This is a genomic window from Amycolatopsis oliviviridis (genome assembly GCF_014654365.1).
GTDB lineage: Bacteria > Actinomycetota > Actinomycetes > Mycobacteriales > Pseudonocardiaceae > Amycolatopsis > Amycolatopsis oliviviridis.
Genome location: NZ_BNAY01000009.1, coordinates 115344 through 230200, shown reverse-complemented (window position 1 = coordinate 230200; position 114857 = coordinate 115344). Strand labels below are relative to the sequence as shown.

Sequence of the window (114857 nt, the reverse complement as noted above, 5' to 3'; positions counted from 1 at the left end):
ACCCGGTGGTCGCGAGCCGCGCGAGCCCGGCGGTGGCCGCCGCGTGCGTGATCTCCGCGTCGAGCCTGCCCCAGATCGGGTACAGCGCGACGAGCCATTCGAAGAGCGTGTGGTCGGCGGCGAGGCCGCGCGTGGCCCACTGGTAGAGGTGGTGATGGGTGTTGATCAGGCCGGGCGTGACCAGGCAGCCGGAGCCGTCGACGCGTTCGTCGTAGTCACCGCCGGGCGCCTTCCCCGCGCCGACCGCCGTGATGCGGTCGTTCTCGATGACGACGTGGCCCGAGGCGTGCTCGGTGCCCGCGCGATCGACGGTGGCGATCGCGGCGTTCTCGATGACGGTCTTCACAGGGTCTCTCCCCTGGTCGCGGCCAGCCGGACGGCGTCGAGGATCTTCTCGTAGCCGGTGCACCGGCACAGGTTGCCCGCCAGCGCCTCGCGGATCTCCTCGTCGGCGGGATTCTCGACCCGGTTGAGCAGATCGTGCGCGGCCACCACGAGGCCGGGCGTGCAGAAGCCACATTGGACGGCACCCGCGTCCACAAAGGACTGCTGGACGCGATCCAGCTCGTCGCCCTCGGCGAGCCCTTCGACCGTGCGGACCTCGCGGCCCTCGACCTGACCGGCCGCGACCAGGCACGAACACACCGGGACCTCGTCGAGGTACACCGTGCAGGATCCGCATTCGCCCTGTTCACAGGCGTTCTTGGAGCCCGGGAGGCCGAGCCGTTCGCGGAGTACGTAGAGCAGGCTCTCGCCCTCCCAGACGTCGTCGGCCTGGCGGGACTCGCCGTTGATCGTCACGTTCACGCGCACTCGCGTTCACCCTTCTGGAAGTCGTTCCACGCCCAGGTCAGCGTCCGCCGCGCCAGGACGGACAACGCGTGCTTGCGGTAGTCGGCGCTGCCGCGGACGTCGTCGATCGGCGACGCCGCCTCCGACACCAGCTCGCCGAACCGGCGTTTGACCGAGTCCGCGATCGACGCCTTGGTGGACCAGGGAAGTTCGGCGGAGAGGAATTCTTCGGCGGCGCTCGCCCGGCGCGGGGTCGGGGCCGCGGAGCCGACGGCCGCGCGGATCTCGCGGCCGTCCAGATGCAGGGCCAGCGCGAACGAGCAGACCGCGATGACCATCGCGTTGCGCGTCCCGACCTTGGCGAACTGCTGCGGCCCGACCTCGGCGGGCAGATGCACCGCGGTGATCAGCTCGTCGGGTTCGAGGGCGTTGCGTTTGACACCGAGGTAGAACTCCTCGGCCGGGATCCTCCGCGTCCCGCGTACCGAAGCGGCCTCGACCTCGGCGCCGAGCACGAGCAGCACGGGATGCGTGTCGCCGGCGGGCGACGCGGCACCCAGGTTCCCGCCGACGGTGCCGCGATTGCGGATCTGCGGCGAACCGACGGTCCGCGAGGCCATCGCCAGCGCGGGCAGAACTTCACCCAGCTCAGCGATCACCCGGACGTAGGGCACGGACGCGCCGAGCCGGATCACGCCGTCGCTCTCGGTCCACTCGGCGAGTTCCGTGACACGGTTCAGATCGAGCAGCGCTCCGGGGCGGCGGTGGTCGAAATTGAGCTCCACCATGACGTCCGTGCCGCCCGCGATGGGTACCGCGTCGGGCCGCTCGGCCTTGACGGCGAGCGCCTCGGTCAGCGAGCTGGGGCGCAGGAAATCCACTCTCGGGCTCCTCGGTTCGGCGGAGTGCTGTGACGGCTGACTCAGTAGACGCCCTGCCCCCGTATGGCGGCAACGGTGCCGAAGCATGAAATCTCCCCAGCACGGGCCGGTCGATTTGTGGTTTCCTACAAACCTGATGACGACCGTGAAAACTCTGCTGACGCTGCCCGGGCTGCGCTTGCGTGTCCGCGCCGGGACGGCTCTGCTCGACCGTCCGGTGTCCCGGATCTACGTCACCGAACTGCCCGACCCCGGGCGGTACGTGTCGGCGGGCGAACTCGTCCTGAGCGGGTTGCTGTGGTGGCGCGGGCCGGGTGATTCCGAGGCTTTCGTGGCCGCGCTGGCGAAGGCCGGGGCCGCGGCGCTGGCGGCATCCGGAGCGGACTCCGACGGGATTCCCGAAGACCTCGTCGAAGCCTGCACGCGGCACGGGATTCCGTTGCTGGAGGTGCCGGCGGATCTGTCGTTCTCGGTCGTCACCGAACGCGTCGTCCTGGCGTTGGCCGCGGCCGCGGAAGGCGCTCGCAAACGTTTGCTTTCAGCGGCGACCGAGGACGCTTCGGTGGAAACGCTGCTGGAACGGGCACGCGCGGAGATCGGCCTCCCCTGCTGGGTGGAGCCCGCGGGCACGCCGTCGGAGCTGGTGCGGCGGTTCGTCGCCGCGGGCGGACGTTCCCTGGAGACGGACGACGTCTCCGTCCGGCCGGTCGGTGGCAGGCACGCGCTGCCGTGGCTGCTCGCGATCGGCGGCGCGCCGACCGCGGCCCAGGCGGAGATCGCCGAAGAACTCGCCGGGCTGCTCGGGCTCGCGCGCACCCGGGCGGACGAGGTCCGGGCGGTCACCGACAGGGTGCTCGAACCGTTGCTCGCCGCCCTCGACGAAGGAAGCGATCCGCACGCGGCGCTGACCGCGACCGGGCTGCGCGGTGATCTTCGCGTCGTCGTCGCGCGCACCGAAGGATCCGAAGCGGCTCGCGGGATCCTGACCGAGCTACTGCCACCGGGTGCGCTCGTCGGACCCGCCGGGGAGACGACCTGGGCATTGGCGGAGGACGACGGCGAATGGCCGGAGGACTGGCCTGCCACCGTGACCGCCGCACTGTCCACAGTGGAGTCGCTGCTGCCGTGCCGCCGGGTGCTGATCGGCATCAGCGACCGCTCCCCGGTTTCCGTGCTGCGAGGCGCGAAAGAGGTCGCGCGCTACGCGCTGGCCGTGGCGGCGGAACGGTCGGGCACGGTCGAGGTCGTCCCCGGCGGCGAGATCGGCATGCACCGGCTGCTGCTGGCCGGCGCGCCCGACGATCTCCGGACGGCGTTGCGGCGGCGGGTACTGGGCCCGCTGCTGAGCTACGACGCCGAACAGGGCACCGATCTGGTGCACACCCTGCGCGTCTTCCTCGAATGCTCCGGCTCGCCGACGCGGGCCGCGCGGGCGCTGCACGTCCACGTCAACACCTTGCGGTACCGGATCGGGCGGGCGAGCGAACTGCTCGGCACCGATCTGACCGAGTTCACCGAACAGCTCGACGTCTATTTGGCCTTGTCGGCAGGGAGCTGAAATGGGCATAACCACGGCGAAAGAAGCCGCCTACGATCCGCGCGTGGTCGCTTTCGGGCGGATGATGGGCGCGGCGAACCGGCTCGAGTACCTGCTCGGCCGCGCACTGGAAGCCGAATGCGGGATCTCGCATCTGATGTTCGAGGTCCTGCTGATCGTCGGCAGGTCGGGCGAGGCCGGGATGAGCATGCGCGCCATCGCGCAGGAGCAGGTGCTGACCACCGGCGGCGCGACCCGGCTGGTCGACCGGATGACGACGCTCGGCCTGGTCGTCCGGTCGACCGATCCCGAAGACCGCCGCGTGCAACTCGTGCGGCTGACGGAGAAGGGCGAGGAGACGACCGTCCGGGCGGCGCTGGTCCACGTCGAGAACATCCAGCGGCTCTTCCTCGACCCGCTGCCCGCGGACCATCGCGAACGGTTCGCCCACGACCTGCGGACGCTGAGCCATTCCGCCCGTGACGCACTCCCCCGGCTCCGGTAGGAATATCTGACTGGTCAGGCATCGTTGGGTCTCGTCATGAGGCTCATCTATGTCTTCGACGCGTACTGCGGCTGGTCCTACGGGTTCGCCAGGACCATGTCCGACGTCGCGCACCGGCATCCGGACCTGCCGGTCGAAGTGGTTTCCGGCGGCCTGTTCCTCGGCGGGCGGCGCGTGCCGATCCGGCAGTTCGGCTACGTCCAAGGAGCCAACGCGGAGATCACCCGCCGCACCGGGGCGCCGTTCGGGGAGAGCTACGAACGGCTCATCGCGGACGGCGAGTTCGTCATGGACTCCGAGGCCGCCGCCTGCGGGATGGCGGCCCTGCGTGAGGTCGCGCCGGACCGCGCGGTGCGGCTCGCCGCCCTGCTGCAGGAAGCGTTCTATCTCGACGGCCTGAGCCTGTCCGAGGTCTCGACGTATCGCGTGGTCGCGCAGCGGGCAGGCTTGGACGGGGACGCCGTCGAGGCCGCGCTGGACCGGGTTTCCGCGGCGGACGATTTCCGGCGGGCGCGGGAGCTGGGCGTCACGGGATATCCGACCCTGCTGGCCGCCATCGGGGACCAGGTCGTGACACTCGTCGCCGGGAACGCGAGCGCGGACGAAGTGGAGCGGCGGATCGGCGCACTGGTTCCCTAAACTCCGGGCATGTCCTCCTTGGTGGTGTTCCGGCCGGCGACCCCCGCGGACGCCGACGCCGTCGCGAAAATCTGGTACCACGGCTGGCGGGACGGCCATCTCGGCAACGTGCCCGACTCGCTCGTCCGGGTCCGCACGCGCGAATCGTTCTGGGAGCGAGCCGCGAACCGCGTCGGCGACACGACCGTCGCCGTGGTGAACGGTGAGGTGGCGGGGTTCGTGATGGTCGTCGACGAGGAGGTCGAGCAGGTCTACGTCTCGTCGGATCATCGCGGGAGCGGGGTGGCCGGCGCACTGCTCGCCGAGGCCGAACGGCTTGTTCGTGACGGCGGGCATTCCCGCGCATGGCTCGCGGTGGCGCCGGGAAACGCGCGGGCGCGGCGGTTTTACGAGCGGTGCGGATGGGTCGACGAAGGCTTGTTCGACAATCGGGCCTTCGGTCCGGAGGGGCCGATTTCGGTGCCTTGTCACCGTTACGTGAAGCCGATCCCGCATTCAGAGGACTAAATGCGATGGGGTCGGCCGGGTCGCGCGCTCACGTGAAGCATTTAGTCGACTAACTGCGGGAATCATCCATCAGTGGGAAATGCGCGGGTTTGTGGTGACTTAAAATTACGAACACGTGTTCGATTTGGTCGGGTATTCTGGAGGGGTGTCCGAGACTGTTCTTCCCGAGTTGCCGCAGGAGTTGTGGCGTGCCGGCAAGCTGGAGCTTGCGCATGGTGTGCAGCAGTTCCTGCAGGTGATGCGGGTAGCGTCCGCCGGTTTGGGGCGGTACTTGGCGGAGGTCGAGTCTCGGGGCGCGAAAGACTTGTTCGGGTATGGGTCGACGGCGGCGTGGTTCGCTGATGTGGCGGGGTTGTCGCGGGGTGAGGCGAGTCCGATCGTGAATCGGGCGATCGCGTTGAACCCGACCCGTGCTTTGGACGGCGCGGAAGTTCCGGCGGTCGCACCCGTCACCGCTGCTGTGGCGGCGGAAGGGTTGGTCGGGGGCGAGCGGATCCAGCAGATCTTGGAGATCCTCGCGAGGATCCCTGCCGACACCTCTGCTGAGGATCGGGAGAGTGCGGAGAAGATCCTCGGCGACCTAGCCCGGAATGCTGGTCCTCGGCAGTTGGTGGACGCGGAGGCGAAGATTCTCGGCTGGCTCGACCCCGACGGCAACGAGCCCAAAGATCCAGAACCGAAACAGCCGCGCCGGGAAGTCACGCTGGAGCGCCGCAAGGACGGCTTCTGGAAACTGACCGGGCTCCTTGACGACGAGACCGGCGCCCGCACCGCCGCGGCGCTGGAGGCCTACGCGAAGCCGCGCCCGGTGGACGAATTCGGCCAAGCTGACCTGCGGATGAAATGCGAACGGCTGGGCGATGCCTGGGCCGAGCTCCTCGACCTCGCGATCGCGTGCCCGGACCAGCCCGGAACGAGCGGTTACCGGACGCTGGTGCACGTCACCATCGGGCTCGAAGAGCTCAAGTCCGGGATCGGGAAGGCCTGCCTCGACTTCGTCGGCACCATGACCGCTCGCGAGGCCAGGATGGCCGCCTGCGATTGCCTCATGCTGCCGGTGGTGATGAACGCGGCCGGGGAACCCCTCGACGTGGGACGACTACGCCGGTTCGTCACCCCAGGCCAACGCCGGGCACTGAACATCCGCGACCGAGGCTGCGCCTTCCCCGGATGTCATCGAAGACCCAAGAACTGTCACGCCCACCATATTGAGCATTGGGCAGACGGCGGACCCACCGACCTCCGGAACCTCGTACTCCTCTGCAGCTTCCACCACCGCCTGATCCACTACGGCGACTGGCAAGTCCGCATGGCAGCCGACGGACTCCCCGAGTTCATCCCACCCCAGTACCTGGACCCGCTCCGAAGATCCCGGCGCAACACACTCCACCGCGCCCCGGCCTAACCTGCACGACCCGAGGAGCCCGCCACCCACACCGGCGACGGGCCCCTCGGCATGCCCGCGGGCCGCACCTACCGGCATGATCGTTAGAACGATCCAAAACACTCACGACCACGGCGCCCTCGCACGGCCGAGCAGCCCACCGACCACACCGACGAGGTCCCCTCGGCCCGCACCCGCCGTCTGGTCAAGGGGTCGCGAATGGCGATTCGGGTTCTAACCGACTCGCATTTGCTTACCCACTGAGGTGGCTGGCAGTCGAATGTGGCGGATGTGGGACGTTCCGTCCGGAATCCTTCCCCGTCACAGGGTCTGCCACCCGGTCGTGACCGGCACGCCTTGATCAACGGAGGATTGGGGACGTTGAGTGTCCCGGATCTTCCGTTGATCAAGATCCGACGCCGGGCGGCAAATATCGGTCCGCTCTAACCCGAATCGACACTCACGACCCCCTCGCCGAACCCAGGTAAGCCAGCGCCATCCCGGTCGTTTCGCCGGCCCACGCATCCCAGCTCAGGCCGTCCGGCCAGAACCGGCCGCTGGCGGCCCGGTGCACACAGGAACCGATGATGGTCCGAGCCACCATGCGCACAGCCTGCTCCCGCTCCGCCTCCACACAGGAGCGGGCGGCATCCACGAAAGCCCCCTGGACCGTGGCCAACGCCTGAAGACCACGATCGCGTCCTTCCGCGCGCTGGCTGTCGAGCAACTCCGGGAAGATCCGGTCATGGCGGGCGAAGGTGTCCGCCAGCGTCTGGACGAACGCGCCGACGATCCCGTCCAGCCCGGGCTCCGCCGTTCGAAGCGCCTCGCCGACACCGGTCTCCAGCTGTCCGAGCAGCTGGTCCTTCACGGCGTACAGCAGCTGGTTCTTCCCCGAGAACCGGCGGTAGATCGCGCCCACCGACATCCCCGCCTGGTCGGCGACCGCTCCGACGGTGAACTCCTCGATGCCCTGGGTCGCCAGCACGTGCTCGGCCGCGGCCAGCACCTTCTGCAGGGACTCCCGGCTGCGGGCCTGCTGGGGCGGGCGGAAGCCCTGATCGACGGATGGCTGACTCACCGGCCGCACGTTACCGCACCCAGATGCGAATGATAACTTCCGTTCGCATTTGTCGAGCCGAGGAGGCAGCACCATGGTGAGCATCGAGGTAGCGGGCGCCTACGTCGATTTCCCGATCTTCGACGCCAAGACCCGGTCACTCAAGAAACGGGTGCTCGGCAAGGTCGGCGGCAAGATCGGCACCGACGCGAAGGTCCCGATCATCGAAGCCCTGCAGGACATCTCCCTGTCCTTGGGCGAGGGCGACCGGGTCGGCCTGGTCGGCCACAACGGCGCCGGGAAGTCCACACTCCTGCGCCTGCTGTCCGGCATCTACGAACCGACCCGGGGCACCGCGCGGGTCACCGGCAGGATCGCGCCGGTGTTCGACCTCGGCGTGGGCTTGGATCCCGAGGTCTCGGGCCACGAGAACATCCTGATCCGGGGCCTGTTCCTCGGGATGTCCCGCAAGCAGATGACGAAACGCGTCGACGACATCGCGGAGTTCACCGAACTCGGCGACTACCTCCACCTGCCCTTGCGCACCTACTCCGCCGGCATGCGGGTGCGGCTCGCACTCGGCGTGGTGACCACCATCGACCCCGAGATCCTCATCCTCGACGAGGGACTCGGCGCGATCGACGCCGCGTTCCTCGCCAAGGCACGCGAACGGCTGGTCGACCTCGCCCGTCGCTCGGGCGTGCTGGTGTTCGCGTCGCACTCCGACGAACTGCTGCGGGAACTGTGCACCACCGCCCTCTGGATGGACGAGGGACGGATCCGCGCACACGGCTCACTCGACGACGTGCTCGCCGATTATCACAAGGTCCGTCGCGCGTAACCGTCCAATTCGGACCGCGAGAACGAGAGCTCCCCCTCGTCCACCGCTCCACAATCCAAGCCCCGCACCAGGAAACTCGCCAGCGCCTGCGCCGTCGCGGGCTCGTCCAGCACCCCGCGTCCGGTCTGGTCCGCGTAGTCCCGCAACCGGCTCAGCGCCGCCGGGAATCCCTCGCGGAAGAACGCGTACGTCGCCGCGAACCGGGTCGGCAGCTGGTGCGGATGCAGATCCCAGCCCTGGTAGAAGCCGTTCTCCAGGGAACGCCGTACCAGCCGCAGGTGTTCGCGCCAGGCAGGGAGGATCGCGTCGCCGACGGGCAGTTTGTTGGTAGAGCCGTCCGAGAGGCGGACACCGGTGCCGGCGGCCGAGACCTGCATGAGCTGCTTGGCGAAATCGGCGGCCGGGTGTTCCATGCTCTGGTATTCGGCGCTGATCCCGAGACCGGCGCTGTAGTCGTAAGTCCCGTAGTGCAGTCCCGAACACCGGCCGCGCGCGGCTTCGATGATCCGGGGCACCGCCACCGTCCCGTTGACGTCCACAATGGACTGAGATGTTTCGATCTGGACTTCGAACCGCAAGGCACCTTCGGGCAGGCCGTACGCGGATTCGAGACGCTCCAGGACATCCGCCGCCACTTCGACCTGCTCGACGGCGGTCACCTTCGGCAGCGTGACGACGAAACCTTCCGGCAGCGGCCCGCTTTCCAGCAGGCCCGCCAGGAAGAGATCGAGGGTACGAATGCCGCGGCGCCGGGTCGCCTGCTCGAAGCTCTTGAACCGGATGCCGACGAACGGCGTCCCGCCGGTGACGGCGAGGGTCCGCCCCGCGGCGAGCGCGGTGGCGTCCTCCTCGTCGTCGCCCGGCCTGCCGAGGCCGTCCTCGAAGTCGATCCGCAGATCTTCGATCGGCTCGGTCAGGAGTTTGGTCCGGACCCGGTCGGCGATGTCCGCGTCCAGGCCGAGCTGATCGGCGTGTTCACCGAAGACCCGCAGGGCCTGCTTGCCCCAGTCCGCCACGAGCCGCGTCTTGAAGCGCGACGCGGGCACGTACACGGTGTGCACGGGCTGGCGGCCGGGCGGCTCGCCGGGATATTTGGCCGCGACGCGCGCGTCCGCCTCGGCGAGGCGCGCGTCAGCGGCGGTGTAGACGTCCTCGGTGAGCCGCCCGTTCCCCATCTGTCTACTTGATCCGTTCGTAGGCGGGCAGGGTCAGGAAGTCCGGGAACTCGTCGGCGAGCGCGACCTGCTCGAACAGTTCGACGGCGGGCTCCAGCAGCTCCGGCTTGATCTCCGCGGCGAGTTCCCCGCGGACCTCGGCCAGCACGCCGCGCACGAGCTCCTCGGTCACCTTGTCGCCGGTGTCGAGCCGCGTGCCGTTGCGCACCCACTGCCACACCTGCGACCGCGAGATCTCCGCGGTGGCCGCGTCCTCCATCAGGTTGTGGATGGCGGCCGCGCCGTTCCCGCCCAGCCAGGAGGCGAGGTAGCGGATGCCGACGTCGACGGCGGCGCGCAGACCGGCCGCGGTGGCTGCGCCCGGCGTGGAAGCCGCGTCGAGCAGCTGGTCGGCGGTGACGGACACCTCGTCGCGGGTCCGGTCGAGCTGGTTCGGCTTGTCGCCGAGGACCTTGTCGAACTCCTCGCGGCAGATGTCCACCATGCCCGGGTGCGCGACCCAGGAACCGTCGAAGCCGTCGCCTGCCTCACGGCTCTTGTCCGCGCGGACCTTGTCGAGCGCGGCGGCGGTGACGTCGGGGTCCTTGCGGTTCGGGATGAACGCGGCCATGCCGCCGATCGCGAACGCGCCCCGCTTGTGGCAGGTGCGCACCAGCAGTTCGGTGTACGCGCGCATGAACGGCGCGGTCATGGTGACCGAGTTGCGGTCCGGCAGCACGAACTTCTCGCCCGCGTCGCGGAAGTACTTGATGACGCTGAACAGGTAGTCCCAGCGGCCGGCGTTGAGGCCGGAGGCGTGCTCGCGCAGTTCGTAGAGGATCTCCTCCATCTCGAACGCGGCCGGGATGGTCTCGATCAGCACGGTCGCGCGGACGGTGCCATGGTCGATGCCGAGCGCCTTCTCCGCGTGGGTGAAGACGTCGTTCCAGAGCCGGGCTTCGAGGTGGCTCTCCATCTTCGGCAGGTAGAAGTACGGGCCCTTGCCGCGGTTGAGCAGTTCCTGAGCGTTGTGGAAGAAGTAGAGGCCGAAGTCGACCAGCGCGCCGACGGCCTGGCGCCCGCCGAAGGACAGGCCGCGCTCGTCGAGGTGCCAGCCGCGCGGGCGGACCACGATGGTCGCGTGCTCGACGTCGTCCTTCAGCGCGTAGCTCTTGCCACCGCTTTCCAGCGTGATGGTCTCGCGGACGGCGTCGTACAGGTTGACCTGGCCGGAGACGACGTTCGCCCAGTGCGGCGTGTTCGCGTCTTCGAGGTCGGCGAGCCAGACCTTCGCGCCGGAGTTCAGCGCGTTGATGGTCATCTTGCGGTCGGTCGGGCCGGTGATCTCGACACGGCGGTCGCGCAGCGCGGGCGGGGCCTCGGCCACCTTCCAGTCGCCGTCGCGGACCTGCTGGGTCTCGGGCAGGAAGTCGAGCTTGCCGGTGCTCCTGGCCTCTTCGCGGCGCTTGCCCCGGGCCTGCAGCAGCTCGTCGCGACGGGCGGCGAAGGCCTCGTGCAGGCCCGCGACGAAGGCGAGCGCCTCCGGCGTGAGAATCTCGCCTCCACGCTCGACGGGCGCACCGAGCACCTGGGCTGAGATCTGGTCAGACATGTGAAACACCCCGCGTCGGAAAAGATCGGCTAAAGATAACGTCCCTACGGTTTTACATGACGGACTATAGTTTCTGCATAGCGGAACATCAACGCCGACGTTAGGAGTACCACGGTGGCAGCGGAGAAGAACGGGCGCGATGGCGGCGTCCAGTCACTTCAGCGGGCCTTCGAGCTCCTCGAACATCTCGCGGACACCGGCGGGGAGGCCAGTCTTTCGGAGCTGGCGACACTGTCCGGGCTGCCGATGCCGACCATCCACCGGCTGATCAGGACGCTGGTGGACCTGGGCTACGTCCGGCAGAACACCAACCGCCGGTACGCGCTGGGCGCCCGGCTCATCCGGCTGGGCGAGAACGCCAGCATGCAGTTCGGCTCGTGGGCCCGGCCACTGCTGGCGGAACTGGTCGACGAGGTCGGCGAGACCGCGAACCTCGCCGTCCTGGAGCGGGACGAGGTCGTCTACGTCGCCCAGGTGCCGTCGAAGCACTCGATGCGGATGTTCACCGAGGTCGGCCGCCGCCTCCTGCCGCACGGGACCGGCGTGGGGAAGGCGATGCTCGCGCACCTGCCGTCCGACGACGTCACGGCACTGCTCGCCAGGACCGGCATGCCCTCGTACACCGAGCACACCTTCACCGACCAGGACGCGCTCCTGCGCGAGCTGGCGAAGATCGCCGAGCAGGGTTACGCGCTCGACGAGGCCGAGCAGGAACTGGGCGTCCGCTGCGTCGCCGTCGCGGTCCCGGGCGCGCCGGTGCCGGCGGCGGTGTCGGTGTCCGGGCCTTCGGGACGGCTCACGGTGGAGGCCGTCGAGCGGATCGCGCCCGTCGTCCAGCGGATCGCGAACTCGCTCGGCTCCACCCTTTCGCGTGACGGGGTCACCGTTTGAGCCTGGTCTCCAAACCGTCGAGCATCCTGTCCAGCCCGTAGCGGAACTTCTCTTCGCGAACCCGCTCCGGGTCGACGTCACCCTGGGCGATCCGCTCCCGCTGATGCGGATGCTCCCGCACGGCCGCTTCGACGGCGGGACGCAGCTGTTCCGCCCACTCTCGCTCGCTTTTGCCGCTCTTCGCGATGGTGGTGAGCCAAGCCGCCTCGCTCGTCCCCATGCCGATGACGTACGCCATGACCGAGCTGATCGCCTGCTCGGCCTCGTCGCCGGGGAAGCCCGCGGTCACGAAGACGGCCAGCAGCCGCTCGTTGAGCCGCATGACGTTCGGCCCCAGGTAAGACAGGCCGACCGAGCCCAGCAGTGAAGCGACCCAGGGGTGCCGCAGGATCATCGCGCGGACACTCCGCGCCCCGATGACGGCCGCTTCACGCCACCTCTCCGGATCGTCGCCGTCCGGCAGGGCGATCTCGCCGTGGACCTCGTCGACGACCAGCTCGATCAGTTCGTCGCGGTTGGCCACGTGGCGGTAGAGCGAGGTCGCGCCCGCGTTCAGCGCGGTGCCGAGCCTGCGCATGCTCAGCGCGTCGACGCCTTCGACGTCCAGGATCCGGACGGCCTCGGCGACGATCTGAGCCTGGCTCAGCGCGGGCTGGTCCCGCTTGCGGCGGGGCCGCGTCCACACCGACTGGATCGCTTGTTCCTCGGTTGCTGCCATGCCGTCCACTTTAGCGTACGACGTGCCCCCTTGCGAACAATGTTTCCATCTGCGTACAGTGTGCGCATCAACCGAACAACGTACGCAAACACTTCTGGGGGTATCCCGATGAACGAGCCGGACAGGCGCGACCCGCGCCGCTGGTGGATCCTGATCGTGCTGTGCCTGAGCACGCTCGTACTGGTCGTGGACAACATGGTGCTGACGGTCGCCGTGCCGCCGCTGGCCGAAGACCTCGGGGCGAGCGCCCAGGACACGCAGTGGATCCTGGACTCCTACATCCTGGTGTTCGCCGGCCTGCTGCTCACCTCGGGAAGTCTCGGGGACCGGTTCGGCCGCCGGAAAGTGATGGTCATCGGCCTCCTCCTGTTCGGAGTGGCCTCACTCGTCGCCGCGTTCGCCGCGAATCCACTCGAACTGATCGCGTCCCGCGCGGTGATGGGCGTCGGCGGCGCGCTGATCATGCCGAGCACCCTGTCGATCCTGATCACCGTCTTCGACGACGAAGAGCGCCGCAAGGCGATGGCGGCGTGGAGCGCGGTCGCGATGATCGGCCTGATCGGCGGCCCGGTGCTGGGCGGGGTGCTGATCGCGTGGTTCTGGTGGGGCGCGGTCTTCCTGATCAACGTGCCGATCGTCGTCATCGCCGTGCTCGCCGCGTTCACGCTGATGCCGGAGTCGAAGGGCCCGTGGCAGAAACCCGACCCGCTCGGCGCGATCCTCTCCGCGGTCGGCATGGTCGCGCTGGTCTGGACGATCATCGAACTGCCCAAGCACGGCTTCGCCGAAGCCGGGACGCTGATCCCGCTGGCGATCGCGGTGGTGAGCCTGACCGGGTTCGTGTTCTGGGAGCGGCACACGCCGTCGCCGATGGTCCCGCTCAAACTGTTCGGCAAGCGCAACTTCAGCGGCGGCAGCCTGTCGCTCACGCTGGTGCAGATCGGCAACGGCGGCCTGCTGCTGCTCCTGACCCAGTACCTGCAGTTCGTGCTCGGCTACACCCCGACCCAGGCGGGACTCGCGTTCATCCCGATGGCCGTCGCGTCGCTGCTCTGCAACACCCTCGGTGCCACGCTGGGCCAGAAGATCGGCAACCGCGCGCTGGCCACGGTCGGGATGATCGTGATGTCGGGCGGGTTCGGCATGCTCGCGACGCTTTCGGTGACTTCGGGCTTCCTGATGCCGGCGATCGCGCTGTTCCTTCTCGGCGCGGGCGGCGGACTGGCGATGCCGGCGGCGATCTCGGCGCTGATGGGCGAGGTCCCGGAGGAGCAGGCCGGTGTCGGTTCCGCGCTCAACGACACCATCCAGCAGCTGGGCGCCGCGCTCGGCATCGCGATCCTGGGCAGCGTCGTGTCGAGCCTGTTCACCTCGCAGATGCCCGCGTCCGCCCCGGCTCAGGCGCGGCTTTCGATCGGCGACGCCTTCGCCACCGGTGACGGCGGTGTCATCGCGGCGGCCCGCGAGTCGTTCACCTCGGCGATGTCGACGACGTTCCTGGTGAGCGCGGTGGGCGTGCTGGCCGCGGCGGTGGTCGCCTTCCTGGTGATGCGGGACAAGAAGACCGCTCCGGACTCGACCGATGCGAACGTCCCTGTCACGGCCTGACGACATGACATGAAAGGCCCCTTCATTGCAAAATTTGCGATGAAGGGGCCTTTCATGTCGCTTGCTAGTTGCTCAGCAGAGCTTCGACGAAGGCGCCCGGCTCGAAAGGTGCCAGGTCGTCCGGCCCCTCACCGAGGCCGACCAGCTTGACCGGAACCCCGAGTTCCCGCTGCACCTGGAAGACGATGCCGCCCTTCGCGGTGCCGTCCAGTTTGGTCAGGACGATGCCGGTGACGTCGATGACCTCCGAGAACACGCGGGCCTGCATCAGCCCGTTCTGCCCGGTGGTGGCGTCGAGCACCAGTAGCACCTCGTCGACCTTCGCCTGCTTCTCGACGACTCGCTTGACCTTGCCCAGCTCGTCCATCAGGCCGGTCTTGGTGTGCAGACGGCCGGCGGTGTCGACCAGGACCGCGTCCACGCCCGCCTCGCTGCCGCGTTTGACGGCGTCGAAGGCAACCGCCGCCGGGTCCGCGCCTTCCTTGCCGCGCACGACCTCGGCGCCCACCCGCTCGGCCCAGGTCTGCAGCTGGTCCGCCGCGGCGGCGCGGAAGGTGTCGGCCGCGCCGAGCACGACGGTGCTCCCCTGCGCCACGAGCACCCGGGCGAGTTTGCCGGTGGTGGTCGTCTTGCCGGTGCCGTTGACCCCGGCGACCAGGACGACGGCGGGCTGCTTCACGCCGTCGACGGTGTGCGGCAGCGCGCGGACGGCCCGGACCGCGTCGGTCGACAGGGCGGAGGTCAGCACCTCCTGCAGCACCGCGCGAGCGTCTTCGGACGTCCGCACGGCGCGGCGCTTCAGTTCCTCGCGAAGGCGCTCGACGATCTCGGTGGTCGTCGCGGCGCCGAGGTCCGCCATGAGCAGCGTGTCTTCGACGTCCTGCCAGGAATCCTCGTCCAGGTCACCGGCGCCCAGCAGGCCGAGCAGGCTCTGCCCGAACACCGAACGCGACTTGCCCAGCCTGCCGCGCAGCCGCTCCAGGCGCCCGGATGCCGGGGCGATCTCTTCCGCGGGAGCGGGTTCGGGCGCCGGGGTCTCGGCGGGCTCGGCCGGTTCGGGGAGTTCGACGTCGCGCACCGTGCGCTGCGCGGAATCCCTCGGCACCGACGCGTCGTCCCCGACGGCGGGCTGGCCGTCGGTCTCCGGACGATCCTCGACAGGATGCTCCGGCTCTTCGGCCTCTTCGGTCTTCTCACCGCCCGGAGCGAGCGCGATCCCGCCTGTCGCGGTGTATCCGCCGCCCTTCGGCTTCTCGACGACGTCGGCAGCCTTGGACTCGTCCAGGCTGATCCGGCGGCGGCGCGCGATGAGCAGCCCGGCCACCAGGACGGCGACCAGTACCACGACGGCAACGACAACGATCCAGAACCAGGGGGTGCTCGACACGGCGTCAATCCTCGCATCCGCGCACGGCCTGACGTAGACACCCCACGGGAAGGAAGCCGATCTTGTCAGACACCCACTGGATAGGACTCATTTCGGACAAGAAGAAACGGTCTCGCTTGCGCGGTCTCCGGAGAGACGGCTAGACCACTCCGAATGACGGTTTTCTCCGGCACTGGGGTCCGGGTGATCGGGCTCATCTCCGGCACGTCGATCGACGGGATCGACGTGGCGGCCGCCGAACTGCGTGCCGACGGGGACACGGTGGTGCTTTCCCCGCTCGGCAAACTCGAAATCCCGTATCCCGAAGCGCTTCGTGAGGCGTTGCTCGACGCCTTGCCGCCGAATCCCTGCACCGCCGAACAGCTCACGAAACTCGACACCCTGGTGGGACAGGCCTTCGGCGAGGCGGCCGCGCGAGGCGTCGAGGAACTGGCCGGCGGTGACGCGGACGTCGTCGCTTCGCTGGGCCAGACGGTGTTCCACTGGGTCGAAGACGGGGCCGCTCGCGGCACGCTGCAACTGGGCAACCCGGCGTGGATCGCCGAGCGCACCGGACTGCCCGTCGTGGCCGACCTCCGCGTGCGCGACGTCGCCGCCAGCGGGCACGGCGCACCGCTCGCCAGCACGCTGGACGCCTTGTGGCTACGGGAAATGGCCGCGCTCGGCCCGGTCGCTGCGCTCAACATCGGCGGGATCGCGAACATCACCGTCGTCCCGGCGGACGGTGAAGTGCTCGCCTACGACACCGGACCCGGCAACGCCCTGATGGACATCGCCGCGCACCGGGCCACCGGCAGGCGCGCGGACATCGGCGGCGCGCTCGCCATCCGCGGCGCCGTCCGGCCCGACCTGCTGGCGAAACTGCTGCTCGACCCGTATTACGCGGCCGCGCCGCCGAAGTCGACCGGCAAGGAACTGTTCCACGGCGCGTACCTCGACCGGGCGCTCGACGGACTCCCGCCGGTCGGCGCGGAGGATCTCCTCGCGACGCTGACCGAACTGACCGCGGTGACCATCGCCGCGGAATGCCGTCGCCACGCCATCGCGACGGTGATCGTCTCCGGTGGCGGCGCGGACAACCCGGCGCTGATGGCCGCGCTCGCCAGGAACCTGCCCGGCGCCGCGCTGAAGACCAGCGACGACCACGGGCTGCCGCGCGCGGGCAAAGAGGCATACCTGACCATTCTGCTCGGCTGGCTGACCTGGTCCGGCGTCCCGGGGAATCTCCCGTCGGCGACCGGGGCCCGGGGCGGCCGCCTGCTCGGCAGCATCACCCCGGGCGCGGGTCCCCTGCGGCTGCCCGCCCCTCATGGATCGACCGTGACCCGGCTACGGGTGGCGGCGACGACCGGCGAGCGATAGGAGATACGGATGCGCGCACTTGACCTCGCGATCATCGGGCTTTTTCTGGTCGGCATGCCCTTGCTGGGCGTCTGGATCGGCGGCAAACAGAAATCCGGTTCCGACTATTTCGTCGGTGAAGGCAAGATCTCCTGGTGGGTGGCCTGCCTTTCGGTCGTCTCCGCGGAGACGTCGACCCTCACCGTGCTTTCCGTGCCGACGGTGGCCTACATCGCCACCCCCGGCGAAGGCGGGATGACCTATCTCGCGCTGGCCATCGGCTACATCGTGGGCCGGATCGTGGTGTCGATGGTGCTGCTGCCGCGTTACGTGGCGGGCAACCTGGTCACCGCGTACGCCTTCCTGGGCAAGCGGTTCGGGAGCGGGCTGCAGGGCACCGCGTCGGTGACCTTCCTGCTCACCCGGACGCTGGCCGACGGCATCCGGCTGTTCGCCACCGCGATCCCGATCAAGGTGGTGATGGCGGCCTACGGCCTCAACGTCTCGTACTGGACCATCGTGGTCGGGCTGGGCATCGCGATGGTGCTCTACAGCTTCTTCGGCGGGGTCCGCGCGGTCGTCTGGGTCGACGCGATCCAGATGCTCTGGTACGTCCTCGGCGCGGTCGTGGTGATCTGGGTGATCTCCGGCAGGCTTCCGGACGGCTGGTTCGGAAAAGCCTTCGACGCCAACAAGTTCCAGATCCTCGACCTCTCCTCGAACATGCTCACCGGGCAGTACGCGCTCCTCACCGCGGTGATCGGCGGCGCGGTGCTCTCGATGGCGTCGCACGGCTCGGACCAGCTGATCGTGCAGCGCCTGCAGGCCACCAACGACCTGCGCGCCGCGCGGAAGGCCTTGGTCGCCAGCGGTTTCGTGGTCTTCCTGCAGTTCGCGCTGTTCCTGTTCATCGGCGTGCTGCTGTGGGCGCTGTACAACGGCCTCACCCCGACCAAGCCGAAGCCGGAAGGCCTGGGGCTGGCCAACAAGGACGAGCTGTTCGCGAACTTCATCGTGAACGACCTGCCGAGCGGGCTTTCGGGCTTCGTGATCGCCGGAATCCTCGCCGCCGCACTGAGTTCGTCGCTCGGCGCGCTGGCCTCGTCGACGGTGACCGACGTCTACGAACGGGTGATCGGCCGGGAACTGCCGGAAGCCCAACGGCTGAAGCACGGCCGGATCTGGACGATCATCTGGGCGGGCGCGCTGATCCTGTGCGCGGGTTTCTTCGCCTCCTCCAACAAGACCTCGGCCGACCCGATCGTGGTGCAGGCGCTGGGCATCACCGGCTACACCTATGGCGCGCTGCTCGGCGCGTTCCTCTTGGGGCTGCTGATCAAACGGGCCAGGCAGGCGGACGCGATCGTGGCGTTCGTGTCGACGGTGGTCGTGATGGCGTTCATCATCCTCGGCGTCAAGTTCAACAAACCGGACGGCAGCCTGATCGGCGTCGACTTCAGCAAGGCGTCGGGGAACACGGTGGCGCTGGCCTGGCCCTGGTACACGCTGTGCGGCGTGGTGATCACGCTCGTCGTGGGCGGGCTGCTGTCGCTGCGGCACAGCACTCCGGACCCGCTCGCCGAACCGGTGAGCAAAGAACCCGAATCCGTTTGAACAAGACGGTTTCCCGCCCCGGTGGCCGCCGGGGCGGGAAACCGCGTTTCAGATCTGCCTGCCGGTCTTCGGGTCGTAGCGCACCGGAACGGCCACGACCTGGTCGGTCGGCAGGATCTCCACCCACTGGTCGAAGAGCTCGAAGTTCTCGGTCGCATTCGAGCGGAAACCGTTCGGGAGCGGGTTGAAGCCGTGCTCGTAGACCCGGTCCACCGGGGTCGCCCGCACGGTGGAGCGATCGTCGAGCGGGTCGGTGAAGCCCTTCGTCGTGATCCCTTCGCGGTGTTTGGCGGCGACACGGGCGGCGAGGATGGCGAGCACCTCGAACACCGTCTTGCCGCGCCACTCGGGTTCCGGCCCGAGGTAGAGGTCGTTCTCGCCGATGGTTCCCGTGCCCTCGACGTGTTTGAGCCAGTTCAGCGCCGCCTTCTCCTTGCCGGGCCGGATCGGCATGACCGCCTTGACCCACGGCGCGTTGAGGAAGGCGTTGCGCTGGTCGTCCCCGTCGAGCTGCAAGAGCCAGCCGAGTGAGCTGCCGAGCCGGGCCGGCTCGGACTCCTCGGTGATGTAGTAGCTGTCCTCGCGGCTGTCGGCCTCACCCCAGGCACCGATGGATTCGCGAGGAATCCCGTTGTGGTACTCGATCTTCTGCCCGTTCGGATCGGAGACGGGCTGGGTCGAACCGAGCTGCTGGTGGGCGCGGTGCAGCCGGGGCCGCCACCACTCCGGTGCCACGAAGTAGAGCATCTTGTCGACGTCGAAGATCGAATCGATCAGCTCGGCCACGACGTGCTGGGTGTGCTTGTCCGGCTGCGGGACGAGTGTCTTGGGGGTCAGCATCTCCTGGATCAGCTTGCGGTAGACGACGATCCGCTCCTCCTCCCGGAGGTCTTCGAACTTCCGCTTGGTGATCCGGCTCGCCAGTTTGATCCGGTCCCGCGCCGCCCCGACGAACGCCTGCTGCGCCGCGTCCCGCTCCCGTTCGGTGAACAGCGCGATCCGTTTGGCGTTCTCGGCGTCGATCACCTTCTGGTCGAAGACGGGCGTCCAGCCCAGTTTGGCCTTGACCGGCAGGCTGTCGCGGTCGTTGAAGTTCACGTGGTCGAGATGGACGGTGAACTTCCAGTCCCCGGAACCCGACGGCGATTCCGCGATCTCCCGCACGGACAGCTTCGCGTCGGCTCCCTGCGGATCGAGGCTCACCGCCGTCAGCTTGAAGCCCGGCTGCGGGCAGCGGTACGGGCCCTGCGGGAAGTCGGCGACGATGTGGTTCGTCCCGTCGAACAGGCCGAGGCTGGTCTCCGAGCCGTGCTCGAAGGTGTCGTCCTTGGCCGCGCCGTCGTTGGACAGGAACGGGATCGTCAGGTCGGAGTCGGACGAGAACGGCTGCGGCGGCACGATCATCTCCGGCTGGACCACCTTCGACAGATCCGGCGGCGCGCCGACGTGGACCATCTTCGCCAGCCCGATCTCCTCGGCCGGATCGTCCACATAGGTCTGCCAGCACAGATAGCTGCCGATGTCCTGCACCTGGACGCCGACCTGGCGCATCTTGCGGCGCAGCTCGTAGTTGACCAGATCGTCACTGGTGTTCGTCAGCACGTACCGCTTCGTCGAGGTGTCCGTGGTCTCGGTGACCGTGCGGAAGGTGCTCTTGAAGTTCTGCTTGATCTCGGTGGTCAGTTTCTCGGACTGGTCACGTTTGATCGTGTGGATCTGCTCGCGGGCGCGCTGCTGGGTGTTCTCCAGGCTGAAACTGGCGGATTCGTCCGCGCTGCCCCAGCCCCAGTGCTGGTTGGCCGCGACGTTCGCGCCGAACTTCGTGCCCGACCGGTTGTCCTCCTTGACCGCGTCGGACAGTTCGTCCTGCAGCGCGACCGCCTTCTCCACCCGGACGGTCGATTCGGTGCTTCGTTCGAGGGTTTCCTCCTGCAGCAGCCGCCGGGTGTGCACCTCGATCAGCTCGACGGTCGACCCCGGTGCCACCCAGACATGCCCGACCGGCTGGCCGAGGAAGGTGTCGAATTCAGAGAAGTACTGCCGGAACAGGTGCGCGAGGCCGACCGGTGACAGGCCGACCCGGTCGAGCTGGCTGGTCGGGTCGAGCGTTTCGAACGGGTCCGCGCCGGTCAGCCCCGACCACAACGGGTCGACCGGGCTGGCGAGCGAGTCGTAGAACATGTGCTTCAGCTGGTCGTGCAGCTCGCGATCACGGAGCTGGGTCAGCAGACCGGTGACCTGGGACTCCCGGTTCAGCAGCGCGCGGGTGGCCTTCTCGGCCGACCCGGTGTCCATGATGTGCGGGCCCGACGGCGTGGTCAGCTCGGTGTACAGCGCCACCGCGCGTTGTTTGACCGGGCCGTCGAGCGTGGCGCGCAGCCTGTCCGGCGAGAGCACCTGCGACCAGATCGCCGGGGTGTACTCCGCCTTCGGCGGGAGCGTTCCGCGCACCGCGGCGGTGACGATCCCGGACAGCGCGGTGCCGGCGTTCACGCTCCCCGCGTCCAGTTTGGTGACCTCCACCTTGCGCTCGGCCGGCGTGAACTTCGCCTCCACCACGGGCGCGACGCGATCACCGACGTTGTTCAGCAAGGCGGCCGACCGCACCAGCGCCGCCTGTTCGACCCTGGCGCCGATCCGCGCGGACTTCCAGCCGAGCAGCGGCTGATAGATCCCGAAGATCTCGCTCGAATACGGAAGGATTCCCCGGTAGTTGTTGAGATTGGTAGGCGGTTTGGGCACTTTCGCTCCCCTGCTCACTGGCGAAATTAATCGTCACTTACTGGATTTGGCGGCGGCGCCGATCAGCTCGTCGTCGAGTTCGACGATATTGCCGAAAGATTTTTCGAGCGGCTGCTTCGGCGTGCTGAAGAAATCACCCTGCTGAACCCACAGGCTCTTCAGTTTGATCGGTTTCGCGGGACGTCCGAGCAGCTCGATCATCAACCCGGGAATGGCGGCGGCCGAAACCTTCCGCACGAACTTCAGGTAGAGGTAGAGCATCTGCAGCGAGCCGTCGACGTGGTCTTTGACCGTGCCGGTACCGAGTGTCAGGTGACTCAGGAAGCCGGGCCCATGACCGTCGAAGAAGTAGTGCAGAAGGCCGTCCGGCGCCCTCGCGCAACCGTAGAAGACGAGCAGGAACGCCTTGCCGTCCACCCGGACGACCGGTTTCCAGTACTCCTCCTTGGCCAGGTCGTCGATCCCCTTCACCAGCCGCTTCTCGACCAAGGTGCGGACAAGGTCCGCGAGAGCCTCGAATTTGCCAGGGCGAGCGAACTTGATCAGGACGTCGTCATCGCTCTCCTCGACGACCTTCTTCTTGTCCTTGCCGACTCCTTCCTTGAGTCTCGCCAGGTTGGCCAGCCGGGTCTTCTTCATCTTGACTTCGACGAAGCCGCCTTTCGTCTCGGTCGAGAAATCGAGGGGGATCATCACCGGACCCATTCCGAAACCGAGCTTGTCCGTCACATAAAGACCTTCGTCAGTGCCCTTCGGATCGACCCGCGAGCCCACGGCGAACGGGGCGTTCGCGAATTCGATCCCCACCGACCTGGAATTCGCCTGCCCGCCGTGCGCGGTGTGATCGGCGATGTCGCAGAACTGGATGACCCTTCCCCGGCCTGCGGCGTCCAGGTTGTTGACGCAGAAATGCGGCACCAGGAAGGTGTTCCCGTCCTTCTGCGCGCCCGCGATGCTCATCCCGACGAAGTCCCCGGTCTCGTGGAGGAGGACCTGCGTCGGTCTCCCGACCGAGCGGACACCGATCGAACTGTTGTACTTCTCGAGGTCCGCGACGCCTTTCCAGTTGGTGAACACGAGGCTTTCCGAGGCGATCGCGTACTCCTCCGAGCAGGCCACGAGCGTGTCGTCCTTCACCGGGTCGAATTCGTGGGGGTTCGGTCCCGGTGAGGCGGAGTCGTACGGCTCGTAGAACTTCTTCGTGACGGCGTTCGTGCCGGAGTCCCAGCGCAGCGAATACCGGCTGAAGTACGAGATCTCCTGCCGCTGGTCCGCGGCGAACCGCCGCGTGTCCGAGATCGGGAAGTCGTCGGTCCGGCCGACGCCACGCACCAGCTCCAGATAGGACCGGGCGATCGTGCCGTGTACCTCGAATACCTCTTCGGTGACCCGGTTGTAGAAGAAGACCGCGGTGTGGACCTCGTCGCGATGGTCGTAGTGGTCGATCTTGAACCAGCCGCGGCCCGACTCCAGGCTGATCACCGTGTCCGGGGTGAACGGCGTGGTGCCGAAGAATTCCCTTTCCTTGGCATGGAAGGCATCCGCGACCTTGGCGGAGTAGTTGTCCATGGCCCGCGGGGCGGGCGGTTTCGGCGGGGCGGGCGGTTTCGGCGGGGCGGGCGGCACGATCGTGCCGGGCGGGTCGGCCACGGGCGGTTCCCTTCGCGTGGAGATCACGAGGATCTCTTCGCGAAGGGCTCAGGCCCAGGTGCGACGGGACGGACTTTCGGGCAGCTCTCGGCCGCTAGGCGGGAACCGGGTCCTCTTCGGTCGTCCGGAGCCGCTGCGAGATCACCTTGGTGATGCCGTCGCCCTGCATCGAAACGCCGTACAGGGCGTCGGCGATCTCCATGGTCGGCTTCTGGTGGGTGATGATGATCAGCTGCGAAGAGTCCCGCAGCTGCTCCAGCAGCCCGATCAGCCGTCGCATGTTGGTGTCGTCGAGCGCGGCCTCGACCTCGTCCATGACGTAGAAGGGTGAAGGCCGGGCGCGGAAGATCGCGACCAGCATGCCGACGGCGACGAGCGACTTCTCGCCACCGGAGAGCAGCGAGAGCCGCTTGACCTTCTTGCCCGGCGGACGCGCTTCGACGTCGACGCCGGTGGAGAGCAGGTCGTTGGGCTGGGTCAGCACCATCCGTCCCTCGCCGCCCGGGAACAGCACGCCGAACACGGTTTCGAACTCGCGCGCGACGTCCTCGTACGCCGACGCGAAGACCTCGAGGATCTTTTCGTCGACCTGCTTGATGACGGCTTCGAGATCCTTGCGGGTGTCCTTGAGGTCTTCGAGCTGCGTCGAGAGGAACTTGTAGCGCTCCTCCAGCGCCGCGAATTCCTCCAGTGCCAGCGGGTTGACCTTGCCCAGCAGGCTCAGGTCCTTCTCCGCGCGCTTGGCCCGGCGGGCCTGGGTGTCGCGGTCGAACGGCATGGGCGGCGGCGGGGTGACGTCCTCGCCGCGTTCCTTGGCCGCCTCGTACTCGGCCATCTCCCCCGCGCTCGGCGGCACGGGATTGTCCGGGCCGTACTCGGCGACGAGGTCTTCCAGGCCGATGCCGAAGTCCTCGGCGATCTTGGTTTCGAGCTGCTCCAGCCGCAGCCGCTGCTCGGCGCGCAACACCTCGTCGCGGTGGACTGCGTCGGTGAGCTTCTCCAGTTCACCGGTCAGCTCGCGGACCTTGCTGCGCACCTGGGTCAGCGCGGTCTCCCGCGACTGCCGCTGCGCCTGCGCCTCGTCCCGTTCGTGGGCGGCGCGCTGCACGGAGACCTCGATGCGCTCCAGCGCGATCTCGCCGCCGTTGACCACCGCGTTGGCGATCTCCGCGCCGCGTTTCCGCGCGGCCCTGGACTTTTCGGCGCGTTCGCGCGCCTGCCGCTCGGCGTGCGCGGCCCGGCGGAGCGATTCGGACTTGCCCTGGATGCTCCGCGCGCGCTCCTCGGCGGTGCGCAGCGCGAGACGGGACTCCATCTCCTCCTGGCGGACCGTGCCGAGGTCTTCGGCGGCCTGGTCGCGCTCGGCGGTGTCCGGATCCTCGTCGACTTCCTGTTCGGCGACGGCGTTCAGCCGCTCTTCGAGCTCGGCGAGCTGCTGAAGCGCCTGCTCGCGGCTCTGCTCGACCTTCGCGCGCTGGGTGCTCAAGCGGTCCATCTCGGCCTGAGCGCCGCGCGCGGCCTGCTGCAACCGGTTCAGCCGCTCGGACGAACGCGCCTTACGGACCTTCGCGTCGCCGAGTGCTTCCTTGGCCCTGCCGACCTCTTCGCGCCTCGCCTGCTGCCCGGCGCGGGCGCCTTCGAGTTCCGCGGCGGTGCGTTCCAGCGCGCGCTCGGCGGCGTTCAGCCGGTCGCCCGCCTCGTCGACCGCGGCCTGCACCTCGATGACGCTCTCGCTGCGGGCCGAGCCGCCGACCGCCCAGCGGGCGCCGAAGACGTCGCCCTCGGGCGTGACCGTGCTGACCTCGGGATACACCTCGACGAGCCGCCGGGCGGACTCCAGACCGTCCACAATGGCCACCCGGGCGAGCGCGTGCTCGACGGCGGACCGCAACGCGGGCGGCGCCGTGACCACTTCACGCGCCCAGCGCGCGCCCACGGGCAGCGACGGCCAGGAGCTGGTGTCCACAGTGGACTCCAGGCCGCCGAGCAGGATGCCTGCGCGACCGGAGTCGTTGTCCTTCAAGAACTTCAGCGCGGCGAGCGCGTCGGCGCCGCCGTTGACCGCGACCGCGTCGGCGACCGGGCCGAGCGCCGCGGCCAGCGCGACCTCGTGGCCCGCCTCGACGGTGAGCAGCGCGGCGACCGAACCGAGCAGGCCCGGCAGCTCGTGCTGCGCGCCGAGCAGCGCGCCGGCGCCGTCCTTCCGGCGCAAGCCCATCGACAGCGCCTCGACGCGCGCCTTCTCCGACGCGATCTCGCGTTCGGCGGCCCGTTCGGCCTTGACGAGTTCCTCGACCCGCGCCTTGGCGGCGTTGTTGGCCTCCACCGCGCGATCGTGGTGGGCCTGCAGGTCGAGGTCGTCGGACTCCTCCACCCCGCCCTCGGCCTTGGCTTCTTCGAGTTCCTCGACGGCGATCTCCGCGCGCTCCGCGGCCTCTTCGAGCGAAACGGTGAGCCTGTCGATTTCGTCGGAGGTGGCACCGTTCTTGCTGCGCAGCGCCTCGACCTGACCGGTGAGCTTCGCGAGCCCTTCCCGGCGGTCGGCGATCGCGCGGACGGCGGCCATATGCGCGCGCTCCGCGGCCTGGACGAGGTGTTCGAGCTGCTCGCGCCGCTGGACGGTCTCCGAAAGCACCATCCGGGCCTCGGCGACGGCCTCGTTGAGTTCCTGCTCCTGCTCGGCGACCTGCTCGGCCTCGGCCAGCAGCTCGTCGGGGTCGCGGCCGGTGCTCGCCTGCTGCACGTCGGAGGAAAGGTGCCGCTGACGCTCCAGCGCGAGCCGCACGGTGCCGCGCAACCGTTCCGTCAGGGCGGAAAGCTTGTACCAGGTCTCCTGGGCCGCGGCGAGGCGCGGCGCGTCCTCGGCGAGCGACGCTTCGAGCTCGGCCTCCTCGGCGGCGACGATCTCCAGCGCCTGCTCGACCTCGGCGCGGCGCTGGCGGGCGACGCGCTCGTCGGCCTCTTCCTTGGCGATGCCCGCGCGCTGGGTGACCAGGTCGTGGGCGAACAGCCGCAGCCGGGCGTCGCGCAGTTCGGACTGCACCCACTGCGCCTTGCGGGCGATCTCGGCCTGCTTGCCCAGCGGTTTGAGCTGACGGCGGAGCTCGGTGGTCAGGTCGCCGAGGCGGTCGAGGTTGCCCTGCATGTTCGCGAGCTTGCGCAGGGTCTGTTCCTTGCGCTTGCGGTGCTTGAGGACACCGGCGGCCTCTTCGATGAAGGCGCGGCGCTCCTCGGGCTTGGATTCGAGGATCGCCGAAAGCTGGCCCTGCCCGACGATGACGTGCATCTCGCGGCCGATACCGGAGTCCGACAGCAGTTCCTGCACGTCCATGAGACGGCAGCGGTCGCCGTTGATCTCGTACTCGCTCGCGCCGTCACGGAACATCCGGCGCGTGATCGAGACTTCGGAGTACTCGATGGGCAGCGCGCCGTCGGCGTTGTCGATGGTGAGGGTGACCTCGGCGCGCCCGAGCGGGGCGCGGCCGGCGGTCCCGGCGAAGATGACGTCCTCCATCTTGCCGCCGCGCAGGTCCTTCGCGCCCTGGGTGCCCATGACCCAGCGAAGCGCGTCGAGGACGTTCGACTTGCCGGAGCCGTTCGGCCCGACCACACAGGTGATGCCCGGCTCGAAACGCAACGTCGTCGCCGAGGCGAAGGACTTGAAGCCCTTGAGCGTCAGGCTCTTCAGGTGCACGTCGTGCTGACCCCTCTGGCTGCGGGAACCGGTCGTTCAATCGGTCCAGGCTACCTGTGCGCCCACCGTGATCGTGGGACGCGGGGGCCTCAGCGCTCCACGAAGCCGCTGATGCCACCTTTCGCAGGCGACCAGCGCTCGACGACGTGATCCACACTTCCGGGTGATTCGCCGGATCTCAAAGCCAGCAAAAGCCGCTCACAGTTGTCCCGGACACCCTCCGCTACCACCTCGACACGCCCGTCGGCCAGGTTGCCCGCACTGCCGACCAACCCCAGCTCAAGCGCCCGGCTGCGGGTCCACCAGCGAAAACCGACCCCCTGCACGCGACCGTGCACCCACGCGGTCAGCCTGATGTGCGTTATTTCTTCACTCACGTCCCCTATCGTGCACCACGCGGATGAACGCGGAGGGTGAACACAACGTTCGCAGCGGTTCGCAGACAGTGAAGCCACGGTGATAATCTCCGCGCCGGGTCCCCACTTTGGGCTACCTCGCCCGGGTAGCCGGAAGCGTCTCGGTGTTCTCACCAGTCGCTTCACTCCCCGAAGTCCCCCATCCGAGGAGCCAGCCCATGTCCCGTCCCGACGGGTCTGATCCGAGCGCACGCGTGTCCGTGGCGCCCCCGCGCGGCGCCACCGGCAAGCTCAACCGTGCCGGCTACGCCGTACTGGGCGTCAGTGGCCTCGTGGTGGCGACGGCCTTCGCCGCGATCGCCGAACTGGCGGGCCCCGGCGTCTCCGCCACCGCGGGCGGCACCGGCGTCCCCGGCGGCGGGCAAGGTGTCGCCCCCGCCGGCGCCCAGCTGGTCCCGGGCAACGCCGTCCCCGGCGGCCCGATGACCGTCAGCGGCTCGCCGATCCCCGGCGCGTCCTCCAGCTCCACGGCGCCGCCGACCACGGTGACCTCGGTCGGGCCGGACGGCAAGGAGACGACGAGCGTCGTCGCGCCGCCGCCCGTGGTGCCGCCGCCCGGTGGCCCTGGCACGCCGCCGCACACGGTCCTGCCGCCGACGACGCCGACCACTCCGAAGCCCACGCCTCCGACCACGACCACCCCGACGAAGACGACCCCTCCGACCACGACGACGCCGTCGGATCCGCCGTCGAGCCCGCCGGGCGGCGGCTCCAGCTCCAGCGGCGCCCCGGACTCGTCGCCGGGCCGGTCCAGCGTCTCCGACATCTCCACGAGCAGCGCCCGATAGGACTTCGGTCCGTGTGTCGGCTGATTCCGGTCCCATCGAGGGCCAAGCCGAACCCGGTCGCCGGGTCCGAAGGCGTGACTCGCGTGATCAGGGACGTGACTCGCGTGCTTGGGGACGGAACTCACGTGATTGAAGGCGGAACTCACGTGACGGACGCCGACCCGCGTGTGCGGCCTCCAAGCACGCGAGTTCCGTCTCTGATCACGCGAGTACGGCACCTGAGCACGCCCGACCGTCCGGGGTCACATTTCGAAGCGGTAGCCCATCCCCGGTTCCGTCAGCAGGTGCCGCGGCCGCGAGGGTTCCGGTTCCAGCTTCCGCCGCAGCTGCGCCAGATACACCCGCAGGTAGTGCGACTCGGTCTCGTAGGTCGGCCCCCACACCTCGTGCAGCAGCTGTTTCTGCGCCACGAGACGGCCCCGGTTGCGCACCAGCAGTTCCAGCACACCCCATTCGGTCTTGGTGAGGTGCACTTCCTTCCCGTCCCGGCGCACCTTCTTGGCCGCCAGGTCGATGCGGAACGAGCCCGTGTCCACCACCGCGTCCGCACCGTCCACACTGGACGTCGCCGAACGCCGGACGGCGGCGCGCAGCCGCGCGAGGAGTTCGTCCATGCCGAAGGGTTTGGTGACGTAGTCGTCGGCGCCGGCGTCGAGGGCCTGCACCTTGTCGGCCGAGTCGCCGCGCGCGGACAGCACGATGATCGGCACCGTCGTCCAGCCGCGGAGCCCGGCGATCACCTCGGTGCCGTCGAGGTCGGGCAGGCCGAGGTCGAGCACGACGACGTCGGGTTTGGTCTCGGCGACGGCCTTCAGCGCGGCCGTCCCGTCGTGCGCGGTGATCACCTTGTAGCCGCGGGCGGACAGGTTGATCCGCAGGGCTCGCACGATCTGCGGTTCGTCGTCGACGACCAGAACGGTCGCCGACGCGGTGTCTGCGCTCATCGCACTCGCTCCTCCTCTTCGTTTTCCAGGCCCTCGTCGTCGAAGGCGAGGAGGCTCTTTTCCGGATCCTGACCAACATATGCGGGCAGCGAGATGACGACGGTGAGCCCGCCGCCGGGCGTGTCCTCCGCCCGGATCCGCCCGCCCATCGCCTCGGTGAACCCCTTGGCGACCGACAGCCCCAGTCCCACGCCCGGCACGCTGTCCCGGTCTCCCCCGAGCCGCTGGAACGGAGCGAAGGCCGAGTCCGCGGTGCCCTTCTTCAGCCCGCGTCCGTGGTCGATGATGCGCAGTTCGACGTGTTCCGAATGGGTGCTGGCCCGCGCGGAGACCGGTTCGCCGGACGCCCCGTGCCGCAGCGCGTTGTCGACGACGTTCGCCACGACCCGCTCCAGCAGCCCGGGGTCGGCGCATACGGACGGCAGCCGCGAGTCGATCGCGACCACGACCGAATCCGAGTTGTCCACATTGGACAGGGCGTGCGCGACGACCTCGTCGTAGCCGACCGGGCGCAGATGCGGGCGGACGGCGCCGGTCGCCAGCCGCGACGAGTCGAGCAGGTTGTCGATCAGCCCGGCGAGCCGGTCCGCCGATTCCTCGATCGCTTCGAGCAGCTCGTCGGTGTCCTCTTCGGACAGTGAGATGTCGGTCGCGCGCAGGCTGCCGATGGACGCCTTGATGGACGTCAGCGGGGTCCGGAGGTCGTGTCCCACGGCCGACAGCAGGGCCGTGCGCAGTTCGGTCGCCTCGGCCTTGCGTTCCGCGCGGACGGCCGCCTTCGCCGTCCGCTGCTGCCGCAGGGCCAGCAGGGCCTGCCCGGCGACGGCTTCGAGCACTCCCCGGTCCGACGCGGGCAGCGCGCGGCCCCGCAGCGTCAGATGGACGTCCGCGGTGACCGCGATGTCGGCGTCGGCCTGATCCGGGTCGGCGCAGGGATCCGTGCCGGCGTTCGCCACCCGATTCCACTTCCCGTCCCGCTTTTCCAGCAGGGTCACCGAAGTCATCCCGAAGTTCTCGCGGACCTTCTCCAGCAGCCGCTCGATCGGGTTGGTATGGGTGAGCACGGTCCGCGCGTAGGAGGCGAGCAGCGCCGCCTCGGTCCGCGCCCGCGCGGCCTGCGTCGCGCGCCGGGCCGCGGTGTCGACGACCGCCGCGACGAGGATCGCCACCAGCACCATCGCGACCAGCGTGATCACGTTGCGCGGCTCGTGGACGGTCAGGTTGTACAGCGGCGGGGTGAAGAAGAAGTTCAGCAGCCCGGCCGAGACCACCGCCGCGAGCAGCGCGGGCCCGAGCCCGCCCACGAGCGCGACCAGCACCGTCGCGAGGACGTAGTCGATCACGTCGGTGGAGAAGTCCAGCTGATCCCTCAGCACGACGCCGAGCAACGTCGCCAGCGCGGGCAGCAGCAGCGAAAGCGCCCAGCCGGTCAGGCGTCGTGATGGCGTCAAAGGGCTCCGGTTGAACCGGGCGCGCAGCCGTCCACCCGCCTGGGCGTGCGTGACCATGTGGACGTCGATCGGGCCGGACCGCTGGACCACAGCCGCGCCGATGCCTTCGTCGAACAGCCTCGCCACCCGCGACCGCCGCGAGGTCCCGACGACCAGCTGGGTCGCGTTGACACCCTGCGCGAAGTCGAGCAGCGCCGTCGGCACGTCGTCGCCGACGACGGTGTGGAAGGTCGCGCCGACCTCTTCGGTCAGCTTCCGGTACTTGCCGACCGCCGTCGGTCCCATCCCGGCGAGCCCGTCGCCGCGCAGGATGTGCAGCACCTGCAGTTCGGCGCCCGCGCGGTTCGCGATGCGGCTCGCGCGGCGGATCAGCGTCTCGCTCTCCGGTCCGCCGGTGATCGACACGACCACCCGTTCGCGTGCTTCCCACGTGTCGGTGATCTTCTGCTCGGCCCGGTACCGCTGCAACGCCACGTCCACCTGGTCGGCGACCCACAGCAGCGCGAGCTCCCGCAGCGCGGTGAGGTTGCCGGGCCGGAAGTAGTTGCCCAGCGCCGCGTCGATCCGCTCGGCCGGGTAGACGTTGCCGTGCGCGAGGCGCCGCCGCAGCGCCTCGGGCGTGATGTCGACCAGCTCCAGCTGTTCGGCCCGCCGCACGACCTCGTCGGGCACCGTCTCCTGCTGGGTGACGCCGGTGATGCGCTCGACGACGTCGTTGAGGCTCTGGAGATGCTGCACGTTGACCGTGGACAGGACGTCGATCCCGGCGGCGAGCAGTTCGTCGATGTCCTGCCAGCGCTTTTCGTTGCGCGAGCCCGGCACATTGGTGTGCGCGAGTTCGTCGACCACGGCGACTTCGGGGGCGCGGGCGAGCAGCGCGTCGAGGTCCATCTCCTCGAACTCGTGGTCCCGGTGCTCGGACCGGCGGCGCGGCACGGTTTCGAGCCCTTCGACGAGTTCCGCGGTCTTCTTGCGCCCGTGCGTCTCGACCAGGCCGATGACCACGTCGGTGCCCCGGCCGAGGCGGCGTCGCGCCTCGCCGAGCATCGCGTAGGTCTTGCCGACGCCCGGGGCCGCGCCGAGGTAGATCCTCAGCTCACCCCGGCGCGGCTTGGTCGTGTTCTCGTCCACGTCTGTCAGTGTGCTCCTCCGGCCGCGTCGCGCACGGCCAAGTTGACCTTCAGCACATTGACGCCCGGCACGCCGATCCCGGCGCCGCCGGTGTTGTCGGCCACGAGCCGGCGGACCTTCTCCTCCGGCAGGCCGGTGTTCCGCGCCACACGCGGGATCTGCAGGTCCGCGTAGGCGACGCTGATCGCCGGGTCCATCCCCGATCCCGTCGTGGTCACCGCGTCGGCGGGCACCTGCGACTCCTGCACGCCTTCGCGGGCGGCGATGAGCTTCTTGCGCTCGCCGATCGCGGCGACCAGGTCCTCGTTGTACGGGCCCTTGTTCGACGCGCCGGACGACGACGGGTCGCCGGGGCCGAGAACGTCCTTCGAGCCCGCGGAGGGGCGGTTGTGGAACCAGGGGTCCTTGGCCGGGTCGGCCGCGACCGGGTCGACGCCGATCAGCGACGAGCCGACGGCCTGCCCGTCCTGGGTGATGATCGAGCCTTCGGCGTTGCCCTGCAGGCCGGGGATCCGGGAGACCGCCCACACGCCGAGCGGGTAGACCACACCCAGCAGGACCGTGAAGACGAGCAGGACACGCAGCCCGGCGAGGGTCTGCTTCAGCAGTGCGTTCATGGCGTTACCCGATTCCAGGGATGAGACGGACGAGCAGGTCGATCAGCCAGATCCCGAGGAACGGGCTGACGATCCCGCCGAGGCCGTAGACCAGCAGGTTCCGGCGCAGCAGCGCCGAGGCCGACGACGGCTTGTACCGGACGCCGCGCAGCGCGAGCGGGATCAGCCCGACGATGATCAGCGCGTTGAAGATGACCGCCGAGAGGATCGCCGACTTCGGCGTCGCCAGCTGCATGATGTTGAGCGCGCCGAGCTGGGCGAAGATGCCGGTGAACATCGCGGGCAGGATGGCGAAGTACTTCGCGAGGTCGTTGGCGACGCTGAAGGTGGTCAGCGCGCCGCGGGTGATCAGCAGCTGCTTGCCGATCTCCACGATCTCGATCAGTTTCGTCGGGTCGGAGTCGAGGTCCACCATGTTCCCCGCCTCCTTGGCGGCGGAGGTCCCGGTGTTCATCGCGACGCCGACGTCGGACTGCGCCAGCGCGGGGGCGTCGTTCGTGCCGTCGCCGGTCATCGCGACCAGCCGCCCGCCCTCCTGCTCCTTCTTGATCAGCGCCATCTTGTCTTCGGGTTTGGCCTCGGCGAGGTAGTCGTCGACACCCGCGTCCGCCGCGATGGCCTTCGCCGTCAGCGGGTTGTCCCCGGTGATCATGACGGTCTTGATGCCCATCGACCGGAGCTGGACGAACCGCTCCTTCATCCCGGGTTTGACCACATCGGACAACCGGATCACGCCGCGCACGAACGCTTTCGCGCCGTCGTACTCCGCGACCACCAGCGGGGTCCCGCCCTGCTGGCTGATCTCGTCGACGACCCGTTCGGTCTCGTCCGGCATGTCGCCGCCGCGTTCGCGGACCCATTCGCGCACGGCGGCGGTGGCCCCCTTGCGGACCTGGCGCTCGCCGATGTCGATGCCGCTCATCCGGGTCTGCGCGGTGAACTCGACGAAGTCCGCGAGCTTCTCGTCGTCGGACGCCGTCTCCGCGAGACCGTGTTCCCGCGCCACGAGTTCGACGATGCTGCGGCCTTCCGGGGTGCCGTCGGCGAGACTGGACAGCCTGGCCGCCTTGGCGATGTCGTCCACAGTGGACGAACCGACCGGGATCAGTTCGGTGGCCTTGCGGTTGCCGAAGGTGATCGTGCCGGTCTTGTCCAGCAGCAGCGTCGAGACGTCGCCGGCGGCCTCGACCGCGCGGCCACTGGTCGCGAGGACGTTGCGCTGCACCAGCCGGTCCATCCCGGCGATGCCGATCGCGGACAGCAGCGCGCCGATCGTCGTCGGGATCAGGCAGACCAGCAACGCGGTCAGCACGATCACGGACTGCTGACTGCCGGAGTAGCCCGCCATCGGCTGCAGCGCCACGACGGCGAGCAGGAAGATGATCGTGAGCGTCGAGAGCAGGATCGTCAGCGCGATCTCGTTCGGCGTCTTCTGCCGGGAAGCGCCCTCCACAAGTGCGATCATGCGGTCCACGAAGGACTCGCCGGGTTTGGTGGTGATCTTCACGACGACGCGGTCCGAGAGCACCGTGGTGCCGCCGGTGACCGCGCACCGGTCGCCGCCCGATTCGCGGATGACCGGGGCCGACTCGCCGGTGATGGCCGATTCGTCGACGGTCGCGATGCCTTCGACGACGTCGCCGTCACCCGGGATGACCTGCCCGGCCTCGACGACCACGAGGTCGCCGACGCGCAGGTCGGCACCCGGCACGGTCTCCTCGTCGCCGTCCTCGGTGAGACGCCGCGCGACGGTCTCCTTCTTGCTGCGCCGCAGGGTTTCCGCCTGCGCCTTGCCCCGGCCCTCCGCGACGGCCTCGGCGAGGTTCGCGAACAGGACGGTGAACCACAGCCAGATCGTGATGAGGATGGTGAACACGCTCGGGTCGGTGATCGCGAAGACGGTGGTCAGCGCGGAGCCGATCCACACCACGAACATCACCGGGTTGGCGAGCTGGTGCTTGGGGTTGAGCTTGCGCAGCGCCTCCGGCAGCGAGGTCAGCAGCTGGCGCGGGCTGAAGATCCCCGCGCCGACCCTGCCCGTGTTTTCCACGTGGTGCTGGGAAGTCTCCTCTGGAGTGCGTTCCTGAGTCATGGTCATGCGAGTGCCTCTGCAATGGGCCCGAGCGCGAGCGCCGGGATGAAGGTGAGGGCCGCGACGAGCACGATCGTGCCCGCGAGCATCGTGCCGAAGAGCGGTCCGGTGGTGGGCAGCGTGCCGGCGGTCTCCGGGACCTTCCGCTGGGAGGCGAGGGATCCGGCGAGGCACAGCACGGCGAGGATCGGGATGAACCGGCCGAGCAGCATGGCCACCGACAGCGAGGACTGGAACCAGTCGCTCGTCACGGTGAGCCCGCCGAACGCGGAGCCGTTGTTGTTGCCCGCCGACGCGTAGGCGTAGAGGACCTCGGAGAGGCCGTGCGCGCCCGAGTTGGTCATGGCGGCCGGGGTGTCGGCCAGCATCAGCGCGATCCCGGAGCCGAGCAGCACCACGGTCGGCATCGCCAGCATGGCGACGGCCGCGCAGGTGACCTCGCGTTTGCCGAGCTTCTTGCCCAGGTACTCCGGCGTCCGGCCGACCATCAGCCCGGCGAGGAACATCGCGATCACGGCCATCACGAGGATGCCGTAGAGACCGGTGCCCACCCCGCCCGGCGAGATCTCGCCCAGCAGCATGTTGAGCAGGACCCCGCCGCCGCCGAGGCCGCTGTAGCTGTCGTGCGCGCCGTTGACCGCGCCGGTCGACGTGCCGGTGGTCGCGGTGGCGAACAGCGAACTCAGCCCGATGCCGAACCGCTGTTCCTTGCCCTCCAGATTCGCCCCGGCGGCCAGCGACGCGGGGCCGCTCGCGTGGGCCTCGGACAGCCAGGTCACCGCGAGCATCGCGGTGAACAGCGTGGCCATCACCGAGAGCAGGACGTACCCCTGTTTGGTGTTCCCGACCAGCTTGCCGAAGGTGCGGGTGAGCGAGACCGGGATGACCAGGATCAGGAAGATCTCGATCAGGTTGGTCCAGGCGTTGGGGTTCTCGAACGGGTGGGCGGAGTTGGCGTTGAAGATGCCGCCGCCGTTGGTGCCGAGTTCCTTGACGGCTTCCTGACTCGCGGCGGGCGCCAGCGCGATCTTGCCGGTGCTACCGTCGGGATTGAGGACGTCGACGCCGCTCTTGAGGCTCTGGACGACGCCGAGCGCGATCAGCACGATCGCCGCCACGAACGCGATCGGCAGCATGATCCGGATCGTGCCGCGGGTCAGGTCCACCCAGAAGTTGCCGAGGCGGTCGGTCTTCGCGCGCACGAAGCCGCGGACGACCGCGACGGCGACCGAAAGGCCGACGGCGGCGGACAGGAAGTTCTGCACCGTCAGCCCGGCCATCTGCACGAAGTGACCCATGGTCGCTTCGGGGCTGTAGGACTGCCAGTTCGTGTTGGTCACGAAGCTGACGGCGGTGTTGAAGGCGACCGCCGGGGAGACCGGTTCCTTGCCGAGGCTCCACGGCAGGATCGCCTGGAGCCGCTGAAGCAGGTAGAGGAACACGACGGAGACGAACGAGAAGCCGATCACGGCCGACGCGTAGGTCTTCCAGTGCTGCTCGGAACCGGGGTTCACCCGGAACAGCCGGTACAGGCCGCGTTCGGCCTTGGTGTGCTTCTCCGAAGAGAAGACGCGCGCCATGTAGTCGCCGAGCGGTTTGTAGACCGCGGCGAGCGCGACGAGGAGGAGGCCGGCCTGCAAGAGGCCGGCCATCGTGTCTGTCATTCCAGTCCCTCCGCGGGAGCAAGTACGTCGGGACGCATCAGAATTTCTCCGGCCTGACCAGTGCGATGAACAAATAGACGATCAGCCCCAGCGCCAGCAGTCCGCCGACGACGTTGGCCACGGTTCCCGTGCCGGTCACAGCTTTTCCAAGCCGCGAAGGGTCAGGGCGAGAACCACGAATACGCCGATCAGGAGCACGGCGTAGAGCAAGTCGGCCACTAGGCACCTCTCAGGACAGGTCACCCCATCGGTGACCAGGACTCCGCAACACTGCGCCTGGTCAGCCCGTTTCCGGTGATCGACTGACGGCCTCTTGATGCCCCGATCGGGTGCCTTTACGACTTCTTGATGCCCGGTGACTTGTCCCACAGACGGTGACGCAGTGAGGACGGAGCGTGCAATTCGGGCAGACAAGCCGCACGAAGCGTGTTACACCAGTGTTACCGATAGTTGTATGTGCTAACTAATCACCAGGAGGTAGCGATGTGCGGAATCGCAGGGTGGGTCTCCTATGGCACGGACCTGACACAACGTCGTGAAGTCATCGACGCGATGACCGCGACCATGGCGTGCCGCGGGCCGGACGACTCGGGCACCTGGGTGCGGCCGAGCGTGGCGCTGGGTCACCGCCGGCTGGCGATCATCGACCTGCCGGGCGGCAGGCAGCCGATGGCCGAAGCCGGGCTGGCCGCGATGGTCTACAGCGGCGAGGCGTACAACTTCACCGAGCTTCGCGAGGAACTTTCCCGGCGGGGCCACAAATTCGAGACCGACAGCGACACCGAGGTCGTGCTCCACGGCTACCTGGAGTGGGGCGACGAGGTCGTCGACCACCTCAACGGGATGTACGCCTTCGCGATCTGGGACGAGCGCGACGAGAAGCTCGTGATGATCCGCGACCGCATGGGCATCAAGCCGTTCTACTACTACCCGACTCCGGACGGCGTCCTCTTCGGCTCCGAACCGAAGGCGATCCTCGCGAATCCCTTGGCGCGCAAGGTGGTCGACACCGACGGCCTGCGCGAACTGATGTCGATGACCAAGACCCCGGGCTGGTCGCTGTGGAAGGGCATGCACGAGGTCGGGCCGGGCACGATCGTCACCGTCGACCGCTCCGGGATCCGCACGCGGACGTACTGGAAGCTCGACGCGAAGCAGCACACGGACGACCAGGAGACCACGGTCGAGCGGGTCCGCGAGCTGATGACCGACATCGTGCACCGCCAGCTGATCGCCGACGTGCCCCGCTGCGTCCTGCTTTCCGGCGGGCTCGACTCCAGCGCCGTCACCGGTCTCGCCGCCGCGCGGCTGGCCGAACAGGGCGAACGGCTGCGCACGTTCTCGGTCGATTTCCAGGGCCAGGAGGACAACTTCCAGCCGGACGAGATGCGGGACACCCCGGACTCGCCCTTCATCCGCGACGTCGCGCACTTGGTCGGCTCGGACCACAAGGACGTCGTGCTGAACCCGGCCGAGCTCAGCGATCCCGAGATCCGCCGCAAGGTGCTGACCGCGCGGGACATCCCGGCGGGGCTCGGCGACATGGACACGTCGCTGTACCTGCTGTTCAAGGCGATCCGCGCGGAATCCACGGTGGCGCTTTCCGGTGAGTCGGCCGACGAGGTCTTCGGCGGGTACCGCTGGTTCCACGACGATGCCGCGGTGAACTCGGGGACCTTCCCCTGGCTCGCCTTCCGGACGGGGCTCACCAGTGAGCGGGGCGCTCTCCTGCGGGAAGACGTCCGGGACAAGCTGGACCTGCCCGGCTACATCGCCGACCAGTACGCCACCGCGGCCGCCCAGGTCGAGCACCTCGACGGCGAGAGCGAGCAGGACCGGAAGATGCGGACGGTCTGCAACCTCCACCTAAGCCGGTTCGTGCGAATGCTGCTGGACCGCAAGGACCGGGCGTCGATGGCGGTCGGGCTCGAAGTGCGGGTGCCGTTCTGCGACCACCGGCTCGTCGAGTACGTCTACAACACGCCTTGGTCGCTGAAGACGTTCGACGGCCGGGAAAAGAGCCTTCTGCGGCACGCCACGAAGCACGTTCTGCCCGCGTCCGTGCGCGACCGGGTCAAGAGCCCGTATCCGTCCACTCAGGACCCTGGCTACGCGGCGGCCTTGCAGCAGCAGGCCAAGGAGGCCCTGACCGAACGGGACAACCCGGTGTTCTCGCTGATCGACCGGGACTGGCTGCACCGGGCGTCCGAAGTGGACCCGGCGACGATGCCCTCGGTCCAGCGCACCGGGATCGACCGGGCGCTGGACCTCTACCACTGGTTCGACCTGTACCGGCCCGAACTGCAGCTGGACTGAGCCCTCTGGTCCGCCGCCGTCTCAGCGACGGCGGCGGACCGTTCCCCCTACCGCGATCCCCCCGAGGACCGCGGTCGCCGCGAGCAGGATTCCCGCCTCCGTCCATTGGAACCGCCAGAACCGCCCGACGGGCTGGTAGACGGTGAAGTCCCGGTAGCCCGCGGCCTCGGCGCACGCGTTCTTCCCCAGCCCCAGCGGGCAACCGGGCACCTCGTCCAGTGAACTCATGTCGTGGCCGTCCGGCGCGACCCGGCCCACCTTCACGATCAGGGCCCCCATCGTCGCCGGATCGGCGCCGGTCGTCCGGACCGGCTCGGCGTAATGCGGCCTCAGCAGCAGCAAGGCGATCGAGGCCGCGAGGAACACCGCGACCGTGATCGCGATGGCGGGCAGGGTCTTGCGCACGAGCACCCCGGCCGCCGCACCGAGCACGAAGGCGAACAGCCACCAGGCGGCGGGCGCGACCCCGACCGCGCCGAAGTAGGACGTCTCGGCGAAGGTCTCCGCCTTGCCGGGGAACATTTCCAGCCACCCGCCGAACATCTGCCCCGAAGCGAGCCCGGCCAGGACCGCACATCCGGAGAGGACGCCGAACTTGACGGCCATCCAGTGCCCGCGGCTGACCGACTGTGTCCACGCGAGCTGGTGGGTGTTGCGCTCGTACTCCCTGGCCAGCAGCGGCGCGCCCCAGAAGACGCCTGCCAGCAAGGGAATGAACGGCACCATCGCGACCAGTGGGTAGATCTCCTGATAGAGATCCTCCAGTCCCGCGTCGTACTCACGGCACGGGATGCCGCCTCCATGGCAGTACAAAGAGGTCTTGCCGTTCGAAGCGTCGATGGCGGCCTGGCCGGACAGGAGCAGGATCCCGCCGACCACGGCCAGGAATCCCAGGGTGACGAGCAGCTGGGTCCGGTGCTGCCGCCAGGTGAGCCAGAGCAAGAACGTGTCCCTTTCTAGGAGCGGCGCCGGATGGCGAAGGTCGCGGAGACGGCGAGCAGGAGCGAGACGCCCGCGAGGATCGCGGCCTCGGTCCATTGGAAACGCCAGTACCAGTCCTGGGGCAGGACCTTGAGCGCGGTGATCTCCCCGGTGGCGTCCCTGATCATTTCGAGGACCCGGCCGGCGGGCTCCTGACCGGTGCCCAGGGTGACGAGCTCCGGATCGGCGTAGAGGTCACGGACATTGGCCACGCCGATCATCAGGCCGACGGTCACCGCGATGGTGACGGCGATGGCGGGCAGGGTCTTGCGGATGAGCGCGCCCGCGGCGGTGCCGAGCACGAAACCGAAGAGCCACCACGCGCCGGGCGCGACGCCGGTCATCGCGAACAGGACCGGGTTGTCGAAGCGGCTGGTGAAGGCGGTGTCGCCGCGATCGGTCGGGAAGACGTCCACCCAGCGCTGCATCATCGTCCCGAACGCGAGCCCCCCGAGGGTGGCGAGGACGGCGAGGAATCCCAGTTTCACGCCCAGCCAGCGGAACCGCGAGATCGACTGGGTCCAGACGAGTTTCGTCGTACCGCGTTCGTATTCCGCCGCGACCAGCGGCGCGCCCCAGAAGACGCCGATCGCCACGGGGACCACCTGGAGCCAGGAGAGATAGGTGTACAGGTCCGAGAACAGCTTGGCCGGGTCCGGACTGTCCGCCGCGGCGTTCCCGTTGACCAGCAACAGGATCCCGACGGCGACCAGCAGTATTGCCGTGACCAGCAGCTGCATCCGGTGCTGGCGGTAGGTGAGCCAGAACATCGTTCCCCCTTACGCCGAGGCCAGTGTCGGGCGAGGCAGGCTCGCGGATTCGGGACGCCGCAGGTAGGCGAGCACGAGCTCTTCCAGGTTCACCGGGCGCTCGGTCCACTGTGGACCCAGGGGAACCGGTTCGGTCCGGGCGAAGACGGTCGCCTGCCTTCCCGCCCTGGCCTCGTCGACGACCGCGACCCGCTTGGCCAGCGCGTCGGCCTCCTCGACGGGTCCGGAAAGGATCCGGTGCCCGGCGACGAGGTCGTCGATGTCGCCGCTGACCTGGACGCGGCCGCCGTTGAGGACGATCAGCCAGTCGCAGGTGTTCTCCAGATCGGAGACGACGTGCGAGGAGAGCAGGACGGTCATGCCGGTCTCCGCGACCGCCTCCATCAGCCCGCGCATGACCTCGTGCCGGGCCAGCGGGTCGAGGTTCGCGAGCGGCTCGTCCAGCACCAGGAGATCCGGGCGTTTGGCGAGGGCCAGGGTGAGCGCGACCTGGGCGCGCTGGCCACCGGACAGCTTCCCGACCTTGTGTTTCAAGGGAAGCCCGAGCGAATCGATGCGCTTGAGCGCGAACTCGTCGTCCCAGCCGGGGTTGAGGCGCCTGCCGAACTTGAGCATCTCGGCGATGCTGAAGCCGGGATACAGCGGCTTGTCCTGGGCGAGGAACGCGGCGGTTCCCCGGATCGAGACCGAGCCGAGCGTCGCTTCGAGCAGCCCGACGGCCAGGTGCAGGAGGGTCGTCTTGCCCGCGCCGTTGGGTCCGACGAGGGCGACGACGCGTCCTTTCGGGACGGACAGCGAGCAGTCGCGCAACGCCCACTTGCGGTGGTAACGCTTGCCGAGGCCGGTCGCCTCGATCACGGATTCATCGGTCATGCCGTTCGCTCCCCTCGAAAGCCATCGACCACCACCGAGGCGAACAGCGCCTCGACGTCTTCCTGGTCCAGACCCGATTCCCGCGCGTCGCGAACCCAGACCCCCAGGCTCTTCCGCAGCCGCGTGTGCTCGGCGAACGAAGCCCCTCCGAGCGTCTTCTGGACGAAGGTGCCGAGGCCCGGCCTTCCCTCGACGAGCCCTTCGCGCTCCAGCTCGCGATAGGCCTTGAGGACGGTGTTGGGGTTGATCGCCAGCTCGGCGACCACTTCCTTCGCCGTCGGCAGCCGGTCCCCCGGCTCCAGCAACCCCAGACGGAGGGCGTTCTTGACCTGCTGGACGAGCTGGACGTACGTCGCGACGCCCGAGCCCTTGTCCAGGTGGAAGGTGACCACTGGCAACACCCTTTCACTAGTTAAGTAGTGAAAGGGTGCAGGCAGGCGGCCGCTCTTGTCAACGCCGAAAATCCGTGAAGGCCCCCTTGACGGACTCTGAGTCCCTCAAGGGGGCCTTCACGGAAAACCCCAGCCCCAGTCAAGAAGAAGCGCCAGTTCGACGACACGGGGAAAGACGTCGAGCTGGCACTACCCCCAACCCCCACCGCCGTCAGAAGGCGGTGCCTGTGCAAGTTGAAGGTGCCCACCGTCGTACCGGAACCGAATGGGGGGTCCTGCCCGTCTTGTTGGTTGGGCACGGTTCCGGCGACGGGTCCTCGGTGGACACCACGCAAGGATCACGGCGTCCGGATGCAGGGCGCTTGCACTACGCTTGCAGGCTCTGACGAGGGTGAGCGGAGGTGGCCGGGTGGAGTTCCGCGTCCTCGGCGCCGTCGAGGCGTGGGCCGGTGGCGATCCGGTCGATCTCGGCTCGCCCAAACAACGGCTCGTGCTGGCGGTTCTGCTGCTGGAGGCGGGCAAGCCGGTGCCCCGCGACCGGATCATCGACCTGCTCTGGCCCGAAGAACCGCCGGCGAGCGCCCGGAACACCGTTCAAGCGCTCGTGTCCAGGCTACGCGCGGTGTTCCGCTCCGCGGGCGGGCCGGAGATCGTCTCCGAGGGGACCCGGTACATGCTCAGGGTCGCCCCGGGCCAGGTGGACCTGCACCGGTTCACCGGGCTGACGGCGCAAGCCCGCGAGGCCGACGACGAAACCGCCGTGGAACTCCTGGACGAGGCGCTCGGCCTGTGGCGGGGCGAGGCGTTGTCCGACGTCGTGAGCGGCGAGGTCGCCCAGCGGCTCCGCGGTGGCATGAACGAGGAACGCTGGACCGCGCTGGAGGATCGCGCCGACGCGCAGCTGCGTCTCGGCCGCGGGAGGCAGGTGCTGGCGGAGCTGACCGAACTGGTCGCCGCGCATCCCCTGCGGCAACGGTTCGTCGGCCAGCTCATGCTCGCGCTGCACCGCGAAGGCCGCACCGACGACGCGCTCGAGGCTTTCCGCGCGTTGCGGGAGAGGCTCGGCACGGAGCTGGGTCTCGATCCCTCGCCCGAACTGCGCCGGCTGGAAACCGCCATCCTCGCCGCCGATCCCGCGCTGGAGCCCACGGCGGCCGCGACCAGGCCGGAGCCGGTCCGCCCGGCTCAGCTGCCGCACGACGTCCGCGGGTTCGCCGGGCGCGCGTCCGAATTGGAGCGGCTCGACGAGGCGACCCGGCACGCGGGTGAGGGCACCGACATCTGGGTCATCAGCGGGACCGCGGGGGTCGGCAAGACCGCGCTCGCCGTCCGCTGGGCCCACCGGGTGCGGGACGCGTTCCCCGACGGCCAGCTCTATCTGGACCTCCGGGGCTTCGATCCCGACCACGAACCGCTCACCCCGGCCGTCGCGCTCACGCAGCTTCTGCAAGCGCTCGGCACCGCGCCCAAGGCCATCCCGCCGGACACCGACACGCGGGCCGCGCTCCTGCGCTCCCTCCTCGCCGATCGCCGGGTGCTCCTGGTCCTCGACAACGTGCGCGACACCGGTCAGGTGCTGCCGCTGCTGCCGCCGTCGGGCACCGTCCTGGTCACCAGCCGCCAGCGGCTCGGCGACCTCATCGCCCGCACCGGCGCCCGCGCGCTCCCGCTGTCCGTGCTGCCCGCCGAAGACGCGCGGCATCTGCTGGAGGCCGTGCTCGGCAGCGAGACCGTCGCCGCCGAGGCGGGCGCGGCCGCGGAGCTGGCCCGGCTGTGCGGTCACCTCCCGCTCGCCCTCCGGATCGCGGCGGCCAACCTCGGTGCCAGCGGCGAACCCGAGATCGCCGAACTCGCCCGCGAGCTCGCCGGCGGCGACCCGCTGACGGAACTGACCGTCGACGGCGCCGAGGAAAGCGCCGTGACCACGGCCTTCGGCGTCTCGTATCGCGCGCTTCCCGAGGAACACCGGCTGCTGTTCCGGCGGCTCGCGCTCGTCCCCGGCCAGACGTTCACCGCCCCCGCCGCGCAAGCGCTGACCGGTGCCCCGCATTCGAAGGCGAACCAGCAGCTCAAGGCGCTCGCGGCGGCGCACCTGGTCGAGCGCTACACCCCGGGGCGCTACCGGTTCCACGACCTGCTCCGCAGTTTCGCGGCGGGCCGCACGTTGTCCGAAGACCCGAAGCCCGAACGCGACACAGCGGAGAGGCGGCTCTTCGAGAGCTACCTGACCACCGCCGACGCGGCGGGCCGCGTCCTCATCCCGCATTTCCTGCGCCTGCCGCGCGAAGAACCGGAAGACAAACCCTTCGGCGACACCGAAGAGGCGCTGGCCTGGCTGGACGCCGAGTGGCCGAACCTCGCCGCGGCGGTCGAGCACAGCGCCGAACACGGTCCGCCGGAGTTCTCCTGGCACCTCGCCGACGCGCTCCGCGCCTTCTTCCACCAGCGCGGTCATCACGCGGAATGGATCGACACCGCGTCGACGGCGCTCAAGGCCGCCCGGCGCAGCGGCGCCGGGCAGGCACAGGCCGCGATGCACCTGAGCATCGCGCTCGCCTGCGTCAACAGCGGCCGCTACGACGAGGCCCGCGAACACCTGACGAGTGCCCTGCGCGGAGACCTCCTCGACGGCTGGGACGCCGGTCGCGCGGCCGTGCTCAACAACCTGAGCGCGGTGCACCAGCGCCTCGGCGCACCGCAGGAGGCGATCCGCTGCGGGCTGGAATCCCTGCGGCTGTGCGAAGAACTGAACCTGCCGGGAATCTCGATGGCGCTGGCGAACCTCGGTTTCCCGTACTGGCAGACCGGCCAGCTCGACGAGGCACTCGCCAACTTCACCCGCGCGCTGGCGGTCGCCGAACGGGACGGCGCGCGGTTCAGCGTCGCGGTGCTGCTGGTCGATCTCGGCAACGTGCACCGCGATCTCGGCCTTCCCGACGACGCCTACGACTTCTACACCCGCGCGCTCGCGGCCAACCGCGAACTGGGCTACACCTACGGCGAGGCGACGGCGCTGTCCGGCCGGGCCGTGCTCGAAAGCGGGCGCGATCCGAGCGAACAGAACCGCACGGACGCCCTCGAAGCCGTCGAACTCACCCGCAAGATCGGCGACCGGGGCACCGAAGCCTGGACACTCGTCGGGCTCGGCGAGGTCTGCCTGAGGCTCGGCCTGCCCGAGGAGGCCGCCGAGCATCACCGGCTCGCGTTGTCGATCGCGCGGACGACCAGTTTCTTCTGGTGTGAGGCCGCCGCGCGGACCGGGCTCGCGGAAACCCTGCTGAAACTGGGAAAGGTCGCGGAAGCCCGCACGCACGGGGAGCTGGCGCTGGAACTCGCCGCGCGCTCCGGCTACCGGCTCGTCGAGGAACGCGCGAAACTGATCCTGGACGACCTTTAGCCGCGCGCCTTCACGCTACCGGCGATCGCCGCCATAACCGCCGTCAGGATGCCGAAGATGCTCGCCAGCGCCGTCGCGACGCCGTTGCTCTTGTCGAAGCCGAAGATCCACTTGAGGTGCGTGCCGAAGGGCGTGCCCCACACCAGCGGAGCCGCCACGAAGACCGCCATCACGTAAAACGCACAGAGCCCGAACAGCGTCCACGCGCCGGGAATCCTGCGGGCGAACGTGAATCCGGCGGCGACCACCAGCAACCCCGCGGTGACGATGCCGCCGAACGCGTTCTGGATCACCGGACCGGACCAGCCACCGGCGGGGTCGAGCCCGTAAACGACGTTATACAGCGCGAACCAGACGATCATGGCGGCGGTGAGCAGCCCCAGGAAGCCGGCGGTCATCGCCGCCCCGGCGCTCGCCCTCGGCTTGGGCGGCCTCGGCTTGGGCGGCCCGGGCTGCGGTGGATTCGGCTGCATCCGGGCTCCTCGCGCGTTCCGGCCGGCTGGAAGAGGCCGCCTGTGATGGTCGGCGATCACCGTAGCGAGGGTCTCCCGGGGCGGGCCGGTCGTGGCAGGAACCTGCCTTCGCCGCCCAGGTAGCCGAAGACGTGACTCGCGTGATCAGACACGTGACTCGCGTGCTTGGAGCCGGAACTCACGTGTCTGGATGCGGAACTCGAGTGTGCGGCGTCTGATCACGCGAGTTCCGTCTCTAATCACGCGAGTGCGGTCCCTGATCACGTGAGTCACGAGGCTGGCGTCAGGCGCGGACCTCGTCCACGCGGACCGGGCGGCGTTCGCGCCGGGAGACCTCGCACGCCTCGGCGATGTAGAACGCCTCCAGGGCGTCCGCCGCGCCGCACGGGCTCGGCGCGCGGCCGGCGGCGACGTCGAGGAACGCTTGCAGTTCACTGATGTACGCGGGACGGAAGCGCTCCATGAACCCGGGATAGGCCGGGCCGGGCAGCGGCTGGACGCCGGGTTCGACCGAGGCCAGCGGAGCGCGATCGTCCAGGCCCACCACGGCGTTCCCGGCCGAGCCGAGCACTTCCAGCCGGACGTCGTAGCCCGCGCCGTTGTAGCGCGTCAACGAGACCACCGCGAGCGTTCCGTCGTCCAGGGTGAGTGTCGCGGCCGCGGTGTCGACGTCACCGGCGTCGACGAAGAACCGCTCGCCCTTGTTCGCCCCGACGGCGTAGACCTCGACGACCTCGCGGCCGCTGACGAACCGGACGACGTCGAAGTCGTGCACCCCGCAGTCGCGGAACAGGCCACCGGAATGCGCGACGTACTCCGCGGGCGGCGGCGCCGGGTCCAGGGTGGTCGCGCGCAAGGTGTGCAGCCAGCCGAGCTCACCCGAGGCCACGGCGGCCTGGGCGGCCGCGTAGCCCGCGTCGAACCTGCGCTGGAAACCGATCTGCACCGGCACTTCCGAACCGGAGATCTTGTCGATCACCGCCAGGGTGCCCGGGATGTCGGCGGCGACCGGCTTCTCGCAGAACACCGGGATCCCCGCGTCGACGGCCTTGAGGATCAGCTCCGGATGCGCGTCCGTCGCCGCCGTGATCACCAGTCCGTCCAAAGAGGACTCGAAGAGCGCGGGGATGTCCGCGGCCGCTTCGACGCCGAGTTTGGCCGCGGCCGCCTCCGCGCGGCCGGCGTCGACGTCGGCGACGACCACGGACGAGACCTCGTCGAAGCTCTTCAAGGTTTCGGCGTGCGAAGTACCGATCCGGCCGGTGCCGGCGAGTCCCAACCTCATGTCGTTACCTTTCCAGGGCGGCGGTGGTCGAACGGACCACCAGCGACGGGTGGAGCAGATGCCGGACCGGTTCGGTGCGTTCACCCCGGACCCGTTCGAGCAGTGCTTCGACGGCCAGCCTGCCCATTTCGGTGCGCGGCTGGTCCACAGTGGTCAGTGAGAGATGTTTCAGCGCGGCCAGCGAGGTGTTGTCGTACCCGACGACGGAGACGTCCTCGGGGACCCGCAGACCGGCCTCTTCCAGCGCGGAGATCGCGCCGACGGCGTTGAAGTCGTTGCCCGCCACCAACGCCGTCGGCAATCCCGCGCGGGGATGATCCCCGAGCAGCTCGTGCACGGCCTTCTCACCGGCCGTGTCGGTGTGCTCGCTGCGCACGATGAGCGGGTGCAGCCGGTGCCGCCGCATGGCCTGCTGATACCCCCGGCGCCGGGCCGCCGCACCGGCGGCGACTCCGCCGTCCAGATGGGCGATCCTTCGGTGCCCCAACGAGACCAGGTGATCGACGGCGAGCGCGGACCCCGCTTCGCCGTCGTCGTTCACCGTGTCCACCCCCGGTACGCGCGAGGTGCGCGACACCAGGACGACGGGACCTTGCGCGGCCGCCTCCTCGATCGCCGACGCGGGCACCACCGGCGACAGCAGGATCACCCCGGCGGGCCGGAAGGACAGCAGGCTCTTCAACGCGGCGCGCTCGCGCGCGGGACTGCGGCCGCCGGTGTTGAGGATCAAGTGGAATCCGGCCGCTTCGGCCGCCGCGTCGAGCCCCTCGACGACGTCGGCGAAGAACGCGTTGCGGAGATCGGAGACCATCACCCCGAGGACCGTCGACGTCCGGCTGGCCAGCGACCTGGCCATCGCGTGCGGTTCGTAGCCCAGTTCGTGCGCCGCGCACAGCACCCGCGTCCGCCGTTCGTCGGAGACGTTCGGCGCGTTCCTCATCACCAGGGACACGAGCGCACGGGACACCCCCGCTTTCGCGGCGACGTCCTCCATCGTCGGTCTCGCCATTCCCAGCCTCCCCCTGCCCTTGACTTTACTGTGACGGACGCTACATGATTAGAGCGCTCTAATCAATAGAGCGCTCTAACCCGATCCCCGCAACCCGCCGCAGGAGGCCGCCGATGACAGTGACGACGTCCCGGATCCGAATCGCCGCCGCCCCGATCTCCTGGGGCGTGTGCGAAGTCCCCGGCTGGGGCCGCGTGCTCGACGCGGGGACCGTTCTGGGTGAGATGGCGGAGCTGGGGGTCCGCGCGACCGAGCTCGGCCCGCCCGGATACCTGCCGCGGGACCCGGCGGAGCTGCGCGCGCTGCTGAGCGGTCGCGGGCTCGACCTGGTCGGCGGTTTCCTCGCCGTCGTCCTGCACGAAGACCCCGAGGCCGCACTGGCGGCGGCCGAGGAATCCGCGGCGTTGTTCGCGGCCTGCGGCGGTGACATGCTCGTGCTCGCCGCCGCGACCGGTCTCGACGGCTACGACGAACGCCCCGCGCTGAGCGACGCCGAATGGGCGACGCTGATCGAAACCTCAAGGGAGATCAGGGAAATCGCCGCGCGCCACGGGCTTCGCACCGTGTTGCACCCGCACGTCGGGACACACGCGGAGACCGAGGACGAGGTCGAGCGCTTCCTCGCCGATTCCGATCTCCCGCTGTGCCTGGACACCGGGCATCTCCTGATCGGCGGGACCGATCCGGTCGCGCTGGCCAAGCGGTACCCCGAACGGGTCGGTCACCTGCACCTCAAGGACGTGCGCGGCGAACTCGCCGAAGACGTCCGCGCCGGGAGGCTTCCCTACGCCGAGGCGGTGGGCGAAGGTCTGTATGTCCCGCTCGGCGACGGGGACGTCGACATCGAGGCGATGGTCAGGTTCGTCGACGAAGCGGGCTACGACGGGTGGTACGTACTGGAACAGGACACCGCGCTGAGCGAGAAGAGCCCGGATGATCTGCCCAAGCGGGATGTGGCCAGGAGCCTGGCGCATCTCGACGGAATCGTCAGCCGGCTCCCGGCTGCCAGGTAACGGAAGAAGCGAGGAGAGACGACGATGTCCCATCGCTTGAAAGGGGCTTTGGTGCTCGTGGCGGGGCTGTTGCTCCTGTCCGCGTGCACCGGGCCGAAGGCCGAGGAGAAACCCGCCGCGGGCGCGGGCCCGGAGACGACCCAGCCCAGTGGGCCGCTGCGGGTCGCGGTCATCTCGCACGGCACGGCGGGTGACGCGTTCTGGAACGTGGTCAAGAACGGCGCCGAGGAGGCGGGCAGGCAGCTCGGCGTCCAGGTCGAGTACAACTCCGACGGAGACCCCGGCAACCAGGCCAAGCTGATCGACAACGCGGTCGCCCAGCAGGTCGGCGGACTGGTGGTGTCGATGGCGAACCCGGAGGCGCTCAAGACCTCGATCGAGAACGCGGTCCGCGCGGGGATCCCGGTCATCACCATCAACTCCGGCGAGGACAAGAGCGCGGGCTACGGCGCGCTCACCCACGTCGGGCAGAACGAGTCCATCGCCGGCGAGGAGGCCGGGAAGAAGTTCCGGGAGCTCGGCAAGAAGAAGCTGCTCTGCGTGGTCCACGAGGCGGGCAACGTCGGGCAGGCGCAGCGCTGCGACGGCGCCAAGACCGGTTTCGCGGGCGACGTGCAGACCCTGCAGGTCGACATCAGCAACCCTGCCGACGCCGAGTCCCGGATCAGGGGCGCGGTGCAGACCGACTCCTCGCTCGACGCCGTCCTGACACTGAACTCGCAGGTCGCGGCGCGGGCGGTGAGCGCGATCAAGGCGGTCGGGTCGCGGGCGCAGGTCGGCACCTTCGACCTCAACACCGACGTGGTCGGCGCGATCAAGGCGGGCGACGTGGTCTTCGCGGTCGATCAGCAGCAATACGAGCAGGGCTATCTCCCGGTGCAGTTCCTCAAGCTCTACCGGGACAACGCGAACGTCGTCGGCGGTGGGAAACCGGTGCTCACCGGACCCGACCTGGTCGACAAATCCACTGTGGACACCGTCGGCCGGTACGTGCAAAGGGGCACGCGATGACAACCACCACCCTCGACGAACGCGTCGCGAAACCGCGGCTGCTGGACAGGCTGGTCGTCCGGCCCGAGATCGGCGCGCTGCTCGGCGCGGTCGTCGTCTTCCTGTTCTTCACCGTCGTCACCGACCAGTTCTTCAGCGGCAGCGGCGTGGCGACCTGGCTGGACGACGCCTCGACCCTCGGCATCATGGCGGTCGCCGTGTCCCTGCTGATGATCGGCGGCGAGTTCGACCTGTCGGCGGGCGTGATGACGGCGTCCACCGCGCTCGTCACCGCGACCCTGGCGACGCAGGCGGGCTGGAACGTCTGGCTCGCGCTGTTCGCTTCGCTGGTCTTCGCGCTCGCCGTCGGCGCGTTCAACGGCTGGCTGGTGATGCGCACCGGGCTGCCGAGCTTCATCGTCACCCTGGGCACGTTCCTGGCGCTGCAAGGGCTCAACCTCGGCGTCACCCGGCTGGTCACCGGCACCGTCCAGGTCTCCGGGATGCGCTCGACCGACGGCTACGAGTCCGCCGGTTTCGTCTTCGCGTCCACAGTGGACGTCGGCGGGACGGCGTTCCAGATCGCAGGCGTCTGGTGGATCGGGTTCGCCGTGCTGGCGGCCTGGCTGCTGGTCCGGACCCGCCTCGGCAACTGGATCTTCGCCGTCGGCGGCTCCGCGCAGAGTTCGCGCGCGGTCGGGGTCCCGGTGGTGCGCACCAAGATCATGCTGTTCATGACCACCGCGCTCGCCGCGTGGCTGGTCGGCTCGATCAACATCCTGCGGTTCGCGAGCGTCCAGGCGAACCAGGGCATCGGCCTGGAGTTCCAGTACATCATCGCGGCCGTGATCGGCGGCTGCCTGCTGACCGGCGGGTTCGGTTCGGCGATCGGCGCCGCGATCGGCGCGCTGATCTTCGGCATGGCGCGGCAGGGCATCGTGTTCGCCCGCTGGGACAGCGACTGGTTCATGCTGTTCCTCGGGGTGATGCTGCTGTCCGCGGTCCTGGTCAACAACGCCTTCCGGCGGCGCGCGGAAAGGGTCCGGCGATGAGCCACAGCCAAGCCAAAGAGCTGCTCTCCGTACAGGACGTCGGCAAGACCTACGGCAGCGTGATCGCGCTGCGCGACGTCTCCACGGTGGTCAACGCGGGTGAGGTGACCTGCGTCCTCGGCGACAACGGCGCCGGCAAGTCCACGCTGATCAAGATCCTCGCCGGGGTCCACCAGCACGACCGGGGCGAGTTCCTCGTCGAGGGCGAACCGGTCAAGTTCGCGTCGCCGCGCGAGGCGCTCGATCGCGGTATCGCGACGGTGTACCAGGACCTGGCGGTCGTGCCGCTGATGAGCGTGTGGCGGAACTTCTTCCTCGGCTCCGAACCGACGGTCGGCTTCGGCCCCTTCCGCGCGCTGGACCGGAAGAAGGGCCGCGAAACGACCAAGAAGGCGTTGTCCGACATGGGCATCGACCTGCGGGACGTCGAACAGCCGGTCGGCACGCTGTCCGGTGGTGAGCGGCAGTGCGTCGCCATCGCGCGGGCGGTGCACTTCGGGGCGAAGGTGCTGATCCTCGACGAGCCGACGGCCGCGCTGGGCGTGAAACAGGCCGGTGTCGTGCTCAAGTACGTCGCGCAGGCCCGCGACCGGGGGCTCGGCGTCGTGCTGATCACGCACAACCCGCATCACGCGTACCCGGTGGCCGATCGCTTCCTGCTGCTCAAACGGGGCGCCCCGCTCGGCGCCTACGAGAAATCCGGGATCGACCTGGCCGAGCTGACCCGGCAGATGGCCGGTGGCGCGGAACTGGAAGCCCTCGAACACGAACTGCGAGCCGCGGAGTCCCCTTCATGACCGCTCTCGAAGCACTGACCGTCGGCCGGGTCGGGGTGGACCTCTACCCCGAACAGAGCGGCGTGCCGCTGGCCGGGGTCAGCACCTTCGCCAAGTCGCTCGGCGGCACCGCGACCAACGTCGCGGTCGCCGCCGCGCGGCTCGGCCGCTCGACCTCGGTGCTGACGAAGGTCGGCCCGGACGGTTTCGGCGACTACGTACGGCAGGCACTGCGGGAGTTCGGCGTCTCCCCCGAACACGTCGGGACGTCGGCCGGGTTGCAGACACCGGTGGTGTTCTGCGCCCTGGACCCGCCCGCGGATCCGCCGCTGCTGTTCTACCGGTCCCCCGTCGCCCCGGATCTGACCCTCGCCGAGGCCGACGTGCCCTGGGACGTCGTGGAAACGGTGCCGCTGCTGTGGGTCACCGGGACCGGTGTCTCCGTCGAACCGGCACGCGGCACCCAGCGCGAGATGCTCCGGCGGCGCGGGCGCCGCGCGCATACCGTGCTGGACCTCGACTTCCGGCCGATGTTCTGGCCCGGCACCGAGACGGCGCACGAAGAGATCGGGTGGATGCTCGACCACGTCACGGTCGCGGTCGGCAACCGCACCGAGGCCGAGGTCGCCGTCGGCACGGCGGACCCCGACGAGGCCGCGTCGCGGATGCTGGCCAGGGGTGTCGAACTGGCGGTGATCAAGAAGGGCGCCGAAGGGGTGCTGGTGGCCACCGCCGAGGGTCGCTGGACCGTGCCTCCCCAGCGGGTCGACGTCGTCTGCGGGCTCGGCGCCGGGGACGGTTTCGGCGGCGCGCTGATCCACGGCCTGCTCTCCGGCTGGGATCCGGTGCGCATCGCCACCTACGCCAACGCGGCGGGCGCGCTCGTCGCTTCCCGGCTCGCCTGCGCCGACGCCATGCCCACCGCCGACGAGATCGAGGAGTTGTTGTGAGCAAGCTGCACCGTCCACTCGGGACGCTTTCGGACGAGCGGGACCCGGTCCGGCTCACCCCGGATTCGGCGGGCTGGACCTACAGCGGTCTGAGGGTCCTTTCGCTGACAGCAGGCGAGTCCAGGATCGTGCGCACCGGCGAGTACGAGGCGTTCGTCCTGCCGCTGGCGGGAGCGTGCACCGTCCGGGTCGACGGACAGGTCTTCGAGCTCACCGGCCGCGATTCGGTGTTCACCCGGGTCACGGACTTCGCCTACGTCCCGCGCGACGCCGAAGTCGAGTTGTCGACAGTCGAGGGCATCGAGGTCGCGCTGCCGATGGCGCGCTGCGCGCGTCGCCTCGAACCGCGCTACGGACCGGCCGAGAACGTGCCGGTGGAGGTGCGCGGCGCGGGGCAGGCCACGCGTCAGGTCACCAACTTCGGCGTGCCCGGCGTGTGGGACCACGCGGACAAGCTGAACGCGTGCGAGCTGATCACCCCCGGCGGCAACTGGTCGTCGTACCCGCCGCACAAACACGATGAGGCGTCCGAGTGCGAGGTCGTCAACGAGGAGATCTACTACTTCCGCGTCGCCGGCCGCGACGGCGTGACGACCTCGCGCGAAGGGTTCGGCCTGCATCGGACGTACACCTCGGACGGTGAGCTGGACGAGGACGTCGCGGTCCGGGACGGGGACGTCTTCCTGATCCCCCGCGGCTATCACGGGCCTTGCGTCGCCGCGCCGGGTTACCCGATGTACTACCTGAACGTCCTGGCGGGGCCCGCCGTCGAGCGGTCGATGGCCTTCTGCGACGACCCGGCACACGGCTGGGTCCGCGAGACCTGGAACGACCAGGAACTCGATCCACGCTGCCCGGTCACGAGCCACGAAGGACGGGTCTCATGAAGCTGACCACGGCACAGGCCCTGGTGCGCTGGCTGCTCGCGCAGCGGTCGGAAACCCTTGACGGACGGGAAGTCCCGCTGTTCCCCGGGGTGTTCGCGATCTTCGGGCACGGCAACGTCCTCGGGCTCGGCACCGCGCTGGAGGAGCACCGCGACGAGCTCCCCCTGTGGCGCGGGCAGACCGAACAAGGCATGGCGCTCGCCGCGGTCGGCTACGCGAAGGCGACACATCGGCGCCAGGTCGGCGTGGTGACGTCGTCGATCGGGCCCGGCGCGCTGAACATGGTCACCGCGGCCGGGGTCGCGCACGCCAACCGGCTGCCGGTGCTGCTGCTCCCCGGGGACACCTTCACCAGCCGCGCCCCGGATCCGGTGCTGCAGCAGGTGGAGCATTTCGGCGACCCGACGGCCACGGTCAACGACGCCTTCCGCCCGGTGAGCCGGTACTTCGACCGGATCACCCGGCCCGAGCAGCTGCTTTCGACGCTGCCGCAGGTCGCCAGGGTGCTGACCGATCCGGCGGACGCCGGCCCGGTGACGCTGGCGCTGCCGCAGGACGTCCAGGCGGAGACCTACGACTTCCCGGACGCGCTCTTCGCACCGGTGACTCATCGCCCCCTTCGTCCGCGGCCCGATCGCCGGGCGCTCACCGAAGCGGCGGGCGTGCTGCGATCGGCGCGGAAACCGTTGCTGGTCCTCGGCGGCGGTGTCCGGTACTCCGGCGCGGGCGAACGCTCGCTGGCCTTCGCCGAGCGGCACGGGATCCCGGTCACGGAAACCACGGCGGGACGCACGCTGGTCCCGCACGGGCATCCGCTGCACGCCGGGCCGCTGGGCGTCACCGGTTCGGCGTCCGCGAACGTCCTGGCCGCCGAGGCGGACGTCGTGCTGGCCGTCGGCACCCGGCTACAGGACTTCACCACGGCGTCCTGGACGGTGTTCTCGCCCGGCATGCGGCTGATCACCCTGAACGCCGCCCGGTTCGACGCGGTCAAGCACGGCGCGCTGGCCGTCGTCGCCGACGCCGAAGCGGGTCTCGCGGATCTGGCCGCGCAGCTGGAGAGCTGGCAGGTCGATCCTTTGTGGACGGAGCGCGCGGCGGCGGAACGCGGCCGGTGGGACGCGCATGTCGACACCCTGCGCGCCGCTCCCGGCCCCGAGAAGTCGTCGACCGTGCCGACCTATGCCCAGGTCGTCGGCGTGGTCAACGACCTCTCCGGACCGGAGGACTACGTGATGACGGCGTCCGGCGGGATGCCGGGCGAACTGATCGGCGGCTGGCGCGGATCGGGTTCGGTCGGCATGGACGTCGAGTACGGGTTCTCGTGCATGGGCTACGAACTCGCGGGCGCGTGGGGCGCGGCGATGGCGCGCACCGGCGGCCTGGTCACCACGATGCTCGGTGACGGCTCGTACCTGATGCTGAACTCGGAACTGTTCTCCGCCGCCTTCGCCGGGCATCCCTTCGTCGCGGTGGTCTGCGACAACGACGGCTACGCGGTCATCGCCCGGCTGCAAGAAGGTCAAGGCGGCAAGCCGTTCAACAACTTCCTCACCGATTGCCGGAGCGCGCACGCCTCGCCGCCCCGGGTCGACTTCGCGAAGCACGCCGAGTCGCTCGGATGCGCGGTGTTCTCAGCGTCCTCTTCGGACGATGTGCGGACGGCTTACGCGAAGGCGCGGGAAGCCGCGGTGGCAGGGAAGCGACCGGCGGTGGTCGTGGTGCGGACCCGGCCGGACTCGTGGACCGAGGCCGGTGCCTGGTGGGAGGTCGGCGTCCCGGAGCACCTTTCCGGCCGGGAGGGATTCGAGCGCGGGAAGTCGGGGCAGGTGCGGTATGTGACGAGCTAGGGCGCGGCCGCGTCCAGTCAACCGGCTGGACGCGGCCGCGCCGACCCCCGCCCTATTTGTCAAAGCTGGCGAAGTACCCGGCCGCCATGTCCTCGTCGCCGTGCCCGGCTTCGGAAGCGCGGGCGAAGCGGGCCCGCCCGGCCTCGACGGCGTCCATCCGGACACCCGCGCGGGCCGCGGCCGCCAGCACCAGCCGGGCGTCCTTCTCGGCGTTGTCGACCGAGAAGGCGGTGGTGTAGTCGTTCTTGAGGATCGCGGCGGATTTCGCCTGGAAGTAGCCGTTGTCCATGGGGCCGCCGGTGACGACGTCGACGAAGTGCCGCGGGTCGACGCCGAGTCCTTCGGCCAGCGCCAGCGCCTCGCCGACGCCGTGGGTCAGGGCGATCACCCACGTGTTCAGCACCAGCTTGAGCCGGCTCGCCGCGCCGGAGCGGCCGTCCTCGCCGACCCACAGCGTGCGCTTGCCGATCGCGTCGAACAACGGCTGGACGGTCTCGCGCGCTTCGGCCGCGCCCGCCGCCAGCACGATCAGCTGGCCCTGCTCGGCGGGCTGGCGGGTGCCCTGCACCGGCGCGTCGACGAAGACGAGACCTTGCTCGTCGGCGTAGGCGATCAGGTCGTCGACGGCGTCGCCGACGGTGCTGAGCTGCACCCAGACCGTGCCGGCGGCGGGGGCGGCCGCGCGGATCGCCTCCAGCACCGCCGCGCCGTCCGTGAGGACCGTGATCACGACCGGCGCGCCCTCGACGGCTTCCGCCGCGCTCGGCGCGACCTGGACACCGTCCCCGGCGAGGGCTTCGGCCTTGGCCGCGGTGCGGTTCCAAGCCCGGACCGCGAACCCGGCCTTGCTCAGGTTGCGGGCGACCGGGGCACCGATGATCCCGGTGCCCAGCACCGCGACGGTTTCCGTCATGACTCGCCTTCACTCCTCGTCTCGTTAGTGGAATGTTCGTTAAAGAACGAGCGCGAAGGAAATCGGCTCGAACGCGGGGGCTGATCACGAAACCTGGAACATCAGAACGCCTCGATGGTGGTTTCGACGACTTGGGTGAGCGCTTGCCGGTCCGCGGTCTTTCCCAGCACCCGCAGGCCGTACATCGCGGCGAGAGTGAAGCGCGCCAGCGCACGTGGGTCCCGGCCCGCGCCGATCTCACCCGCCTGCCGGGCGGCGGCGAACTCGACGTGGAACGCGTTCTCCACCCGCTCGAAGTTGTGGCGGACGCGGGCGGTGACCTCGTCGTCGACGCCGCCGAGTTCCAGGGCGGCGTTGACGGCCAGACAGCCGCGATGCGTGGCCGAGGTGTCCATCTCGTCGTGGACCACGTCCATCAGCACGCGCCGGATCCGCTCCCGGATGGTCCCCGGGGCGACCAGCATCTCCTCCACGCGCGTGGCGGACGTTTCCTCGTACCGGCGCAGCGACTCCTTGAACAGCTGCTGCTTGCTCGAAAACGTGTTGTACAGGCTTCCCCGCCCCAGGCCGGTGCCGTCGACCAGGTCCTGGGCCGACGTCGCCGCGTATCCCTTGCGCCAGAACGTGCCGACCGCGGCGTCGAGCACCTCGGTGGGATCGAATCCCTTCGGACGGGGCATGCCGACCAGCATCGCACGTTCTGTAACGATCAGTCAAATACCGGTGGTCAATGTTCCGCCAGCAGCGAGCCGAAGCCGCGCACGCGGTCGGTGACGCCGTTCCGGCGCAGGGCGTGCCAGTACAGGACGACGTTGTTCGAGATGACCGGTTTGCCGAGCCAGAACTCGGCTGCCGCCGCGACGCGCGCCATGGCGACGTTGGTGCCGACCTGGACGATGGCCTCGACGTCGGCGCTGTCGATCGCCTTGACCGCGTCCCTGAGTTCGGCCTCGGAGACGTGGGAGATCCGGGCCGGGCTGGGCATGCCGAGGCCGTGGAGGCTCAGCAGGTCGTAGCCGCTGTCGGAGAAGAAGCGGCTCACCGAGTCGTCGCCGACCGGCAGATACGGCGTGATGACCGCGATCCGGCGGGCTTCGTGCGCCGCGAGCGCGGCGTTGATCGCGTCCGGGCTCATCGTCACCGGCAGGCCGCCCGCGGCCTCCCGCATCGAATCGAGCACGCGGCCGTGTGAATCCGTTCCCTCCCAATAGCTTTCCGGGGACACGCCGACGATCACGCAGTCGGGTCCGCAGCCGGTGACGCTCCGGATCGCCGGATGCGTCGACAGCCGGATGCTGTGCATGACGTGGCCGAAACCGGGCTCGTCGACCATCGGATCGTCGCCGATGACCATCCGGCCGGTGTGGTTGGTGACGCCGTCGGGGCGCAGCGCGTCCAGCTCGGGCTGGGCCGAGGTGTTGGTGGACGGGACCACGACGCCGACCTTGAGGCGGGGACCGAGGGAGTCGGGCACTACTGGATCTCCTTAGCTCAGCGGGAATCGAGCCGGGCACGGATCGCCGACACCAGTTCGGCGACCCCGTTTTCCTTGAGGACGCTGTAGTGATCGCCTTCGAGCGTGACCACCTCCGGCGGCGTGGCCGAGTACCCGGAGCTGTTCTCGACGAACGAGTAGTCGTCGCCCGCGGCCTTGAACAGCGTCACCCGCGCCGCGATCCGCCGCCGCGCGAGCTCACGGAAGGTGTAGTCGAACTCGTAGGTCTCCTCGACGATCCGGATCACGCGACGGATGAGCTGTTCGCCGAGAGCGGGCAGTAACTCCGCCACGAAGGCCACGAAGCCGTCTTCGTCGCGGACGGTCTCCTGGCAGGCCAGCGGTTCCGGTCCGGAGATCGACCCGAGGAAGACCGACAGCAGGATCGTCAGGTACGCCGGGTTCGTGTAGCTCGCCACCCGCTCGTTCCTGCCCTCGACCTCGGGGTTTCCCGGGCAGATCAGCAGCAGGTCGGCCACCCGCTGCCCCTGCTGTTCCAGCTGCCAGGCCGTTTCGAACGCGACCCGCGCGCCGAACGAGTACCCCCACAGCGTGTACGGGCCCTCCGGCTGGACACGCCGGATCTCGGCGACGTCGGCCTTCGCCATCTCCTCGACGGTGGCGTACGGCGTCTCACCCGCGTTGATCCCGTGGGCCTGCACTCCGTGGAACGGCCGCCCCAGGCCGCTTTCCGTGGCCAGCAGCCGCAGGTTCATCGGATACCCGCCGAGTCCTGGCCAGCAGAACACCGGGTCGCCGTCACCGGCCGCCAGCGGGACGAGCCGCGACGAGGGCCGGTCGGCGTCCTCGCCGATCCGGGCGGCCAGATCGGCCAGCTTCGGGCACTCGAAGACGACCTGCAACGGCAGCCGGGTGCCGTACTCGCGGTTGATCCGGTTCACCAGGGAGACCGCGGTCAGCGAGTTGCCGCCGACGGCGAAGAAGTCGTCCAGCGCCGAGACGTCGTCGTACTTCAGCGCCTTGCCCCACACCCCGGCCAGCCACCGCTCGTGGCTCGTCGAGGGCGCGACGTACGGTGCTCCGCTCGTGGAGCGGACGGCGTCGGCCCGCGCCAGCGCGTTCGCGTCGACCTTTCCGTTGGCGGTCAACGGCAACTCGTCCAGCACCAGCACCCGGTTGGGGATCATGTAGTCGGGCAGGGTGGTCGCGAGTTCGTCGCGGATGAGCTCCGCCGGGCCCTTCATGTGCACGGCGTCCTCGCGCATCCCCTCGTCGCGCCGCTGCTCCCGGCTCACCTTGCCGCCGACGAAGAAGTACGACGGACCGGGGGCGATCCCCTGCCCGGCGAGGATGTCGTCGATCCGCCGGGCGGCGGGCAGCGGGTTGCCGCTCTTCGAGCTGTAGCCCGACGACATCAGGCCGATCCCCAAGCCGTTGCGCTGCAGGTGATGCAGCTTCGTGCCGAGCCCGATGTACTCGAGCCACTCGTCGGCCGTCCGGCTGACCGCGGTGATGCCGAAGGCGGCACGTCCGTACACCTGCTGGTTGATCGCGATCACGTGGTTGGCCTCGATCAGCTTGCCGGAGACGTGCTCGAAATCCCCGTCCCGCCAGCGGTAGGTGCCGGCGGGCAGGCCTTCGACCCGGTCCGGATGGGCCTGGACGAACAACTCGGTGTCGTCCCGGCGCGGCTCGCCGTCGACGGCGTGCAAGGAGAACGTGCCGAGGTAGTGGTCGTCGTCGGCGGCACCGGCGCGAGCGGCCACCGCGGGGTCGAACCCCGAGGGGCTGACCGTGAGGCCGTAGCCGGGCAGGATGTCCTCGAACACGCCGACCATGTGGCCTGTCTCGAATTCGAGGACCTCGCGGATGTTGTTCTTGTAGACCGGTTCGACGGCGCCGGTGCGGCCGATGAAGTGCACCGAATGCCCGGTCCCCGTGTTCGCGCCGATCAGGACCAGCGTGTGGTCGATCGGGTGGTAGTAGTAGATCCCGGCTCCGAGACCGTCGAGACCGCTGGTCTCCAGGTACAGCTGCGTCGCGTACAACGCGCCCGGCGAGGCGTAGGAGTACTTCGGCAACAGCCGCTCATCGCTGCGGAACGCGCCGAACCAGCGCAGCAGCTCGCCCAGTTCGGCGAACGCGAGCTCGCCGGGTTCCCGGGAGTACGTCCCGGCCGGGCGCGGCGCCAGGAGCGCGACGAGGTCGTCACGGGTCACGGCGCCGCCCTCGTAGTGGCGGTAGGTCTTGCGCGCGAAGACTTCCCGGCGCTGACGAGTGGTCTCCCGCTTGCCGTCCAGCGCGACGACCGAGCGGCCGTCGAGATCGGTGCGCACGCCCGGATCGGACAGCTGCGCCTTGACCTGCAGTTTGCTGGCCTTCGACTGATGGTGCCCGCCGTGGTTGCCCTGGTCCATCACCGCGGCTTCGCGTGGATTCAGCTCCACACAGGCGACGAGCGACTTCGAACCGGTCCGAGCGTCGTCCGTCACCACCGCGGCGGCACGGCGCACCCACGTGTGCTCCTCGATCGCCACCGCGATCTCGTCCAGCTCGACGCGGTAGCCGCGCAGCTTGACCTGGTTGTCGGCGCGGCCGACGAACTGCAGGGTGCCGTCCGGGTTCCAATAGGCGAGGTCCCCGGTGCGGTACAGCCGTTCGGTCGGGACGAACGGGTTCGGCACGAACTTCTCGCTCGTCTGCCCGGGCCGGTTCAGGTACCCGCGGGCCAGCTGGACACCGCCGATGTAGAGCTCGCCCGTCTCCCCGATGTCGACCGGGGCGAGCTCGGCGTCGAGCACGAAGCACTGGGTGTTGTCGACCGGCACACCGATCGAAACTGTCCCGGCGCTCTCGCCGATCGTGTCCGGATCGACGACGTGGGCGGTCGCGTTGATCGTGCATTCGGTCGGCCCGTACAGGTTCACCAGCCGCGCCGACGGCAGCTCACGGGCGAGTTCCCCGGCCAGCTGACGCGAGAGGGCCTCGCCGCCGGAGAACAGTTTCCGCAACGACGCGCAGGTCCCGAAGCGTTCCGTGTCGAGCAGCGCCTGCATCAGCGTCGGGACGCACTGCAGCGTGGTGACGCCGTGCTCGATCACCGTGTCGATCAGGACCTCGGGATCCCGGAAACTCCCCGGCGCGCTCATCACCACGCGGGCGCCCGCGGCGGGCGCGAGGATCTCCCATTGCGCGGCGTCGAAACTCATCGGCGTCTTCTGGAGCACCGTGACGCCCGGGTCGAGGTGACCGCAAGCCTGCAGCCAGCGCATCTGCGACACGACGCTGTGCTGCTCGATCATCACGCCCTTCGGCTTGCCGGTGCTGCCGGAGGTGTAGATGACGTAGGCGAGCGAGTCCGGGCGGGGTCCGTACGCGACCTCGCCCGCCGAGCCGCGGACGTCGGTCACGGACACGATCCGGGTCCCGGCGGGTGCCAGCCCGGCGAGCCTGCCGGCGAGGCGCGGCTGGGTGACGACGACACCGGTCCGGCTGTCTTCGAGCATGTACCGCAGCCGGTCTTCCGGATACTCCGGGGACAACGGCAGATACGCGGCGCCGGAGGCGAGAATTCCCCAGGCGCCGACCAGCAGATCCGCGGAAGGCTCGACGTGCAGACCGACGAGCTCGTTCGTGCCGATCCCCAGACCGGCGAGATGCGCGGCGAGTTCCGCACTCGCTTCTTCGAGTTCGCGAAAGGTCAATTCGCGGTCACCGTCGACGACGGCGACGGCTTCCGGTCGCGTCCGCGCCCAGTGCGCGAGCAGATCCGTGAGGCAGGTAGCGGAACGGACGCGATGAGGCGGCGTGACGTTCTCGGCGGACATCATGATCTTTTCCCCTGGCAATGCCATCCCCCGTTACGAATTTCGTGGCCGCGCACCGTTTCGACGCGCTGCTCGTGAACCTCGAAGCACAGGAGCGGCCCGAGCCCGCCCGAGATACCGGCCGGGCGGAGAACGGCCCGAAAGTTTCCCCGACTGGAATTTCCTTGACAAACAAGAGAACCCGATTCACGGAGCGGAAAACCCCTTCCCGCAGGCCGATAATCGTGGCGGCCCGAACCACCCGCCCCGCCGATCATTCTTTTCTTCCCTTTGGGGCCGGAATCCTCTCCCGCCCCGGCGTATCCGCCACACTCGAAAGCATGATTCCCACTTTCGTCTTCGTGCACGGTTCGGGGAGTTCGGCACACGCCTGGTCGGCCACGCAGCGGGAAATGGCGTTACACGGGCATCGGACGCTCGCGCTCGATCTCCCCGGCCGGGGCGCCGGGTTCACCCGGGCCTACTACGAACAGGACCTCGAAACCTTCGCGGCCGAGCCGTCACCCCTGAGCGACGTGACCCTGGACGACCTGACCGGGCAGGTCGTCGACGCCGTCCAGCGAGTACGCCACCACGGCCCGGTCGTCCTGGTCGCGCACAGCTTCGGCGGGCTCCCGGTCACCGCCGCCGCCAACGCGATCCCCGAACTGATCGACCGGGTCGTCTACCTCGCCGCGCAGTGCCCGGTGGAGCGCCATCCCGGCGAGTACCCGGCGCTGCCCGCGTGGTCGTCCGCCGATCTCTTCACCGCGACGGCGCCGCTCATGATCGGTGACCCGGCGAGTCAGGGCTTCATCCGGGTCAACTGGCGCGGGGCCGACCGCGCGCAGCGAACCGCGCTCCGGAACGCCGTCTCCGGTGAACTCACCGAGGAGCAGTTCCTCCAGTTCGTCGTCACGAGCCAGCCCGACGAGGTGTTCTGGCTGACCGGACCCGAATGGGACGTTCGCGCCGACAAGGACTCCTGGGGCCGGATCCCGCACACCTTCGTCAAACTGACCGAGGACCGCTCCATGCCGCTCGCCGTCCAGGACCTCTACATCGCCGAGGGCGACGCGCTCACCCCGGACAACCCGTTCGACGTCCGCGAACTCGCGAGCAGTCACGCCGGGTTCTTCCGAAAGCCCGCTCAGCTGGCCGGGATCCTCGACGACCTCAGCGTCCGAGCAGCCGCCGGATCTCGGTGACGGCGGCGCGGCCCGCCCGGTTCGCCCCGACGGTGCTGGCGGACGGGCCGTAGCCGACCAGGTGCAGCCGCGGTTCGGCGACGACGCGGGTGCCGTCCATCCGGATCCCGCCGCCGGCCGCGCGCAGGCGCAGCGGCGCGAGATGGTCGATGGCGGCCCGGAAACCGGTGGCCCAGAGAATGATGTCGGCGGGTTCGAAGGTGCCGTCCGCCCACCGCACGCCGTCCGGGGTGAGCCGCTCGAACATCGGGTGACGGTCGAGGATGCCCGCGTCCAGCCCCGCCCGCACCTCGGGCGTCACCGCCAGATCGGTCACGCTGACGACGCTTTTCGGCGGCAGGCCCTCGCGGACCCGCCTGTCGACCTTGGCGACGGCCTCACGGCCCCAGTCCTCGCTGAACGGCTCGTCGCGCCACACCGGCGGGCGCCGGGTCACCCAGCGCGTCGAGCGTGCGAAGGGCGCGATCTCCAGCAGCAGCTGAACGGCCGACGCGCCCCCGCCGACCACGACCACGCGCTTGCCGCGGAAGTCGCCGGCGCCGGTGTAGTCGGCCGTGTGCAGCTGGCGGCCGCGGAAGGTCTCCTGTCCCGGGTAGTACGGCCAGAACGGCCGGTCCCAGGTGCCGGTCGCGCTGATCACCGCGCGGGCGGCCCAGGTCTCCGCGGCGCTCGCCACGACAAGCCGGTCGCCCTCGGCGCTGACCGACTGGACGTCGACGGGGCGATGGACCGGGAGGTCGTAGGTGCGCTCGAAGCGGCCGAAGTACTCGGAGACGACGTCGGCGGCGGGCAGTTTCGGATCCGGTGTGCCGAAGGCCATCCCAGGGAGGTCGTAGATGCCGTGGACCTTCTCCACGAGCAGCGAAGGCCAGCGGTACTGCCAGGCGCCGCCGGGCCGTTTGCCGTGGTCGAGCACGACGAAGCCCGCCTCGTTGGCGAATCCGGCGCGGCGCAGGTGGTACGCCGCCGACAGACCGGCCTGGCCCGCCCCGATCACCGCCACGTCGACTTCGTGATCCGCCTTCATACCGGGTTCAACGGATCACGGAAGCGGCTATTTCGTCCGCTGCGTCACAGTCAGCGTTTCAGCGCCCGCACGATCGCGACGATGACGAGCACGCCGGCGAGCGCCACCAGCACGGGCGCCACGCGTTTGACCACGGATTCGCCCGCGTACTCCATCAGGTCGATGGCCTCGCTCTCCGGCTTCACCGCTTTCAACGGCGGGCGCTCCGGGGTCTCGGGTCTCTCCGGCTCGGGTTCGGGTTCGGCCGTGGTGGCGAGCTTGCCGGACAGGCAGTCCGCGAACGAGTCGAGGATCTTGCCGCCGACCTCGGAGATCATCCCGCGCCCGAACTGCGCGGGCTTGCCGGTGACCGCCATTTCGGTGGCGACGGCGCCATGGGTGACGCCGTCCTTCTCCGACAAGGTGAGCGTCACCGTCGCCGACGCCGTACCCGCCCCTCGGGCGTCCTTGCCGGAGGCCTTGATCACCACCTTCTTCGCCTCGGCGTCCTTCTCGACGAAATGGCCGGATCCCTTGTAGAGCAGGGAGATCGGCCCGAGCTTGACCTTCACCGTGCCTTTGAAGGCGTCCCCGTCGACTTCGGTGACGGTGGCACCGGGCATGCACGGCGCCACCCGTTCCGGGTCGACGACGGCCTTCCAGACCTCGTCGATCGGGGCGGGGACGGTGAATTCGTGGTCGAGCCGCACGGGCCGACCTCCCTTCTCTCTAGGACCCTGCCGCGGCGAGGACCGCGCGGCCGGTCAGCACCCGCGCGAGGTGCTGCCGGTACTCGACGTCGGAGTTGCCGTCGGCCGTCGGGTTCGTGCCCTCGGCCGCGTGTTCCGCCGCCCCTCGGATCGCCTCGGCGGTGGCCGCGCAGCCGACCAGCGCCGCTTCGACCGCGACCGCCCGCACCGGTGTCGAGCCCATGTTGGTGAGCGCGACCCGCGCCTCCTCGATGGTGCCCGCCTCGGTGCGGACACAGGCCGCGACCGCGACCATCGACCACGCCTGCGCGACCCGGTTGAACTTCTCGTAGTGGGCGCGCCAGCCGGTGTGCTTCGGCACGCGGACCTCGACCAGGAGCTCGTCCGCGGCGAGCGCGGTGGTGAACATGTCCTGGAAGAAGTCCGCCGCGGCGACCGTCCGCCGTCCGCCGGGCCCGGCGACGACGAGTTCGCAGCCGAGCGCGAGGACCGGGGCCAACAGGTCACCGGCGGGATCGGCGTGCGCGATGGCGCCGCCGAACGTGCCCCGATGGCGGATCTGCGGATCGGCCACCGTGTCGGTGGCTGCCTTGAGCAACGCGGCGTGCTCGGCGACCAGCGCGTCCCGCTGGACGTCGTAATGCGTGGTCATCGAGCCGATGACCAGCGCGTCGCCCTCCTCGCGGACACCGCGCAGCTCGCCGACCTTTCCTAGGTCGACCAGCGTGGTGGGCGTGGCGAGCCGCATCCGCAGCACCGGCAGCAGGCTTTGCCCGCCCGCCAGCACCTTGGCGTCCTCGCCCGCTTCGGCGAGGGCGGCGATCGCCTCGTCCACTGTGGACGGTGCGACGTAGTCGAACGGGGCCGGGATCACTGGGCACCTCCGGTGGCGTCGATCGAACCGAGTCCGCCGCCCGCTTCGGAACCCAGCCCGCCCTCGGCGGCCGACCCGTGCTTGACGGCGTGCCAGACCCGCATCGGGGTCAACGGCATTTCGATGTCGTTCACCCCGAAGTGCCGGACGGCGTCGACCACGGCGTTGACCACCGCCGGGGTCGAGGCGATCGTGCCCGCCTCGCCGACTCCCTTGGCGCCCAACGGGTTCGTCGTCGACGGTGTCTCGGTACGGTCGGTGGTGAAACCGGGCAGATCCGCCGCCGACGGCAGGAGGTAGTCGGCGAACGTGCCGGTGGTCAGCGTGCCGCCTTCGTCGTGGACGGCCTCCTCGAACAGCGCCTGCGCGATGCCCTGCGCGAGCCCGCCGTGCACCTGGCCTTCGACGATCAGCGGGTTGACGACCACGCCGACGTCGTCGACGCAGACGTAGGAGCGCAGCTTCACGCGTCCGGTCTCGGTGTCGACCTCGGCCGCGCACAGATGCGTGCCGTGCGGGAAGGAGAAGTTCTCCGGATCGAACGTGTCCGCCGAGTCCAGCGAGGGTTCGACGCCGTCCGGCAGGTTGTGCGCCGAGAACACGGCCCACGCGATGTCCTGGATGGACGTCGAGGAATCCGTGCCCTTGACCGAGAACTTGCCCGCTTCGAACTCCAGGTCGTCCTCGGCGCATTCCATCAGATGCGCCGCGATCGGCTTGGCCTTGGCGAGCACCTTGTCCGCCGCGTTGACCACCGCGATCCCGCCGACCACCAGCGACCGGGAGCCGTAGGTGTCCATGCCCTTGTGCGAGGACTGGGTGTCGCCGTGGATGACCTCGATGTCCTCGAACGGGACGCCGAGTTTGTCGGCGACGATCTGGCTCCACGCCGTCTCGTGGCCCTGGCCGTGCGCGGAGGCGCCGGTGATCACCTCGATCTTGCCGGTGGGCAGCACCCGGATCTCCGCGTGCTCCCAGCCGCCCGCCGCGTAGTCCAGCGAACCGAGCACCCGCGACGGCGCGAGACCGCACATCTCGGTGAACGTCGAGATGCCGATGCCGAGCTGCACCGGGTCGCCCGAATCCCGCCGTTCCTTCTGTTCGCGGCGGAGGCCGTCGTAGTCGAAGAGTTCCTTCGCCTTCTGGGTCGCGGCCTCGTAGTTGCCCGAGTCGTAGGTCAGCCCGGCGACCGTGGTGAACGGGAACTCCTCGTGCTTGATCCAGTTCTTCTCGCGGAGCTCCATCGGGTCCATGCCCAGCTCGACGGCGAGCTCGTCCATCATCCGCTCGATCCCGAACGTGGCCTCCGGCCGCCCGGCGCCGCGATAGGCGTCGGTGAGCGTGGTGTTGGTGAACACGTTGGTGCAGGCGAAGTGGTACGCCGGGAACTTGTAGATCGCGTTGAACATGAACGCGCCGAGGATCGGCACGCCGGGGCCGACGAGGCCGAGGTACGCGCCCATGTCGGCGAGCAGTTCGACCTTGAGGCCGGTCACCGTGCCGTCGCGGTTCGCGGTGATGGTGAGGTCCTGGATCTGGTCGCGGCCGTGGTGCGCGGCGACCATCGTCTCCGAACGGGACTCGGTCCACTTGACCGGTTTGCCGAGCCGCTGCGCGATCAGCGTCGCCATCATCTCTTCGGGCAGTACGGCGATCTTGCCGCCGAAGCCGCCGCCGACGTCCGGCGCGATCACCCGCACCTTGTGCTCGGGCAGGCCGAGCGTGGCCGCGGTCATCGTCTTGAGGATGTGCGGGACCTGGGTGGCCGACCACATGACCAGCTGGCTGCCGGTCGGGTCGACGACGCACGCCCGCGGTTCCATGAACGCCGGCACCAGCCGTTGCTGACGGAAGCGCCGCTTGAGCACGACTTCGGAGTTCGCGATCGCGTCCTCGACGTCGGATCCCGTTCCCGCGGCGGCGGAATCGAAGACCCAGACCGCGTTCTGGTTGGTCCCGAGATCTTCGTGCACCAGCGGCGCGCCCTCGGCGAGCGCGTTTTCGAGCCCGAGGACGATCGGCAGTTCGTCGTAGTCGACGTCGATCGCTTCGAGCGCGTCATGCGCTTCGGCGGACGTCCGGGCGACGACCACCGCGACCCCCTCGCCCGCGAAGTTCACCGTGTCCGAGGCGAGGATGGGCCGCCTCGGCGATTTCATGTCCGGGGTGATCGGCCACGCGCACGGCATGCCGATGGCGCTCTCCGGGTCGAGGTCCTTCCCGGTGAGCACCGCGACGACACCCGGCGCGGACTTCGCCTCGGTGACGTCGATCGAGACGATCTTGGCGTGCGCGAACGGACTGCGGAGCACCGCGAGGTGCAGCATGCCGGGCAGGCTCAGGTTGTCGGTCCAGCGGGTGCGGCCGGTGATGAGGCGCTCGTCCTCCTTGCGGCGGCGGGCCTTCCCTACCTCCGGTTCGATCGTGGAGGTCATCACTCACCACCCGCGCCGACACGGGAAGCGGTGTCCGAGGCGAGCCGCTCGGCTTCGGGACCGGCACCGGGCCGCATCTGATGGGCTGCGTCACGTACCGCGCGGACGATGTTCTGGTAACCCGTGCAGCGGCACAGGTTTCCTTCGAGTCCTTCCCGGACGGCCTGTTCGTCCGGATCGGGGTTGTCGGCGAGCAGATCGATCGACTGCATGATCATGCCGGGAGTGCAGAACCCGCACTGGAGCGCGTGGTTCTCGTGGAAGGCCTTCTGCACCGGATGCAGTTCGCCGTCCCGGGCCAATCCCTCGATGGTGGTGACCTCGCAGCCGTCGGCCTGGACCGCGAGGACCGAACAGGATTTCACGCTGTGCCCGTCGAGGTGGACGGTGCAGGCCCCGCAGTTGCTGGTGTCGCAACCGACCACGGTGCCTACCTTCCCGACCCGTTCGCGCAGATGGTGCACGAGGAGGGTCCGGGGTTCGACGTCGTCTGTGTAGCTGGTGCCGTCGACGGTGACGGTGATGCGCATCAGGCCTCCAAAAGCAAGAGAAACCCCGCGCTGGTCCGGGGTCGTTCGGGAGCGGCCGGTCATTGGAGTTGTCACGGACCGACCCCGGAGCGACCGTGATCGGACTCACAGTCGAGCGTGCTACTTCTGATCGACGGGGACAACCCCCACCAGGGGGTGACTCGACTGTGAGTCCGCAGATGCGTTGTTAGGAAAAGGAAAATGGCGCAGGTGCGGAGGAAGCCCCGGTGTCCATTCGGTACAGGTGGTCGTGAGTGGCAAGTGTCGTTCTAACGGCACTTACCACTCACGACCAACTCGGCCGATCCGCGTTCGCCCCCGTGATCACCGTGGCGACCCGGTCCCCCGGGAGATCGTGCACGGTCAGCGCGGCCAGGCCGGCGGCACCCGCGGGTTCCGGGAGGACGCCGAGAGTTTCCGCGCCCAGGCGCATGGCCGCGCGGAGATCGTCGTCGCGGACCAGCACGAAGTCGTCGACCAGCGACCGCAGCCGCCGCACGGATTCCGGCTCCGGGGCCCTGATCGTGATACCCGCGGCGAACGAACTGCTCCGATCGACGGTGACCGGCTCGCCTGCCCGCCAGCTCTTCGCCATCGCCTGCGCCGACTCAGTCCCGACGCCGACGATCCGGACGTCCGGCGAATGGGCCTTGAGCCAGAGCGCCACACCGGCGATCAGTGCGCCGTCGCCGACCGGGAGCACGACCGTGTCGATCCCGCTTTCCCTCGCCAATTCCAGGCCGATCGTGCCCGCCCCCTCGGAGATCGCGGGCTCCCGGCCGTCGACGACGAAGACGCGGTCTGGGGCTTCGTCGGCGAAGGCTGCAGCGGCGTCTTTCGCCTCGCCGTCGACGCGGCGCACCCGCGCGCCCAGCGCCTTCATCCTCCGCAGTTTGACCGGGGAGATGTCGGCGGGGACGAACACTTCGGCCCGCAGACCGCGCTTCCGGGCGGCGAACGCGACGGCCTGCCCGAAGTTGCCGCTGGTCCCGCAGACCAGCGTGGTGCCCGGCTCCAGCCCGGCGGCGTAGTAGTCCACGCCGCGGCCTTTGAAGCTGCGCAACGGGTTCAGCGTCTCGACCTTCACCAGCACACGACGTCCCAGTCGTTCGTTCAGCTGTCCGTCCTCGTACTGCGGGGAATTCAGGAAAAGGGGATCGATCACCTTCGCCGCCTCGGCGACGTGGTCCAGCTGCAGGTCGATGTCGGTCATGACACCCAAGCTAGGCCGGAAGACGATCATGCCGATTGTAAATTTTCCCGTCCGCGTGCAAGATTCTTGCGTGACCTTGGACGAGATCGACCACCTTTTGCTCGACCTGGTCCAGGTCGACGCCGCCCGCCCGCTGCACGACCTGGGTGACGCCGTCGGGCTTTCCCCGAGCGCGGTCCAGCGGCGGCTGACCCGGCTGCGCGCCGCGGGCGTGATCCGCGCCCAGGTCGCCGTGCTCGATCCGGAGGCGCTGAGCGCCGCGATGACGTCGGTCATCCTGGTCGCGCTGACCGACGACGACGAGAAGAGCCACAAGGCGTTCCGCGAGCGCATGCTGGCCGAACCCCGCGTCCAGCACTGCTACAGCATCGTCGGGCAGTGGGACTACGTCGTCGTCCTGCTCACCGCGGATCTCAAGGCGAGCCGGTACCTGTCCCGGAAGCTGTTCGCCGAGCACGTCAAACGGTTCGAGACCCTGCCCGCCTTCGAGGTGGTCAAGTCCAGCCAGGCCGTGCCGGTGCCCGGTGTCAGCCGTGGATCCGGCCGGTGAGTTCGGCCAGCCGCGACCCCGAACCGCTCCACCGCAGCGCGATGATCTCCGCCGCGATCGACACCGCGGTCTCCTCCGGCGTCCGCGCGCCGAGATCGAGACCGATCGGCGAGGACAGCCGTTCGAGTTCCGCCTCGGTGACCCCGGCCTCGCGCAGCCGCGAGAACCGGTCGTCGTGGGTCTTACGCGAACCCATCGCGCCGACGTAGCCGACGTCGAGGCGCAACGCGACCTCCAGCAGCGGCACGTCGAACTTGGGGTCGTGGGTGAGCACGGCGATCGCGGTCCGGCCGTCGATCCGGCCGGCGTCGGCCTCGGCCTTGAGGTAGCGGTGCGGCCAGTCGACGACGACCTCGTGCGCGTCCGGGAAACGGCTCTTCGTCGCGAACACGGGCCGCGCGTCGCAGACCGTCACCTGGTAGCCGAGGTACCCGCCCATCTTCGCCATCGCGGCCGCGAAGTCGATCGCGCCGAAGACCAGCAGGCGCGCGGGCGGTTCGAAGGAGTTGACGAAGACCGTCATGCCCTCGCCGCGGCGCTGCCCGTCCGGTCCGTAGTGGAGCGTTCCGGTGCGGCCGGCGACGAGCATGCCGCGCGCGTCGTCGACGACGGCGTCGTCCATCCGCGACGAGCCGAGCGAACCGGCGACCCGGTCCGGCCAGACGATCAGATGCTCGCCGACCAGGCCGTCCTGTTCGTGCTCGATCACCGTGACCACGGCGACCGGCTGTCCACTGTGGACGGATTCGACGACGTCCCCGAGTTCCGGCATCGAGTCGCGGTCGATGTGCTGGACGTAGATGTCGATGATCCCGCCGCAGGTCAGCCCGACCGCGAACGCGTCGTCGTCGGACACCCCGTAGCGCTGCAGCACCGGCGCGCGATCGGCGACCACCTGCTGCGCGAGTTCGTAGACGGCGCCCTCGACGCAGCCGCCGGACACGCTGCCGGTGACCGTGCCGTCCGGGGCGACGAGCATCGCCGCGCCGGGGCTCCGCGGCGCCGACGAGAACGTCGCCACCACCGTGCCGACCCCCACCGTCTCGCCTGCCGCCCAGCGGCGGTGCAGTTCGTCCAGTACGTCACGCATCGGCGATCTCCACCAGCAGTCGTTCCAATGTGGCCATGCTGTGTCCGGCGAGCAGCCGATCGAGATACGGGAGCGCGGCCACGATGCCGGACTGCACGGGAGCGTAACCTGCCCGCCCCGCGTGCGGATTCACCCAGAATACGACGTGCGCGAGCCGTCGCAGCCTGGCGAGCTGCTCGCCGAGCAGTCCGGGGTCGCCCCGTTCCCAGCCGTCGGAGAACACGGTGACCACGGATCGCCTGGCCACGCCGCGTTGTCCCCAGCGGTCGAGGAAGGCCCGCAGGGTCTCGCCGAGCCGGGTCCCGCCCGCGAAATCGGGCACCGCGGCGGCCGCGGCGAGCATCGCGTGCTCGGGATCGCGCAGCCGGAGCTGACGGGAGACCCTGGTGAGCCGGGTACCCAGCGTGAACACCTCGACGCGGCCCGGGGCGCGCCTCGCGACGACGTGCGCGAACCGCAGCAAGGCGTCGGCGTACGGCGCCATCGAGCCGGAGACGTCGATCAGGAGCACGAGGCGCCGGGGTTTGGTGCCTTTGCGCCGGTAGGCCAGGCGCACGGGCTCACCCCCGCCCGCCAGCATCGCCCGGAGCGTGCGCGACGGGTCGAGGGTGCCCCGCCGGGCGGCTCGGCGACGCGGCGACGACCGCGGCGGCAGGGCCGGACGGAGTTTCGCGAGCAGTTCCCGCAGGTGAGCGCGTTCGGCGACGCTCAGTTCCGCGAGATCGCGGTGCCGCAGGAGTTCGTCCTCGCTCGCCGCCACGCGGAGCTGATCGGGCTCCGCGCCGGACTCGCCCTGGCTCGGTGCTTGCGCGAGCGAGGCGATTTTCGCGCGCTTCGGCGGTGTCTGCCGCCCTCGCCGTCGTGGTCCGGCCTTCTTTTCGGCGAACCAGCTGTCGAACGCGGCGTCGTAACGCGGGAGGTCGTCGGGGTCGGCACAGAGTGTCAGCCGTCCGGCCCAGTAGAGCTGCTCGGGATCGGCGAGATCGACCTCGCCCACGGCCGCGAGGTACGCCTGGACTCGGTGCGCGTCGCACGGCAAACCGGCTTCGCGCAAGGCCTCCGCGAAGCCGGCGAACCCCGCCAGTGGATCGCTCACTCCCCCATTGTGCCCGCGTTTCGTCCTCTGGATGCGGTACTTGCACACGCAAGCACCGCGTTCAGAGGACGAAATGCGAGGTTAGCGACGGGAATCCTCGCTACGGTGACGCCATGTTCTCGTCCCGTGCCGTGCTGTCCGTCCTGCTCGCCGGTGTCCTCGGCGCGGCGGTCGCACCCGCCGCTTCGGCGGCCCCCGCCGCTTCGCCTGTCCCGGTCGTCTACGACGGCGACTCCGATTTCGCCGACATCGCGACGCTCGCGTATCTGTGCCAGGCGCACAAACAGCGCCGCATCGACCTGCGGGCGGTCACCGTCACCAACAACGGCGCCGGCATCCCCGGGCGCGCGCTGACCCATGTGCGGACGGCGCTCGGGAAATGCGGTCTCTCCGGCATCCCGGTCGCCGACGGTTCCGACACCGGCGTGAACCCGATGCCCGCCGACGGCCGCGCCTGGACCGAAAGCATCCTCAACGGCGCGCTCGGTGACGCGGGCGTGCCGGACCGCCCGTCGCACGTCCGGGCGTCGACGCTGCTCGCGGCGACGGTGCTCAAGTCCGACCGGCCGGTCGTCGTGATCGCGACCGGACCGCTCACGAACGTCGCGAAGGCGATGGACGTTCCCGGTGTGGCGCACCGGATTTCGCGGCTCGCGGTGATGGGCGGCGCGTTCGACGTCCCGGGCAACGTGTTCGGGCCCGACGCGGCCAAGTTCGACGGCACCCAAGAGGTCAACATGTGGCTCGACCCGGCCTCGGCAGACAAGGTCCTCGCCGGGCTCCGGCGCGTCGACATCGTCCCGTTGGACGCCACCGACGACGTCCCCATCACACCGTCCTATGTGGAGCGCCTGGGCCGGGAAGGCCGGACGGCGGAAGCGAAACTGGTGCACGCGATCGTGACCCAGCCCGATCTCGCGCCGTACGTCCAGGACGGGTCGGCGTTCTGGTGGGACACGCTCGCGTCGTCCGAGGTGCTCGACGCCGTGAGCCCGGTGAAGCTGCGGCGGGCGAAGGTCGACGTACGGCAGGACGGCGCCGCGGCGGGCCGTACTTACGTGACGCCGAAGGGGACTTCGCAGTACGTCGGCTACGACGCGGATCCCGTGAGGTGGGAGAACGGGTTCCTGAAGATGTTGAACGGCTAGGGTTTCAGGCCCGCGATGAGAACCTCGACCATCTTGCGCGCGTTGTAGCGGGGATCGGTTTCCGCGCCGATGCAGAGGTTCCCGACACCGCGCATGACTTCGAGCGCCTCCAGGTCGGAGCGGATCTCACCGGCCTTCGCCGCGGCGCCGAGCAGCCGGGCGCACACCGGCAAGAGGGTGTCGAGGAAGTAGGTGTGCAGCGTCTCGAACCCGGCGTTGTCCGATTGGAGGACCGCGGCCAGGCCGTGTTTGGTGACCAGGAAATCGACGAAGAGGTCGATCCAGCGCCGTAGCGCCTCGTACGGGGAATCGCTCGACTCCAGCAGTTCCGGCCCGGCTTCGGCGCAAGCGTCGACCTGGTGCCGGTAGACGGCGATGATGAGGTCGGCCCTGGTCGGGAAATGCCGGTAGATCGTGCCCATCCCGACGCCCGCCTTGGCCGCGATGTCGCGGACCGGTGCCTCGACACCCGAGGTGACGAAGACGGCGGCGGCCGCGTCGAGCAGGGTCTTCTCGTTGCGCCGGGCGTCCGCGCGTTTGCCTTTGGTGCCTTCTTCGCTCATCGCCGCTCCTTCGTCACCGCGCCCGCCACCGGGGTTGCCAAGCGGAACAGTGCTCCGTATCGTTAGCGGAGCAATGTTCCGCTTGCTTATCTTGCCATGGAGGACACCGTCATGCAGTACCGCACCTTGGGCAGGACCGGTGTGCAGGTCAGCACCCTCGCGCTCGGCGCGATGAACTTCGGCGCGATCGGGCGCACCACCCAGGACGAGGCCACCGCCATCGTCGACGCCGCCCTGGCGGGCGGGATCAACGTCATCGACACCGCCGACATGTACAGCGCCGGCGACTCGGAGAAGATGGTCGGCAAGGCCATCGCGGGGCGCCGCGACGACATCGTGCTGGCCACGAAGGCCGCCCTGCCGATGAGCGACGAGCGCAACCACCAGGGCGCGTCGCGCCGGTGGCTGGTCACCGAACTTGACGACAGCCTGCGCCGTCTCGGCGTCGACCACGTCGATCTCTACCAGATCCACCGCTGGGACCCGAAGACCGGCGACGAGGAGACCCTCTCGGCGCTGACCGATCTGCAGCGTGCGGGGAAGATCCGCTACTTCGGCTCGTCGACCTTCCCCGCGTACCGGATCGTGCAGGCCCAGTGGGCCGCCCGCGAACACCACCTGAGCCGGTACGTCACCGAACAGCCCGGCTACTCGATCCTGCAGCGCGGTATCGAAACGCATGTGCTGCCGGTGACCGAGGAGTACGGGATGGGCGTGCTGGCGTGGAGCCCGCTGGCGTCCGGCTGGCTGTCCGGCGCGATCCGGGAAGGCCGCGAGATCAGCACGAATCGTTCCGCGGTCCTTCCGCAGCGTTTCGACCTGACCCGGCCGGGCAACCGGGCCCGGCTGGAAGCCGTCGAGCGGCTGGCCAAGGTCGCCGATCAGGCCGGGCTGAGCCTGATCCAGCTCGCGCTGGGCTTCGTCGTCGCGCATCCGGGCGTGACGAGCGCGATCATCGGCCCGCGCACACTGGCGCATCTGGAGTCGCAGCTCGCCGCCGCGGACACGGTGCTCTCGGCGGACGTCCTGGACGCGATCGACGGGATCGTCGCCCCGGGCACGGATCTCGCCCCGGAGGAGAAGCACGACACGCCGCCCGCGCTGCTCGACGCGTCGTTGCGGCGCCGCTGATCTCCAGGGATCGTCAGGCGAGCAGTTTGTCCAATTTGGCGCGGACCCGGTCGAGGTCCTCGCTGTACTTGAGCACCGAACCGAGCGTTCGCGCGCCGGCCGCGGCGTCCAGTTCGGACATCCCCAGCGCGAGGAGCGCCTGAGCCCAGTCGAGGGATTCCGCCACCCCGGGCGGTTTCAGCAACTCCATCTCACGGAGCCGGTGCACCGCGGCCGCGACCTGTGCCGCGAGCCTTTCGCCCAGGTCCGGGATCTTGCGGCGCAGGATCTCGATCTCACGGCCGAGGTCCGGATGCTCCAGCCAGTGATAGAGGCAGCGGCGCTTCAGCGCGTCGTGCACTTCCCGCGTCCGGTTGGAGGTGAGCACCACGAGCGGCGGGTGTTCGGCGCGCACCTCGCCGAACTCGGGGATGGTCACCGCGTTCTCGTCGAGGAGTTGCAGCAGGAAGGCTTCGAACTCGTCGTCGGCACGGTCGATCTCGTCGACCAGCAGCACACACGGCGCCGTCTGCAACGCCTTGAGCAGCGGCCGGGAGAGCAGGAACCGTTCGGTGTAGAGGGACTGTTCGGCGGCCTCGACGTCGAGGCCGCCCCCGCCGGCCGCTTCGAGCGTCCGCAGATGCAGCAACTGACGGGGGAAGTCCCATTCGTACAGTGCCTGCGCCGCGTCGATCCCCTCGTGGCATTGAAGCCGGATGAGCGGCAGGCCGAGCGCTTCGGCCAGTCCGAGCGCGAGCGAGGTCTTACCGGTGCCCGGTTCGCCCTCGCAGAACAGCGGGCGGCCGAGCCGCAGCGCGAGGAATCCCGCCGTGGCGATGCCGTCGTCGGCGAGGTAGCCGACCGATTCGAGGGCTTCGGCCAGCTTCTCCGGCGATTCGACGGTCACGCCCCGATCGTAAGCCTCGGGGAGCGGGAGATCAGCCTGGAAGATCCTCGCGGCGGTCCACATCGTGTCCGGTGCCGAGGTCATCGCATTCGACGAGCCGCAGATCCGGACGGCCTTTGAGCCAGTCCCGCGCGCCCTTGTCCCCGGACGCGCCCGCCACGATCTCCGGCCACCAGCGGCGGCCGAGCACCACCGGATGACCGGGGACGCCGTCGTACGCGGCGCGCGCGACGGTGTTCTCGCCCGCCCCGGCCGCGACCCGGCGCACCACTTCGGTACCGACCCCGGGCAGGTCCACGAGGTGCACGACGGTGGCTTCGGCGCCGGTCGCTTCCAAGGCCTTCAGTCCCGCGCGCAGGGACGCGCCCATGCCGGATTCCCAGTCTTCGGCCACGATCGCGGACCCGGGTTCGGGCAGCAACGCGCGGACTTCGCCTGCCGAAGCGCCCAGCACCACCCGGACCGGCGCGCAGCCGGCGTCGGCGAGCACCCGCAGGGCCCGGACGACGAACGGCTCGCCGTCGAGGACTGCCAGCGCCTTCGGCCCGCCGAACCGGCGCCCGGCCCCGGCCGCGAGCAGCAGCCCTGCGACCTCAGCCATGGCTGGCTCTGGTCGGTGGCGCCGAAGCCAGATCGGCCTCGATGGCGCGGGCCGTCTCGAGCAGCGACGGCAGCAGTTCGTGCTCGACCGACTCGGGCGTCGTCCGGCTGGCGTGGGTGGAGAGGTTCACCGCGGCCACGACCTTGCCGCGCCGGTCCCGGATCGGCGCGGCGATCGAACGGAGACCCTCTTCGAGTTCCTGGTCGACCATCGCGTAACCCTGCCGGTAGACCTTTTCCAGCTCGGCGATCAGGTCCTTTTGCCTGGTCAGCGTGCGCGCGGTCAGTTTTTCGAGCTTGGCCGCGTCGAAGTAGCCGTGCAGGTCTTCGCCTTCGAGGTCGGCCAGCAGCACATGTCCCATCGACGTCGCGTGGGCCGGGAAGCGGGTGCCGACGTTGATGCTGACGGTCATGATCCGCGAAACGGCCACGCGGGCGACGTAGACGATGTCCAGGCCTTCGAGCACCGAGACCGAACTCGACTCGTGCACGTCGGCGGACAGCCGTTCGAGATGCGGCTGGGCGACCTCCGGCAGCGACAGGCTCGACAGGTACGAGTAGCCGAGTTCGAGGACCCGCGCGGTGAGCGAGAAGTACTTGCCGTCCGTGCGCACGTACCCGAGGTCGACGAGGGTGAGCAGGAACCGGCGGGCCGCCGCCCTGGTCAGCCCGGTGGAACGGGCGACGTCGCTCAGCGTGAGTTCCGCCGCGTCCGCGTTGAACGCCTTGATCACGGCCAGCCCGCGCTCCAGCGACTGGACATGGTGCGCTCCGCGCTCGGTCACCTCGCCTTCGTCCATAGGAGAACCCTAACCGTCACCCTCCTCCTTGGCGGCAGGCTCACCGAGTTCGGCCAGTACCCGCTGCGCGACGGCGAACGCCGCGTTGGCGGCCGGGGCGCCGGTGTAGACGGCGGTGTGCAGCAGGACCTCGGAGATCTCTTCGGCGGTGAGTCCATTGTGGACGGCGGCCCGGACGTGCATCGCGAGCTCGTCGTGGGCGTACAGCGCGGTGAGCGCGGCCAGCGTGACACAGCTGCGGGTCTTGCGGTCGAGCCCGTCGCGCGACCAGACCGAACCCCACGCGCCCCGGGTGATGTAGTCCTGGAACGGACGGCTGAACTCGGTGGTGCGGGCCACCGCCCGATCGACGTGCGCGTCGCCGAGGACTTCGCGGCGCACTCGCATGCCTGTCTCGTAAAGGTCTTTGCTCATCGGGCCACCTCCAGGTGTTCGAGGATCAGCGCGGTGAACCGCTCCGGCTGTTCGAAACTCCCGAGGTGCGCGGCGCCTTCGACGACCTCGAGCCGCGCGTCCGGGATGCCGCCCACGATCACCTCGGCGTGCTCGACCGGGGTGGCCGGATCCTCGGCCCCGGCGATGACCAGGGTCCGCGCCGCGATCTTGGGCAGTTCGCCGACGAGGTCCATCCGTTCGATGGCCTGACACGACGACGCGTAGCCCTCGGCGGGGACGTTCGCGATCATCTCGCGCAGGTACCCGGCCCGCTCGGGGTAGGCGGTGGCGTATCCGGCGGTCACCCAGCGGCCGACCCCGGCCTCGGCGACCGATCCGGTGCCGTTCTCGCGGACCGTCTTCGCCCTGTCCGCCCACATACCCGGCGGCCCGAGCTTCGCGGACGTGCAGCACAGCACGAGACTCCCGATCCGGTCCGGCGCGTTCACGCCGAGCCACATCCCGGTCATGCCGCCGAGCGAAAGCCCGACGACGTGGGCGCGTTCGACGCCGTGTTCGTCGAGCAGCGCGAGCAGGTCGCGGCCGAGATCTTCGAGCGTGTACGGCCCTGGCGGCACCGGGGACGCGCCGTGCCCGCGGGTGTCGTACCGGATGACCCGGAAACCCTTTTCCACCAAGGGCTTCACCTGCGGTTCCCACATTCGGTGATCGCTGCCGAGCGATCCGCTGAGTACCACGACCGGGCCGTCCGCGGGCCCTTCCGCGACGCTGTACACCTTCACCTGGTCAGACATCGAAGAACACCGTCTCGCCCTCGCCCTGCAGCCGGACGTCGAACCGGTAGCCCTCGTCCGTCCTGGTGGCGATCAAGGTGCCCCGGCGGGCTTCTGGGACCGAGGCCAGCACCGGGTCCTCGGAATTGTCGTTGTCCTCGAAGTAGATCCGGGTGACGACGCGATGCAGGAGGCCGCGGGCGAGCACCGAGACGTCGATGTGCGGCGCCTGCGTGCTGCCCGCCGGACCGGGCAGCGAGCCGGGCATGACCGTCCGGATCTCGTAGTTCCCGCCCGGGTCGGTCGGGCAGCGGCCGAAGCCCCGGAACCCGCTCGCGACGGCTCCGCGCGGGTCGTCGGGGTGGTCGAACCGGCCGTCGGCGTCGGCCTGCCAGGTCTCGATCATCGCGTCCGGGACCGGGTCGCCCGCGCCGTCGAGGACCCGGCCGTGGATCCGGATCGCGGCCGGTTCGCCCGCGGGGACGACGTCCGGCCCGTCCGGCCAGGGCAGGCCGATGGACAGGTACGGGCCGACGGTCTGGGAAGGCGTCGTCTCCGGCATCAGTGCTCGTCCTCCTCGTCTTCGAAGACCGACGCCTCGCGGCCGCGCACGACGATGTCGAACTGGAAGGCCAGCGCCCATTCGGCTTCGGTGCGGTCCAGGTCGAACCGCGCGATCATCCGCTGCCGCGCCTTCTCGTCCGGGATGGAGTTGAAGATCGGGTCCTGCGAGAACAGCGGGTCTTCCGGGAAGTACATCTGGGTGACCAGCCGCTGGGTGAACGCGCTGCCGAAGACGGAGAAGTGGATGTGCGCCGGCCGCCAGGCGTTGTCGTGGTTCTTCCACGGGTACGCGCCCGGTTTGACGGTGGTGAAGGTGTAGCGCCCTTCGCCGTCGGTCAGGGTCCGGCCCGCGCCGTCGAAGTTGGGGTCGATCGGCGACGGCCAGCGGTCCCCGGTGTGCCGGTAGCGGCCGCCCGCGTTCGCCTGCCAGATCTCCACGAGCGAATCCCGGATCGGCCGCCCGTCACCGTCGAGCAGGCGTCCGGTGACGATGATCCGCTGCCCTTGCGGCTCCCCCTCGTGCCCCTTCGTGAGGTCGTTGTCGAACTCGCCGATCCGCCCCGGCCCCAGTGCGGGCCCGGTGACCTCGGTCAGCAGATGCGGGAGCACGATCAGCGGTTCCTTGGGGTGCCGCAGCGCCGTCGACCGGTAACCGGCGTAGTCGAGCGGCGGATGCGTGCCCTCCGGATCGCGCCGGTAGCGCGGGAGCCTCAGTTCTGCGGGTGCGGACATACTGCCTCCTCCGGGCGCGGGTCGGTGAGCTCAGGCTTCGAGGACGACGGCCAGCCCCTGGCCGACGCCGATGCAGATCGCGGCCAGTCCCCAGCGGCCGCCGGTGCGGCGCAGGTGGTGGGCCAGGGTGCCGAGGATCCGGCCGCCGGAAGCGCCCAGCGGATGCCCGATCGCGATCGCGCCGCCGTTCACGTTGACGATCGCGGGGTCGAGTTTCGCCCAGTCGCGCAGGCAGGCCAGCGACTGCGCGGCGAAGGCCTCGTTCAGTTCGACCGCCGCCAGGTCCTCCCAGCCGATCCCGGCCCGCTCCAGGGCGATCTCGGCCGCGCGCACCGGGCCGATGCCGAAGACGTCGGGGTCGACACCCGCCGCGCCGCGGCCGGCGATCCGGGCCAAGGGCGCCTTGCCGAGCCGTTTCCCGGCCGCCTCGTCGCCGAGCAGCAACGCGGAAGCGCCGTCGTTGAGCGGCGACGCGTTCGCGGCCGTGACCGTCCCTTGTGGACGGAAGACCGGCTTGAGCTTCGCGAGCTTTTCCGGGCTGGAGTCCGGCCGGATGCCTTCGTCACGCTTGAGTTCGACGCCCTCCACGGGAACGACGTGATCGTCGTAGAACCCTTCGTCCCAGGCGCGGGCGGCGTTGACGTGACTGCGGACGGCGAACGCGTCCTGCTCGTCGCGGCCGATGCCGTAGCGCTCGGCGAGCAGTTCGGTGGACTCGCCGAGCGAGACCGTCCACTGCTCGGGCATCGCCGGGTTGACCATGCGCCAGCCCAGCGCGGTGGAGTACAGGGTCTGGTTGCCCGCCGGGAAGGCCTTCTCCGGCTTCTGCATGACCAGCGGCGAGCGGCTCATCGACTCGACCCCGCCCGCGACGGCGAGCGAGGCGTCGCCGACCTGGACCGACCGGCTCGCCTGCATGACGGCGTCGAGGCCGGAGCCGCACAGCCGGTTGACCGTGGCACCGGGCACGGTCGTCGGCCAGCCCGCCAGCAGCGCCGCCATCCGCGCGACGTTCCGGTTGTCCTCGCCCGCGCCGTTGGCGTCACCGAGCACGACCTCGTCCACGGTCGCCGGGTCGAGGTCGTTGCGCTCGGCCAGTGCCCGCAGCACGGTGGCGGCGAGGTCGTCGGGGCGGACCCCGGACAGCGCACCGCCGTACTTGCCGAACGGGGTACGGATGGCGTCGAACAGGAAGACGTCGGTCATGCGCTCGCCCTTTTGAGGTCTCGGAGGATGCGGAGTTCTGCCTCGGTCGGCGCCGGGGTGGTTACCAGGTCGCCCGCCACCTTCAGTTTCCACCCGGTCGCCGCGACGACCTGATCGACGTCGACCCCGGGGTGTACCTCGGTGAGCGTGAGCTCGGCGGTTTCGGGGTCGGGCCGCATCAGGCCGAGGTCGGTGACCACCAGCGTCGGCCCGGCGCCGGGGAGACCGAGCCGTTCGCGATCGCCCTTGCCGGTGCCGTGCCCGAACGAGGTCACGAAGTCGACCTTCTCGACGAACGTGCGGGTGCTCTGCCGCAGCACCACGAACACCTCGCGGCAGGACGCGGCGATCTCCGGCGCGCCGCCCGCCCCGGGGAGGCGCACCTTGGGATTGGCGTAGTCCGGGCCGATCACGGTGGTGTTGATGTTGCCGAACCTGTCCAGCTGGGCGGCGCCGAGGAAGCCGACGTCGATCCGGCCGGGCTGGAGCCAGTAGTTGAAGACCTCGGGGACGCTGACCACGGCGTCCGCGGTGTCGGCGAGTTCGCCGTCGCCGATGGACAGCGGGAGCCGGGTCGGTTTGGCGCCGAGGCAGCCGGATTCGTAGATCAGCGTGAGGTTCGGGGCGTGCCCGCGGCGGGCCAGGTTGGCGGCCGTGCTGGGCAGGCCGATGCCCACGAAACAGGACATCCCGTCGCCGAGCGCGCGAGCGGCGGCGACGCTCATCATCTCGTCGGAGGTGTACTCGGTCATGCCTTCACTCCCGTCAGCTCGTCGAGCCAGCGGGTGAAGCTCTCCCTGTCCCGGCCGATCGCGTCCCATGCCTGGTAGGCGTCGTTGTCCCGTTCGTAGTACCCCGCCGCGTACGACGGCTTCGCGCCGCCGGGAACCTCGGCGACCGCGGTGACCGCCCACGAGGGCAGCACGATCGCGCCCGGCCTGGGCTCCAGTTCGTCCACGACCTCTTCGACGGTGACCAGTGACCGCTTCGCCGCCAGCACCGCCTCTTTCTGCACACCCGTGATGCCCTGGAGCTGGATGTTGCCGGACCGGTCGGCGCGCTGGGCGTGCACGATCGTCACGTCCGGGTTGAGCGCGGGCACGGCGGCGAGCCGCTCACCGGTGAACGGGCAGGTGATGGGCTTGATCGTGTCCGTGTGCGCGGGCAGATCGGTGCCGGTGTACCCGCGCAGGACGGCGAACGGCAGCCCCGAGGCACCGGCGACGTACCGATTCGCCATGCCCGCGTGGCTGTGCTCCTCTATTTCCAGCGGTACCGGCCAAGAATGCTGGACCGCGTCACGGAAGCGGTGCAGCGAGCCGACACCGGGATTGCCGCCCCACGAGAAGATCAGCTTGCTCGCGCAACCCGCGCCGATGAGCTGGTCGTAGACGATGTCGGGGGTCATGCGGACCAGCGTCAGGCCGGTGCGGCGCTGACGGATGATCTCGTGGCCGGCGGCGACGGGAATGAGGTGCGTGAAGCCCTCGAGCGCGACGGTGTCCCCGTCGCGCACCAGCCGCGCCACGGCCTCCTTCAACGACAGCAACTCCGCCATCCACACTCCCGGAATGTTCGTATCGCGCACACGTGTTCTTCATATGAACATAGCACAGGAGATCCCGGCGCGGTATGTTTACGTCGCTCACATGAGCGGGAAAAGGAGCATGCGCGGTGTCGGCATCGACGAAGAGCGGCTACCACCACGGCGACCTGAGGGCGTCCCTGCTGACGACGGCGATGCGGATGCTCGAAGCGGGCGAGCAGTTCTCCCTGCGCGCCGTCGCCCGCGAGGCGGGCGTCTCGGCGACCGCGCCGTACCGGCACTTCGCCGACCGCGACGCCCTGGAGTCGGCCCTGGCCGCACAGGGGCTGCGCGACCTGAAGGCCGACCTCGCGCAAGGGCGCGAACTCCCGGAGTCCGCGGAGGACCTGGCCGAACTCGCGGTCGCCTACGTCGGGTTCGCCCTGCGCCGCCCGGCGCTGTTCCGGCTGATGTTCGGGAACGCCTGCGACACCGGGAGCGAGGAGCGCGTCCGAGCGGCGGCGGAGATCCACGATGTCGTGCGGCTGGCGATGACGCGGGTGTTCCCCGAGACCGCCTCGGAGGCGCTCGCCTCGGCGGGCTGGGCACTGGCCCACGGACTGGCGTACCTGCATCTCGACGGAAAGCTCCCGGCGCAGTCGGACGACGCCGTGGCCGAGCAGGTGCGCGCGGCGTTCGCCGCGGTCCTGTCCGCGCGCCCCCGCTAGGCGACCGCCTTTCCGGCGACCTCCACTCGCTCGCCCCGCCGGTCCCCACGTCGCCGCGGCCTCGCAGGGCCCCGCTCAGCTGATCCCGCTGCCGGGCGGGAACCATTCGACGGCCTTGAAGTCCCCGGTCTCGACCCGCTCGAAGGTCGCGCTGCTCAGGCACGGCGGCACGACCAGCCTGCGATCGGGATCGGGACCCCAGCCGTAGCCGAGCCTGTCGCGCTTGCCGTTGTCGTACACCGTCATCCCGACCCGGCGGTCCTTGAGCTCCGGGACGTTCGTGTCCTCGACGATCCCGGTGACCACGGCGACCGGGCCGCCGACGACCAGGCAGTCGACCCGGCCCCGGAAGTAGGCCGAGAATCCCCCGCCCGCGTGGCTCACCCGGAAGGTGCCCCTGCTCTCCGGGAAGAGTCCGTGCGCGTCGAAGGCGAACCGGACGTCCTGGCTGTCCTCGCGCAGCATCTTGGCGCTGCCGACGAGGCTCGGCTCGGCCGGCTTCCCCTTGCCCTCTTCCGCACCCGAAGCCGGGCCCGCCGCGACGAGCGTCGTGGCGAGCACCACCGCGGCACCGACGGCCGCGAGTTCTCGTGATCGCTTCATTTCCCACCCCTGGAATCCCCTGCTCGCGGAGCTTTTCCGCACTCACGACGATCCCGGGACGCCCGAGGGTGACGACTCCCCCGCGCAGGGGAAGCACCTCCCTCACAACGGGGATTTCTCAGGTTTGGGATACCAATCGCGGCACACTAGGCTGAGGCGGTGACCTCGACGATCGCGGTGACCCGCTGGATCCCCGACGAAGCGCTGAAAGTGCTCGCCGAAGCCGGGGAGGTGAAAGTGTCGCGCGCCGACCGGCCGCTGACGCCGGACGAGCTGCGCGAGTTCGTCCGGGGCGCGTCCGCGATCGTCGGCATGCTGCAGGACCGGATCGACGGCGCGGTCGCCGACGCCGCGGGACCGCGGCTGAAGGTCGTGGCGAACGTGGCCGTCGGCTACGACAACCTCGACGTCGCGGCGCTGGCCGGACGCGGGATCACCGTCACCAACACCCCCGGTGTGCTCACCGACGCCACCGCGGATCTGGCGTTCGGGCTGATCCTCGCGGTCACGCGACGGCTCGGCGAGGGCGAACGGCTGCTCCGCTCGCGGACCCCGTGGTCGTTCCACCTGGGTTTCCTGCTCGGCTCCTCGGTACAGGACAAGACGCTCGGGATCGTCGGCCTCGGCCAGATCGGGCAGGCGGTCGCGCGGCGGGCACTCGGTTTCGGCATGCGGATCGTCTACTCGGGACGATCCCGGGCCGCCGAAGACGTCGAGAAGGCCTTGGGCGCCGAGTACGTGCCCTTCGAAGAGCTGCTGGCGAACTCCGACGTCGTTTCCCTGCACTGCCCCCTCACCCCGGAGACCAGGCATCTCATCGACGCGGACGCGCTGCGGTCGATGAAACCGGGCGCGTACCTGATCAACACCACACGCGGCCCCGTCGTCCACGAGGCGGCGCTGGCGGACGCGCTCGAAGCCGGGGAGATCGCCGGCGCGGGCCTCGACGTGTTCGAAGCCGAGCCCGAGGTCGAGCCGCGTCTCCTGGATCGCGAAAACGTCGTCTTGACGCCGCATCTCGGATCGGCGACGGTCGAAACCCGTACTGCCATGGCCGTGCTCGCGGCCGAGAACGTCGCGTCGGTACTCACCGGCGGAAACCCGCTGACGGAGGTTCGTCCATGACTCGTGTGGTCATCGCGCCCGACAAGTTCAAGGGAAGCCTGACCGCGGTCGAAGCCGCGGAGGCGATCGCCCACGGTGTCCGCGACGCGCTGCCCGAAGCCGAGGTCTCCTCCTGCCCGGTCGCCGACGGCGGCGAGGGAACGCTCGACGTCCTCGTCGCGGCGGGCGGGCGGCTCGTGGAACTCCCGGTCCGCGGCCCGCTCGACGACTCCGTCGACGCGAGCTACGTGCTGCTGGAAGGAACGGCCTACATCGAGTCGGCCCGCGCGTGCGGGATCGAGTTCGTCGAGCCGAGCCCGGAGGTGGCGCTCGCCGCGCACACCTGGGGCGTTGGGGAACTCCTCGCGCACGCGCTCGACAACGGCGCGCGACGGCTGGTGCTGACCGTCGGCGGAACCGCGAGCACCGACGGCGGCGCCGGGATGCTCGCGGCACTGGGCGCCGGGGTGTTCGACGCGTTCGGCGCGCCGGTCGGGCTCGGCGGCGGCACCCTCGGCCGCGTCGCTTCGGCCGAACTCGGCCCGGTGCGCGAGAGACTCGGTTCCGTCGAGGTCGCCGTCGCCACCGACGTGACCAACCCGCTGCTCGGATCCCGCGGCGCGGCCGCGATCTTCGGCCCGCAGAAGGGAGCGGGCCCGCGCGAGGTCGAGCAGCTGGACGAATCCCTGTCTCGCTGGGCGCAGGCGCTGCGCAACGCCGGGACCCCCGACGTGTCCGACCTTCCCGGGGCGGGAGCGGGCGGCGGGGTCGCCGCGGGCGCGATCGCCGGGCTCGGCGCGACGGTCGAATCCGGTTTCCAGCTCATCGCCGGGCTCACCGGGGTCGCCGGCGCGATCGAACGCGCCGACCTCGTCATCACCGGCGAGGGCTCACTGGACGAACAGAGTCTCGACGGCAAGGCTCCGGCGGGCATCGCAGCGCGCGCTCAGGAACACGCGGTCCCGCTGATGGTGCTGGCCGGACGGATCCAGCTGGACGAGAGCCAGCTCGCCGGCCTCGGGGTCGTGGGCAGCGCCGCCCTCATCGACCACGCGCCTTCGCTCGACCACGCGCGTGCGCACGCGGCGAAGCTCTTGCGCGAACGGGCCGGCGAGCTGGTCCGTGCCTGGGCCCGGACTTAAAGCCTGAACCCGCCGGGCTCAGCTGCCAGGCTGAGGCTGAGCCTGCGGGAGTACGGCGAAGGCGACTTCACCGGTCTCGTCCTGCTGGACGTCGAGCACCTTGTCGTCGAGCAACGCGGCCGCTTCGGGCTCCAGGAACACCTTCGGGCCGCCGTCGGCGCCGAGGACCTTGTCGCCGCTTTCCGGTTCGGGGGCGACGGAAACCGCGAGCTGGGGACTGTCGCCCTGCTGGGAATGCATCGCGAACCGCAGCCCGCCTCCGTCCTGCCCATTCTCCTGCCCGGTCAGTGCGGTGATCGCCTCGGCGGCGGCTTCGGTGACTGTAAGCATCTCTGCCCTTCCTTCGTCGCGGTCTTGCACTTGACCGACCACGCTAGGGGGTCGCGGCACGGCCTGCCGTCTGAGTGAAGATCATTTTTCGCCGACGTCCGGCTCCTCTTCAGCCAGCCGCATCGCGTGCGACTCACCCTCGTGGATCTCCGCTGGCGTGGTCCCGAACCGGTCGGCCCCGCTCCAGTGCTCAGGCGGCTCGACACCTTCTTCGAGCGGGTCGACGCGGAGTTCGTCCTCGTCGAGTGCCTCGCTGGGGGGCAACGTTTCCGGCTCAGCCGTTTCACGGTCACTCATCGGCCGCTCCCTCCTGGTCGGACGTTGGCCGGGGCGTGCTGTACTCGACCCGGTCCCCGTGGCGTACCCGGCGTCTCCGCAGGCCAAACGGCGGCACTGTCGTCAGGATCACAGTCTCTCAGCTGGTTCAATAGCTTCACAAATTTGTGAAACAAGGAGTAGCGTCGTCGGTATGACCACCACCAGGTGGGCGCCAGGGCACCGGATCATCCGGCGCGCGCCGGAGCGGCACCACGAACTAGGCCACCACGCCGCCTGGTACGTGGTCGCCGGTGTCGCCGCCACCGCCCTGCAAGCGGTGCTGTTCCTCGTCCTGCAGCCGGTCCTCGGCGCCCAGCCCGCCAATCTGGTCGCGATCGCCGTCACGACCGTCGGGAACACCGAGTTCCACCGCCGGGTCACCTTCGCCGCCCGGAAGAGCAACGCGGGCAAGCGGCACTTCCAGGACCTGGTGACCTTCGCCTTCTACGCCGCGTACGGCTCGATCGTGCTCGCGTCGCTCGACGCGGTCATCACCGAGCCGACCGCGCTGGAACAGACAGGCGCCCTGCTCGCGGCGAGCGTCGTGGGCGGCATCGCGCGCTTCGCGGTTCTTCGCTGGTGGGTCTTCGCGCGCCGGAACGCCTAGGGCGTGTTTCAGGAGTCGGGTTCGCGGTCTTCGCGCCCAGGTGGTCCCTGACGGCACGGCGGAATGCGCCCGAGTACAACCCGGTACGAGGGCGATCCCGCCGCACCGCCAGGAACCACCTGGATCACGAAGCCCATCGAACCGACTCCTGAAACACGCCCTAGTGTTCGACGCGTGCCTGAGATCAACGGACCGCACGAAGGCGGTTCGGAACCCGATTACCGATTTACCCTCGCCAACGAACGGACCTTTCTCGCCTGGCTCCGGACGGCGCTGGGCCTGCTCGCCGGCGGCGTCGCCGTCCATCAGCTGGTTCCCGACCCGAGCGCGCTGAGCACCGTCCTGGCGGGGCTGTGCGTAGTACTGGCGGCCGTGCTCGCGGCGAGCGCGTATCCGCGCTGGCGGCAGGTGCAGACCGCGATGCGCGCGGGGCGGCCGCTGCCGAAGAGCGGGATGCTGATCCTGCTGACCGCCGGGATCCTCGCGATCACCCTGACAGCCGCCGCCCTGGTGATCTTCTCGTGAAATCGGGTGATCACGGAGCGCAAGCGGAACGGACCGGACTGGCGTGGCGCCGGACCGCGCTCGCGGCTACTGCCTGCACACTCCTGCTGCTGCACACGGCCGCCCGGCGAGGCTGGGGGACGACGGTCATCCCGGTCGCGTTCGCGGGCGCCATGGTGATCACCTTGGTCGCCGTCGGCTCGATCCGTGAACGAGCACTGCGCAGGCCCGGAACCCCGAAACCGCTTAACCCGATCCTTGCTGTCACAACGGTGACACTCGTCGTAGCGACGGCGGTCTCCTTGGTCGCGGTGCGCTAAGCACCGCGCACATGCTGCGACCCCGAAGCCCTTTTCCGCGACGCAGAGTCTCGGTTGTATTAAGCCGACTCCGTCTAATGGGCTATCTCTAGTTGAAATCTTTACTGCCGTCCGATCGACGCCTACGATTACGCTGCGTCGCAACGGCGGCAGGTAGAGCTGATCTTCTGGAGCACCTGCCGCCCTCAATCGTTACGGAGTGTTGGCCCCTCGACAACGAACGTCGCAGGGTCGGCCGGGGAGGACGACCATGCAAGCCACTACCAGCGCGTCCAGAACCGTCACCCCCGATGCGGTCCCCGGATACACGACTCCGGAGAACCTGCCTCGACCGGGCGGACGGCTGACGAAGGAGGATCTCGACCCCCTCGTAAGGGACGCGGGCGACGGGAATCCCGCCGCGATCCAGTCCCTGCTGCGGATGATCGGTCCCGTCGTGGTCCGGTACTGCCGGGCCAGAATGGGTGGCCGCGACCTGTCCTACCTGTCGGCGGACGACGTCGCGCAGGAAGTGTGCATGGCGGTGCTGAAGGCGCTGCCCGGCTATCAGGATCGCGGCGGCTCGTTCCTCTACCTCGTGCACGCCATCGCCGCCAACAAGGTCGCCGACGCCTACCGCGCGGTCTCCCGTGACCGGTCGGAACCGGTACCGGAACTGCCGGAACGGCCCATCGGCGACAACGAACCCGAAACGCACGCCCTGCACCTGGATCTCGGCGCCCGGCTCAGCCGCCTGCTCTCCACCCTTCCGCGTGTGCAGCAGGAGATCCTCGCCCTCCGCGTCGCCGTCGGCCTTTCCGCCGCCGAGACCGCCGAGGCCCTCGGGATCTCCGCCGGCAACGTGCGTGTGACGCAGCACCGCGCACTGGCCCGCCTGCGGACGATGGTCAAGCAGGACGAGTTCTGATCTTGTTTCCCCCTGCCGCGGGTCGTTGATCGGCGGTTTTCAGGCGCCCGGACCCCGCGCCGTCCACTTTCTTTCTTCGAACCGGCTTCGCCTCGTAAGCGGCAGGCCGGTTCTTTGTCATAACTCAAACCCTCGATCGGCCGGCTGGGCCCGAAGCTTGAACCCGATACCCGGGCACAGCCTCCCCAGACCACACCACGATCGGGACACCCGGCGTCCCGAACGTGGCTTTCGCAACTCCTTCAATCCTTCACGAGAGGCGGTAGGCCCGCCGCGCGGTCCCGTCGAAGAACTCCAGCCGTTCGGCGTCGCTCAGCGAGCCCGTCAGCGAAAAGGCCGTGTCCACGACGACCTCGTACGCGGCCGCGAGTTCGCAGACCGGCCAGTCGGAGCCGAACATCAGCCGCGAGGCCCCGAAGGACTCCAGCACGTGCTCCGCCCACCGAGCCAGCTGCCCGGCCTTCCACCCCGCCCAGTCCGCCTCGGTCACCAGCCCCGAAAGCTTGCAGTACACGTTGTCCAGCTCGCCCAAGGCCGCGACGCCGTCCGCCCACGGCTGCCATTCCCCCGAGGAGATCGGCGGCTTCGCGGCGTGGTCGAGCACGAAGACCTGATCCGGCAACGCTTTCGCGGCGGCGAGGGCTGCCGTCAGCTGAGGTGGCTTCACCAGCAGGTCGTACGCCAGCCCGGCCTCGCCGAGCGCGGCCAGACCGCGCAGGACGTCGGGCCGCGTCAGCCACGACGGGTCCGGCTCGTCCTCCACCTGATGCCGGATTCCCACCAGCGGCCCGGAAAACGCCGCCACCCGCTCGGCGACGCCGGGGGCGGTGAGGTCGGTCCAGCCGACGACACCCGCGATCAGCGGCTCGGCGACAGCGGTGGCGAGGAACTCGCGCGTCTCCTCCTCCGACGAGACCGTCTGCACCAGCACGGTCCCCTTCACCCCGGCCGCCGAGGTCACCGCGCGGAGATCGTCCACTGTGTACGGACGGCGGATCGGGTCCAGCGCCGCGCCGGTCATCCACGGGTAGTGCCGCCGCGAGGGATCCCAGAGATGGTGGTGCGCGTCGATCACGGCCGTTCCTCCTGTCGCAGCACGGTGTCCTCACGCAACAGTCCCGCACGGATCAGGTCCGTCCACAACTCGCGCGGCACCGGCCGCCGGAACCGTTCGGCGTTGAGCCGGACCTGGCCGGGATCGTGCGCGCCGACGACGACGGACACCACCGCCGGATGCGCGGCGGGCAACGCCAGAGCGGCCTGCGGGAGTTCGACCCCGTGCCGCTCGCAGACCTCGGCGATCCGCTGGGCCCGCTCGACCAGTTCCGCGGGCGCCTCGGCATAGTCGTACATCGTGCCCGGCGACGCGGTGGCGAGGATCCCGGCGTTGAACGCTCCCCCGGCGACCACGTCCACGCCGCGTTCCGCGCACAGCGGCAGGAGATCGTCGAGAGCGGGCTGGTTCAGCAGCGTGTACCGGCCCGCCAGCAGGATCACGTCGAGGTCGAAGCGGCGGACGAACTCCGTGAGCATCGGCGCCTGGTTCATCCCGGCCCCGATGGCGTCGACGACACCCTGCTCCCGCAGTTCGAGCAGCGCGGGGAACGCGCCGGTGACGGTGTCCTCGAAATGCTCGTCCGGATCGTGCACGTAGACGACGTCCACCCGGTCGAGCCCGAGGCGTTCCAGACTGTCCTCAAGTGACCGGAGGATCCCGTCGCGACTGAAATCCCAGCGCCTCTTGTAGGCCGCGGGCACGACGAAACCCTGCGAATCGGTGCGCGAAGCGCCGCCGGGGTCGGGTTCCAGTACGCGGCCGACCTTGGTCGACACCACGAAATCCGCGCGCGGATACGCCGAAAGCGCCGCGCCCAGCCGTCGTTCCGACAGCCCGAGACCGTAGTGCGGGGCGGTGTCGAAGTACCGGATTCCTTCGTCCCACGCCTGCCGGACGGTCGCTTCGGCCGTCTCGTCGGTGATGGCGTGGTACAGGTTGCCCAGCTGCGCGCAGCCGAGCCCCAGCGGGGACAGGGGCATCTTCACGGAAGCTCCCAAACCAGGCCGAGGCCCGAATCCCCGCCCGAGTAGTCGTCTTCGACGTCGAGCAGTTCCGACATCCTTGCCTGCCAGGGGATGTTGGCCGGATGGTCGCGCAGGGCCGCGCGCATCTTCGCGTAGTCCTCCACCTCGACGACGTGGAACAGGTCGAGACCGTCACGCCAGATCCGCCACGAACGCACGCCCGCCTCGCGCAGGGCTTCGTCCAGCTCAGGCGGGATGACGGCGTGGACCGACTCGTATTCGGCCTCCTTGCCCGGCTTCAGCCGGGTGTGGAGTGCCACTCTTTGTAGTGCGACACCGTGGGTCACCGCGCCTCCTCAACTCGAAACATGGCACTCTGTCAACTGACACTCAAACATCCGAGGTCTTCGGGGAGGGCGGTGGAACATGCCGGTCACCGATGTCGCGATCGACAAGATCAAGGACATGATCATCTCCGGCGAGCTTGCTCCTGGCGACAGGCTGCCGAAAGAGGCCGAACTGGCCCAGCGGCTCGGCCTGTCCCGCAGTTCGCTGCGCGAAGCGGTGAAGGCGCTGTGCCTGATCCGCGTGCTCGACGTCCGCCAGGGCGACGGGACGTACGTCACCAGCCTCGAACCGAATCTCCTCCTCGACGCGATGACGTTCGTGGTGGACTTCCACCGCGACGACACCGTGCTGGACTTCCTCGCCGTCCGCCGGATCCTCGAACCGGCGGCGACGGCGTTGGCCGCGATGCACATGAGCGACGAGGACATCGCGGAACTAGGCCGCCTGCTCGACGAACTGGCCGACTCGCCGACGGTGGAGGCGCTGGTCGCCAACGACCTGCAATTCCACCGCAAGATCGCCGACGGCTCCGGGAATCCGGTGCTGTGCTCGCTGCTGGACAGCCTGTCCGGCCCCACCGCACGCGCCCGCATCTGGCGCGGGCTGACCCAGGAGGGCGCGGTCGCGAAGACCCGCGAGCAGCACACGGCGATCTACGAGGCCATCGCCGCCCGGGAACCCGAACTGGCGCGTTCGTGGGCCACCGTGCACGTCGCGGGTGTGGAGCAGTGGCTCCGCAACGCCCTCGGCACGGCCGAGGATGGTTCCTGACACAATTCTCTCCCAACCGGCCACCGAAGTGACCACAAGGTCTCCCAAAGGGCGCCCTGCGCCCGACGGAGACTTCACCGTCGCGCGCCTCTTTTGGCCGGAGGCCCCGGAAACGCGATGAAGGGGCGCCTCCTCACCCACCGCGCCGTGGAAGGCCAACGGCGCCCCTTCGGCGCGTTTTCGTCAGCGCGCGACAGATATCACTGGGCCTTACCGCTCGCGTAGCGGGAAATGATCAGCGCGACCAGGATGATCACGCCGTAGATCGCCTTCAGCCACTCCGGCGGCACCTGGGCGACCTGCAGCAGGTTCGTGACCGTCTGCAGGAGCAGCACCCCGGTGAGCGCCCCGACCAGCGTGCCCTTCCCACCGTCCAGGGAGACACCGCCGATCACCGCGGCCGCGAACACCTGCAGGATGAGCCCGTCGCCCTGATCGGCGCCGAGCGCGCCGACGTAACCCGTGTACGCGAGCCCGCCGAGCGCGGCCAGCACGCCCGCGACGACGAAGACACCCCACGAGATCCGGTCGACGCGGATACCGGCGGCCCGCGCGGCCTCCCGGTTGCCGCCGATGGCGTACAGCGACCGGCCGATCCGGTGATACCGCAGCCCCAGCCCGAACACGGTGAACAGCGCCGCGGCCAGCCACACCGACATCGGCAGCCCGATGAACGTGGTCGTCGCCAGCGCGGTGAACACGTCCAGCTGGTCGAAGAGCGTCTTCCCCTGGGTGGAGCCGATCTGCGTGCCGCGCAGCACGGTCAGCATCGCCAGCGTGACGATGAAGGCGTTCAGCTTCAGTTTGACGATCAGGAACCCGTTCACGAAGCCGACCGCGGCACCGGCCACCAGCACGGCGAGGATGCCCGCGAAACCGGGGATCTCCGTGCCGAAACCCGAGGACGCCACCGGGATGACCAGCATCGCGCCGAGCGCGGGCGCCATGCCCATGGTGGATTCCAGCGACAGGTCGAACTTCCCGGTCAGCAGGACGAGCGATTCGCCCAGCACCACCATCGACAGCGCCGCCGAGGCGGACAGGATCCCGACGATGCTGCCGAAGGTCAGGAACGTGTCGCTGATCAGTCCTCCGATGATCAGCACCACGACGAGCGCCGGCACCAGGGCGAGTTCGCGCAGCCAGCGGAACTTCCGGCGGCGCGGCGGGGCCGCGAACGTCGAAGTCTTCGGATCGGTCATGAGTTCGGTCACCGTTCGACTCCTTCGATGTCGGCAACTAGGTCGCCGTCGGACCAGCCCGCCCGGTGTTCGGCGGCCACGGCTCCGGCGCGCAGCACCAGCACCCGGTCGCTCAGGCGGAGATCGTCCAGTTCGTCGCTGACGATCAGGACCGCCTTGCCCTCGGCACGCACCCGGTCGACGACGGCGAGCAGCGCCTCTTTCGACTTCACGTCCACACCCGCGGTCGGGTTGATCAGCACGACCAGGCGCGGATCCCCGGCCAGCGCGCGGGCCAGGACGACTTTCTGCTGGTTTCCCCCGGAAAGATCGGACACCGGCTGGTCGGCGCCGGCCGCGACGATGTCGTAGTCCTGCAAAGCTTTCGACGCCGTCGAGTATCGCGCCCCCGGCGACGCGAGGCCACCCTTGCCCATACGGTCCAAAATGGACAGTGTGGCGTTGTCCGCGATGGAGTGCCCGAGGACCAGTCCTTCGTGATGCCGGTCCCGCGGCACACAGCCGATCCCGGCGCGGATCGCGGCCGGGATGTCGCCCGGTTTCAGCGGTTTCCCGTCCACCCGGATCGTGCCGGAAACCGGCGAACGCAGTCCGTACACCGTTTCGGCGACCTGGTGCTTGCCGCTGGCGTTGCTGCCCGCGAGCCCAATCACCTCGCCGCGATGGATCCGGAACGTCACGTCCTCGAAGCCGTCACCGGAAAGCCCGTCGACGGCCAGCACCTCGCCGGCGTCCGGCGCGAGCGCCTCACGCGTCGAGGCGTCGCGGACGGAAAGCCCGCCCTGCTCGCCGGTCATCGCGTCGATCAGTTCGGCCCGGCCGACTTCCGAGACCGGCGCGGTGAGGATGTGCTTGGCGTCGCGCAGGACGGTGACGGCCTGGCACACCTCGTACACCTCGTGGAGGTGATGCGAGATGAACAGGAAGGTCACCCCGTTCGCCTGCATCTGGCGCATCCGCCCGAACAGCCGGTCGATCGCCTGGCTGTCCAGCTGCGCGGTCGGCTCGTCGAGCACGATGAACCGGGCGCCGTAGGACAGCGCCCGGGCGATCTCGACGAACTGCCGCTCCTCGACCGAAAGCTCACCGGCCGGGGTGTCGACGTCGACACCGACATCCCAGGAGTCGAGCAGTTCCCTGGCCTGACGGCGCAGCCGCTGCCAGCCGATCGCGAAACCCTTGCCCGACTGTTTTGATGAGCCCTCGGCGGGAAAAAGTACCTCGGACTGCCGATTCAGGAAAAGATTCTCCGCGACGGTCAGCTGCGGGACGACCATCGCGTGCTGGTAGACACAGGCGACCGCGCGTTTCCAGTCGTCCTGCCTGGACAAGGGCGGCGCGGGGACGCCGCCGAACTCGACCGATCCGGTGTCCGTTTTGGACAGTCCGGTGAGGATCGAGACCAGCGTCGACTTCCCGGCCCCGTTGCGTCCCACGAGCGCGTGCGACTCGCCGGGGTGCACGGTGAGGCTGACGTCGGACAGCGCCACGGTCGGGCCGTAGCGTTTCCCGACGCCCTGTGCGCTGACCACCGGCACGGCGGCGGACCCGGCGGGCAGCGCGCTCACAGGTTGTTCCCCCAGAGGGCCTTGTCGTCCACGTTGTCCTTGGTGACGACGGGCGCGGGGAGCTGGTCCTCCAGGATCCCGGGCCGGACCTCGACGATCGTGCTGCCGTGGTCGGTCGGCCCGGCCTTGAAGGTCTCCCCCGCCATCGCCTTCTTGATCCAGTACATGCCGTACTTGGCGTAGTCGTCGGCGGGCTGGGAGACGGTCGCGTCGAGTTCGCCCGCGCGGATCGCGGCCAGTTCCTGCGGGATGCCGTCGTTGCTGACCAGCACGACGTGTTGGGGGTCGCCGACCGGGAAGTAGAGGTTCTTGCGTTTGAGCGCCTGCTGCGTCGGCGCCAGGTAGACACCGCCCGCCTGCATGTACACGGCCTTGATGTCCGGGTTGGCGGTCAGCAGACTGTCCAAACCGGACGAAGCCTTGTCCGCCTTCCATTCGGCGGCGACCTCCAGCACCTGAACGCCCGGGAACTTCGCCTTCATGCATTCCCGGAACGCCTCGGAGCGGTCGCGGCCGTTGACCGAGGCGAGATCACCCATGACCTGCACGACCTTGCCCGACGTGACCTTCGCGCCGATCGCCTCGCAGGCCTTGGTGCCGTACGCCTTGTTGTCCGCGCGCACCACCATCGCGACCTTGCCGCTCTCGGGCGCGACGTCGACCGCCACGACCGGGACGCCCTTGTTCTCCGCGGCCTTGAGGCCCGCCACGACGGCGGCGGAGTCGATCGGCGTCACGACGAGACCCTTGATGCCCTGGTTGAGCAAGGTGTTGACGTCGGTGATCTGCTTCGCCGAGTCGCTGTCGGCGTTGACCGTCGGCAGCGACTCGACGCCCTGTTCCTTCGCCTTCAGCGGTACGTAGTTGTTGTAGGCCTGCCAGAACGGCGAGGTCAGCAACGGGATCGTCGCGCCGACCTTGCCGCCCTGCGCTCCACCGGCACCCGGTTTCGGGGCGTTGTCCTTCGTGGATCCACAGGCCGACAGGGCCAGCCCGAGCGCGGTGGCCGCGGCGGCCACCCTGATCACCCTCGTACGCACCGCATCCTCCTTGACGACAGCCGGAACCGGGTAGGGAGCTACTGCTGGACCGGACCGCGCGGGCGCAGCCCGTACATACCGCCGTCGACGGCGAGCGCCGTGCCGGTGGTCGAAGCCGAAAGCGGACTGGCGAGGTACACGATCGCGTTCGCGACCTCGTCCGCGGTCACCAGCCTGCCCATCGGCTGACGGGCGGCCAGGGCGGCCCGTTCGGCTTCGGGGTCGCCCGCGGAATCGAGGAGCCTGCCGACCCACGGGGTGTCCGCGGTCCCGGGGCAGACGCAGTTGACGCGGATCCGGTCGGCGAGGTGGTCGGTCGCCATCGCCAGGGTCAGCGAGAGCACCGCGCCCTTGCTGGCCGAGTACAGCGCGCGGTTGGGCAAGCCGGCCCACGCGGCGATCGAACAGGTGTTGACGATCGCGGCCGACGGCGAGTTCTTCAGATGCGGCAAGGCCGCCCGCGCGAGCCGCACCATGCCGACGACGTTGACATCGAGCACGCGGTGCCATTCGTCGTCGCTGTTGGCGGTGACGTCGCCCTGTGCGCCGATGCCCGCGTTGTTGACCAGGACGTCGAGCCTGCCGAAGCGGTCCGCGACCGCGCCGATCGCCGAGCGCACCTCGTCGTCGGAGCCGACGTCGCACCGGAAACCGGTGAGACCTCCGGGGAGGTCGCCGGGATTCAGGTCGAGGACCGCGACCGTCGCGCCGCGCGCGGCCAGCAGGTCCGCGGTGGCCCGGCCGATCCCGGAGGCACCGCCGGTGACGGCGGCGACGAGGCCTTCGAACTCACTCACTGTCGATCTCCGTCCATTCAGGACCGTCGGGGAAGGTGAACCGGCGCAGGGTCGCGTCGTGCATCCGGGCCGAGAAGCCCGGCGCGGAGGGTGCCAGGTAGCGGCCGCCGGTCACGACCGCCGGGTCGGTGAAGTGCTCGTGGAGGTGGTCGACCCATTCGATGGACCGGTCGGCGTCGGAACCGGACACCGCCGCGAAGTCGAACATCGACAGGTGCCGCACGAGTTCGCACAGTCCGACCCCGCCGGCGTGCGGGCACACCGGGACGTCGAATTTGGCCGCCAGCAACAGGATCGCGAGGTTCTCGTTGAACCCGCCGACCCGGGCGGCGTCCAGCTGCAGCACCGAGATCGCGCCCGCCTGCAGCAGTTGCTTGAACACCACGCGGTTCTGGACGTGCTCACCGGTGGCCACCCGGATCGGGGACACGGCCTTGGCGATCGCGGCGTGCCCGAGCACGTCGTCCGGTGAGGTGGGTTCCTCGATCCAGTACGGGTCGTACGGCGCGAGCTCGGTCATCCAGGCGATCGCCGTCGAGACGTCCCAGCGCTGGTTCGCGTCGACCGCGACGCGGATGTCCGGGCCGACGGTCTCGCGGGCGAGCTTCACCCGGCGGACGTCGTCGGCGAGATCACCGCCGACCTTCAGCTTGATCATCTCGAAGCCGTCCGCGACCGCCTGTTCGGCGAGCCGGACGAGTTTCGCGTCCGAGTACCCGAGCCAGCCGGGGGAAGTGCTGTACGCGCGGTATCCGTCTCGCTCGATCTTCGCGATCCGCTCGGCGCGGCCGGGCTCGGCGGCGCGGAGGATGTCCAGCGCCTCCTGCTCGGTCAGCGCGTCGGACAGGTAGCGGAAGTCGACGAGGGAAACGAGCTCCTCGGGCGACATCTGGGCGGCGAAACGCCAGACCGGGAGGCCGGCGATCCGCGCGGCGAGATCCCAGGCGGCGTTGACCACCGCGCCGATCGCCATGTGCGCGACCCCCTTTTCCGGGCCGAGCCACCGCAGTTGCGAGTCGCCGACCAGCGCCCGCGACAGGGCGCCGAGCGCGGCCGCGTCGGTCGGCACGTCCAGGCCGACGACGTGCGGTTCCAGCGCGCGGATCGCCGCGGCCTGGACGTCGTTGCCGCGTCCGATGGTGAACGCGAGGCCGTAGCCGTCGGGGCCGCCGTCGGTGTGGAGCACGACGTACGCGGCCGAGTAGTCCGGGTCCGGGTTCATGGCGTCCGAACCGTCCAGCTCCCGCGAGGTGGGGAAGCGGACGTCGAGCACCTCCATGCCCACGATCTTCGCCATCACGCCTGCCTGACGGTCTGGCGCTGGCGGCCGAGGCCGTCGATCTCGAGCTCGATGACGTCACCTTCCCGCAGGTACGGCTTGGGATCGGGCTGGCCGAGCGCGACGCCCTGCGGGGTACCGGTGTTGATGAGATCGCCAGGGCGAAGCACCATGAACCGACTCAGATAATGCACGATCTCGGCGACCGTGAAAATCATGTCCTTGGTCGACGAGTCCTGTTTCTTCTCGCCGTTGACCCACAGCCGCAAGCCGAGGTCCTGCGGATCGGGCACCTCGTCGGCGGTGACCAGCCACGGGCCGAGCGGGTTGAAGTTCTCGCACGACTTGCCCTTGTCCCAGGTGCCGCCGCGTTCGAGCTGGAACTCGCGTTCGGACACGTCGTTCGAAACCGTGTACCCGGCGACGTACCCGAGGGCCTCCTCGACGCTTTCGAGGTAGCGCGCGGTCTTGCCGATGACGACGCCGAGCTCGACCTCCCAGTCGGTCTTGGTCGAACCCCGCGGGACGAGCACGTCGTCCTCCGGGCCGACTACGACGTCGGACGCCTTCATGAAGACGACGGGTTCGGCCGGGACCTCGGCGCCGGACTCTTCGGCGTGCTGCCGGTAGTTGAGGCCCACACAGACGACCTTGCCGGGCCGCGCGATCGGCGCGCCGGCCCTGGCCCGCGCGAATTCGGGACCGGCTTCGGGCAGTTCACCGGCGGCCAGCGCGGCCGCGACCCTGGCGACCCCGTCGCTCGCGAAGAAGCTGCCATCGATGTCGGTGGTCAGCCCCGAGAGGTCGCGCATCGTGCCGTCCCCGGCACGTACGAACGGACGCTCACTTCCCGGCTCCCCGAGACGCAACAGCTGCACGGATTTTCCCTTCCGGCCGAACCGTCAACAATCAACGGCTCCAACAGCAACGAACAGACATCCGATGTATACCCGACGACCTTCAACGAGATCTAGAGGTCGCTGCGATTTGTGTCGAAAATTGATCGGATCAGTCTTGCCGAACCCGGGTGGCAAGACTCACAGTGGGAATAGTTACCTACTCTAAGCAAGTTGTTCCTCGCGGAACCATGACTGGGGAAGGAACGAGCATGACCATCGCGCCCGAGCGAGTGGAAGAAACCGTCGCGCCACGACCGAGTACCACCGGACGTGCCCGGTTCGTCCTGATCCTCGGCGGCCTGTCCGCCTTCGGGCCCCTGTCCATCGACATGTACCTGCCCGCGCTGCCGCAGATGGCGGGCGAACTGCGCGCGGCGGACGCCACCGTCCAGCTCACGCTGAGCGCGTTCATCATCGGGCTCGCCATCGGCCAGCTCATCCTCGGACCGCTGTCCGACGCGATCGGCCGCCGCAAACCGCTCGTGGCCGGGCTCGCGCTCTACATGGTCGGCTCGATCCTGTGCGCCGTCGCCCCGAGCGCCGAACTGCTCATCGCCGCCCGCGGTGTCCAGGCCTTCGGAGCCGCGGCGGGCATCGTGATCGCCAGGGCGACCGTGCGCGACTTCTATTCCGGCACCGCGATGACGAAGTTCTTCTCGCTGCTCATGCTGGTCAACGGGCTCGCCCCGATCCTGGCGCCGATCATCGGCGGCCAGATCCTGAACTGGACCTCGTGGCGCGGCGTGTTCGTCTGCCTGACCGTGTTCGGCGCGATCCTGCTCGCCGTCGTCTTCTTCCTGCTGCCGGAACCCCTGCCCGAGGAGCGCCGCACCCCCGCCCGGTTCGGCTCCGTGCTCCGGAAGTACGCGAGCCTGCTCCGCGACCGCAGCTTCCTCGGCTACGCGCTGGCCTCCGGGCTCATGTTCGGCAGCCTGTTCGCCTACATCTCCGGCTCGTCCTTCGCGCTCCAGGGTGTCTACGGGCTCAGCCCGCAGGCGTACAGCCTGGTGTTCGGGCTCAACGGCATCGGCATCGTGCTGGTCGGCCAGCTGAACGGGCGCATCGTCGGCCGCTTCCCGGAGCGGACCCTGCTGACCGTCGGCCTCGTCATCGCGGCGGTGGCCGGGTTCGGCGTCCTGGCCGCGACGGTGCTGGACCTCGGCCTGATCGGGCTGCTGATCCCGCTGTTCGTCCTGGTGTCGAGCATCGGCATGGTGGCGCCGAACGCGAGCTCGCTGGCGCTGGCCGAGCAGGCCCGGTCCGCCGGTTCGGCTTCGGCACTGCTGGGCGTGCTGCAGTTCGTCGTCGGCGGGCTGGCGACGCCGCTGGTCGGGCTGGGCGGTCCCGGTACCGCTGTTCCGATGGGGATCGTGATGGCGGGCTTCGGCGTTCTCGCCCTGCTGGCCTTCGGGACGATGACGCGTCCTTCTGGCGCTTCGGTCGCCTAGGTTGCCTAAGGGCTCCACAAGCGCAATGAAGGGGCCTTTCATAGCAAATTTTGCTATGAAAGGCCCCTTCATTGCAGCTTGGGTCACCCTAGGGACTTGAGGTCAGCCGCCTCCAACTGCTCTGCCGTCACCGAAGCGCGCCCCTCGACAAGAGCCTTCAAAGCGTCCCCGTCGTCCCATTGGTTGACGTTCATCGCGGCCGTCACCTGCCCGTCCCGCAGCCAGAACGCGGTGAAGTCCCGCGCCGCCAGGTCGCCGCGCACCACCAGCTGATCGGTCTCGGGATCGGCGAGGCCGCGGTATTCGCAGCCGAGGTCGTACTGGTCCGAGAAGAAGTACGGGCTCTTCAGGTACGGCTCGTTCTCCCCCAGCAGGTTCCCCGCGACGTGCTCGCCCTGCCATTTCGCGTTCGACCAGTGCTCGACGCGGACGCGTTTCCCGTAGCGGGGATGGAACTGCGCGGCGATGTCGCCGATCGCGTAGACGTCGGGCGCGGCGGTCCGCAGCCCGGCGTCGGCGCAGACGCCGCCGTCGTCGGACAGTTCCAGTCCGGCGGCGTGCGCGAGGTCGACCCGCGGGGCGGCGCCGACGGCCACCAGCACGACGTCCGCGGGGAGTTCGTCCCCGCTCTGAAGCCGTACGCCGGTCACCCCGTCCGGTCCGCCGGTGAACCCGGCGACACCTTCACCGAGCCGCCAGTTCACCCCGTGAGCCGTGTGGAGATCCTTGAAGACACCGGACACCTGCTCGCCCAGCACCGCGAGCAGCGGCGAGCCCACCTGGTCGACCACGGTCACCTCGGCGCCGTGTTCCCTGGCGGCCGCCGCGGCCTCGGTGCCGATCCAGCCCGCGCCGACGATCACCACTCGTTCGGCGTCCTTGAACGCCGAACGCAGCGCCAGCGCGTCGTCGAGGGTGCGCAGGGTCCGCAGTCCGGGGAGGTCCCCGCCGGGCACCGGCAACGATCGCGGCTGTGAGCCGGTCGCGAGCACGAGACGGTCGAAGCGGTGTTCGCCGCCCGCGTCGTCGTGCACGAGCCGCGAGCCGAGTTCGATCCTGGTCGCGGTGACCCCGCTCTTGTGCGCGATGTCCTTCTCTTCGTAGAAACCCGCGTCGTGCACCCAATCGGGTTCATCGGTGTTGCCCATCAACAGTCCTTTGGACAACGGCGGTAGTTCGTACGGGCGATGCGCGTCGGTACCGAGCAGCAGGATTTCCCCCGCGTAGCCACGTTCTCGCAGCGTTCCGGCGGCCGTCGCTCCCGCGAGGCCGGCACCGACGATGACGATCTTCCTGGGTTCGGACACCAAGACCTCCCAAGCAGGCGTTCCCTCGGACGCTACTCCGGTTCCCCCACGTCCGGCCTAGCGAAACCGGAAGTCGATCACGATCCGCGTAGCCGGTTAACCCATCAGTAGGAATGTGGGGTAACCGGCGTCACGGCCCCGAAACCGGCCCGTCCCAGCCTCGGACGAGAAAGGGAGACCATGGGTTACGGGAGGATGAGGACGTTGGCACCGCGGGACGAATGGTCGGTCGGCTGCCGGGATCTCGCGGGCAGGCGCCGGGACGTGACGGTGTTCGTGAGCAGCGACAAGATCGTGCTCGTGGCACCGCCCGGCGAGGCCGCCGTACTCGGGCCGCTGGACGTGGGGCGCCTGCGCGCCGCGCTCCGCGACGCCGTGGTCGCGGTGGCCGAACATCCGGATCACAGTGAATGACAACTACCGTTCCTACTTCTGAGTAGGTAGAGTCGGCTCCGTTCGGAAGGAGCCGGCCATGACCACCTACTTCGTGACGGGCGCGACGGGCTTTCTGGGAAAACGCCTGGTCGCGCGCCTACTACGGCGACCGGGGACCGTAGCCGTCCATGTTCTCGTGAGGGAGACCTCACGCGGGAAGCTCCCGAGCCACGAGAAGCTCGTTCCCGTCACCGGCGATCTGACCGAACCCTCGCTGGGCATCGATCCCGCCCGCCTGGGCCCCGTCGACCACGTCGTGCACCTCGGCGCGATCTACGACCTCACCGCGGACGAGGCCGCCAACCGCGCGGCCAACGTCGACGGCACCCGCAACGTCCTGGAGTTCGCCGCCGCCGCGAACGCCGGGCTCTTTCACCACGTCTCTTCCATCGCGGTCGCCGGGCAGTACGCCGGCCGCTTCACCGAAGCCGACTTCGACCTCGGCCAAGGCTTCGCGTCGCCGTACCACGCGACGAAGTTCGAGGCGGAGAAACTCGTGCGACGGCACGGGAAAACGCCGTTCCGCGTGTACCGGCCGTCCGCCGTCGCGGGTGATTCGCGCACCGGCGAGATGGACAAGATCGACGGCCCGTACTACTTCCTTCCCGCGATCTCACGGCTTTCCGCGCTGCCCAGGCGTCTCCCGCTGGCCGCCCCGGATCTCGGCGCCACGAACATCGTGCCGGTCGACTACGTCGTCAAAGCGATGGAACACCTCATGCACGCCGACGCGCCCAGCGGCAGCACCTACCATCTCGCGTCGCCGCGGCCCCAGCCGCTGCACGAGGTCTACAACGCCTTCGCGCGCGCCGCGGGCGGACCGAAGATCTCCGCCGTCCTTCCCGCACGGCCGTCCGGGGCGCTGAAACGCGCCGGGACCCGGCTGGCGAAGTCCGCGGCGGCCGGGTTCGACCGCGTGCCCGGCGGACGTTCGGCCCGCTCGGCGGTACTGGCGGAACTCGGCGTCCCGCTCGAAGTCCTGCCCCATCTGAGCATGGAGGTCGACTTCGACACGAGCGCGACGACGGCCGCCCTCGAAGGCAGCGGCATCACCGTGCCGCCGCTGAAGGAGTACGCCGGTCCGCTCTACCGGTACTGGCTCGCGCACCTGGACCCCGATCGCGGCCGCCGCCGTCCGGGACCGGAGCCGCTCGACGGCCGCAAGGTGCTGATCACCGGCGCTTCATCGGGCATCGGGCGCGCGTCCGCGCTGGCCGTCGCCGCGAAGGGCGGCGAAGTGATCCTCGTGGCCAGGCGCGCCGACGAACTCGAAGAGGTCCGCGAGCAGATCGTCGCGGCGGGCGGGAAGGCGTCGGCGTATCCGTGCGACCTCACCGACGGCGGTGCCGTCGACGCTCTGGTCAAGGACGTGCTCGCCGCGCACGGCGCCGTCGACATGCTGGTCAACAACGCGGGCCGCTCGATCCGGCGCTCGCTTTCGCTGTCCACCGAACGGTTCCACGACTTCGAGCGCACGATGGCGATCAACTACTTCGGTCCCGTGCGGCTGACGCTGGGCCTGCTGCCGTCGATGACCGCGCGCGGCTTCGGCCACGTCGTCAACGTCACCACGCAAGGGCTCCAGACCGACACACCGCGGTTTTCCGCTTACCTGGCTTCGAAGGCGGCACTGGAGGAGTTCGGGCTGACCGCCGGCCGGGAAACGCTTTCCGACGGCGTCACCTTCACCTCGGTCCGGATGCCCCTGGTGCGCACCGACATGATCGCGCCGACCGGGTCCTATCGCGGCATGCCGTCGAGCTCGCCCGAACGAGCCGCCGCGCTCGTCGTGAAAGCCTTGGAGAAACGCCCCGAGATCCTGAACCTGCCCGAAGGCACGGCCGCCGAACTCGTGACGCTCGTCGCACCGAAGACGGCGCGGTTCTTCGCCCACCTCGTCTACCGCGCGATGCCCGAATCCGCGCCGGAATCCCGTGGCCTGCCCCGGAAGGCTCCGCTCGCGTCGGTGGCGGGCGCGGTCACGAGGCTGGTCTGGCGCCGTCGTCCCTGACGTCCCGCCGCCGGGCTCGATCGGGGGACGCCCCCGGCCGCTACCATCGGTTTCCGATACGCCGGGGGGTCGGCGGGCACGGGCCGAGGCAGTGACGAGCGGGAAGGGGCAGTGTGGACGTCGCCAGTCCCCCGGTTTCGACCGGACCGGACACGGCAGTGGTACGTCCGTCCCGGACAGTGCTGCGGCTCTCCCTGCACGCGGCCTGGGTGCTCACGCTCGCCATCGTCACCGAACTCCGGGTGGGACGCTTCGGTTTCCACCCGTCGGACCAGGGTTTCATCCTCGCCCAGGCCTGGCGGGTGCTGCACGGCGAGGTCCCGCACTCCGACATCATCTCCGCGCGGCCGCTGGGTTCGGCGTACCTGCACGTCGTCGACTTCCTGGTGCCCGGGCCGCTGTTCTTCGTCTCCAGCGTGCTCAGCATGCTGGAGATCATCCTGGCGACCATCGCGTTCGCCGTGCTGGTCACCCGGCGCCGCGTCCGTGACTGGGGCCCGGGTCTCACCGGGCTGACGGCGGCCGCGGCACTGCTGAACCTCAACGCGTTCCCGCTGATGGCGTGGCACACGATCGACGGGATCTTCCTGACCGCCTGCGGCGCCTGGGCACTGGATTCCGGGTTGCGCCGCGAGCTGACGTGGCCGCGGCGGCTCGGTCTGGTCCTGCTGGGCGCGGCGGTGTTCGTCAAGCAGAGCTTCGCGCCGGTCCCGCTGATCGCGCTGTGCTGGCTGCTGCTGCATCCGTCGCTGCGCGAGGGCGCGTTCCGCACCGGCCGATGGTGGGCGCGCCTGGCCTGGGATCTGCTGGCACTGGGCGCTTTCCTGGTCTTCTACATAGGAATCGTCACCATCGACGGCGGGCTCGGCGCGATGGCCGAGCAGCTCACCGGCGGCCTGCCCGCTTACGGCGAACGGCTTCTCGGGCTGTGGCTGGAAAATCCCGAGACCCTGCTGCGGCCACCGGTGCGGGGCTTGACCTTCTTCGCGATCGCCGGGCTGCTGCTGGCGCTGCTCGGCTTCTTCCGCGACCGCGCCGGATTCGGCGGCGCGCTCCTCGCGCGGCTGCTGCTCCTGGCGGGCGTGGCGGTGGTGGTCGGCACTGTCGTCGATGGACACTTCACCGGCGCGTCGCGCTGGGCGGACGTCCTCTGGTGGATCCTCGGTGTCGCGCTCCTGGTGAACTGGGCGGCGACGCGGCGGTTCCCGAAAATGGGCACGCTGGTCTTCGCGACCGGGTTCATGACCAGCCTGTCCTGGGGCAACGACACCCCGACGCTGTTCACCGGAACGCTGGCGCTGACGGCGATCCTGGAGCTTTCGGACGCGCTGCCACCGCTGCCCGAACCGCGGCGCCGGATCCGGCTGGCGGCTGGCACGGCGATGGGACTGGTCGCGGTGCTGGCGTCGGGCTGGGCCGTGATCGCGCATCACGACGAGGCCGCGTACCTGGACATGGCGCGCGAGAAGCTGACCGGCGACCTCGGCACGGTGACGCCGTCGATGCGCGGGATCCGGACGAATCCGGGGACTTTCACCTACGTCTCCCAGATCCAGGACTGCGTCACGCGCTTCCCCGCGGGGCGCACGGCGGTCCTGCCCGACAACCCGTTCGCCTATCCCGCTTTCGGCCTGCGCAACCCGTTCCCGCTGGAATGGCCGCTGCCGCTGGAGATCGTCGCCGACGCTCCGCAGCGCATGCTCGCGACCGCCGACGAACTCAACCGCGACGGCGACTATCTCGTGCTGTTCCAGACCGTGAGCATGCCGACCCTGGCCAAGGGCGGCCCGGTCCCCGCCGAGGTCACCGGTGACACGCCGATCTTCGACTACCTCGGGCTGGAGAACGCGCTGCGGTCGCGGCTGACCGGGCAGACCGTCACGTGCGGCAGCTTCATCGGCAAGTGGGCGCCGCGCCCCTGACGCGTTTCGTCCTCTGAATGCGGTGGTTCGCGTTGCCAACTACCGCATTCAGAGGACGAAACGCGAGGGGTCAGTCGACGCCGGCGTCCTCGGGGCGTCCGGAGGCGAGCCCGGCCAGGACGTCCAAAGCGGCGCCGAGCGTTTCCAGCGGCGGCGACGAGACGGCGAGCCGCACCGCGTTCGGGGCGTGCCCGGGGACGATGGCGAACGCGGCCGCCGGGGTGACCGCGATCCCGCGTCGCGCGGCCGCGGCGACGAAGGTCTCGGCGCGCCAGTGCTCGGGGAGTTCCCACCAGCAGTGGTACGCCCGCGGATCGGCGCGCAGGGTGAACCCGGCGAGCCGTTCCGCCGTCATCCGCTGGCGCTCGGCCGCGTCGAGGCGTTTCGCCCGTTCGACGATGTCCAGGGTGCCGCCGGTGATCCAGCGGGTGGCGGCTTCGAGGGCGAACCGGGGCGCGACCCAGCCGCCCGAGCGCACCGCCGCGGCCAGCCGCTCCGTCCAGTCCGCCGGGACGGCGAGGAAGCCGGTGGTCAGTCCCGGGGCGAGCCGTTTGGACAGGCTGTCGGTGAACACCGTGCGTTCCGGCGCGTACGCCGCGAACGGGCGGACCTCGGGCCGGAGGAAGGTGTAGATCCCGTCCTCGATCACCGGGATGTCCATCCGGCGCACGGTTTCCGCCAGCCCGGCGCGCCGCCCTTCGTCCATTGTGGACCCGAGTGGATTGTGCAGGGTCGGCTGGACGTACAGCGCGCGGACGGGCGCGGCGGCGTGCGCGGCTTCGAGCGCTTCGGGTACGAGACCGGCGTCGTCGGTCTCGACGGGAACCAGCTGGACGCCGAGCCGTCCGGCGAGCGCCTTGACCACGGGGTAGGTGATGGCTTCGACGGCGAGCCGCTCCCCCATCGGCACGAAAGCGGCGATGGCGGCGGCGATGGCCTCACGGCCGCTCCCGGCGAAGAGGATCTCCGGTGTCCAGCCGTCCTTCGCGAACAGTCCGGCGACGGCGTCACGCGCCTGCTTCGAACCGGTGACGCTTCCTGGCCGCAGCGCCGCTGTCAGGACGTCGTCACGCAAGAGCGGTTCCAGCGCCTTCCCGACCAGCGCCGATTGCTCCGGGAGCACGGCGAAGTTGAGTTCGAGGTCGACGGTCGCGCCGCCCGGCTCGGCGAGCGCGGTCTCCAGCGGCGGCTTCCCGGCTCGGACGAACGTGCCCCGGCCGACCTCGCCGACCACGACACCGCGCCGGACGAGTTCGGTGTAGACCCTGGCGGCGGTCGAGTTGGCTATCCCGCGATCGCGGGCGAACCGCCGCTGCGGGGGCAGCCTGTCGCCGGGACGAAGCCTGCCCGCCTCGACGTCGGCGGAGATCTCGTCCGCGATGATCCGGTAGTCCTCCATGCCGCCCCTTCGATCGCACCGAGAGCACTCACGGGATTGCACCGCGAAGCGCACTGGGGATGATGCCATCGAAGGGTGATGTGAGCCGGCTGCGACCTACGGAACACCACAACGGCGAGGTCCTAGGTTAGCCTAACCTGCGTGGAGACCGTGGAAACCCTCACCGAGCAGCGCACGACGTCCCGCCTGCACGCGGACGCCCTGACGCTGGCCTACGACGGCCGGACCGTGGCCGAAGACCTCGGGGTGGTCATCCCCGACCGGTCGTTCACCGTCATCGTCGGCCCGAACGCCTGCGGCAAGACGACCCTGCTGCGAGCGCTCGCGCGGATGCTCAAACCCCGCCAGGGCTCGGTGTTCCTCGACGGTCAGGTGATCAGCTCCTTCCCCGCGAAGGAGGTCGCCCGGCGGCTCGGCCTGCTGCCGCAGAGTTCGATCGCGCCCGACGGCATAACCGTCGCCGACCTCGTCGCGCGCGGCCGGTACCCGCACCAGCGGCTCCTGCGGCAATGGTCCCGGGAGGACGCCACCGTGGTCACGGAGTCCATGCGCGCCACCGGGGTCGACGACCTCGCCGAGCGGCTGGTCGACGAACTGTCCGGCGGGCAGCGGCAGCGCGTGTGGATGGCGATGGCGCTCGCACAGGAGACCGACCTGCTGCTGCTCGACGAGCCGACGACCTATCTGGACATCGCGCATCAGATGGACATCTTGGATCTGTGCGCGGAACTGCACCAGGAGCAGGGCCGGACGCTGGTCGCGGTGCTGCACGACCTCAACCACGCCGCGCGCTACGCGACGCACATGATCGCGATGCGGGGCGGAGAGGTGCTCGCGACGGGCACGCCCGAAGAGGTCGTGACCGCCGACAACGTCGAAAAGATCTTCGAGCTGCCGTGCCGGGTCATGCCGTGCCCCGAAACCGGGACGCCGCTGGTCATCCCGAAGGCCGGGCGCCGCACCGCCTGAGGTTCGTCCGGACGGCCGCCCCGATGGACGCTCGCGTGTGCGCCTCGCGGCGCTAGGTTGGCCTGGGGAGGGTTTCATGACACAGGAAACGTGGACCGAAGTAGACGAATACCTCTGCGACGTGCTCGTCCCGTCCGACGCGGCTCTCGAAGGGGCTCTCACGGCCTCGGACGAGGCGGACATGCCGGCCATCGCGGTCGCGCCGAATCAGGGGAAGCTGCTCCACCTGCTGGCCAGGATGATCGGCGCCCGCTCGATCCTGGAGATCGGCACGCTCGGCGGCTACAGCACGATCTGGCTCGCCCGGGCGCTGCCGCCCGGGGGACGTCTCGTGACGCTCGAGTACTACGCGAAACACGCCGATGTCGCGCGGAAGAACATCGACGCCGCCGGGGTCGGCGAGCTCGTCGACATCCGGATCGGCGAGGCGCTGGACCTGCTGCCCGGCGTCGAAGGCCCGGTCGACCTGACGTTCATCGACGCGGACAGGGTCAACAACCCGGCCTACTTCCGGGAGGCGCTGCGGCTGAGCAGGCCGGGCGGGGTGATCGTGATCGACAACGTCGTGCGCGCGGGCGCGGTGGCCGACGCGTCGAGCACCGCCGGCGAGATCGTGGGACTGCGGCGGATGCACGAACTGATCGCCGCCGAACCGCGGGTCGACGCGACGGCGTTGCAGACCGTCGGCAAGAAGGGGTACGACGGGCTGACCATCGCGCTCGTGACGTCCTGATGGCCCGGTTCGCGCCGGCGGCGCTGCGGCGCGCGCACCGAGTCCTGTCCGGTTACGTCGAACGCGGCGAGGTCCCCGGGCTCGTGTCCCTGGTCGCCGCCGGCGACGAGGTTCACGTGAACGCCTTGGGGGACAAGGCGTTCGGCGGCACGCCGATGGAGCGCGACAGTCTCTTCCGGATCAGCTCGATGACCAAACCGGTCACCGCGGCCGCCGCGATGATCCTCGTCGAGGAATGCCGCCTCCGGCTCGACGACCCGGTCGACGGGCTCCTGCCCGAACTCGCCGATCGCCGGGTCTTGCGCCGGATCGACGGCCCGCTGGACGACACCGTCCCGGCGGGCCGGCCGATCACCTTGCGCGATCTGCTGACCTTCCGGCTCGGCTTCGGCATCGTCCTCGCCCCGCCCGGTTCGACGCCGATCCAGCGGGCGATCGACGGACTCGGCCTGGTCATCGGCCCGCCGAAGCCGGTCACACCGCACCGTCCGGACGAGTGGTTGCGCCGTCTCGGCACGCTGCCGCTGCTGCACCAGCCCGGTGAGCGATGGATGTACCAGGTCGGTTCGGAGGTGCTGGCCGTGCTGATCGCCCGCGCCTCGGGAATGCCCTTCGAACGGTTCCTCGCCGAACGGATCTTCGAGCCGCTGGGCATGTCCGACACCGGATTCGTCGTCCCCGCGGGGAAAGCGAGCCGGTTCACGACGTCGTATCAGGTGGACGAAGCGACCGGCGAACTCCAGGTCTTCGACGCGCCGGACGGCCAGTGGAGCGCGCCGGTCCCGTTCCCGTCCGGCGGCGCGGGTCTCGTCTCGACGGCGGACGACTACCTCGCGTTCAGCCGGATGCTGCTGGACGGCGGCGGTGGGCTGCTGTCCCCGAGGTCGGTCGCGCTGCTCACGGCCGATCACCTCACCGCGGAGCAGGCGTCGAGCGGCGCGCCGCTCTTGGATCACGGTCTCGGCTGGGGTTTCGGTGTCGCCGTGGTCAACCGGGACGACGGGCTCGCCAACCGGGGCCGCTACGGCTGGGACGGCGGGCTCGGCACGTCCTGGGCGGCGGATCCGGCCACCGGCCTGACCGGGATCCTGCTCACCCAGCGCACCGACTGGCCGGTGCCGTGGCGAGCCCGCGAGGACTTCTGGACGACCGCGCAGACCGCGCTCACCTGAGTCAGCGCGGCGGCGGTCCTTGATGGACGCCGGTCATGAAGCGCTGCCAGAGATCGGCGGGGATCGTCCCGCCGGTCAGCTTCTGTCCCGCAGCGTCCCGCATCCGGCGCGGTTCGTCCGAGCCGACCCAGACCGCCGTCGACAGCCGCGGCGTGTACCCGACCGCCCAGGCACCGGCGTTGTCGTCGGTTTCGTTGTACTGGAAGGCACCGGTCTTCAACGCCGCCAGGCGATCCTTCTGGCCGCTCGCCAGCACCTGGCTGATCGTGCCGGCGATCCGGCGGCTCAGCGCTTCGTCGCCCTTGAACGCCGGTGCCTTGTCCTGCGGACGTTCCCAGACGACCTCGCCGTTCTCGTCCCGGATCTTCGACACCAGATGCGGGGTGGCGCGCATGCCCTCGGCGGCGAAGGTCGCGTACGCGCCGGCCACGTCACTGGGCCGCAAGGGATACCGGCCGACCGCGATCCCCGGGCCGATCAGGAACCCGTCCTTCTCGCGCAGGGTCACCGCGCCGTCGACGGTCTCGGGGATCCCCGCCGCGCGGGCGCCGTTCCGGACGGCTTCCGCGCCGAGCTTCTTCGCCAGATCGACGAACGGGCCCTGGGCGTCGCGTCCCATCGCCTCGCGCAGCGTGCATTTGCCCGCCTCTCCGCACTGGTCCGGGAACTCGAAGGTCTCGCCGAGGAAATCGACCTTGCCCGGCGGCTTCACCGGCTCGTCCACCTTCACGCCGCGTTCGAGGCCCGCGGCGAGGATGAACGGGGTGAAGACCGAGCCGGTGCCGTACGGGGTACCGGCGTAGTCGTGCACACTCCAGCCACCGCCGTTGTAGGCGCGGATCGCGCCGGTCCCGGGTTCGACGGCGACCAGCGAGGCGCGGAAATGCTCCGGCTGCCCCCGCAACCGCTCCTTGACCACCTTCTCGGCTTCGGCCTGCGCGCGCGGATCGATGGTCGTCTCGACCTTCATCGCGCCGCCGCGGAGGCGGTCCAGCGGGTAGCCGACCTGCTCCAGCTCGGCGAGGACCTGCTGCTTGACGTGGTACTGCTCGTAGGTGACGCGACCGGCGCGGGTCTCCGACGGTGCCTGGATCGCGTCCCCCGGATAGGCCATCGTGACCGCCTCGGCCTGATTGACGTAGCCCCGCGTGACCAGCTTGTTCATCACGTACGACCAGCGTTTCCTCGCGTGCTCGTGCGAGGAGGCGAAGGGGTCGTGCACCGACGGCGACTGGATCATCCCGGCGAGGAAGGCGGCCTCGCTCCAGGTCATCGAATCGTCGAGCTTGCGGCCGAAGTAGGCGTTCATCGCCGACGCCGGGCCGTAGGTGCCGCGGCCGAACGAGATGATGTTGACGTAACTCTCGAAGATCTCCTTCTTGGTCTGCTGCTGGGTGATCTTCGTGGCCAGCACCAGTTCGTTGAACTTGCGGAGGAGGGTGGCGTCGTCGTCGCCGGTGGATTTCTTGATGTACTGCTGGGTGATCCCCGAACCGCCGCCGACGCCGGTCACCAGCGCGCGAAGGGCGCCGGTGGGGTCGAAGCCCTCGTTGTCCCAGAAGGTCGGGTCCTCGGTCGCGATGATCGCGTCGCGCAGCTTCGCGGGGACGGCGTCGTAGGGCACGAACTGCCGGTCGCCGCCGGGCGGGATCACCTTGAGCAGTTCGGAACCGTCCGCGTTCTGCAGGATGACGGTCTTGTCGAGATCGGCGAGCACCTCCTGCGGGCTGCGGACGTCGAGCAGGACGTACGCCAGCCCGAACGCGACCACCGGGAGGCCGATCAGGAGGCCGAGCGACCAGGCGACGATGCGGCGCCACCTGCGCTTCTTCGGCTTCGGCGCGGGGATGGCCGTGGGCTCTGACTCGGGTGCGGTCGCGTCATCCGGGTTCTCCACACCGGCTTAGACGCCCGGACGGGTGAAAAGGTTGTGGGAAAATCACCGAATCGTGTCCTGGCGCCCATCGCGTTTCGTCCTCTGGATGCGGTAGTTCGCGACGCCAACTACCGCATCCAGAGGACGAAACGCGAGACGAAGGGATCAGGCGAGGAAGGCGCGAAGCAGCGAAGCGGTGCCTTCGACGTGCTCGGTCATCGCCCGGCGGGCCGCCTCGGGGTCGCCCGCGAGGATCGCGTCGACGATGGCCTCGTGCTGGGCGTTGGAGTGCTCCAGGTTCGGCTCCAGCAGCGGGATCATGTCGAGCAGCTGGTTGACCCGCATCCGCGCGTCGGCCATCGCCGTGGTGAGCGAGCCGGACGCGGTGACCTCGGCGATCGCCAGGTGCAGCCGCGAATCCTTGCGCCGGTAGTCGCCGAGATCCGCCGCGGCGGCCTCGGCGAGCGTGCTGGTCAGGTGCTGCCGGTCCGCCGGGCTGAGGGACCGCGACGCCGCCATCTCGGCCGCACCGGTCTCCAGAACGTGCCGCAGGCCGAGAGCGTCCTCCAGGGTGGCGCTGTCGACGTTCCGGCCGTCGGCGGCGGGCGGGTCGGGCAGGACGTCGTTGACGAACGTGCCGCCGTACCGTCCGCGCCGCGACTCGACGTACCCCGCGTCGGCCAGCGCGCGGATCGCCTCGCGCAGCGTCACCCGGCTGACCCCGAGCCGCTCGGCCAGCTCGCGTTCGGAAGGCAGCCGTTCGCCCGCGCCCACGACACCCAGCCGGATCGCCTGGAGCAGCCTCTCGACGGTCTCCTCGAAGGCGTTGCCCGCGCGCACCGGGCGGAACAGCGCGTCACCCGCGTTCGCGACCGTGCTCGACTCCACCCTTCGAGTTTAGGCCGCCCGCGTTTCGTCCTCTGGATGCACACGCACGCACCCGCATCCAGAGGACTAAATGCGGGGCGTCAGCACTCGATGACGTTGACGGCGAGGCCGCCGCGCGCGGTCTCCTTGTACTTCACGCTCATGTCGGCGCCCGTCTCGCGCATCGTCTTGATCGCCTTGTCCAGCGTCACGACGTGCGAACCGTCGCCGCGCATCGCCATCCGCGCGGCGTGGATGGCCTTCGACGCGCCGACGGCGTTGCGTTCGATGCACGGGATCTGCACCAGCCCGCCGACCGGGTCGCAGGTCAGCCCCAGGTGGTGCTCGACACCGATCTCGGCGGCGTTCTCCACCTGCGCGGGCGAGCCGCCGAGGACCTCGGTGAGCCCGGCGGCGGCCATCGCGCTGGCCGAGCCGACCTCGCCCTGACAGCCGACCTCGGCGCCCGAGATCGACCCCGTCTGCTTCAGGATCGAGCCGATCGCGCCCGCGGTGAGCATGAACGTCACGATGCCGTCGTCCGACGCGCCCCGGATGAACCGCTGGTAGTAGTGCAGCACCGCCGGGATGATCCCCGCCGCGCCGTTGGTCGGCGCGGTGACGACGCGGCCGCCCGCGGCGTTCTCCTCGTTGACCGCCAGCGCGTACAGGCTCACCCAGTCCATGGCGTACAACGGATCGCCGACGCCGTCCTCGGCGAGCAGCTTCTCGTGCAACGCCTTGGCGCGACGCGGCACCTTCAGGCCGCCCGGCAGGACGCCTTCGTGCTCGCAGCCGTTGCGCACGCATTCCGCCATGACCTGCCAGATCTCCAGCAGCCCTTCGCGGATCTCCTCGCGTGTGCGCCACGCGAGTTCGTTGCGCAGCATGACTTCGCTGATCGAGAGCCCGGTGTCCTCGCAGTGCTTCAGCAGATCCGCGCCGGTGCGGAACGGGAACTCCAGCTTCGTCGAGTCCTCGACGACCACAGTGTCCGTCTCGTAGGACTCGTCGCGCACGAAGCCGCCGCCGACGGAGTAGTAGGTGCGCTCTCGCAGCACCTTCCCGTCGGCGTCGAACGCACGGAAGATCATCCCGTTCGGGTGCGCCGGCAACGACTTCCGCCGGTGCATCGTCAGGTCGGTGTCCTCGGTGAACACGATCTCGTGTTCACCCCGCACCTTCAACAGACACGACTCCCGGATCTCGGCGATCTTGCCGGGCACGGTGTCGGTGTCGATCTCCTCCGGACGCTCCCCGGACAGCCCGAGCAGCACGGCCTTGTCGCTGCCGTGCCCGAACCCGGTCGCGCCCAGCGAACCGAAAAGCTCGCTCTGGACACGCGCCGTGGCGGCGAGGTCACCGTCGGCGGCCAGACCGTCCACAAAGGTCAGTGCGGCGCGCATCGGGCCCACCGTGTGGGAGCTGGAGGGGCCGATGCCGATCGAAAACAGGTCGAAGACGCTGATCGCCATTGATCTGCCCTCCTTCCTATCTGGCCAGCAAGGAGCTGGCTTCTTGGGCCGCGGGGCCTTCGGCGGCGAGATGGGCCAGGTTCTCCGACAGCGCTTCGCCGCGGTGGGCCTTCGTCTGCGCGAACAGGCGCCCTGCCCTATACGACGAGCGTACGAGCGGCCCGGCCATCACACCAGCGAAGCCCATCGCTTCGGCTGCCTTCGAATGCTCGACGAACTCCTCCGGCTTGACCCAGCGGTCCACCGGGTGATGCCGGGGCGAGGGCCGCAGGTACTGGGTGATCGTGAGGATCTCGCAGCCCGCGTCGACCAGATCCTTCATCGCCGGAGCCACCTCCTCCGGCGTCTCACCCATGCCCAGGATCAAGTTCGACTTCGTCACCAGACCGGCCTCACGAGCCTTCGTGATGACCTCCAGCGACCGCGCGTACCGGAAACCCGGCCGGATCCGCTTGAAGATCCGCGGCACCGTCTCCACGTTGTGCGCCAAGACCTCCGGCCGCGAACCGAAGACTTCGGCCAGCTGATCCGGATCCGCGTTGAAGTCCGGGATCAGCAGCTCGACACCGGTACCCGGGTTCAGCGCGTGGATCTGCCGCACGGTCTCCGCGTACAACCACGCGCCACCGTCTTCCAGATCGTCCCGCGCGACACCGGTCACCGTCGAGTAGCGCAAACCCATGGCCTGCACCGACTCCGCCACCTTGCGCGGCTCGGTCGTGTCCAGCGCCTCGGGCTTGCCCGTGTCGATCTGACAGAAGTCACAACGACGCGTGCACTGGTCCCCACCGATCAGGAACGTGGCCTCACGGTCTTCCCAGCACTCGTAGATGTTGGGACAACCGGCCTCCTCACACACGGTGTGGAGG

General features: G+C 69.6%; 105 protein-coding genes (2 of these 105 cut by a window edge). 39 read left to right on the top strand and 66 right to left on the bottom strand.

Features of this window, described 5'->3' with window-relative positions; genetic code table 11:
- The 3 genes in view from IE302_RS33255 to IE302_RS33245 are tightly spaced (each overlapping or abutting the next) and all read right to left on the bottom strand, a layout consistent with a single transcriptional unit that may run on beyond the window.
- A protein-coding gene (locus IE302_RS33255; RefSeq protein WP_191258413.1) for an 8-oxoguanine deaminase crosses the window boundary here: on the bottom strand, nt 1-346 show its start. It extends 1004 nt beyond the left edge of the window; 346 of the gene's 1350 nt are visible here — the first part of the coding sequence; the start codon lies at nt 344-346; its stop codon lies beyond the left edge, outside the window.
- A complete protein-coding gene (locus IE302_RS33250; protein WP_191258412.1) occupies nt 343-813 on the bottom strand; it encodes a (2Fe-2S)-binding protein in 471 nt (156 codons plus the stop codon). Before IE302_RS33250 ends, IE302_RS33255 begins: the two co-directional genes overlap by 4 nt.
- Nucleotides 804-1673, bottom strand: a complete 870-nt coding sequence (locus IE302_RS33245; RefSeq protein ID WP_191258411.1) for an FAD binding domain-containing protein — start codon at nt 1671-1673, stop codon at nt 804-806. The genes IE302_RS33250 and IE302_RS33245 overlap by 10 nt, the downstream gene beginning before the upstream one ends.
- A gap of 136 nt (nt 1674-1809) precedes the next feature.
- On the opposite strand from IE302_RS33245, the gene IE302_RS33240 reads away from it, so the two are divergent.
- The 5 genes from IE302_RS33240 to IE302_RS33220 all read left to right on the top strand — a co-directional run bounded on the left by IE302_RS33240 (nt 1810) and on the right by IE302_RS33220 (nt 6266).
- Nucleotides 1810-3231, top strand: coding sequence for a PucR family transcriptional regulator (locus IE302_RS33240; protein WP_191258410.1), 1422 nt, complete (start codon nt 1810-1812; stop codon nt 3229-3231).
- Nucleotide 3232: 1 nt separating this feature from the next.
- Nucleotides 3233-3715, top strand: a complete 483-nt coding sequence (locus tag IE302_RS33235; RefSeq protein WP_191258409.1) for a MarR family winged helix-turn-helix transcriptional regulator — start codon at nt 3233-3235, stop codon at nt 3713-3715.
- Nucleotides 3716-3751: 36 nt separating this feature from the next.
- On the top strand, nt 3752-4354 hold the full coding sequence (locus IE302_RS33230) for a DsbA family protein (protein WP_191258408.1): 603 nt from the start codon (nt 3752-3754) through the stop codon (nt 4352-4354).
- A 9-nt stretch (nt 4355-4363) separates the two neighbouring features.
- Nucleotides 4364-4861 (top strand): GNAT family N-acetyltransferase, encoded by a 498-nt coding sequence (locus IE302_RS33225; protein ID WP_191258407.1) that lies wholly within the window; start codon nt 4364-4366, stop codon nt 4859-4861.
- Between the two features lie 145 nt (nt 4862-5006).
- Nucleotides 5007-6266 (top strand): HNH endonuclease signature motif containing protein, encoded by a 1260-nt coding sequence (locus IE302_RS33220; RefSeq protein WP_229908079.1) that lies wholly within the window; start codon nt 5007-5009, stop codon nt 6264-6266.
- Between the two features lie 439 nt (nt 6267-6705).
- Here IE302_RS33220 and IE302_RS33215 read toward each other — a convergent pair whose 3' ends face one another.
- On the bottom strand, nt 6706-7326 hold the full coding sequence (locus tag IE302_RS33215; protein ID WP_229908078.1) for a TetR/AcrR family transcriptional regulator: 621 nt from the start codon (nt 7324-7326) through the stop codon (nt 6706-6708).
- Nucleotides 7327-7399: 73 nt separating this feature from the next.
- Here IE302_RS33215 and wzt point away from each other — a divergent pair, with 73 nt between their 5' ends.
- On the top strand, nt 7400-8146 hold the full coding sequence (gene wzt / locus IE302_RS33210) for a galactan export ABC transporter ATP-binding subunit Wzt/RfbE (protein ID WP_191258405.1): 747 nt from the start codon (nt 7400-7402) through the stop codon (nt 8144-8146).
- Here the strand turns inward: wzt and IE302_RS33205 are convergent.
- Both IE302_RS33205 and aceB read right to left on the bottom strand, forming a co-directional pair.
- Nucleotides 8125-9321 (bottom strand): DUF6986 family protein, encoded by a 1197-nt coding sequence (locus IE302_RS33205; protein ID WP_191258404.1) that lies wholly within the window; start codon nt 9319-9321, stop codon nt 8125-8127. The genes wzt and IE302_RS33205 overlap by 22 nt on opposite strands.
- A 4-nt stretch (nt 9322-9325) precedes the next feature.
- Nucleotides 9326-10912 carry a malate synthase A gene (gene aceB, locus IE302_RS33200; RefSeq protein ID WP_191258403.1) on the bottom strand — a complete coding sequence of 529 codons (1587 nt, stop codon included), beginning with the start codon at nt 10910-10912 and terminating at the stop codon, nt 9326-9328.
- Between the two features lie 114 nt (nt 10913-11026).
- On the opposite strand from aceB, the gene IE302_RS33195 reads away from it, so the two are divergent.
- Nucleotides 11027-11803, top strand: a complete 777-nt coding sequence (locus IE302_RS33195; RefSeq protein ID WP_005154827.1) for an IclR family transcriptional regulator — start codon at nt 11027-11029, stop codon at nt 11801-11803.
- On the opposite strand, the gene IE302_RS33190 is transcribed toward IE302_RS33195, so the two are convergent.
- Nucleotides 11793-12521, bottom strand: a complete 729-nt coding sequence (locus IE302_RS33190) for a TetR/AcrR family transcriptional regulator C-terminal domain-containing protein (RefSeq protein WP_191258402.1) — start codon at nt 12519-12521, stop codon at nt 11793-11795. The two genes, IE302_RS33195 and IE302_RS33190, sit on opposite strands and share 11 nt — an antisense overlap.
- Nucleotides 12522-12629: 108 nt before the next feature.
- On the opposite strand from IE302_RS33190, the gene IE302_RS33185 reads away from it, so the two are divergent.
- Nucleotides 12630-14129, top strand: coding sequence for an MFS transporter (locus IE302_RS33185; protein ID WP_191258401.1), 1500 nt, complete (start codon nt 12630-12632; stop codon nt 14127-14129).
- Nucleotides 14130-14193: 64 nt separating this feature from the next.
- Here the strand turns inward: IE302_RS33185 and ftsY are convergent, their stop codons facing one another.
- Nucleotides 14194-15516, bottom strand: coding sequence for a signal recognition particle-docking protein FtsY (ftsY, locus tag IE302_RS33180; protein WP_191258400.1), 1323 nt, complete (start codon nt 15514-15516; stop codon nt 14194-14196).
- Between the two features lie 153 nt (nt 15517-15669).
- On the opposite strand from ftsY, the gene IE302_RS33175 reads away from it, so the two are divergent.
- Entirely contained in the window at nt 15670-16878 is a 1209-nt protein-coding gene (locus IE302_RS33175) for an anhydro-N-acetylmuramic acid kinase (protein ID WP_191258399.1), read from the top strand.
- Nucleotides 16879-16887: 9 nt separating this feature from the next.
- Entirely contained in the window at nt 16888-18471 is a 1584-nt protein-coding gene (locus tag IE302_RS33170; RefSeq protein ID WP_191258398.1) for a sodium:solute symporter, read from the top strand.
- A gap of 48 nt (nt 18472-18519) precedes the next feature.
- Here IE302_RS33170 and IE302_RS33165 read toward each other — a convergent pair whose 3' ends face one another.
- The 4 genes from IE302_RS33165 to IE302_RS33150 form a co-directional block, all read right to left on the bottom strand.
- A complete protein-coding gene (locus IE302_RS33165) occupies nt 18520-21213 on the bottom strand; it encodes a peptidoglycan-binding protein (protein ID WP_191258397.1) in 2694 nt (897 codons plus the stop codon).
- Nucleotides 21214-21246: 33 nt separating this feature from the next.
- The gene (locus IE302_RS33160) at nt 21247-22863 is read right to left on the bottom strand and encodes a peptidoglycan recognition protein family protein (RefSeq protein WP_191258396.1); all 1617 of its coding nucleotides are present in this window, start codon (nt 22861-22863) and stop codon (nt 21247-21249) included.
- 94 nt (nt 22864-22957) lie between these two features.
- Nucleotides 22958-26557 (bottom strand): chromosome segregation protein SMC, encoded by a 3600-nt coding sequence (gene smc, locus IE302_RS33155; protein ID WP_191258395.1) that lies wholly within the window; start codon nt 26555-26557, stop codon nt 22958-22960.
- A gap of 89 nt (nt 26558-26646) precedes the next feature.
- Nucleotides 26647-26934 (bottom strand): acylphosphatase, encoded by a 288-nt coding sequence (locus tag IE302_RS33150; protein ID WP_191258394.1) that lies wholly within the window; start codon nt 26932-26934, stop codon nt 26647-26649.
- Between the two features lie 197 nt (nt 26935-27131).
- On the opposite strand from IE302_RS33150, the gene IE302_RS33145 reads away from it, so the two are divergent.
- The gene (locus IE302_RS33145; RefSeq protein WP_191258393.1) at nt 27132-27761 is read left to right on the top strand and encodes a hypothetical protein; all 630 of its coding nucleotides are present in this window, start codon (nt 27132-27134) and stop codon (nt 27759-27761) included.
- A 242-nt stretch (nt 27762-28003) separates the two neighbouring features.
- On the opposite strand, the gene IE302_RS33140 is transcribed toward IE302_RS33145, so the two are convergent.
- The 6 genes from IE302_RS33140 to kdpF are packed head-to-tail and all read right to left on the bottom strand — an operon-like array spanning nt 28004 to nt 35799.
- Complete coding sequence (locus IE302_RS33140) at nt 28004-28705, bottom strand: response regulator (RefSeq protein WP_005154857.1); 702 nt, start codon at nt 28703-28705, stop codon at nt 28004-28006.
- Complete coding sequence (locus IE302_RS33135; RefSeq protein WP_191258392.1) at nt 28702-31287, bottom strand: DUF4118 domain-containing protein; 2586 nt, start codon at nt 31285-31287, stop codon at nt 28702-28704. The genes IE302_RS33140 and IE302_RS33135 overlap by 4 nt, the downstream gene beginning before the upstream one ends.
- 5 nt (nt 31288-31292) lie before the next feature.
- Entirely contained in the window at nt 31293-31904 is a 612-nt protein-coding gene (locus IE302_RS33130) for a potassium-transporting ATPase subunit C (RefSeq protein ID WP_191258391.1), read from the bottom strand.
- Nucleotides 31905-31908: 4 nt separating this feature from the next.
- On the bottom strand, nt 31909-34002 hold the full coding sequence (gene kdpB / locus IE302_RS33125; protein ID WP_191258390.1) for a potassium-transporting ATPase subunit KdpB: 2094 nt from the start codon (nt 34000-34002) through the stop codon (nt 31909-31911).
- Nucleotides 33999-35660 carry a potassium-transporting ATPase subunit KdpA gene (gene kdpA, locus IE302_RS33120; RefSeq protein WP_191258389.1) on the bottom strand — a complete coding sequence of 554 codons (1662 nt, stop codon included), beginning with the start codon at nt 35658-35660 and terminating at the stop codon, nt 33999-34001. The genes kdpB and kdpA overlap by 4 nt, the downstream gene beginning before the upstream one ends.
- Before the next feature lie 37 nt (nt 35661-35697).
- A complete protein-coding gene (kdpF, locus tag IE302_RS33115) occupies nt 35698-35799 on the bottom strand; it encodes a K(+)-transporting ATPase subunit F (RefSeq protein WP_020630647.1) in 102 nt (33 codons plus the stop codon).
- A 344-nt stretch (nt 35800-36143) separates the two neighbouring features.
- Between kdpF and asnB the strand changes: the two genes are divergently transcribed.
- Nucleotides 36144-37976 carry an asparagine synthase (glutamine-hydrolyzing) gene (gene asnB / locus IE302_RS33110; RefSeq protein WP_191258388.1) on the top strand — a complete coding sequence of 611 codons (1833 nt, stop codon included), beginning with the start codon at nt 36144-36146 and terminating at the stop codon, nt 37974-37976.
- A gap of 21 nt (nt 37977-37997) precedes the next feature.
- Here asnB and IE302_RS33105 read toward each other — a convergent pair whose 3' ends face one another.
- The 4 genes from IE302_RS33105 to IE302_RS33090 are packed head-to-tail and all read right to left on the bottom strand — an operon-like array spanning nt 37998 to nt 40992.
- Entirely contained in the window at nt 37998-38918 is a 921-nt protein-coding gene (locus IE302_RS33105; RefSeq protein WP_191258387.1) for an ABC-2 membrane transporter-related protein, read from the bottom strand.
- Between the two features lie 14 nt (nt 38919-38932).
- Nucleotides 38933-39727 carry an ABC-2 membrane transporter-related protein gene (locus IE302_RS33100; RefSeq protein ID WP_191258386.1) on the bottom strand — a complete coding sequence of 265 codons (795 nt, stop codon included), beginning with the start codon at nt 39725-39727 and terminating at the stop codon, nt 38933-38935.
- A 9-nt stretch (nt 39728-39736) separates the two neighbouring features.
- On the bottom strand, nt 39737-40600 hold the full coding sequence (locus tag IE302_RS33095) for an ABC transporter ATP-binding protein (RefSeq protein WP_191258385.1): 864 nt from the start codon (nt 40598-40600) through the stop codon (nt 39737-39739).
- On the bottom strand, nt 40597-40992 hold the full coding sequence (locus IE302_RS33090; protein WP_191258384.1) for a GntR family transcriptional regulator: 396 nt from the start codon (nt 40990-40992) through the stop codon (nt 40597-40599). The genes IE302_RS33095 and IE302_RS33090 overlap by 4 nt, the downstream gene beginning before the upstream one ends.
- A gap of 409 nt (nt 40993-41401) precedes the next feature.
- Between IE302_RS33090 and IE302_RS33085 the strand changes: the two genes are divergently transcribed.
- Complete coding sequence (locus IE302_RS33085; protein ID WP_191258383.1) at nt 41402-44389, top strand: AfsR/SARP family transcriptional regulator; 2988 nt, start codon at nt 41402-41404, stop codon at nt 44387-44389.
- On the opposite strand, the gene IE302_RS33080 is transcribed toward IE302_RS33085, so the two are convergent.
- The 3 genes from IE302_RS33080 to IE302_RS33070 all read right to left on the bottom strand — a co-directional run bounded on the left by IE302_RS33080 (nt 44386) and on the right by IE302_RS33070 (nt 47156).
- Nucleotides 44386-44862: a hypothetical protein gene (locus IE302_RS33080; RefSeq protein ID WP_191258382.1), complete on the bottom strand. Its 477-nt coding sequence runs from the start codon at nt 44860-44862 to the stop codon at nt 44386-44388. The two genes, IE302_RS33085 and IE302_RS33080, sit on opposite strands and share 4 nt — an antisense overlap.
- 283 nt (nt 44863-45145) lie before the next feature.
- The gene (locus IE302_RS33075; protein WP_191258381.1) at nt 45146-46147 is read right to left on the bottom strand and encodes a Gfo/Idh/MocA family protein; all 1002 of its coding nucleotides are present in this window, start codon (nt 46145-46147) and stop codon (nt 45146-45148) included.
- Between the two features lie 4 nt (nt 46148-46151).
- Nucleotides 46152-47156 (bottom strand): LacI family DNA-binding transcriptional regulator, encoded by a 1005-nt coding sequence (locus tag IE302_RS33070; protein WP_191258380.1) that lies wholly within the window; start codon nt 47154-47156, stop codon nt 46152-46154.
- A 113-nt stretch (nt 47157-47269) separates the two neighbouring features.
- Between IE302_RS33070 and IE302_RS33065 the strand changes: the two genes are divergently transcribed.
- Genes IE302_RS33065 through iolD form a run of 7 tightly spaced genes read left to right on the top strand, consistent with a single transcriptional unit; the run spans nt 47270 to nt 54674 of the window.
- Nucleotides 47270-48169 (top strand): sugar phosphate isomerase/epimerase family protein, encoded by a 900-nt coding sequence (locus tag IE302_RS33065; protein ID WP_191258379.1) that lies wholly within the window; start codon nt 47270-47272, stop codon nt 48167-48169.
- Between the two features lie 24 nt (nt 48170-48193).
- Nucleotides 48194-49180, top strand: coding sequence for a sugar ABC transporter substrate-binding protein (locus IE302_RS33060; protein WP_191258378.1), 987 nt, complete (start codon nt 48194-48196; stop codon nt 49178-49180).
- Nucleotides 49177-50211, top strand: a complete 1035-nt coding sequence (locus tag IE302_RS33055) for an ABC transporter permease (protein WP_191258377.1) — start codon at nt 49177-49179, stop codon at nt 50209-50211. Before IE302_RS33060 ends, IE302_RS33055 begins: the two co-directional genes overlap by 4 nt.
- Complete coding sequence (locus IE302_RS33050) at nt 50208-51008, top strand: ATP-binding cassette domain-containing protein (RefSeq protein ID WP_191258376.1); 801 nt, start codon at nt 50208-50210, stop codon at nt 51006-51008. Before IE302_RS33055 ends, IE302_RS33050 begins: the two co-directional genes overlap by 4 nt.
- Nucleotides 51005-51937 (top strand): 5-dehydro-2-deoxygluconokinase, encoded by a 933-nt coding sequence (gene iolC, locus IE302_RS33045; RefSeq protein WP_191258375.1) that lies wholly within the window; start codon nt 51005-51007, stop codon nt 51935-51937. The genes IE302_RS33050 and iolC overlap by 4 nt, the downstream gene beginning before the upstream one ends.
- Complete coding sequence (gene iolB / locus IE302_RS33040; protein WP_191258374.1) at nt 51934-52824, top strand: 5-deoxy-glucuronate isomerase; 891 nt, start codon at nt 51934-51936, stop codon at nt 52822-52824. The genes iolC and iolB overlap by 4 nt, the downstream gene beginning before the upstream one ends.
- On the top strand, nt 52821-54674 hold the full coding sequence (gene iolD, locus IE302_RS33035) for a 3D-(3,5/4)-trihydroxycyclohexane-1,2-dione acylhydrolase (decyclizing) (protein ID WP_191258373.1): 1854 nt from the start codon (nt 52821-52823) through the stop codon (nt 54672-54674). The genes iolB and iolD overlap by 4 nt, the downstream gene beginning before the upstream one ends.
- Before the next feature lie 52 nt (nt 54675-54726).
- On the opposite strand, the gene IE302_RS33030 is transcribed toward iolD, so the two are convergent.
- The 4 genes from IE302_RS33030 to IE302_RS33015 all read right to left on the bottom strand — a co-directional run bounded on the left by IE302_RS33030 (nt 54727) and on the right by IE302_RS33015 (nt 60873).
- Entirely contained in the window at nt 54727-55587 is an 861-nt protein-coding gene (locus IE302_RS33030) for an NAD(P)-dependent oxidoreductase (RefSeq protein ID WP_191258372.1), read from the bottom strand.
- Between the two features lie 101 nt (nt 55588-55688).
- The gene (locus IE302_RS33025; RefSeq protein ID WP_229908077.1) at nt 55689-56267 is read right to left on the bottom strand and encodes a TetR/AcrR family transcriptional regulator; all 579 of its coding nucleotides are present in this window, start codon (nt 56265-56267) and stop codon (nt 55689-55691) included.
- 47 nt (nt 56268-56314) lie between these two features.
- Nucleotides 56315-57061: a maleate cis-trans isomerase family protein gene (locus IE302_RS33020; RefSeq protein WP_191258370.1), complete on the bottom strand. Its 747-nt coding sequence runs from the start codon at nt 57059-57061 to the stop codon at nt 56315-56317.
- A gap of 17 nt (nt 57062-57078) precedes the next feature.
- Complete coding sequence (locus IE302_RS33015; RefSeq protein ID WP_191258369.1) at nt 57079-60873, bottom strand: non-ribosomal peptide synthetase family protein; 3795 nt, start codon at nt 60871-60873, stop codon at nt 57079-57081.
- 317 nt (nt 60874-61190) lie between these two features.
- Between IE302_RS33015 and IE302_RS33010 the strand changes: the two genes are divergently transcribed.
- A complete protein-coding gene (locus IE302_RS33010; protein WP_191258368.1) occupies nt 61191-62057 on the top strand; it encodes an alpha/beta fold hydrolase in 867 nt (288 codons plus the stop codon).
- On the opposite strand, the gene IE302_RS33005 is transcribed toward IE302_RS33010, so the two are convergent.
- The 6 genes from IE302_RS33005 to IE302_RS32980 all read right to left on the bottom strand — a co-directional run bounded on the left by IE302_RS33005 (nt 62026) and on the right by IE302_RS32980 (nt 68825).
- Nucleotides 62026-63084: an NAD(P)-binding domain-containing protein gene (locus IE302_RS33005; RefSeq protein ID WP_191258367.1), complete on the bottom strand. Its 1059-nt coding sequence runs from the start codon at nt 63082-63084 to the stop codon at nt 62026-62028. The genes IE302_RS33010 and IE302_RS33005 overlap by 32 nt on opposite strands.
- A 50-nt stretch (nt 63085-63134) precedes the next feature.
- Complete coding sequence (locus IE302_RS33000; protein ID WP_191258366.1) at nt 63135-63773, bottom strand: SRPBCC family protein; 639 nt, start codon at nt 63771-63773, stop codon at nt 63135-63137.
- Between the two features lie 19 nt (nt 63774-63792).
- A complete protein-coding gene (locus IE302_RS32995) occupies nt 63793-64647 on the bottom strand; it encodes an FAD binding domain-containing protein (protein WP_191258365.1) in 855 nt (284 codons plus the stop codon).
- The gene (locus tag IE302_RS32990) at nt 64644-67082 is read right to left on the bottom strand and encodes a xanthine dehydrogenase family protein molybdopterin-binding subunit (RefSeq protein WP_191258364.1); all 2439 of its coding nucleotides are present in this window, start codon (nt 67080-67082) and stop codon (nt 64644-64646) included. Before IE302_RS32990 ends, IE302_RS32995 begins: the two co-directional genes overlap by 4 nt.
- Entirely contained in the window at nt 67082-67612 is a 531-nt protein-coding gene (locus IE302_RS32985) for a (2Fe-2S)-binding protein (protein WP_191258363.1), read from the bottom strand. Before IE302_RS32985 ends, IE302_RS32990 begins: the two co-directional genes overlap by 1 nt.
- A 286-nt stretch (nt 67613-67898) precedes the next feature.
- The gene (locus IE302_RS32980) at nt 67899-68825 is read right to left on the bottom strand and encodes a threonine ammonia-lyase (protein ID WP_229908076.1); all 927 of its coding nucleotides are present in this window, start codon (nt 68823-68825) and stop codon (nt 67899-67901) included.
- Nucleotides 68826-68895: 70 nt separating this feature from the next.
- On the opposite strand from IE302_RS32980, the gene IE302_RS32975 reads away from it, so the two are divergent.
- The gene (locus IE302_RS32975; RefSeq protein WP_191258361.1) at nt 68896-69375 is read left to right on the top strand and encodes an Lrp/AsnC family transcriptional regulator; all 480 of its coding nucleotides are present in this window, start codon (nt 68896-68898) and stop codon (nt 69373-69375) included.
- Here IE302_RS32975 and IE302_RS32970 read toward each other — a convergent pair.
- Nucleotides 69353-70465, bottom strand: a complete 1113-nt coding sequence (locus tag IE302_RS32970; protein WP_191258360.1) for an XdhC family protein — start codon at nt 70463-70465, stop codon at nt 69353-69355. The two genes, IE302_RS32975 and IE302_RS32970, sit on opposite strands and share 23 nt — an antisense overlap.
- Nucleotides 70458-71561, bottom strand: coding sequence for a vWA domain-containing protein (locus IE302_RS32965; protein WP_191258359.1), 1104 nt, complete (start codon nt 71559-71561; stop codon nt 70458-70460). Before IE302_RS32965 ends, IE302_RS32970 begins: the two co-directional genes overlap by 8 nt.
- Nucleotides 71562-71674: 113 nt before the next feature.
- Here IE302_RS32965 and IE302_RS32960 point away from each other — a divergent pair, with 113 nt between their 5' ends.
- Nucleotides 71675-72709 (top strand): nucleoside hydrolase, encoded by a 1035-nt coding sequence (locus IE302_RS32960; protein WP_191258358.1) that lies wholly within the window; start codon nt 71675-71677, stop codon nt 72707-72709.
- On the opposite strand, the gene IE302_RS32955 is transcribed toward IE302_RS32960, so the two are convergent.
- The gene (locus IE302_RS32955; RefSeq protein ID WP_191258357.1) at nt 72706-73272 is read right to left on the bottom strand and encodes a TetR/AcrR family transcriptional regulator; all 567 of its coding nucleotides are present in this window, start codon (nt 73270-73272) and stop codon (nt 72706-72708) included. The genes IE302_RS32960 and IE302_RS32955 overlap by 4 nt on opposite strands.
- 111 nt (nt 73273-73383) lie before the next feature.
- Here IE302_RS32955 and IE302_RS32950 point away from each other — a divergent pair, with 111 nt between their 5' ends.
- The gene (locus IE302_RS32950) at nt 73384-74403 is read left to right on the top strand and encodes an aldo/keto reductase (protein ID WP_191258576.1); all 1020 of its coding nucleotides are present in this window, start codon (nt 73384-73386) and stop codon (nt 74401-74403) included.
- A gap of 13 nt (nt 74404-74416) precedes the next feature.
- On the opposite strand, the gene IE302_RS32945 is transcribed toward IE302_RS32950, so the two are convergent.
- The 10 genes from IE302_RS32945 to IE302_RS32900 are packed head-to-tail and all read right to left on the bottom strand — an operon-like array spanning nt 74417 to nt 81918.
- Nucleotides 74417-75289: an AAA family ATPase gene (locus IE302_RS32945; RefSeq protein WP_191258356.1), complete on the bottom strand. Its 873-nt coding sequence runs from the start codon at nt 75287-75289 to the stop codon at nt 74417-74419.
- A gap of 31 nt (nt 75290-75320) precedes the next feature.
- Nucleotides 75321-75890 (bottom strand): nucleotidyltransferase family protein, encoded by a 570-nt coding sequence (locus tag IE302_RS32940; RefSeq protein WP_191258355.1) that lies wholly within the window; start codon nt 75888-75890, stop codon nt 75321-75323.
- Nucleotides 75883-76689, bottom strand: a complete 807-nt coding sequence (locus IE302_RS32935) for an IclR family transcriptional regulator domain-containing protein (RefSeq protein WP_191258354.1) — start codon at nt 76687-76689, stop codon at nt 75883-75885. Before IE302_RS32935 ends, IE302_RS32940 begins: the two co-directional genes overlap by 8 nt.
- Nucleotides 76690-76698: 9 nt before the next feature.
- Nucleotides 76699-77103: a 4-carboxymuconolactone decarboxylase gene (gene pcaC, locus IE302_RS32930; protein WP_191258353.1), complete on the bottom strand. Its 405-nt coding sequence runs from the start codon at nt 77101-77103 to the stop codon at nt 76699-76701.
- Nucleotides 77100-77879, bottom strand: coding sequence for a 3-oxoadipate enol-lactonase (gene pcaD / locus IE302_RS32925; RefSeq protein WP_191258352.1), 780 nt, complete (start codon nt 77877-77879; stop codon nt 77100-77102). Before pcaD ends, pcaC begins: the two co-directional genes overlap by 4 nt.
- Entirely contained in the window at nt 77872-78420 is a 549-nt protein-coding gene (gene pcaG / locus IE302_RS32920) for a protocatechuate 3,4-dioxygenase subunit alpha (RefSeq protein ID WP_191258351.1), read from the bottom strand. The genes pcaD and pcaG overlap by 8 nt, the downstream gene beginning before the upstream one ends.
- A complete protein-coding gene (gene pcaH / locus IE302_RS32915; protein WP_191258350.1) occupies nt 78420-79154 on the bottom strand; it encodes a protocatechuate 3,4-dioxygenase subunit beta in 735 nt (244 codons plus the stop codon). The genes pcaG and pcaH overlap by 1 nt, the downstream gene beginning before the upstream one ends.
- Nucleotides 79155-79184: 30 nt before the next feature.
- The gene (locus tag IE302_RS32910; protein ID WP_191258349.1) at nt 79185-80360 is read right to left on the bottom strand and encodes a thiolase family protein; all 1176 of its coding nucleotides are present in this window, start codon (nt 80358-80360) and stop codon (nt 79185-79187) included.
- Nucleotides 80357-81112, bottom strand: coding sequence for a CoA-transferase subunit beta (locus IE302_RS32905; RefSeq protein WP_191258348.1), 756 nt, complete (start codon nt 81110-81112; stop codon nt 80357-80359). Before IE302_RS32905 ends, IE302_RS32910 begins: the two co-directional genes overlap by 4 nt.
- The gene (locus IE302_RS32900) at nt 81109-81918 is read right to left on the bottom strand and encodes a CoA transferase subunit A (RefSeq protein WP_191258347.1); all 810 of its coding nucleotides are present in this window, start codon (nt 81916-81918) and stop codon (nt 81109-81111) included. Before IE302_RS32900 ends, IE302_RS32905 begins: the two co-directional genes overlap by 4 nt.
- Nucleotides 81919-82034: 116 nt before the next feature.
- On the opposite strand from IE302_RS32900, the gene IE302_RS32895 reads away from it, so the two are divergent.
- Nucleotides 82035-82613, top strand: a complete 579-nt coding sequence (locus IE302_RS32895; RefSeq protein ID WP_191258346.1) for a TetR/AcrR family transcriptional regulator — start codon at nt 82035-82037, stop codon at nt 82611-82613.
- Nucleotides 82614-82688: 75 nt separating this feature from the next.
- Here the strand turns inward: IE302_RS32895 and IE302_RS32890 are convergent, their stop codons facing one another.
- Nucleotides 82689-83216, bottom strand: coding sequence for a hypothetical protein (locus IE302_RS32890; protein ID WP_191258345.1), 528 nt, complete (start codon nt 83214-83216; stop codon nt 82689-82691).
- 159 nt (nt 83217-83375) lie between these two features.
- On the opposite strand from IE302_RS32890, the gene IE302_RS32885 reads away from it, so the two are divergent.
- Both IE302_RS32885 and IE302_RS32880 read left to right on the top strand, forming a co-directional pair.
- Entirely contained in the window at nt 83376-84341 is a 966-nt protein-coding gene (locus tag IE302_RS32885; protein ID WP_191258344.1) for a 2-hydroxyacid dehydrogenase, read from the top strand.
- A complete protein-coding gene (locus tag IE302_RS32880; RefSeq protein WP_191258343.1) occupies nt 84338-85462 on the top strand; it encodes a glycerate kinase in 1125 nt (374 codons plus the stop codon). The genes IE302_RS32885 and IE302_RS32880 overlap by 4 nt, the downstream gene beginning before the upstream one ends.
- An 18-nt stretch (nt 85463-85480) precedes the next feature.
- Here the strand turns inward: IE302_RS32880 and IE302_RS32875 are convergent, their stop codons facing one another.
- Both IE302_RS32875 and IE302_RS32870 read right to left on the bottom strand, forming a co-directional pair.
- Nucleotides 85481-85792: a hypothetical protein gene (locus IE302_RS32875; RefSeq protein ID WP_005153325.1), complete on the bottom strand. Its 312-nt coding sequence runs from the start codon at nt 85790-85792 to the stop codon at nt 85481-85483.
- 81 nt (nt 85793-85873) lie between these two features.
- Nucleotides 85874-86089: a hypothetical protein gene (locus IE302_RS32870; RefSeq protein WP_191258342.1), complete on the bottom strand. Its 216-nt coding sequence runs from the start codon at nt 86087-86089 to the stop codon at nt 85874-85876.
- A 172-nt stretch (nt 86090-86261) separates the two neighbouring features.
- Between IE302_RS32870 and IE302_RS32865 the strand changes: the two genes are divergently transcribed.
- The 4 genes from IE302_RS32865 to shbA all read left to right on the top strand — a co-directional run bounded on the left by IE302_RS32865 (nt 86262) and on the right by shbA (nt 88448).
- Complete coding sequence (locus IE302_RS32865; protein ID WP_191258341.1) at nt 86262-86717, top strand: GtrA family protein; 456 nt, start codon at nt 86262-86264, stop codon at nt 86715-86717.
- 174 nt (nt 86718-86891) lie between these two features.
- On the top strand, nt 86892-87242 hold the full coding sequence (locus IE302_RS32860) for a YidH family protein (protein ID WP_191258340.1): 351 nt from the start codon (nt 86892-86894) through the stop codon (nt 87240-87242).
- Nucleotides 87239-87541, top strand: a complete 303-nt coding sequence (locus IE302_RS32855) for a DUF202 domain-containing protein (protein ID WP_191258339.1) — start codon at nt 87239-87241, stop codon at nt 87539-87541. The genes IE302_RS32860 and IE302_RS32855 overlap by 4 nt, the downstream gene beginning before the upstream one ends.
- A 250-nt stretch (nt 87542-87791) precedes the next feature.
- On the top strand, nt 87792-88448 hold the full coding sequence (gene shbA, locus IE302_RS32850; RefSeq protein WP_191258338.1) for an RNA polymerase sigma factor ShbA: 657 nt from the start codon (nt 87792-87794) through the stop codon (nt 88446-88448).
- Between the two features lie 250 nt (nt 88449-88698).
- On the opposite strand, the gene IE302_RS32845 is transcribed toward shbA, so the two are convergent.
- The 3 genes from IE302_RS32845 to IE302_RS32835 are packed head-to-tail and all read right to left on the bottom strand — an operon-like array spanning nt 88699 to nt 90790.
- A complete protein-coding gene (locus tag IE302_RS32845) occupies nt 88699-89523 on the bottom strand; it encodes an amidohydrolase family protein (protein WP_191258337.1) in 825 nt (274 codons plus the stop codon).
- Complete coding sequence (locus IE302_RS32840) at nt 89520-90491, bottom strand: aldo/keto reductase (RefSeq protein WP_191258336.1); 972 nt, start codon at nt 90489-90491, stop codon at nt 89520-89522. Before IE302_RS32840 ends, IE302_RS32845 begins: the two co-directional genes overlap by 4 nt.
- On the bottom strand, nt 90488-90790 hold the full coding sequence (locus tag IE302_RS32835) for an L-rhamnose mutarotase (protein WP_191258575.1): 303 nt from the start codon (nt 90788-90790) through the stop codon (nt 90488-90490). Before IE302_RS32835 ends, IE302_RS32840 begins: the two co-directional genes overlap by 4 nt.
- A gap of 106 nt (nt 90791-90896) precedes the next feature.
- Between IE302_RS32835 and IE302_RS32830 the strand changes: the two genes are divergently transcribed.
- Nucleotides 90897-91589: a FadR/GntR family transcriptional regulator gene (locus IE302_RS32830; RefSeq protein WP_191258335.1), complete on the top strand. Its 693-nt coding sequence runs from the start codon at nt 90897-90899 to the stop codon at nt 91587-91589.
- Between the two features lie 200 nt (nt 91590-91789).
- On the opposite strand, the gene IE302_RS32825 is transcribed toward IE302_RS32830, so the two are convergent.
- The 6 genes from IE302_RS32825 to IE302_RS32800 are packed head-to-tail and all read right to left on the bottom strand — an operon-like array spanning nt 91790 to nt 98353.
- Entirely contained in the window at nt 91790-92803 is a 1014-nt protein-coding gene (locus tag IE302_RS32825; RefSeq protein WP_191258334.1) for an ABC transporter permease, read from the bottom strand.
- A complete protein-coding gene (locus tag IE302_RS32820) occupies nt 92800-94359 on the bottom strand; it encodes a sugar ABC transporter ATP-binding protein (protein ID WP_191258333.1) in 1560 nt (519 codons plus the stop codon). The genes IE302_RS32825 and IE302_RS32820 overlap by 4 nt, the downstream gene beginning before the upstream one ends.
- The gene (locus IE302_RS32815) at nt 94356-95399 is read right to left on the bottom strand and encodes a sugar ABC transporter substrate-binding protein (protein ID WP_229908074.1); all 1044 of its coding nucleotides are present in this window, start codon (nt 95397-95399) and stop codon (nt 94356-94358) included. The genes IE302_RS32820 and IE302_RS32815 overlap by 4 nt, the downstream gene beginning before the upstream one ends.
- Nucleotides 95400-95437: 38 nt before the next feature.
- The gene (locus IE302_RS32810; protein WP_191258332.1) at nt 95438-96196 is read right to left on the bottom strand and encodes an SDR family NAD(P)-dependent oxidoreductase; all 759 of its coding nucleotides are present in this window, start codon (nt 96194-96196) and stop codon (nt 95438-95440) included.
- A complete protein-coding gene (locus IE302_RS32805; protein ID WP_191258331.1) occupies nt 96189-97493 on the bottom strand; it encodes an enolase C-terminal domain-like protein in 1305 nt (434 codons plus the stop codon). The genes IE302_RS32810 and IE302_RS32805 overlap by 8 nt, the downstream gene beginning before the upstream one ends.
- Nucleotides 97493-98353: a fumarylacetoacetate hydrolase family protein gene (locus IE302_RS32800; protein WP_191258330.1), complete on the bottom strand. Its 861-nt coding sequence runs from the start codon at nt 98351-98353 to the stop codon at nt 97493-97495. The genes IE302_RS32805 and IE302_RS32800 overlap by 1 nt, the downstream gene beginning before the upstream one ends.
- A 230-nt stretch (nt 98354-98583) precedes the next feature.
- Between IE302_RS32800 and IE302_RS32795 the strand changes: the two genes are divergently transcribed.
- A complete protein-coding gene (locus IE302_RS32795; RefSeq protein ID WP_191258329.1) occupies nt 98584-99822 on the top strand; it encodes a Bcr/CflA family multidrug efflux MFS transporter in 1239 nt (412 codons plus the stop codon).
- 83 nt (nt 99823-99905) lie between these two features.
- Here IE302_RS32795 and IE302_RS32790 read toward each other — a convergent pair whose 3' ends face one another.
- A complete protein-coding gene (locus IE302_RS32790) occupies nt 99906-101129 on the bottom strand; it encodes an NAD(P)/FAD-dependent oxidoreductase (protein ID WP_191258328.1) in 1224 nt (407 codons plus the stop codon).
- Between the two features lie 195 nt (nt 101130-101324).
- Here IE302_RS32790 and IE302_RS32785 point away from each other — a divergent pair, with 195 nt between their 5' ends.
- The 3 genes from IE302_RS32785 (at nt 101325) to IE302_RS32775 (ending at nt 105497) form a co-directional block, all read left to right on the top strand.
- Nucleotides 101325-101543 (top strand): hypothetical protein, encoded by a 219-nt coding sequence (locus IE302_RS32785; RefSeq protein WP_039922712.1) that lies wholly within the window; start codon nt 101325-101327, stop codon nt 101541-101543.
- 58 nt (nt 101544-101601) lie between these two features.
- On the top strand, nt 101602-103575 hold the full coding sequence (locus IE302_RS32780) for an SDR family oxidoreductase (protein ID WP_191258327.1): 1974 nt from the start codon (nt 101602-101604) through the stop codon (nt 103573-103575).
- A 113-nt stretch (nt 103576-103688) separates the two neighbouring features.
- Nucleotides 103689-105497, top strand: a complete 1809-nt coding sequence (locus IE302_RS32775) for a hypothetical protein (protein ID WP_191258326.1) — start codon at nt 103689-103691, stop codon at nt 105495-105497.
- 70 nt (nt 105498-105567) lie between these two features.
- Here the strand turns inward: IE302_RS32775 and IE302_RS32770 are convergent, their stop codons facing one another.
- A complete protein-coding gene (locus IE302_RS32770) occupies nt 105568-106896 on the bottom strand; it encodes an aminotransferase-like domain-containing protein (protein ID WP_191258325.1) in 1329 nt (442 codons plus the stop codon).
- 141 nt (nt 106897-107037) lie between these two features.
- Here IE302_RS32770 and IE302_RS32765 point away from each other — a divergent pair, with 141 nt between their 5' ends.
- The 3 genes from IE302_RS32765 to IE302_RS32755 all read left to right on the top strand — a co-directional run bounded on the left by IE302_RS32765 (nt 107038) and on the right by IE302_RS32755 (nt 109770).
- A complete protein-coding gene (locus IE302_RS32765) occupies nt 107038-107865 on the top strand; it encodes an ABC transporter ATP-binding protein (RefSeq protein ID WP_191258324.1) in 828 nt (275 codons plus the stop codon).
- A 76-nt stretch (nt 107866-107941) separates the two neighbouring features.
- A complete protein-coding gene (locus IE302_RS32760; protein ID WP_191258323.1) occupies nt 107942-108598 on the top strand; it encodes an O-methyltransferase in 657 nt (218 codons plus the stop codon).
- On the top strand, nt 108598-109770 hold the full coding sequence (locus tag IE302_RS32755) for a serine hydrolase domain-containing protein (RefSeq protein ID WP_229908073.1): 1173 nt from the start codon (nt 108598-108600) through the stop codon (nt 109768-109770). Before IE302_RS32760 ends, IE302_RS32755 begins: the two co-directional genes overlap by 1 nt.
- Nucleotide 109771: 1 nt before the next feature.
- Here the strand turns inward: IE302_RS32755 and IE302_RS32750 are convergent, their stop codons facing one another.
- The 4 genes from IE302_RS32750 to lipA all read right to left on the bottom strand — a co-directional run.
- On the bottom strand, nt 109772-111667 hold the full coding sequence (locus tag IE302_RS32750) for a transglycosylase domain-containing protein (RefSeq protein ID WP_191258322.1): 1896 nt from the start codon (nt 111665-111667) through the stop codon (nt 109772-109774).
- Nucleotides 111668-111811: 144 nt separating this feature from the next.
- Nucleotides 111812-112534: a FadR/GntR family transcriptional regulator gene (locus IE302_RS32745; RefSeq protein ID WP_191258321.1), complete on the bottom strand. Its 723-nt coding sequence runs from the start codon at nt 112532-112534 to the stop codon at nt 111812-111814.
- A gap of 80 nt (nt 112535-112614) precedes the next feature.
- Nucleotides 112615-113988: an L-serine ammonia-lyase gene (locus tag IE302_RS32740; RefSeq protein WP_191258320.1), complete on the bottom strand. Its 1374-nt coding sequence runs from the start codon at nt 113986-113988 to the stop codon at nt 112615-112617.
- 16 nt (nt 113989-114004) lie between these two features.
- Nucleotides 114005-114857, bottom strand: partial view of a lipoyl synthase gene (gene lipA, locus IE302_RS32735; RefSeq protein WP_191258319.1) — the 3' portion only. 149 nt of this gene lie beyond the right edge of the window; the window shows 853 of its 1002 coding nt (coding positions 150-1002); its start codon lies beyond the right edge, outside the window; its stop codon occupies nt 114005-114007.

Bases quoted from the DNA above. Each gene is read 5' to 3' on its own strand.
- IE302_RS33240 (WP_191258410.1), top strand. From the start codon at position 1,810: ATGACGACCGTGAAAACTCTGCTGACGCTGCCCGGGCTGCGCTTGCGT.
- IE302_RS33235 (WP_191258409.1), top strand. From the start codon at position 3,233: ATGGGCATAACCACGGCGAAAGAAGCCGCCTACGATCCGCGCGTGGTC.
- IE302_RS33230 (WP_191258408.1), top strand. From the start codon at position 3,752: ATGAGGCTCATCTATGTCTTCGACGCGTACTGCGGCTGGTCCTACGGG.
- IE302_RS33225 (WP_191258407.1), top strand. From the start codon at position 4,364: ATGTCCTCCTTGGTGGTGTTCCGGCCGGCGACCCCCGCGGACGCCGAC.
- wzt (WP_191258405.1), top strand. From the start codon at position 7,400: ATGGTGAGCATCGAGGTAGCGGGCGCCTACGTCGATTTCCCGATCTTC.
- IE302_RS33205 (WP_191258404.1), bottom strand. From the start codon at position 9,321: ATGGGGAACGGGCGGCTCACCGAGGACGTCTACACCGCCGCTGACGCG.
- aceB (WP_191258403.1), bottom strand. From the start codon at position 10,912: ATGTCTGACCAGATCTCAGCCCAGGTGCTCGGTGCGCCCGTCGAGCGT.
- IE302_RS33190 (WP_191258402.1), bottom strand. From the start codon at position 12,521: ATGGCAGCAACCGAGGAACAAGCGATCCAGTCGGTGTGGACGCGGCCC.
- IE302_RS33185 (WP_191258401.1), top strand. From the start codon at position 12,630: ATGAACGAGCCGGACAGGCGCGACCCGCGCCGCTGGTGGATCCTGATC.
- IE302_RS33175 (WP_191258399.1), top strand. From the start codon at position 15,670: ATGACGGTTTTCTCCGGCACTGGGGTCCGGGTGATCGGGCTCATCTCC.
- IE302_RS33170 (WP_191258398.1), top strand. From the start codon at position 16,888: ATGCGCGCACTTGACCTCGCGATCATCGGGCTTTTTCTGGTCGGCATG.
- IE302_RS33145 (WP_191258393.1), top strand. From the start codon at position 27,132: ATGTCCCGTCCCGACGGGTCTGATCCGAGCGCACGCGTGTCCGTGGCG.
- IE302_RS33140 (WP_005154857.1), bottom strand. From the start codon at position 28,705: ATGAGCGCAGACACCGCGTCGGCGACCGTTCTGGTCGTCGACGACGAA.
- IE302_RS33130 (WP_191258391.1), bottom strand. From the start codon at position 31,904: ATGAACGCACTGCTGAAGCAGACCCTCGCCGGGCTGCGTGTCCTGCTC.
- kdpB (WP_191258390.1), bottom strand. From the start codon at position 34,002: ATGACCATGACTCAGGAACGCACTCCAGAGGAGACTTCCCAGCACCAC.
- kdpA (WP_191258389.1), bottom strand. From the start codon at position 35,660: ATGACAGACACGATGGCCGGCCTCTTGCAGGCCGGCCTCCTCCTCGTC.
- asnB (WP_191258388.1), top strand. From the start codon at position 36,144: ATGTGCGGAATCGCAGGGTGGGTCTCCTATGGCACGGACCTGACACAA.
- IE302_RS33100 (WP_191258386.1), bottom strand. From the start codon at position 39,727: ATGTTCTGGCTCACCTACCGCCAGCACCGGATGCAGCTGCTGGTCACG.
- IE302_RS33095 (WP_191258385.1), bottom strand. From the start codon at position 40,600: ATGACCGATGAATCCGTGATCGAGGCGACCGGCCTCGGCAAGCGTTAC.
- IE302_RS33080 (WP_191258382.1), bottom strand. From the start codon at position 44,862: ATGCAGCCGAATCCACCGCAGCCCGGGCCGCCCAAGCCGAGGCCGCCC.
- IE302_RS33075 (WP_191258381.1), bottom strand. From the start codon at position 46,147: ATGAGGTTGGGACTCGCCGGCACCGGCCGGATCGGTACTTCGCACGCC.
- IE302_RS33070 (WP_191258380.1), bottom strand. From the start codon at position 47,156: ATGGCGAGACCGACGATGGAGGACGTCGCCGCGAAAGCGGGGGTGTCC.
- IE302_RS33065 (WP_191258379.1), top strand. From the start codon at position 47,270: ATGACAGTGACGACGTCCCGGATCCGAATCGCCGCCGCCCCGATCTCC.
- IE302_RS33060 (WP_191258378.1), top strand. From the start codon at position 48,194: ATGTCCCATCGCTTGAAAGGGGCTTTGGTGCTCGTGGCGGGGCTGTTG.
- IE302_RS33055 (WP_191258377.1), top strand. From the start codon at position 49,177: ATGACAACCACCACCCTCGACGAACGCGTCGCGAAACCGCGGCTGCTG.
- IE302_RS33050 (WP_191258376.1), top strand. From the start codon at position 50,208: ATGAGCCACAGCCAAGCCAAAGAGCTGCTCTCCGTACAGGACGTCGGC.
- iolC (WP_191258375.1), top strand. From the start codon at position 51,005: ATGACCGCTCTCGAAGCACTGACCGTCGGCCGGGTCGGGGTGGACCTC.
- iolD (WP_191258373.1), top strand. From the start codon at position 52,821: ATGAAGCTGACCACGGCACAGGCCCTGGTGCGCTGGCTGCTCGCGCAG.
- IE302_RS33030 (WP_191258372.1), bottom strand. From the start codon at position 55,587: ATGACGGAAACCGTCGCGGTGCTGGGCACCGGGATCATCGGTGCCCCG.
- IE302_RS33025 (WP_229908077.1), bottom strand. From the start codon at position 56,267: ATGCCCCGTCCGAAGGGATTCGATCCCACCGAGGTGCTCGACGCCGCG.
- IE302_RS33015 (WP_191258369.1), bottom strand. From the start codon at position 60,873: ATGATGTCCGCCGAGAACGTCACGCCGCCTCATCGCGTCCGTTCCGCT.
- IE302_RS33010 (WP_191258368.1), top strand. From the start codon at position 61,191: ATGATTCCCACTTTCGTCTTCGTGCACGGTTCGGGGAGTTCGGCACAC.
- IE302_RS33005 (WP_191258367.1), bottom strand. From the start codon at position 63,084: ATGAAGGCGGATCACGAAGTCGACGTGGCGGTGATCGGGGCGGGCCAG.
- IE302_RS32990 (WP_191258364.1), bottom strand. From the start codon at position 67,082: ATGACCTCCACGATCGAACCGGAGGTAGGGAAGGCCCGCCGCCGCAAG.
- IE302_RS32985 (WP_191258363.1), bottom strand. From the start codon at position 67,612: ATGCGCATCACCGTCACCGTCGACGGCACCAGCTACACAGACGACGTC.
- IE302_RS32980 (WP_229908076.1), bottom strand. From the start codon at position 68,825: ATGACCGACATCGACCTGCAGCTGGACCACGTCGCCGAGGCGGCGAAG.
- IE302_RS32970 (WP_191258360.1), bottom strand. From the start codon at position 70,465: ATGCGTGACGTACTGGACGAACTGCACCGCCGCTGGGCGGCAGGCGAG.
- IE302_RS32960 (WP_191258358.1), top strand. From the start codon at position 71,675: ATGTTCTCGTCCCGTGCCGTGCTGTCCGTCCTGCTCGCCGGTGTCCTC.
- IE302_RS32955 (WP_191258357.1), bottom strand. From the start codon at position 73,272: ATGAGCGAAGAAGGCACCAAAGGCAAACGCGCGGACGCCCGGCGCAAC.
- IE302_RS32950 (WP_191258576.1), top strand. From the start codon at position 73,384: ATGCAGTACCGCACCTTGGGCAGGACCGGTGTGCAGGTCAGCACCCTC.
- IE302_RS32940 (WP_191258355.1), bottom strand. From the start codon at position 75,890: ATGGCTGAGGTCGCAGGGCTGCTGCTCGCGGCCGGGGCCGGGCGCCGG.
- IE302_RS32935 (WP_191258354.1), bottom strand. From the start codon at position 76,689: ATGGACGAAGGCGAGGTGACCGAGCGCGGAGCGCACCATGTCCAGTCG.
- pcaC (WP_191258353.1), bottom strand. From the start codon at position 77,103: ATGAGCAAAGACCTTTACGAGACAGGCATGCGAGTGCGCCGCGAAGTC.
- pcaD (WP_191258352.1), bottom strand. From the start codon at position 77,879: ATGTCTGACCAGGTGAAGGTGTACAGCGTCGCGGAAGGGCCCGCGGAC.
- pcaG (WP_191258351.1), bottom strand. From the start codon at position 78,420: ATGCCGGAGACGACGCCTTCCCAGACCGTCGGCCCGTACCTGTCCATC.
- pcaH (WP_191258350.1), bottom strand. From the start codon at position 79,154: ATGTCCGCACCCGCAGAACTGAGGCTCCCGCGCTACCGGCGCGATCCG.
- IE302_RS32910 (WP_191258349.1), bottom strand. From the start codon at position 80,360: ATGACCGACGTCTTCCTGTTCGACGCCATCCGTACCCCGTTCGGCAAG.
- IE302_RS32905 (WP_191258348.1), bottom strand. From the start codon at position 81,112: ATGACCGAGTACACCTCCGACGAGATGATGAGCGTCGCCGCCGCTCGC.
- IE302_RS32900 (WP_191258347.1), bottom strand. From the start codon at position 81,918: ATGGCGGAGTTGCTGTCGTTGAAGGAGGCCGTGGCGCGGCTGGTGCGC.
- IE302_RS32890 (WP_191258345.1), bottom strand. From the start codon at position 83,216: ATGAAGCGATCACGAGAACTCGCGGCCGTCGGTGCCGCGGTGGTGCTC.
- IE302_RS32880 (WP_191258343.1), top strand. From the start codon at position 84,338: ATGACTCGTGTGGTCATCGCGCCCGACAAGTTCAAGGGAAGCCTGACC.
- IE302_RS32875 (WP_005153325.1), bottom strand. From the start codon at position 85,792: ATGCTTACAGTCACCGAAGCCGCCGCCGAGGCGATCACCGCACTGACC.
- IE302_RS32870 (WP_191258342.1), bottom strand. From the start codon at position 86,089: ATGAGTGACCGTGAAACGGCTGAGCCGGAAACGTTGCCCCCCAGCGAG.
- IE302_RS32865 (WP_191258341.1), top strand. From the start codon at position 86,262: ATGACCACCACCAGGTGGGCGCCAGGGCACCGGATCATCCGGCGCGCG.
- shbA (WP_191258338.1), top strand. From the start codon at position 87,792: ATGCAAGCCACTACCAGCGCGTCCAGAACCGTCACCCCCGATGCGGTC.
- IE302_RS32830 (WP_191258335.1), top strand. From the start codon at position 90,897: ATGCCGGTCACCGATGTCGCGATCGACAAGATCAAGGACATGATCATC.
- IE302_RS32805 (WP_191258331.1), bottom strand. From the start codon at position 97,493: ATGGCGAAGATCGTGGGCATGGAGGTGCTCGACGTCCGCTTCCCCACC.
- IE302_RS32795 (WP_191258329.1), top strand. From the start codon at position 98,584: ATGACCATCGCGCCCGAGCGAGTGGAAGAAACCGTCGCGCCACGACCG.
- IE302_RS32785 (WP_039922712.1), top strand. From the start codon at position 101,325: ATGAGGACGTTGGCACCGCGGGACGAATGGTCGGTCGGCTGCCGGGAT.
- IE302_RS32780 (WP_191258327.1), top strand. From the start codon at position 101,602: ATGACCACCTACTTCGTGACGGGCGCGACGGGCTTTCTGGGAAAACGC.
- IE302_RS32770 (WP_191258325.1), bottom strand. From the start codon at position 106,896: ATGGAGGACTACCGGATCATCGCGGACGAGATCTCCGCCGACGTCGAG.
- IE302_RS32760 (WP_191258323.1), top strand. From the start codon at position 107,942: ATGACACAGGAAACGTGGACCGAAGTAGACGAATACCTCTGCGACGTG.
- IE302_RS32755 (WP_229908073.1), top strand. From the start codon at position 108,598: ATGGCCCGGTTCGCGCCGGCGGCGCTGCGGCGCGCGCACCGAGTCCTG.
- IE302_RS32740 (WP_191258320.1), bottom strand. From the start codon at position 113,988: ATGGCGATCAGCGTCTTCGACCTGTTTTCGATCGGCATCGGCCCCTCC.